The following is a 112,260-nucleotide window of genomic DNA, read 5'->3' as shown; positions in this document are numbered from 1 at the left end:
TCCCGGTCGGCCCGAAGTTCGGCAAACTCCACGAGGGCGAACCGGTCGAACTCGAAGACGGGCGGACGATCCACCCCGATCAGGTGGTCGGCGAACCCCGGCCGGGCCGGACGTTCGTCTACACCGGCGACACGCGACCGCTGTCGACGACCGCCGAGGTGGCTGCCGACGCCGACCTCCTCGTCCACGACTGCACCTTCGCCAGCGACGAGGCGTCGCGGGCGAAACAGACCGGCCACTCGACGGCCCGCGAGGCCGGGGAGGTGGCCGCGCGCGCCGACGCGAAACGACTGGCGCTGACGCACATCTCCTCGCGGTACGCCGGCGACGTCTCCCACCTCGAACGCGAGGCGCGCGACGCCTTCGACGGCGACTGTTTCGTCGCCAGCGACGGCCAGAAAGTCGACGTCCCGTACCCCGAATAGCGCCGCTCGTCGGACGCCTCGCCCGGCGTGGGGTATTTATTTCCGAGACGCCTACGCCCGGGCGTGAACCCCGGACGAGCGCGCTCGATTCGCTCGTGTTCGGCGTCGACATTCAGAGCGGCGACGTTCGCGGCGACGCGCCCTCCTACGCCGTCGTCGCCTTCGACGGCGAACAGTTCGACCGCGACGTGGTCTCCTTTCGGAAACTGCGCCGCCTGATCGAGCGCGAGACCCCGGCGATCGTCGCCACCGACAACGTCTACGAACTCGCGGCCGACAAGGACGCCCTCGTCGGGTTCCTCCGCTGGCTGCCCGACGAGACGAAACTCGTCCAAGTGACCGGCGCGGAGCGACCGGAGTCGCTCTCGCGGGTCGCCTCCAGACACGGCGTCCCCTACGGCAAAGAGCCGATGGAGGAGGCGGAGGCCGCCGCGCGCCTCGCCGCCGCCAACGTCGGCCACGAGGTGTCCGCCTTCGCCGACACGACGACGGTGAAGGTGTCCCGCGGCCGCTCGACCGGCAAGGGCGGGTGGAGTCAGGACCGCTACACCCGCCGCATCCACGGCAACGTCAAGAGCGTGGCCCGCGACGTGGCGTCGAAACTCGACGACGCCGGCCTCGACTACGACCGCGAGGTGACCGAGAAGTACGGCGGCTACGCCAACGCCACCTTCACGGTCGACGCGCCTCCCACCGACATCCCCGTCTCGCAACACCGCTCTGGCGACACCCGCATCGAGATCGAACGCGAACGCCGGGACGGCATCGAATTCGAACCGCTCGTGAAGCGCCGCGATCCGGTGTTCGTCGGCATCGATCCCGGGACGACCACCGCCGCGGCCGTCGTCGCCGTCGACGGCGAGGTGTTGGACGTCCACTCGACGCGCACCGCCGACACCGCCGGCGTCATCGAGTGGCTCGTCGACCGCGGCCGACCGATCGTCGTCGCCGCCGACGTGGAACCGATCCCCGAGACGGTCGAGAAGTTCCGCCGGAGTTTCGACGCCGCCGGCTGGACGCCCGCCTCGGACCTCCCGGTCGACGAGAAGCTCCACCGGACGCGCGACGCGGCCTACGACAACGACCACGAACGCGACGCGCTGGCGGCCGCCCTCTTGGCCTTCGACGCCCACGAGGATCAGCTCGACCGCATCTCGGAGAAGGTGCCGCCGACGTTCGACCGCGACGAAGTGATCGCCCGCGTCGTCGCCGGCGAGGAGTCCGTCGAGGCGGTCCTCCGCGACCTGGACACCGACGAGAGCGAGGAGGAGGAGTCGCCGGACCACGACCCGCGGGAACTCACGGACGAAGAAAAGCGCATTCGGGAGCTGGAGACGCGGGTCGAGCGCCTCGAGTCTCACGCCGCGGACCTCAAAGAGACCGTCCGCGAGAAAGACGAGCGCATCGAGGAGTACGAGGCGGAACTCTCCGAGGCCCGGCGCGAGGAACGCCGCGAGGCCCGGGAACGACGGGAGGTGTCGCGCCTCGAACGCGAGAACGGTCGGCTCGAACGCGAACGCGACGAGGCCCGCGAACGGGTCGACGAACTGGAGGCGAAACTCGAACGGCTGAAGGCGCTGTGGAAGCTCGATCACTCGAACTTCGCCGACGTCTCCGAGGGCGTGATCTCGTCCCGGTGAAAGTCGTCGAGCAGTTCACGACGGACGCCATCGAGCGCGCCGACGAGCAGTACGGTCTGGTCGAAGACGACGTGATCTACCTGCGCGACGCGAGCGGAGCGGGCCAAAGTACGGCCGAACTGCTGTCCGCGAAGGCACCGCGGGTCGTCCTCCGCGACGGCAACCTCTCCGACGTCGCCGACGAGGTGCTGTTCGACCGCGGGATTCCGGTCGCGCCGGCCGACGACGTGACGATGCAGGAGGTCGACGAACTCGCGGTGGCCAGAGAAAGCGACGTCGAGGCGGCCATCGAGGACTGGAAGCGGCGCGCGACGGAGCGCGAACGCGAGCGGAAGACGGAGATGGTCGACCAGATCATCAGCGAACACCGCGCTGACGGCCGCGGCGGGTAGGTTTTGCGCGCGCCGCACGCAGACCCCCTATGGCCGCGAGCGACGAGGAATCGGACGTCACGGAGATCCGACAGGAACTCGAAGCGATAGCCGACACGCCGGAGGAACGCGAACGCGTCCGGGAGGCCGTCGAGGAGTTGACACAGAGAGGCGTCTTCGGCCGCGTCATCGTCGGCTTCGACCGGGGCGACGTGGCGGAGGCGTTGCTCGGGAGCGTCGTCTTCGGCATTCCGATGCTCGTCGAAGGCGGCACGCAGGAAGTCGGCCTCTTCCTCGCCGACCACCTCCTCGCCATCGAGGCGACCCTCGCCGCCACCGTAGCGATGGTCGTCGGCATCCTCTACGTCTCGGACATTCAGGACGTTCGCATTCACGAGCCGTTTTTCGGCTTTCTCCCCCGGCGTCTGGTCGGCGTCCTCGGCATCTCGTTCGGGACGGCACTCGTCATGATGACGCTCTGGGGTCGCACCGACTGGAGTACGCCGTGGGTTGCGTTCGCACAGGTCACCGTCGCGTTCGTCCCCATGGCCATCGGAGCGTCGCTCTCGGACATCCTTTCCGGGACCTGAACGCCCATCCAGAAGTCATATCCCGAACCCCCTGTACCTCTCGTGTATGGACGCCTACGAGCGGATCACTCGCAACGCCTCCGAGGTGGTCACCGAGGAGGAGGTACGTACGCTGGCCGAACAGCCCGACGAGAAGCGGGCGTACGTCGGTTACGAACCGTCGGGTGTCCTCCACATCGGCCACATGCTCACGGCGACGAAACTCATCGACTTGCAGGAGGCGGGCCTCGACGTGACGGTGTTGCTCGCGGACGTCCACGCCTATCTCAACGACAAGGGGACGTTCGAGGAGATCCGGGAGACGGCCGAGCGGATGAAAGCCCAGTTCCTCGCGTACGGCCTGGACGAGGAACAGACGGAGTTCGTCCTCGGGTCGACGTTTCAGTTCGACCGCGAGTACGTCCTCGATCTGCACGCGCTGGAGCTGAACACGACGCTCTCGCGCGCCGAACGCGCCATGGCCGAGATCCAGAGCGGGGAGTCGGTGAAAGTCTCACAGGCGGTCTACCCGCTGATGCAGGCGCTGGACATCGTCTATCTCGGCGTCGATCTGGCCGTCGGCGGAATGGAACAGCGGAAGGTCCACATGCTCGCTCGCGACGTCCTGCCGGCCATCGACGAGGCCCCCCGACGTGCTTGCACACGCCGCTCATCGCCGACCTGGCGACGGGCGTGGGGAAGATGTCCTCCAGCGAGGGCGTCACCATCTCGATGGAGGACTCCCGCGCCGACATCGAGGAGAAGGTGAACGCGGCCTACTGCCCGCCGACGCGCGACCCCGAACCGGACGATCAGGGGCGGGAACGCGAGAACCCCGTCCTCCAGATTTTCGAGTACCACGTCTTCCCGCGGTTCGAGACGGTGGTCGTCGAGCGCCCCGAGGAATACGGCGGCGACCTCACCTACGACGGCTACGAGTCGCTGGCGGCGGACCTCGAATCGGGCGACCTACACCCGGCGGACGCGAAGGGGGCCCTCGCCTCCTACCTCGACGGCCTCGTCGCGCCCGGGCGCGAGAAACTGCGCGAATTCGAGGGCCGCTGACGGCGTCGCGCGTCGATTCCGGCGTACGCCGGCGGCTTTAAACATCGCGGCATCCAACTGGCACGTATGAGCGAAAACGAGCGTGACGGGCGCAAGGACCTCCGTATGCCCGACGAGGACGAGGTGTTCGCCATCGTCACCAATATGCTCGGAGCGAACCGCGTGAAAGTACGCTGTGCGGACGGCACGGAGCGGACGGCACGCATCCCGGGGCGGATGCAAAAGCGCATCTGGATTCGCGAGGACGACGTGGTGCTCGTCGAACCGTGGGACTGGCAGGACGAGAAGGCCGACATCACGTGGCGATACGAGAAGGCGGACGCCGACCAACTGCGACGGGAGGGCCACATCGAGTGACGGTGACGCTCGTGGCTCCGGCCGGTGACGCGCCATGACCGAGGAGTTTGAACTCGTCGAACCGGACGCCGTCGAGGGCGTCGGCGACGAGTGGGAGGAGATCGACGTCGCCGACACCGAGGCGGACCGCATCGCCCGCCGACGGGACCGCGAGTTCTCGGAGTTTCGCAAACGGCTGAAAGACGCCGACCAGTTCAAGGTCGAACAGGCCGTCTTCGACGACGCCACGTTCGCCGCCATCTACAAACTCGTCCAGGACGGCTACATCGATGCGTTCGGCGGCCCCATCTCCACCGGCAAGGAGGCCAACGTCTACGAGGCCCTCGGCGGCGAGGACGAAGACGTCGCGGTGAAGATCTACCGCATCAACGCCTCGAACTTCCGGCAGATGCGCGAGTATCTCGAAGGCGACCCGCGCTTCGAGGGAATCGGCTCCGACAAGAAACAGGTGGTCCTCGCGTGGACGAAAAAGGAGTTCGCCAACCTCCAGCGGGCCAAGAAGGCGGGCGTTCACGTCCCCGAACCCATCGCAGTCGAGCGAAACGTGCTGGTGATGGAACTCGTCGGACTGGTCGAGGACCGGGCGCGCCGCCTCGCCGAGGTTACCGTAGAGAACCCCGAAACGGCGTTCGAAGTCGTGCGCGAATACATGCGGCGTCTCTACTCTGCGGGCCTCGTCCACGGCGACCTCTCGGAGTACAACCTCATCGTCCACGAGGGCGAACTGTACGTCATCGACCTGGGGCAGGCGGTGACGGTCCACCACCCGAACGCCGACGAATTCCTGCGTCGCGACTGCCGAAACGTCGCGAAATTCTTCTCGCGGAAAGGACTGGATTTCTCGGCGGACGACCTCTACGACTTCGTGACCGGCGAGGACTGACAGAGCGAACGGCTAAGTGGGGCCGGACAGAGATTCCGGTATGCAGCGACGGGCGCTACTGGCGACGCTGGGGCTACTGGGGACGGGCGGTTGTCTCCGCCTCCAGCAGGCCGATGTATCGGGCACAGGGACACCGGGTGAGACGGGTGGGTCGGCACAGCCGTCGGGGAGCGACACGGCGTCGAACGCGGGAGATGCATCGGCCGGTACTTCGTCGGCTGGCACCGCGAGCGACGGCACGGGCACCGACGAACGCGGCGTGACGCTCACGGAGGCGTGGACGGCCGACGAGGGTGCCGAACACGTCTGGACGGACGCGTCGACGTTCTTCTTCAGTACCTACGCGGAGGCCGGGGCGGCCTCGGTCGCCGACGGTCTCCGGTGGGACGCCGACGCGACGTCGGGTGAGGTAGACGGGTCATCCGTCGAAACCTTCGCGCTCGACGACGAACGGGCGGTGTTCGGCTTCAGTCCGGACAGCAACGGCGACGCGGGGGCGTACTTCTGTGCGTTCGACCGGGCGTCCGGCGAGAGACTGTGGACGCTCGACGCGCCCGCCGACGGCGCTCACCACGCGGCGGAGGGAGCGGCGCTCGTCGACGGGACGGCCGTCGTCGCCGCCTCCGACTACGGGTCCCAGAGCGACCAGGATCCCCTCGTGTACGGCGTGGACGCGGCGACGGGCGAGGAGCTGTGGCGGACCGGGACGCCCGACGTCCCGGCCGGCTTCGTCTCGAACGTCGTCGCCCACGGCGGTGCGGTGTTCGTCGTCTTCGGCTCCCAGGGCGCTCGCGTTCTCGACCCGTCGACGGGGTCGGTGACGGCGACGTACGATTCGATGTGGACGGAGATGTGGACCGGCTACGCCCACGGCGGGACACTGTACGCCGCGTGGGACGGTGAGGCCCTCGCTTACAGCCTCGACGACGGGTCGGAGAAGTGGTCGGCGTCCAGCGGCGGCGGCAGGGGGCGAATCCCTCCCGCCGTCGACGACGGTCTGGTCGTCTTCGGGACGAAGACGTCGTTCGTCACGGCTTTCGACGCCGAATCGGGCGAGCAACGCTGGCAGAAGCGCACCGCCGACCCGGTGTACGGCGTCGCGCTCTCCGACGGCTACGCGTGGGCGATCGACGAGGGGGCGTTCTCACCGGCTTCGCACGCGACGACGGGACGAAAGTCCACGAGTCAACCCAGGGCGACGCCGACAGCGACGTCGCCGCGGCGGACGGCGTCCTCCTGGTCGGCGGAGAGACGGCGAACGCCTACCGCGTCGAAGATAGCTGAATCGGCCGACGAGGGGTTCCAGACGCCGAAGGAACGCTTAAACCGCTCCGGCAGGTAGCCAACGTATGCAGCACGTGAAGGTACCGCAGGACCGCATCGGCGTCCTCATCGGCGAGGGCGGCGAGACCATGCGAGAAATCGAACGGGAGGCCGAGGTCCGACTCGACATCGACTCCGAGAGCGGGAGCGTCGCCGTCGAGCAGGTGGGCGACCCCGTCACCGGCATCGTCGCCACCGACATCGTCCGCGCCATCGGCCGCGGGTTCACCCCCGACTCCGCGCTCTCGCTTCTCGACGACGAGATGCGGATGTTCGATCTCATCGACATCGAGGAGGTCGCCCGGAACAGGAACGATCTGCAACGACACAAGGGCCGGCTCATCGGCGAGAACGGCCGCACGCGCGAACTGATGGAGGAACTCACGGGCGCGGAGGTCGTCATCTACGGGACGACGCTCGGCATCATCGGCCAGCCCGAGGAGGTCCAGGCAGTCCGTCGCGCAGTCGAGATGCTTCTGGACGGCGCGCCCCACGGGGCCGTCTACTCCTTTCTCGAACGGAAACACAACGAACTCACGCAGGGGTTCGACGTCACTCCCTCGCGCTGAGTTCCGCCGGACCGCCCGTTCACCTTCCCCGTCCCGCGACTCGCCCGTTTCGACGGCGTAATCCCGCGACGCCGGGCCGGTGGGGGAACGCCCCGATCCGAAGCATTTTTATAGAATCACAATCAATCCGAGAGTGATTATGTCTCAGCGAATGCAGCAAGGACAGCCGATGATCATTCTCGGCGAGGACTCCCAGCGCACACAAGGGAAAGACGCACAATCGATGAACATCACGGCCGGAAAGGCCGTGGCTGAGGCCGTACGCACCACGCTCGGCCCGAAGGGAATGGACAAGATGCTGGTCGACTCCTCGGGCGGCGTGGTCGTCACGAACGACGGGGTCACCATCCTGAAGGAGATGGACATCGACCACCCCGCGGCCAACATGATCGTCGAGGTCTCGGAGACCCAGGAGGACGAAGTCGGCGACGGCACCACCTCCGCCGTCGTCGTCGCGGGCGAACTCCTCGATCAGGCCGAAGAACTTCTCGACTCGGACGTTCACGCGACCACCATCGCGCAGGGCTACCGCCAGGCCGCCGAAAAAGCGAAGGAAGTCCTGGAGGAGAACGCCATCGACGTCTCCGAGGACGACCGCGAGACGCTCGTGAAGATCGCCTCGACGGCGATGACCGGCAAGGGCGCGGAGAGCGCCAAAGAACAACTGGCCGACCTCGTCGTCGACGCCGTCCTGGCCGTGCGTGACGAGGACGGCATCGACACCGACAACGTCTCCGTCGAGAAAGTCGTCGGCGGTGCCATCGACAACTCCGAACTCGTCGAAGGCGTCATCGTCGACAAGGAGCGCGTCAGCGACGGCATGCCCTACGCCGTCGAGGACGCCGACATCGCGCTCGTCGACGGCGCGATGGAGGTCAAGGACACGGAGATCGACGCCGAGGTCAACGTCACCGATCCGGACCAGCTCCAGCAGTTCCTCGATCAGGAGGAGAAACAGCTGCAGGGGATGGTCGACCGGCTCGTCGACGTCGGCGCGGACGTCGTCTTCGTGGGCAAGGGCATCGACGACATGGCCCAGCACTACCTCGCCAAAGAGGCATCCTCGCCGTCCGTCGAGCGAAAGACAGCGACCTCGCACAGCTCGCCCGCGCGTCGGGTGGCCGCGTCGTCGGCAGCGTCGACGACATCACCGAGGACGACCTCGGCTTCGCCGGCTCCGTCGCCCAGAAGGACATCGGCGGCGACGAGCGCATCTTCGTCGAGGACGTCGAGCAGGCAAAATCCGTCACGCTCATCCTCCGCGGCGGCACGGAACACGTCGTCGACGAAGTCGAGCGGGCCGTCGAGGACTCGCTCGGCGTCGTCCGCACCACGCTGCAGGACGGGACGGTCCTGCCCGGCGGCGGTGCGCCCGAGACGGAACTCTCGCTCGCGCTGCGCGATTTCGCCGACTCCGTCGGCGGCCGCGAGCAGCTCGCCGTCGAAGCGTTCGCTGAGGCGCTCGACGTCATCCCGCGCACGCTCGCCGAGAACGCCGGTCTCGACCCCATCGACTCGCTGGTCGACCTGCGCTCGCGCCACGACGCCGGCGACTTCGGTGCCGGCCTCGACGCCTACACCGGCGACATCATCGACATGGAGGAGGAGGGCGTCGTCGAGCCCTCCGCGTGAAGACGCAGGCCATCGAGAGCGCCACGGAAGCGGCCGTCATGATCCTCCGCATCGACGACGTCATCGCTGCCGGCGACCTGAAAGGCGGCGGCACCGACGAGGACGAAGGCGAGGAGATGCCCGGCGGCCCCGGCGGCGGTATGGGCGGCGGCATGGGTGGCGGCATGGGCGGTATGGGCGGCGGCATGGGCGGCATGATGTAAACTCGGCCCCCGACGCCACCACACCCCCACCGTTCGACCCCTGCACCGCTCGCTAATCGTCGGCCCTACGCTCCGTTTTTCTTCGACTATCCGTGTAGCCGACGCTCCGGTACGCGAACGCGTAACGTAGCCGGAAAATGTGTCACTTTCCGACACTGATTAGCGTCCCGTCACCTATTGTCGGCTATGATCGACCAGTCCAACCTCGATTCGGCGACGCTGGCGGAACGACTCGCGCTCCTCGGCGTCGTTGCGGCGTCACGGGACGGGACGCCGGTGAATTCCGCGGACGTGAACGCCGTCTGTGACGGCTACCTCGACGCCGTCGACGGCGACGTCCTCGGCGACGTCTCCGAGGGCGAGGTCATTCGCGCGCTGAACCGACTGGAAGCGGACGGCTTTCTCACGCAGGAACGCGTCGACGGAGCGTCGGGCGTCGGCAAGGGTCGTCCCGCCTACGCGCTGGCCGGCGACGCCGACGAACTCCTCGACGCACTCGCCGAGGACGGCCGGGTTGCGGGCGTCGTCTCCCGCGTCCGGGGACTTCGAGAGTAACGAAATTCGCCGGGAGTGGCGGCGGAGGCGGTGCCGTGGCGGAGGCGGTGCCGTGGCGGTGGCGGAGTGCTGTTGCGGAAATCACTCCGGCGTTGTACCGCGAGCGACCGGAGGGAGCGAGCGGCTTTTGGTCCAGATTTTTTCGCCGAGCGGTGCGCTCGCGCACCCGAGGCGAAAAAGGTGGACGGGCACGATGGGATTCGAACTACGCCGTCGGCTCGCTTCGCTCGCCGCCGTCTACTTCGAATCCCGGTGCCGTTACTGCTCACTTCGTTCGCAGATAACGGGCACGATGGGAGTGAGCGAACGCTCCGCGTTCGCGAACTACATCGTGGCCGTGAGCGAGGAGCGCAGCGACGAGCGAACGGGCACGATGGGATTCGAACCCACGACCGTCGGATTAGAAGTCCGACGCTCTATCCGGACTGAGCTACGTGCCCCGACCGGATCCACGCCGGCAGGATTCAAAAACCGTGTGACTTCCCCTTCCCGTGGAATCGGTAGAGCGAGGTGACGTAGGGCAGGCGGTTGAACATCCAGAACGCTATCGGAAGGCCGACGACGGTCACCGCGAAGAAGGCGGCGACGGTGGCCCAGAGCCACCCCAGCCACCAGCCGACGAGGACGACGTAGACGGCGCGGACGAGCAGCGACCGCTGACCGCGGACCGTGTCGGGCGCGGTCAGCGACCGCGGCTCTTTCAGCGAGAGGACCGTCGGAACGTGGTTGACGAGTTTGACGCCGATAGGGAGGCCGACGATGGTGGCCATACACAGCCACGCGACGTGGACGACCAGCGACGTCGCCCACCAGCCGACGACGACGAACCAGAGTGCGCGGGCGAGCAGCGAGCGGGACACGGCCGAGCCACGCGCGGCGCGGTCAAAAGGGTGATGCGAACGGCAAGCCTAAGGCCGCTTCGGCGGTAAGGAGGAGTAATGAACGTAATCGGGACCGTCGGCCTGCCCGGAAGCGGGAAAGGCGAGGCCGCGGCCGTCGCACGGGAGGAGGGCGTCCCCGTCGTGACGATGGGCGACGTCATCCGCGAAGCGTGTCGAGAGCGGGGGCTCGATCCGTCGGAACACCACGGCGAGGTGGCGCGGGAACTCCGCGAGGAGGGGGTCCCGCCGCCGTGGCCGAGAAATCCCTCCCGCACATCGAGTCGGCGCTGTCGGACCACGACACCGTCCTCGTCGACGGCCTGCGCTCGCCCGCCGAGGTCGAGTGCTTCGAGGAGGCCTTCGGCGACGACTTCGTTCTCGTGAGCATCGACGCGCCGTTCGAGGTGCGAGCCGAGCGCCTCGCCGAGCGGGGGCGCGACGCCACCGACGCCGACGTGACCGCCCTCGAACGCCGCGAGGAGCGCGAACGCGAGTTCGGCATGGACGCGGTCATCGACCGCGCGGACGTCCACGTCGAGAACGCCGGGTCGCTGTCCGAGTTCCGGGAGCGCATCCGGTCGCTCCTCCACGACGACCTGACCGCACGGGAGGGAGAGCGATGATATACAGCGTCGACGTGCGCGTGGTCGCGCCCGTCGAGGACACGGAGGTGACGGCCCGCGTCGCCGACGCCGTCCGCAACCTCTTCCCGACCGCCGACCTCACGGAGGAACCCGGTCGGATCGTCGCGGAGACGCACTCGCTGGACGGGTTCTCCGAGCGCCTCCACGAGCAGGAGATCCTCGACACCGCCCGCCGGGAGTTCCGCCGCCGCGCCGACGACGACGGGTTCTCGTTCGCGCTGAAAAAGCAGGCCGCCTTCGAGGGCGTCGTCAACTTCTCCGTCGGCAACCCGGACGAACTCGGCGACATCGAAGTCCACGTCACCGTCCGCGACCCGGACGTGGAGACGCTCGTCGACTACGTCGCGCCCCCACCGAGGAGGGCAGACCCGTCGAACCCGACGAGCGGTGACCTCTCCACGTCCGGCGGTCGACCCCGGCCGCTAGTCGAACAGGTCGTCGTGACGGGCGGCGAGGTCGGTGTAGCCGCCGGAGTGGTACGCCTCGAATATCTCGTCGGGGTCGATCGTCGTCTCCGACAGCGGCGTGACCTCCGCGGGGACGCCCCTGGCGAACGATTCGTCCGGGACGTCGTAGCCGTCGGGGACGACGGTCCCCGAGGCGACGATGCACCGGGTGCCGACGGTCACGTCCGCGTTGAGCGTCGCGTTGAATCCGACGAGCGTCCCCTCGCCGACCCGCGCCTCGTTCAGGACGGCCCCGTGACCGACCATCACCCGGTCGCCGACGGACGCCGCGTGCAGGACGGCGTTGTCGCCGACGTGCGACTCCCTGCCGATCCGGACGGGCGCGACGTCTCCCCGGAGGACGACGCCCGGCCACACGCTCGCGTCCGGGCCCACGGTCACGTTCCCGACCAGCGTCGCGTCACGGCTGACGCAGGCCGCCTCGTGGACGTTCGGCGTTCGCCCCTCGAACTCGTACTCGCGGCTGTCGACCATAGGTCCCGTTCGGTGCGCGGCCCCGAATAGTTTGCTCCGATGACACGAACTCGGTCGCCCACGTCCGTAGGTCGCACCGATTTATCGCTCGCTCCCGACGATCCGGACGTGTTCGACAACGTCCTCTTTCCCACGGACGGGAGCCTCTGGGCCGAGGCGGCTACCGACTACGTCCTCGACGTCGCCGCGGCCCACGACGCCACGCTGTATGCCCTCTACGTCGTCGAACCGCGCGTTCCGCAGGCGTCGCTCCGGGAGGTCGTCGTCGCGCAACTGACCGAGGAGGGCCAGGCCGTCGTCGACGACGTCGCCGAGGCGGCCCGCGACCGCGGCGTCGACGTCGAGACGGACGTCGTCCTCGAACACGAGTCGGTGGCGACGACCGTCGTCGAGTACGCGCAACGGCGCGGTGTCGACCTCGTCGTCCTGCCGACACACGGCCGGCACGGACTCCCGGAGCGCGTCCTCGGGAGCGTGACCGAACGCGTCGTCAGAACCTCGGACGTGCCGGTGTTGACGGTCCGCGTCGACGTCGAGTAGTCCCCGCAGGACGTAGGTGGCCGATTTAGGCCGAGCGGGGTCGTCGGGTCGGATATGTACGACGACGTCGTCGTGCCGACCGACGGGAGCGCCGCCGCGACAGCGGTCGTCGAGGACGTCACTGCGTTCGCCCGCAGTCACGACGCCACGGTCCACGGTCTCTACGTCGTCGACACCCGGTTCGCCCCGGTCGAGGGGACGATTCGAGCGCTCGAATACGAGTTCGAGGATGCTCCCGACCCGACCGAGGAGCATCCGACGGCAGTCCTCGGACGCCGGCTGCGCGAGGCCGGCGTCGACTACGAGAGCGACTTCCGGGTGGGCGTCCCCAACGAGCGCATCCTGGGGTACGCCGACCACGTCGACGCCGACGTCATCGCGATGGGGACACACGCGCGCAGCGGCGTCTACCGGTTCCTCGCCGGCAGCACGACCGAACGCGTCCTCCGGAAGGCGGACGTGCCGGTGTTAACCGTCCCCGTCGAGCAGACGTAGCTCACTCCCGCGAGGACGTCGTCACGTTGCGGAGTTCGCCGCCACACTCCGGACACGTCACCAGTTCGTCCTCGACGTCGGCGCGATCCTCGACGGTGATCCGGTGACTGCACTCGAAACACTCGTACTCGAACGGGGGTTCGGGCTCGTACGGGTCCTCCGTCATCGGATCGTCGTATCCCGGCCGACGGGATGGATGTCACCCCTAATCGGCGGTGAGAGACGGGATTAGGCCCTCGATTTAGCCGCCGTCGGCCGGTACGCTCGGCGTATGACCAGCCGACTCGATCGGATCGAGCGCCGCCTGGGACGACTCGGCCGCCGTCTTGAACGGGGACACGACGAGTGCACTTACGACGGGGACGACACGACCGACTACCACCTCGGAGCCGCCGACGTCGTCGAAGCGCCCGACCGGTTTCTCGTCCACGTCGACCTGCCGGGGTTCGACGAGTCGGACGTCGACATCGAACTGACCGACCACACCCTCCGCGTCGTGGCGACCCGCGAGGGCGACGCCGAACCGGCCGGGACGTTCCTGCGACGTGAACGCCCCCGGTCGTCCGTCGAGCAGACGCTCTACCTCCCGAAAGACGTCGATCGGGAGGCGGCGACCGCGACGCTCGACGACGGCGTTCTCACGGTCGACCTGCCGAAAGCGGGCGACGGACGCACACGGCGCATCGAACTCAGCTGACCGATTAGGCGCGGGACCCAACAGCCGCTCTCACCGAGAGGTGGCCATGGCCGACACCGTTCTCGTCCCCGTCGACGGCTCCGATCCGAGCCTGCGCGCCTTCGAGTACGCCCTCGAACACCACGGCGAGGGCGACGTCGTCGTCTGCCACGCCATCGAACTGGCCGAACTCGCCCGGCAGGCGTCGGAGACGACGCTGCCGCCGGCGACGTGGCAGTCCGTCCTCGACACGGCGCGCGAACGCGCCGAGAACGTCTGCGAGGAAGCCCAGGCCGTCGCCGACGACTACGGCGTCGACGTCGAGGCGGAAACTGCCGTCGGCGACCCCGCCGACGTCGTCGTCGACGCCATCGACGACCACGACGCCGACCACGTCGTCATGGGGAGCCACGGTCGAACGGGCGTCTCGCGGGTCCTCCTCGGAAGCGTCGCCGAACGGGTGTTGCGGCGCTTGACGGTCCCGGTGACCGTCGTCCACGGGGACTGAGCGCGCCGCCGCGGTCGGCGTCGCCCTCGCCCGCTGAAGATAGTTAGGCCTGGGTTTATCCGTGCTCCCGAGCCGAGGGTGGCGTATGGACTGTCTGTGGGTTCTCGATGCGGGTTCGACGTGGGGGTCGGAACGGTACGGGGACCGGTACCCGAGACGCGATCCGTCGCCGGAATCGCGTGGCCGATGGCTCTCCCCGTGATCGGTGAGCCGATTCCGTCGTTTTTCGTCCTCCGGCCGGCCGTTCTCTCGTCGCTCCAGGTAGCCGGGTGTGTGACGACGATCGCCAGTCTCCTGGTCGTCTCGCTCGTCGGGCTGGACGACGTCACCTGCGAGCCGTTGTTCGAGTCGACGACCGACGCGGTGGCGCTTCTCGAATTCGGCCCCGAGGAGCCGATCATCCGCCGCGCGAACGAGCAGTTCGCGGCGACGTTCGGCGTCGACGACGGGGACCTCCGGAACGCGCGGGCCGCCGACGTCGTCGACCTCTCGGGCGTCGACGCCGAACGGCGGGAGCGACTGCTCGAACGGGCCCGCCGCGGCGAGTCGTTCGAGACGCGCGTCGTCCGCCCGACGCCCCGGGGCGAACGCGCGTTCGACGTCAGGGTCGTCCCGGCGACGGAACGGGAGGCGGCGTCCGTCTCCTTCGTCGTCCTGACGGACGTGACGGAACGGGCCGCGCGCCGGCGGGAACTCGAACGGCGCGAGGCGCGATACCGGTCGATAACCGAGGACGTCCTCGACGCCTCGGACGTCGGGCTGGTGATCGTCGACGCTGACGGCGACGTCGTCTGGATAAACGATCGGGCCGTCGGCCTCTTCGACGTCGACCGCGAGGACGCGCTCGGGACGGACGAACGGACCCTACTCGACGACGTCAGCCGGCAGTTCGCCCATCCCGAACGGTTCCAGGCGCGCGTTCGCGACGGCGACACCGAGCGGTTCCAGTGTCAACTCCGATCGGGATCGGACGACGACCCCCGGTGGCTGGAGCACTGGAGTCGGCCGATCGAGACGGGGCTGTACGAGGGCGGGCGGATCGACCACTACGCCGACGTCACGCCGCGACGCGAGCGACGACGGGAGCTCCAGCGCGAGCGCGACCGGTTCTCCGCGCTGTTCAACAACACGACGGACGCGGCGGTTCGCCTCGAAATACGGGACGGCGAACCGGTCGTACGCGAGGTCAACGACGTCTTCGCCAACGCGTTCGACTGCGATCCGTCGACCGCCGCGGACGCCTCGCTCTCGGCGCTCGACTCCCTCCCGACGGCGCTGTCCGAGACGCTGGCCACGCTCGCCTCGCCGCCGGACGCCCCGAGCGATCGCACGACGGTCGTCGAAGTCGGCGACGACGGCCGGCGATATCTCGTCCGGTTCGTCCCGACGCCGGGAACGACCGCCGACGACGTGTTCGCCGTCCTCACCGACGTCACGAAACGCGGCCAGCTCGCTGCAGCCCGGCGGGAGCGAACGCGGTTGACCGAACTGCTCACGACGACGACGCGCATGACGAACGCTACGGACACGGCCGAGGCGTACGACCTGCTCGTCGAATCCGTGCTCGACACTTACGACTACGACGCCATCTCGCTGTCCATCGACGGCGAACTCGTCAGGCAGCACGGCTGGACCGCCCCCGTCCGGCCCGCCCACCTCGAACAGGTGGCGGCGCGGGGCGTCCCCGAGGTGTCGCGCGACGTCGAGGGGGACGCCGACCGGACGTGGGATCGCGTCGTCACGGCCCCCATCGGCGACCTCGGGGTCGTCCAGGCCGCGAAACTGACGACGGAGTCGTTCGAGGAGCCGTCGGTGTCGACGGTCGAACTCGTGGCCGCCCACCTCGAGGAGACGCTCCAGAAACTCCGGAAGGAGAGCCGGCTCATGCAGGAACGCGAGAGCATGGAGTTTCTCCACCGGCTGCTCCGCCACCACCTGTTGAACGGCCTCAATCTGGTGCAGGCGAGGCTGGAACTCCTCGATCGCACCGACGACGACGAGGACCACTTCCAGACCATCGAACGCCGGGTCTCGGAGATGATCGACCGCGTCCAGACGATCCGCGCGCTCGGACAGGTCCTCGTCGGCGACGAGGACCGCGACCTGGACGCCGTCGACCTCGGACCGGTCGTCGCCGAGCAGGTGAGCGCGGCGCGCGACATCTACCAAATGGTGGACATCCGCGTCGACGGCACGATTCCGGACGTGGCCGTCCGCGGCGACCAGTTGCTCGACGAGGTCCTCGACAACCTGTTGACCAACGCCGTCCAGCACAACGACGCCGCCGATCCGGAAATCTGTCTCTCGGGGACGCGACGCGACGGCGTGGTCCGGCTTCGCATCGCCGACAACGGCCCCGGCATCGACGACGACCGGAAAGAACGCATCTTCGAGCGGGGCGTCACGTCGCTCGACGACGAGGACCACGGACTGGGGCTCTATCTCGTCCGCGAGGTCGTCGACGTCTACGGCGGCGACATCCGGGTCGAAGACAGCGATCTCGGCGGAGCCGCGTTCGTCCTCGAACTGCCGGTCGTCGACGCGGACTGATCCCCGGTATTTCTAAGTGGTCAGTCGACGTATCAGCGATCGACGGATCGCGAGCGGGTCGCCCGATGGCCCGTAGCTATTAGGTCCTGATTTAATAGGATCGGCTTCGGTACGAGTGAGCGATCGGGGGTCAGGACGTGGAGACTACTATGATAGAGGGACCTACTCGCACGACGTCGACCGGCACGGATCGGGAGGAATCGACCAATGAGTGACGGCGATCTATCCGACGGCGGAGACGGCGGCCTGCAGGCGAGCCGACGATCCTCGTCGTCGACGACGACAAGGATCTGGCGGACACGTACGCGCTGTGGCTGAACGAAAAGTACGACGTTCGGACGGCCTACAGCGGGATGCAGGCGCAGGATCAGCTCTCGGACGACCTCGACGTCGTCCTGCTCGACCGGCGGATGCCGGGGATCCCCGGCGACGAGGTGTTGTCGGAGATCCGGGACCGGGGTCTCGGCTGCCAGGTGGCGATGTTGACCGCCGTCGAGCCCGACTCGGACATCGTCGACCAGCCGTTCGACGAGTATCTCGTCAAGCCCGTCACGCGCGATCAGATACGCGACGCCGTCGAGGAGCTGCTCCTGCGATCGGAGTTCGACGAGGAAGCACAGGAGTACTTCGCCATCGAGGCGACAGAGGAAGCCCTGGAGACGCGAGACCCCAGCAATCTCCGGAATCCGGCGGTCGTCGAGGAGGTCAAAGAGCGCGCCGAGGCGGCGCGCGAGGACGAACGGATACAGCAACTGAAGGGGCGACTCACCCGCCTCCAGCGGATCAGCTCCGTGATCCGCGACATCGATCAGGAGCTGGTGATGGCGACGAGCCGCAAGGAGATCGAGGAGACGGTCTGTGAGCGACTGGTCGAGGCCGACCCCTACGAGGTGGCGTGGATCGGCAACTACACCGAGAGCTTCAATCAACTGGAGCCACGCACCGCCGCCGGCGTCGACGACGAACATTTCGACACGGAACGCATCGCCGCCGACGGCGGCCAGGGGGAGCGGCCCGGTCACGACGGCGGTGAACACGGGCGACCCACAGCTCGTCCCGTCGATCTCGGCGGGCGCGGACGCCGGACTGGAGACGCCGGTCGACGTGACCCAGCTCGACGCCGACGAATTCGCGGGCGCGGTCGTCCCGCTCCGGTACCGCGACACCGTCTACGGCGTCCTCAACGTCTACTCGTCGGACGAGGGGGTGTTCGACGAGCAGGAGCTCCCCGTCCTCGGCGAACTCGGGCGCACCATCGCGAACGCCATCAACTCGGTCAACAGCAAGAAGTTGATGATGGCGGACACGGTCGTCACCCTCGAGTTCAGCGTCCACGACGCCGACGACGTCTTCGTCACCCTCTCGAAGGAGACGGACTCGCGCATCGAACTGGAGGGGTTCGTCCCCGCCTCGAACGGCGACCTGACCTGCTACGTCAAGGTGACCGGTGCCTCCTCGGAGGGCTTTCTCGACGCCGCGACGCGCGCGCCGGCGATAGATACGGTCCGCGGCATCGACGACACCGGCGACGAGCAGCTCTACGAGTGCCGAGTCACCGACTCGTCGATCGTTCTGGCGCTGATCGAGGCGGGCGCGAACGTCGGGTCGATGACCGTCGACCAGGGGAACGGCGAGGTCAGCGCGCAGGTGGCACCGGAGACGGACGTCCGCACCGTCGTCGAGTCCGTCAGCGACCAGTTCCCCGAGAGCGACCTGACGGCCAAACGCGAGGAGGAGTGGTCGATCCAGTCGACCGACAGTTTCCGGAAATCCCTCGAGAACAAACTGACCGAGCGCCAGTACGCGGCGCTCGAAGCCACCTACTCCGCGGGTTATTTCGACTGGCCGCGCGGGTCGACGGCGAAACAGGTCGCCGAGTCGCTCGACCTCGCGCCGCCGACGCTCCACGAACACCTCCGTGGCGCACAGCGAAAACTCATCGAGAGCTTCTTCGAAGAAGTCGAGAAGTAATCGCGGGCCCCGCAGTCGCCCGACTCCGGTGTCGTCCATCCGTTCTCCGACGCCGACAGCGACTGCCGTCGCCGGACTGTCGCACAGCCGATGGGTCGTGACGTCCGCTCGACGATTCCGATTCGATCCTCGGGTGTCGAGAGGAGACGAGAGAGTGGTGCCGGTGAAAGAGAGGGGGTCGGGGAACCCCCGGGACGAAGCGACAGGATAGCGGTCGGGTTGTGGGGGCGGACGGTGGGTGACCGCGAGCGCTTCGTCGTGAGTGGGGACGTTGAAATGCTGGCCGACCGGCGAGGCCAGCGACTGAACAGAATCTATCCACCGTATAAAAGAGCCGGGCAACAGGCTTTGGGCGGCGATTAGGCCGCGAGCCGGAGCGAGAAACCCCTAACGCAAATTAGGCCGTCTCATCCGCTCACTCTAACTCTGTAGGGTGTCTGGTCATTGAGATATGTGGTCAACGACACTGTACCGGTCGGGGACAGCGACCGGCAACGAACAGCCATCGAACATGACCCCAACATCGACGTACTCCACGGGACGTCTCGACAGCCCCGGGATACCGGTCCCGTCTTCGGACGGTCGGGCACGACGAGGCGATCGGACACGCCACACGCGACGCGTGTGGTCGTCACTCCGGGCAGTATCGTGGGAGACGACACGACCGCGACGCGACGGAGACGCCGGGGGCGGGTCCGGCACTGCGAGCCGCCCGTCGCCCGTATCGCCGTCCGCCCAGCGTCGTACCGAATCGAAGTAACCTACCACTCCACACATGACAAACGACAACCGAACGGTCCTCGCGACCTTGCTATCGGCGGTTCTCGTAGTATCGGCCGTCGTCGGCGCAGTCGGCGCGTTCTCCGGCAGCGTCGCGGCGACAGAGAGCTCCACCATCTCGGCGAACCCACAGGAGGCGGGGGTGACGTCCACGCATACGGTCGAGATGCAGGTCGAGTCGAACGACGACTCTTCCTCGCTCAACGAAATCGAAGTCGACTACAGCGTCTCGAGTTCGCCCGCCGACGTGACTAACGTCGGCACGGGCGACGTCGTCGAAGCCTACATCGATCGGGGTAACACCGGGTCGAAAGACGTGAGCGTCCTCGACGACCTCAGTTCCGCCTCCGCCAGCAACAACGGCGAAACCATCGCGTTCAGCTTCGGCGGGAGCTACACGATCCAGCAAGAAGACCGGGTCGTCATCGTCTACGGTGACGTCCAGAACCCGGGCAGCTCCGGTCAGTACTCCGTCGACGTCGCCATCAACACTCAGAGCACGGACAACCCGTCGACGGCGACGCTCGACATCACCGCCGGCGCACCGAGCATCTCGGAGTTCCAGGCGACCGACGCGGGGAGCCTCGACGTGCAGGTGAGCTTCCACTCGGACGAGCAGCTCTCGAGCATCTCGGTCGACCTGAGCGGTGCTGAAAGCACCACGCTCACCGAGGCCGACTTCACGAACACCTCGTCCAACGGCGGCTACGAGTACACCGCCACGTACGCCGGTTCCACCGAGGGCACGTACACGGCGACGCTGAACACCGCGACCGACGCCGACGGCAACGACGGCGCGTCCGGGCAGTCTGACGACGTGTACGTCTCGAACGTCCAGCTATCGCTCGTCGACGGGAGCGCGTCTCCTCCGAGGTGTCCGCGGGCACGACGAGAAACAACCAGATCGTGACGGCCACCTTCGACGGGGTCAGCGCCGACGGTAACTCCGACACCGTCCGGATGCGGTTCCCCGACGAACTGGCGTCGTCACTCGCGGTCAACTCCGCGAGCCAGAACCGCAGCGGCGGGCTCGCGTCGAGTCCGAACATCGTCGACGGCGGCGACAACGACAACGTCGCAGACACCGTCGAGTTCCAGACTAACTCCGGGAGCGGCGGCGGGATCGTCTCCATGACGACGCAGGTCGACGTCAGCGTCTCCTACGGTTCGGCGGGCGACTACCCGGTGACGGCGACGATCGTCGACAGCGACCGCAGCACCGCCAGCGGCACCGCCGCGACTATCTCCGCCCAGGAATCCAGCGGTAGCGGCGGCGGCGGCACCGTTCCCATCGGCGGCCCCGCTGACATCGAGTCGTTCGACGTGCACGCCAACAGCGGTGACGTCCGCGTGTCGGTGACGTCGTCGGCGACGCTCGAGTCCCTCTCGGTCAACGTGACTGACGGCCCGACGCTCTCCCGTGACGACTTCACGGCCCAGAGCGCCGACAGCGGCACGGAGTACGTCGCCGACATCTCTGAGAACACGTGGGGCACCTACGAGGCGACGCTGCTGAGGCGACGACCAACGACGGCGAGAACATCTCCGAGGGCGAGATCGACTCGCTCACGCTCGAACAGCCCACCATCGAGGAGTTCCGCCTCGTCGAGGAGGGCGGTGACGTCCGCCTCGTCGTCGGGACGGAGTCGACGTACGAGCAGCTGACCGTCACGGTCAGCGGGGCGACGAGCGAAACCGTCTCGGCGTCCGACTTCACGCAGGATGCGTCGGGCGACACCGTCGTCTACAGCGCGGACGTCGCGTCCGCCTCCGAGGGCGAGTACCACGCGACCTTGAAGTCCATCAACGGCCTGTCCGCCGAGAGCGGTTCGCTGGCGGAAGACTCGCTCAGCGTGGCGGCCGAGGGATCGCAGTCGGATGGCCAGCAGAGCGACTCGTCGGACTCGTCGGACTCGTCGGATTCGTCGACGGACACGTCGACTGCGACGCCGACGCCGACCGCAACGCCGACTGCGACGCCGACGGCGACGCCGACGGCGACCCCGACGCCTACCTCGGGTGACGGCCCCGGCTTCGGCGCGCTCGTCGCGCTCGTCGCGCTCGTCGCGAGCGCGCTGCTCGCGGCCCGTCGGCGCGAGTAAGCCGCGCTGTCGCCGACGAACCACCGGCCTCGGCCGGTTCGACCGCCGCTTTTTTCGACCGTCGCCGACCGCGAGCGTCGACCAAGGAATTAGGGGCGACGGTGATGCGCCAGTCCGCCGTGTCGGCAAACGATGTACGACGAGATTTTGATACCGACTGACGGGAGCGAGGGGGCCGAACGCGGCGTCGAACACGGTCTCGACATCGCCGAGAAGTACGACGCCGACGTCCACACCCTCTACGTCGTCGACGAGACCACGTACGGCGAGACCCCGGCGCTCAGTTCCGAGGAGCTCTATCTCGAACAGATTCGGGAGTCGGGCCGGGACGTCGTCGACGACGTGGTCGACCGCGCCGAAGACCGCAGCCTCGACGCGACCGGCGTCGTCGAACGCGGCGATCCGTACGAGCGTATCACCGACTACGCCGACGACCGCGACGTCGACCTCATCGTCATGGGCGTCCACGGCACCGGCGCGCACGGGCAACCCCACATCGGCCCCGTGACCGACCGGGTGTTGCGGACGACTGACGTCCCGGTCTTCCCCGTGTGAGCGTGTACGACGTCGTCGTCCACCCGACCGACGGGAGCGTGCCAGCCGATCACGCCCTGGCCCGGGCCGTCGACGTGGCCGAGACGACCGACGCCGCACTGCACGTTCTCTACGTCGTCCCGACGCCGGGGCTCCCGCCGATGACGACGCCGGGGCGGGTCAGCGGGGACCTGGCGGACGTGGGTGAGGCCGTCGTCGAGGAGTCGGCGTCGCGGGCACGGACCGCCGGCCTCGACGACGTGACCACGGCCGTCGTGGAAGGGCGCATCCACGAGTCCATCCGGCGGTACGCCGCCGAGGTGGACGCGGACCTCGTCGTGGCGGGCACCCACGGCCGGGAGGGCGTCGAGCGCTACCTGCTCGGGAGCGTCGCCGAGCGCCTCCTCCGGACGAGCGACGTCCCCGTGATGGTCGTTCCGGCGGCCGCCGGCGACACCGTTTGGACCAACGACTAAGCGTGTGGCACGCTAACGCCCAGCAGTGACCGACCTCGACGAAGTCGCCCGAACGATCCTCGAACGGCGCTACCTCCGTCAGGACGAAACGGGAGCCGTCGTCGAGACGCCCGACGAGATGTTCCACCGCGTCGCGTCGAACCTCGCGGAGGCGGAAGCCGCCTTCGGCGGCGACCCCGAGGCGGCGGCGACGGCGTTCTACGACGCCATGTCGAATCTTCGCTTCCTGCCGAACTCGCCGACGCTGATGAACGCGGGGACCGACCTGCAGCAGCTCGCGGCGTGTTTCGTCCTCCCCTGGAGGACTCGCTCGAATCCATCTTCGGGACGCTGGAGACGACGGCGCTCGTCCACCAGAGCGGCGGCGGCACGGGATTTTCTTTCTCTCCGATCCGGCCCCGCGGCGACGTGGTGAAGAAGACGGGCGGCGTCGCCTCGGGCCCGGTCAGTTTCATGAAGGTCTTCGACGCCGCCACCGAACAGATCAAACAGGGGGACGCCGCCGCGGCGCGAACATGGCCGTCCTCGACGTCGATCACCCCGACGTGCTGGAGTTCGTCACCGCCAAGCGCGAGGAGGGCGTCTTGCGGAACTTCAACCTCTCGGTGGCGACGACCGAGGCGTTCTGGGACGCCTACGACGCGGGCGAGGCGTACGACCTCGTGAACCCTCGGACCGGGAACGTCGTCGAGACGATGGACCCCGACCGCGTCCTCGACCACGTCGCGGAGATGGCGTGGGCGACGGGCGATCCGGGCGTCCTCTTTCTCGACGCCATCCAGGCGGCGAACCCGACGCCCGGCGTCGGCGAGATCCGCGCGACCAACCCCTGTGGCGAGACGCCGCTGCTCCCCTACGAGGCCTGCGTTCTCGGCTCGGTCAACCTCGCGACGATGACCGACGGCGGCGAGGTGGACTGGGAGGCGTTGGGGGACACCGTCCGCCTCGGGATCCGGCTGCTCGACAACGCCATCGAGACGTCCGATTTCCCGGACGAGCGCATCGAGGCCCGGATGGCGGGGAACCGAAAGGTGGGGCTCGGCGTGATGGGCTTTCACGACATGCTCGTCGACCTCGGTATCGCCTACGACTCCGCGGACGCGGTCGAGTTCGCGGACGACCTGTTCGCGTTCGTCGCGAGCGAGGCCGAGGAGGCGTCGCGCGGCCTCGCCGACGAACGCGGGGCGTTCCCCAACGCCGACGAGTCGGGTTACGACGACCCGATCCGGAACGCGACGCGGACGGCCGTCGCTCCCACGGGGACGATCTCCATGATCGCCGGCTGTTCGTCCAGCGTCGAGCCCATCTACAGCGTCGCCTACGAGAAACACGTCATGGGCGGCCTCGAAATCGTCAACGACCGGTTCGTCGAACTGGCGCGCGAACGCGGCTTCTACTCCGAGGAGCTGATGGACGAGGTGCGAGAGCGCACCTCGATCCAGGACGTCGACGCCGTCCCGGACGACGTCAAGCGCCTGTTCCAGACGGCTCACGACGTCTCGCCGGCGCGACAGCTCGACCTGCAGGCGGCCGTCCAGGGCCACGTCGACAACGCCGTCAGCAAGACCATCAATCTCCCCGAAGACGCCGACGTCGACGACGTGCGCGACGTTCTCGTCCGGGCGCGCGATCTGGGCGTGAAAGGCGTCACCGTCTTCCGGAGCGGGTCGAAACCGGAACAGGTCCTCGGAGGCGACCCGCTGAAAGAGGAGTGTGCGAGCGAGTGCGACTACGTCACGCCCGAAAACGAGCCGTGATCGCCCCGTCGCTTTCGAGGCGGGGTTCGCTCACAACGTCGGTCCCATCGCCTCGACGAACGCGTCGGGATCGGGCGACGCGACGAGACACTCCACTTCGTCGAAGCCGGCCGCGCGGTGGCGATCGATGAGGTCCCACACCGCCTCGGCGTCGGTGGCGACGAGCCCCACTCGTCCCACTCGGATTCGGGGATGCCCCTGCCGCGGGCCTCGATGTCGCGCGGGTCCGAGACGGGCTCGTCGAAGCCGACGGCGAGCGACCCCGTCCACGGCCGGATCGCCGCTCGCGCGTCCCGCTCGTCGTCGGCGAAGGCGACGCTCGCCTGCTTGATGCGCCGCACGTCGGACGGATCGCGCCCCGCGTCCTCGGCACCCGCCTCCAGCGCCGGCACCAGCGTCTCCTCGTACGTGTCGACGTCGGCCAGCGTGAGAAAGCCGTCGGCGTAGCGGCCGGCGACGCGCGCCGTTCGGGGGCCCTGCCCGGCGACGTACAGCGGCGGGGGCGAGGACGGCTGCGTGTAGAGGCGCGCGTCGTCGAGGTCCCAGTAGTGGCCGTCGTAGTCGACGAAGCCGTCGGTCCAGAGGCGACGGCAGATCTCGCAGGCGTCGACGAGTCGCCTCCGTCGTTCCTCGTAGTCGGGCCACTCGTAGCCGAGCGGCTGCTCGTTGAGCGCTTCGCCGGTGGCGAGCGTACAGTGGACGCGACCCGGGTAGATGGATTCGAGCGTCGCGAACGTCTGTGCCACGAGACCGGGGTGATAGCGGGCGACGGGCGCGGTGACGCCCGTCCCGACGCGGACGTCGTCGGTGCGTTCGAGGGCGGCACCGAGCCACGGCCAGGCGGCCCCGCAGTGGGCGTCGGTGTGCCACCACGGATGGAAGTGGTCGCTCGTCCACACTGAATCGAAGCCCGCACGCTCCGCGTGGTCGACGAGTCGGAGGAGTCTGCCGGGATCGTACACCTCGTGCGGGGCGAACACACCCACCTGCATACGTCGACGGTGGGTCGAGTCCGCCTTGTACGGCCGTCCTAACCGGGCGACTCCGCGGCGACGACGCCGGTGAGGTGTTCCTGCTCGTCCACGAGATACTGGTGGATGTCGTCGAGGGCGACGAGGCCGACGAGGGTGCCCGCGCCGTCGACGACCGGCAGTCGCCGGACGGCCTCCTCGTGCATCGTCCGCGCTGCCTCGAAGACGCTGGCGTCGTCGCGGACGGTGGCGGGCGTGCCGGTCATCACCTCGCGGGCGTACGTCTCGGTCCCGTCCTGTCCGTCCGCGAGGACGCGCACCGTCAGGTCGCGGTCGGTGAGTACGCCCAGCGGATGTCGATTCTCCTCGACGACGACGCTCCCGACGCCCGCTTCGCGCATCGTCTCCGCGGCGTCTCGCGCCAACGTGTCCGGGCGCACCGTCACGACGTCGTCCCGAAAAACGGCCTCGAGCGTGTGAGCCATCGTGCGGGAGACCGGTCGTCGCGGCGATAAATTCGGGGCCAAACCCACCGTTAGGCTCGGCGTTCTTTGTCGCGTTCCCCCCAGTCACGCGTATGTCACCCGATCTCTCGCTGTCGAGTCCGGCCTTCGCGGACGGGGAGTTGCTCCCCGGAAGTGCGGCTTCGCCGCCGAGAACGTCAACCCGCCCTTGCACATCTCGGGCGTCCCCGACGAGGCGGAGTCGCTGGCGCTCACGATGCGGGATCCGGACGCGAAAGCCGCCACCGGAACGGTGTGGTCGCACTGGGTCGTCTGGAACGTCTCGCCCGACCGGGAGCGTATCCTCGAAGACTGGGACGCCGAGACGGCCGACGTCGGACGCAACGACTTCGACGAACGCGGATACGGCGGCCCCGACCCCCGGACGACGAACACACCTACCGGTTTCGCCTCTACGCCCTCGATACGGAACTCGACGTACTGGAGACGGCGACGGTCGAGGGGCTCCAGCGCGCGATGCAGGGACACGTCGTCGAGGAGGCCGTTCTGGAGGGGCGATACGCGCCGATACGCGACTAGTTCACGGCGGCCCGAGAAATGGTGGCAGTCGTGGCGGTCGCCGATCCGTGGCGGTCGTTACGCTGGAGCGACAACTACCACGGCGTCGCTTCGGCCCCGACGAACTCGAACAGCGGTTCGAACTCCTCGGGCAGCTGGTCGCGGACCTGTTCGATCTCTGTCCCCGGTTCGCTCTCCGCGACGAGTTCGACGATGGCCTGCGCGTAGTAGGCCGCGTCGGCCTCCTCGACGCCCGCGCGCTCCGCGACGCGCTCGACGAACTCGGGGTAGGAGAACCGCTGTTCCGACTCCGCCTCGCGCAGGAAGCGGCCGATCTCCTGCGGCAACGGCGACGCGAGGTCGTCGGCCTCGCCCTCGCCGAGTCGTTCGCCGAGCGTCGTCAGGACGACGCGCGTCGCGCGAACCGCCGCGCCTTGCGAATCCAGTTCGAGTCGATGCTGCACCTCGCCGATGAAGTCACTGTATTTCATGAGTCTCGGTCGACGCCGAGTTTCGTGACCCGACGCTCGTGTGGGATAGAGGGGGCCACGGCGGGGGTATAAGCACACCCAACACACTTCGGAGCCGATGGCCGCGCCGCGTTTCGCCGGTCGACGCGGCGGTTAGGTCGGTAACTTTCCACCGGAATCGCCCGACATGTGGTATGCTCAAACGCTTCCGGCTCGGGACCGTCTTCGACGTGCCGCTGGACGTCGACGTGACGCTGTTCGCCGTGATCCCGCTCGTGGCGTGGCTGATCGCGAGTCGCGTCGGTGAGATGGCGACGCTCCTCGGACGGACGGTCGGCGTCTCCGTCGCACCGGGCTTTGCCGCGGGAGCGTGGCCGTGGCTCCTCGGATTCGCGGCGGCCGTCGGTCTGTTCGCCAGCGTCGCCCTCCACGAACTCGGTCACGCCGTCGTCGCCCGCCGCTCGGGCTACGAAATCGACTCCATCACGCTGTGGGTGCTCGGCGGCGTCGCCAACTTCGCCTCGCGCCCCGACGGCTGGCGGGAGGAACTCCGGGTCGCACTCGCCGGCCCCGCCGTGAGCGTCGCCCTCGTCGCCGCCGGCTTTCTCGTGCTCCGCGTGACGCCGGGGTCGTTCGACAGGGTGGAGTTCCTCGTCGGCTACCTCACCCTGATGAACGCCGTCCTCGCGGGGTTCAACCTCCTCCCCGCGTTCCCGATGGACGGCGGCCGGGTGGTACGCGCCCTCCTCGCCCGGAACCGCCCGCTCCCGGAGGCGACCCGACAGGCCGCGCGCGCCGGCAAGGTGATGGCCTTCCTCCTCGCCCTGCTCGGCCTGCTCGCGTTCAACATCTTCCTCGTCGCCATCGCCCTGTTCGTCTACGTCGGCGCGTCCGCCGAGTCGACCCGGACGGCGATGCGGGCCGCGTTCGAGGACACCGCCGCTCGCGACCTGATGACGCCCGCGTCGGACCTCGACACCGTCTCACCCGACACCACCGTCGCCGCCCTCCTCGACCGGATGTATCGCGAGCGCCACACGGGCTATCCGGTCGTCGACGACGGCCGCCCCGTGGGCGTCGTGACGCTGGAGGACCTGGGCGACGTGCCGCCGTCGGCGCGAGCGGAGACGGCCGTCGCCGAGGTGATGAGCACTGACCTCGTCACGGTGTCTCCCGACGGCGACGCCGTCGACGCGTACCAGCGCATGGGCGAGGACCGCATCGGACGACTGCTCGTCGTCGACGACGCCGGCGAACTGGTCGGGTTGCTCTCGCGGTCCGACCTCGCGCGGGCGTTCGAGATTTCGCAGTCGTCGCCGCGGAATCTGCCGCGTGGGGCGGCGGGGTGAATACTGGCCGACGGTCGTTCGCCGTCGGCGTGAATACTGGCCGATGGTCGTCCGCCGTCGGCGTAAACGCTGACCGACGGCCGTTCGCCAGGTGAGTCACACGAACAGCCGCACGGAGAGATAGAGCACCACCACACCGAGGACGTCACAGGTGTTCGTCACCACGGGGATGACGACGTCGTCGGGGTCGAGTTCGAGGCGGTAGGCGGCGTAGGTGGCGACGACGGTGACGAGGACGGCGAGGACGGCGAGTTCGAGGCCGCTCGTCACGGACACCAGCAGGACCGTCGTGAGTTCGAGGCGGGTGGTGCCGGTGAGGGCGGTCAGCCCCCACGCGCCGGCCCCGATGATCGGGAACGTCGTCGCGGCGAGGAGGACGGTGGCGACGGCGTTGCCGGCGAGGCGGGCGTCGCGCGGGGAAAAGGAGAGCGTCCCGAGGTGGAAGGCAGTCGAGAGCCGCGCCGCGAGGACGCTGCCCAGATTGCCGGCGGTGCCGATGGTGACGGGGACCAGCACGAGGAGGGAGGGGTAGTACAGCAGGTCGTCCTCGAAGCTCCCGAGGACGAGGCCGCTGCCGACCTCGACGAGAGTCAACAGGAGGAGGACGGGGAGCATCGCCCGCGTGATGTCGCGGACGGTCCAGGCGGTGTGCACTCAGCCACCCCCAAGTCCGACGACGATGCGGACGGCGATCAACAGGAAGAGGACGCCGAAGACGTCGCCGGTGGTCGTCACCAGCGGACCGACCAGCGTGTCGGGGTCGTAGCCGCGGCGGTAGCCCGCGAAGACGACGCTGATGACGACGACGGTGAGGGCGACACCCGAGAGCAGGCCGGCGACGAAGGCGATGCCGAGCAGCGACGGGAGCGACGGCGACCCGCCGAGGAGCGTGAGCACGGCGAAGACGGCGGTGGCGGCAAAGAGGCTGGCGAGGAGGCCGTTGGCCAGCGACGCGGCGACGGCCGCCCGGAGGCGCTCGTCGGCGAGGCCGACGCTCGGCTCGACGAATCCCTGGTGGAGCGCCGTCGCGATGCGCGCGCCGAGCGATCCGTAGACGTTGCCGCGGGTGGCGAGCAGCGCGGGGACGAGAACGAGAAGCCCCTCGACGCCACCGAGTTCCGCGCGCATCCCCCGAGGACGACGCCGGCGAGGAGGCCGCCGACGAGGCTGGCCGAGAGCGCGGGCAACGCTTCCCGGTAGGCGTCGACGGCCTCCTCGCGGACGCTCATGCGTCCTACACCGCGTACGCCGGGCTTAAAAGCGACGTGCCCTCTCGGGCTACTCGCCGACCAAAAGCAGAATTACGAGCACGAGCGCGACGACGACGGCCGCCGCGAGCGTGCCGAAGGCGACGACGAAGTCGGCGATGTCCGAGAGGTAGCCGACGAGAGCGGGAGCCACTCCACCGGCGAGCAACATCGCCGTCCGGACGATTCCGAGCGTGCCGCCGGCGACGTCGTCGGGGATGCTGGCGACGAGGTGGGCGTCCCGTCCGGGTCGGGTGCCGTGCATTCCGACGCCGAGCGTGGCGACGAGGCCGGCCAGTACGGCCCACTCGGCCGCGACCAGCAACGCGCCGAGACTCGCCGCCGCCAGCGCGAGCGTGAGCGCGACGATCCGGAGGCGGCCGAAGCGGTCGGCCAGCTCGCCCGTCGCCATCTGCACGACGCTGACGGCGAAAAAGACGCTGTAGAGGAGCCCCGCCGCGCTCGTCGAGAGCCCCGCCTTGGCCGTCAGGTAGAGGGGGAGAAAGGCGGTGATGCCGTTCTGCGTGAAGGAGACGAGGACGGCGACGGCGACGAACGCGAGGAACTTCGGCTCGGCGAACGCGGCGGCGTAGGCCGTCGACTCCGGACTCTCCTCGGTATCTGTCTCGGCCTCCGTCCCTTCGATCTTCGAGGCGACGCGGGCGCGAAACGCCGCTGCGGTCGCGAGCGCGACGACGGCCGCCGCGAGGAAGACGTACTCCCAGTCGACGGCCGCCGAGAGGACGGCGACGACGACGGCCGGCGCGACGACGCCCCCGAGTTCGCCGACGGTGTCCATCGCCCCGAGCGCTCGACCGGGGTGCTCGGCGTAGACCGACGTGAGGAGCGTGATGGCGACTGTCTTGTGTGCACCCGTCCCGATGCCGACGAGGACGACGGCGGCCACGAGCCCCGGAAAGCCGGTCGAGACGAACAACAGGAGGGCGGCGACGGCGGCGACGACGGCACCGCCCGTGATGACGCGAACCGTCCCCACGCGGTCGGCCAGCGCTCCCGAGGGGAACTGCATCAGGCCGTAGCCGAGCATCAGCCCGGTAAAGAGGAGGCCGAGTTGGGTGTTCGAGACGCCGTAGTCGCCCCGGAACGTCTCGAACAGGGGCGGCAGCGCGTAGCGGAGGAACTTCGCCAGAAACCACAGCAGCGCGGTGAGCGCGAGAACGTCCAGCGCCCGGACCTGCGAGCGAACGTCCGCGAGACGGGGAGCGACCACGGCAGCCTCAGAACGGTCCCATGCCGCCGAGGCCGCCCCCGCCGCCACCGCCGCCACCGCCGCCCTGCTGCTGGAGTTTCTTCATCATCCGCTGCATGTCGCCGTCGCCCATGCCCTGGAACTGCTTGATGGTTCGCTCCATCATCTTGTGCTGTTCGAGCAGTTCGCGCACCGTCTCCTCGTCGGTCCCGCTCCCGCGGGCGATGCGCTCGACGCGGCTCTGGCCGACGACGCGCGGATTCTCCAGTTCCTCCTCGGTCATCGAGTCCATGATGACGTCGAAGTGGCGCATCCGGTCCTGGGTGACGTCCATCGCGTCGTCGGGCAGCTGGTCCATGAGACCGCCGCCCATCCCCGGAATCATGTCCATCACCTGATCGAGCGGCCCCATCTTGTTCATCGCCTCCATCTGCTTTTGCATGTCCTTGAGGGTGAACGACCCCTTCATGATGTCCTCGGGGTCCCAGTCGTCGTCTTCCTCCTGGGTCTCCTGCATCGCGCGCTCGACCCGTTCGGACAACTGCTTCAGGTCGCCCATCCCGAGCAGTCGGGAGATGAAGCCGTTTGGCTCGAACCGCTCGACGTCCTGGACCGTCTCGCCCGTCCCGAGGAACGCAATCGAGGAGTCCGTCTCGTTGACGGCGGTCAGCGCGCCGCCACCTTTCGCCGTCCCGTCGAGTTTGGTGATGACGACGCCGCCGATGCCGACCGCGTCGTCGAACTCGCTGGCCTGGTCTTTCGCGCCCTGACCGATGGCCGCGTCCAGCACCAGAAGCGAGAGTTCCGGATCGACGGCCGACTCGATCTCCTCGATCTCGTCGACGAGGTCGTCCTCCAGGGCGTGCCGCCCGGCCGTGTCGACGATGTGTACCTCGGCGTCCGAGGTGGCTTCGAGGCCGTCGCGGGCGATTTTCACCGGATCGTCCTCGTCCGGGTCGCCGTAGAACTCCACCTCGGCGCGTTCGCACATCTGCTTGGCCTGGTCGTACGCGCCTGGGCGGAAGGTGTCGGTCTGGATGACCGCCGGCCGGAGCCCCTTCTTCGAGAACCACCACGCCATCTTCGCGGCGGTGGTGGTCTTCCCCGACCCCTGCAGGCCGGCGAGCATGATCGTCTGCGGTTCGAGCGGAATCTCCGTGGAGTCGCCGACGAGGTCGACCAGCTCCTCGTAGACGATCTTGAGGACGTGATCGCGGGCGCTCGTTCCGCCCGGCGGTTCCTCCTCAAGCGCTCGCGTCTCGATGGCGTCCGAGAGGTCCATCACGAGGCTGACGTCCACGTCGGCCTGCAACAGGGAGCGTTGAATCTCCTTGACGACCTCCTGGACGTCTTCCTCGTCGATGCGGGACTTCCCCTGTAGCTTCGAGAGGGTGCCGCGCAGGGAACTCCCGAGGTTGTCCAGTACCATTACTCCCCCTACGCCGTCGAACCGGTAAAGGCTTTTTTCACTGTGGTCCGCTAACTCGTTTCAGTTCCCCCGGTTTCGCCGGCGAGGGCCGCTTCGCGCAAGCGCGCACAGCGCTCGGTCTCGACGGCGAGTTCCGGGACGGTGGTCGGGCGACCGTCGTCGTCGACGGCGACGAAGACGAAGCGGGAATCGGTCGTCTGCTCACGGTCGCCGGTTCGGGGGCCTCGTGGAACGCCTGCAACCGGATCCGGATGCTCGTTCGCCCCGTCGCGTACGCGTAGCCACTGACGACGCAGGTATCCCCCTGCGGGATCGGGCGCTTGAAATCGAGGTCGTCGACGTGGGCCGTCACGCACGTTTCGCCGGCGTGGCGCATCGCACACAGCGCCCCGATTTCGTCCATCCACCGCACGACGTTACCGCCGTGTGCCGCGCCGTAGTTGTTGGTGTCGTTGGGCTGGATTCGCTCCCTGTTTTCGAGATACGTCTCGCTGATGCTCGCCATGGTTCCCCGTCGATTCGGACGTACAAGATGCCTGCGGGCATCACTCTTCGGCGGCGGTCAGCCCGCCTCGACCCGTATCTCGGCGGCGGTCAGCCCGCCTCGACCTCTATTTCGTCCACGAAATGCGTCGCGTCGGCCTCCCAGACGACGCTCACGCCGACGGCGAGGGTGAGGCTCCGCGGAACCGTCTCGGGCGTCCACTCGAAGGCGTACTCCTCCCATCCCTCGGCGCGGTGGAGCGGTTCCCGCAAGCCACCGTACGGCGCGCCCTCGATGCCCGGCGAGTTGCTCCCCGGGTCGGGGAAGTCGCTCTCGCCCGCCGGCGGCGACGGCGCGAGTGCCAGCACGAGGTAGCGAAGCAGGTTGAAACTCTCCGACGGATTCCACGCCCGCGCGGTGACGCGAAAGCGGGAGACGTCGCCGGGGTTCGTCACGCGAACCGGCCCCTCATTCGATGCTCACCACGTCTATCTCGGCCCCGGTTCCGGCGTCGCGTTCGGCGGCGGCCGCGAACGCCTCGCGGACGCGTGTCTCGGTCGCGTCGAGCGGCTCCTCCTCCTCCCGTTCGAGCGACCCGAGCACGAACTGCGCCCCGCTTCCGAACGCGACGAGGGTGTCGTCGAACGTCGCGCCCGACCGGTCGACGCCGCGCACGTGCGCCCCGCTGTCGTCGCGGGCGGCCACGACGGCGTCGACGCCGACGTCGGCGGTTACGTCGCTCGTGAGGCGTGTGAGCGTCTCGATATCCACGCTGCCGCGCTCGGTTCGATACTCCCGGAGGGCGGCGTCGAGGCGTCGCTCGAAGGCGTCGACGTCGTCGCCGACGGCCGCCGCGGCCACGCCGTCGAATTCGAAGACGTGGCGTTTCGACTGACTACGAACCTGTCCACCGGAGACGAGCAGACGGTCACCCGCCAGCAGCGCGCCGTCCGGACAGTCGACGCCGACGATGGTACTCATGGCGATTCGTACGGCCGCCAGGCGGAAAGTCGTTGCCGGCGTCGACGAGGCGCGCCGACTGCGCGCCGACTACTCGCCGACGAGGTCCTCGACGAGCGCCTCGGGGTCGAACCGCTCGATGTCGCCGTAGCCTTGGCCGGTGCCGAGAAAGAGGATGGGCTTGCCGGTGACGTAGGCGATGGAGATGGCCGCCCCACCTTTCGGGTCCGCGTCGGCCTTCGTGAGAATGGCCCCGTCGATCTCGGCCGCTTCGTCGAACTTCCTGGCGCGTTCGACGGCGTCCTGGCCGGCGACGGCCTCGTCGACGAAGACGGTCATGTCGGGGTCGACGACCCGGTCGATCTTCTCCAGTTGCGCCATCAGGTCGTTCGAGGTGTGCAGGCGACCGGCGGTGTCGCCGAGGACGACGTCGACGTCGTGGGCCTCGGCGTATTCGACGGCGTCGTAGATGACCGCCGCCGGGTCACCGCCCTGTTCGTGGGAGATGAGCTTTCGATCCAGGTTCTCGGCGTGTTCGCGGATCTGCTCGTTCGCGCCCGCGCGGTAGGTGTCGCCGTTGGCCAACACCGACGAGTAGCCGCGTTCTTCGAGATACTCCGAGAGTTTGGCGATGGTGGTGGTCTTGCCGACGCCGTTGACGCCGGTGAAGATGAGGGTGACCGGCTTCTCGGCCTCGGCGATCCGCTCCTCGAAGTCGAACTGGCCGACGCTGATGACGTCGAGTAGCGCGTCGTGGAGGGCGTCTTCGACGAGTTCGCCGGTGCTGGCGATCTGCGAGCGCGTCTCGCCGACCAGCTTGGCCCGGACCGTATCGAGGATTTCCTCGGCGACGCCCATCTCGACGTCGCTCTCCAGAAGCGCCATCTCCAGCTCCCAGAGCGGATCTTCGAGGTCCTCCTCCTCGATGATGACCTTCCCGGTGGCGAACGCCTTCGCGCGCTCGACCGTGCCCGGTCGGTCCTCGTCGCTCTTCGACTCCGTCTCGGCCTCCGCTTCGGGCGTCGCTTCCGCGTCCGCCTCTGCGGCTTTCTCCTCTGCGGTGTCCTCGACGTCCTCTCGGAACGACCCGAGTTTGTCCTTCAGTCCGTCGAACATCTACTCTCTACTCGTCTTCGGATTCCTGCTGTTGCATCTGCTGCATCTGCTGTTGTTGCATCTGCTGTTGCATCTGCTGGGCCTGCTGTTCGAGCTGCTCGCTCTCGGATTCGAGTTCGGCGATCTCCTCCCGGAGGTCGCCGATGCGGTCGTCGATGGCGTCCTGTTTGCGTTCGAGGGCGTCGATAGCGTCGTCCTGTTCCTGTTCGGCGGCGTAGTCGCCGCCGAGGTCGACGATGACCTCGTCGATGTCCTGGACTTCGGCGCGGACGTACGCGCCGCCGCCGAGGGGGACCTGCACCGTCGCCCCCGTCTCGAGCGTCTCGATGGCCTCGATGGCCTCGTCGATCTCCGTCTTCTCGGTCTGGAGCCCCTCGATCTCGGCTTCGACCTCCTCGATTTCCTCCTCGATGGCCTGCAGTTCCTGGGAGAGCTGCTGGAGTTGCTGCTGACCGCCACCACCGCCCATCATGCGGCCGTCACCTCGGTGACCTCGACTTTCGTGCGCTTCAGGCCGTGCTCGCTCCCGATGCGGGCGAGCGTGTGCTCGCGGGCGACGTTCTCGTTCGGCGCGTCGATCTCTTTCGTGAACTCCTGTGCTCCGGTCCGGCTCCGAAAGCGACCGCTGACGATGAACTGACTCATACCAGAGGATACGGAGGGAGCGGGAAGTATCTTCCTACTCGGGCGTCGGCTACTCCTCGATGTAGCCGAGTGCGTCCTCGATGCGGCCGAGTTCGGGGCCCGTCGTGTCCTGCCCGACGACGTAGCCCGCGTCGTTGGCGACGAGGCCGGATCCGACGAGCGGCGCGCCGTAGTTGACGGTGCCGATGTCGGCGCGCACGTCGAGCAGATCTTCCAGCGTTTCGAGTTCCGGCTCCCGGGACTTCGGGTGACAGAGCACCCCGTCGTTCGTGGCGACGGCGGCGGTGCCGACGGTTCGCACGTCGCCGAGGTCGCCGCGCTCGACCGGGACGTCGAGTGCTTCCTTCACCGCCTGCACGGCCTCTCGCGAGAGATCCGGATGGAGGTACGCGCCGTAGTCGTTCGCGAGAACGACGTTGCCGGCGGCGTTGATGCGCCCGGGGAGTTCGACGACCGGGCGGTCGACGGCTTCTTCGATGGTCGTCTTCTCGCGTTCGGTCGCCCGGGCGGACACGAGGATGCCGTTCTCGTTTCCGGTCGCGAGCGCGCCGACGGTTCCCGAGCCACCGACCGTCGTCTCGACGGCGGTGGCGTCGAGTTCGGCCGCCATCTCCGCGATCAGGTCGTCCTCAGCGTCCGGCCGGACGAGCAGGCAGTCGTCGGTCGCTCGTGCGAACACGCCGACGTACGACGATCCGGCGAAGGAAGCGCGAAGCACCGTCAGTCAGCAGTCTCCGCCTCGACGACGGGCTCGCCGTCTTCGACGAAGCGGGCGGCCCGAACGCGGAGCTTCCGCGGGGATCGCTGTCGCTCCGCGCCCAGACTGCCTCGTTGATGCTCGGATCGAGCCGGATGGCGTCTTCTTCGACCTTGAAATGCTTCGCGAGGTGTTCGCGGACGAGCTGCATCGCTCGACCGGCGCGCTCGCCCGACGGAACGGCCTTCACGTCCCGGAGCGGGACGGTGACGACGCGCTCCTCGAATTCGTTGGCGCTCATTATTCGTCCGTGTCGCTTCGACGCCAGCTACGGCGCTGGGGGTTCTGCGTCACCTGCATGTCGGTCTTGAGCATGACCCACGCCGGGATGCGGCTGTTCTGGCGCTCCAGCTTGGCCAGCCGTTTCTTCTTGGCTTTCGTCTTTTTGCTCATAGTGCCCGTCTCTTCCCCTGCGCGGCATAAAATCTTGTTCCTTCGCTCCCGTGCGCCCCCAGCCGATTCGATATCGCGAAATAGGATTTATCGCCGGTCGGCGGCGTCGCGGATTCAGCGGCTGCTCGTTCCCGCGCCGAGGGTGTCGACGAAGTCACCGTCCAGCGACGGGCGGGCTACCCGCACTGTCCCGCGGGCCGACCGTGGACCGCATCCGACGGCCAATTCCGCCGTCCATCGCGTTTTCGGCCGTTCGATGACCGGGCGCTGTACGGTCGCTCTCGTGCGGTCGCGGTAGTGTTGAGATACGCCTGCGAGTAATATTACGGCATTACAGCACCCGAAAGGCCGTTTTCACGGCTCCCGAGCCTCGCTGTCGCCCGACACTCGAAGGCTTTCGGGTGGAGAGAGGCTTCGCTCTCTCGAACCGCGCGCTCTGCGGTCGCGTGCTCGCATTCAATCCACCGAGCGTGCCCCCGACCGCCGTCGGGCGGGGCTTTCGAGGTGTTCACAGCTGTTTTGCGTGGATTAATCCCCTAAACACTACCCGATCGCACCTGGATAAACCATGTGACGCGATACGAAATCGGTAGGAGCGACGGCTCAACCGAGGGGGAACGTCGCGACGGTGTCGTATTCGGGCCCCTCGTCGGTGAGCGTGCTCTCCTTGAGTCGGACTTCGTCCACCGTGAACGTCCCGAGGTCGGGGTCGGCGTCGCGGACGAGTCGCTGGACGAGGTCCTTGCCGCGGGCGTCGTTCATCCGTGCGAGGGTGACGTGCGGCGTGAACTCGTGGGACTCTTCCTCGAAACCGACGTCGGTCGTCGCGCGCTCGACGCCCTCGTGGAGAGCGGTCAGTTCAGCGTCGCCGGCCCGGAACCCCGTCCAGACGACGCTGATGTATTCGAGCGACGGGAAGACGCCGAAGCCGCCCACCGACGCCTCGAACGGGACGACGTCCGCGTCGGCGACGCCCGCCGCGACGGCGTCGCGGACCTCGGCGAGGCGTTCGTGGTCGGTGTCGCCGAGGAATTTGATCGTGACGTGTGCCTGTGCGGGGTCGGTGAACGAGAGGCCAGCGGCGTCGCGAAAGCGGTCCTGTGCGGTCTCGACGGCCGGAGTCATCGCCTCGGGGAGATCGACGCTGACGAACAGTCGCATAATCGACGTTCGACCCGCGGGCGGATTAAGTTGCTGTTCGGTAATAACTAATGGTAATATTCTACCGGCGTCGTCGCTCCAAGAACAGCGAGCGCCGGGACGGGAGAACGTTCGGCGTGGGTGTTTCCGAAGGGTTCACACCGCCGCCCCGATCTCGTCTTCGACGCTCACTTCGTTTCGCCGATGACTACCGAGTGGCGTCGAGTCCGGGTCGAACGAGGATGGTACCGCTTGCCCGACGACGGTCGAGCATCGCCGAGTCACCGGCGAGGGAGATCAGTCCTCGGTTTCGAACAGGTCGCGAAGCGCCGCCTTCAGGACCTCGTAACCGGTGGCTGCTTCGGCCAGGTCGACGTATTCGTCGAAGGTGTGGGCCTGTGCGAGGTCGCCAGGCCCCCAGGTGATCGCCTCGATATTCGCGTCGTTGACGAAGTTACGGACGTCCGTAGACGCCTGGATGCCCCACGGAGTGGTCGGAACGTCGGCCACCGACTGCGAGTGGGTGCGGAACACCTCCGCGAGGTGGCTATCGACGGGGATCGCGGCGGATTCGTAGGTCCGCGTGCGTTCCCAGCTCGTCTCGATACCGTGTTCCTCCTCGACGCTGGTGAGGATCTCGTCGATCTCGTCGTCGACGTCCTCGACCGATTCCGACGGGAGCATCCGTCGATCGATGGTGAGGACGGCGCGCTCGGGCACCACGTTCGCTTTCGTCCCTGCCTCGAACTCGGTAACGGTGGCGTACGCCTGCCCGACGAGTTCGTCTTCGCGCTGCCGGATCGTGGCGTCGTACTCGTGGAGTGCGTCCAGAACCGGTCGCGCGTCCGTGATCGCGTTCGTTCCCTGGTCGGGACGACTCGCGTGAGACGGGTCGCCGGAGACGGAGATCTCGTACCAGGCGAGTCCCTTCTCGCTCGTCGCCGTTCGCATGTTCGTGGGTTCGAGCACGACGCCGTACTCCCCGCCGTATCCCAATTCGAGGAGGGTCTTCGTCCCCGGTTCGCCCGTCTCTTCGCCCATCGCGGCGTGAAAGACCAGGCTCCCGTCGAGGTCGCCGTCCTCGAACGCGGCCGCGAAGTCGACGGTGGCGAGCATGCCGAGGGCGACCCCGGTCTTCATGTCCGCGCTGCCGCGGCCGTAGAGTTTCCCGTCGTCGATCTCGGCACCGTAGGGGTCGTGCGACCAGTTGTCGAGGTCCCCTGCGGGGACGACGTCGACGTGTCCGTTGAGGACGACGGCCGGATCGCCGTCGCCGACGCGGGCCGCGACCTGTGGCCGGTCGGGGTCGGGCCGTTCGACGAGGTCGGCGTCGACGCCGTGCTGGTCGAACCAGTCGACGATGTACTCCGCGACGTTCGCTTCTCTGCCGGGGGTTCTCCGTCTCGCGTGAGACGAGTTCTGATACGACGTTCGTCAGTCGTTCGTTCGTGTCTGTCATGCTCTAATCGTCACCCACCGAGATACAGTTCGCGCACTTCCTGATTGTCGAGCAGCGCGGCGCTCTCGTTCACGTATTCGACGCTCCCCATCTCGATGACGTATCCGCGGTCGGTGTTCGCGAGTGCCTTCGCAGCGTTCTGTTCGACCATCAGAATACTCACGCCCGCGCTCTGGACTTTGTTGATGAGTTCGAACACCTGATCGACGAGGTTCGGCGCGAGACCGAGCGACGGTTCGTCGAGAACCAACAGGTCCGGGTCGATCATCAACGCCCGAGCGATGGAGACCATCTGCTGTTCCCCGCCGCTCATCGTCTTCACCTTCTGGCCACGTCGCTCCTCGACTCGGGGGAAGAGGTCGTAAACGAACGACAGGTTCTCCTGTTTCGTCTCGTCGTCGAGCAGCCAGGCACCCATGTCGAGATGTTCCTTGACGCTCATCTCCGGGAACGTGGTGTGACCCTGTGGGACGAGACTCAGTCCCCGTTCGATGAGGTCCTCGGTCTGGAGGTCGGTCACGTCCTCGTCGTTGAGGCGGACGGTTCCGGACCAGCACGGAACGTAGCCCGTGAGAGCCTTCAGGACGGTCGATTTACCCGCCCCGTTCGGCCCGATGATGCAGACGGCTTCGCCGTCGTCGACGTGGAGGTCGACCGAGTGGACGACCTCGTTGTTCCCGTACCCGGTCGTGACGTCTTCCGCTTCCAGAATGCGTTTCGCGCTCATACGTCTTCACTCCCGAAGTAGGCCTCGATGACTCGTTCGTCTTCCTGCACTTCCTCGGGGGACCCGCGGGTGAGCAACCGCCCCGAATTCATCACGAGAATCTCTTCGCACTCCGACATGATGACGCCCATGTCGTGTTCCACGAAGACGAACGTCGTTCCCCGCTGTTGTGCCTCGTGAATGAGTTGGAGAATCTTGTTCTCCATCGTCGGGTTCACGCCGGCGAGCGGTTCGTCGAGGAGGATCATGTCCGGGTTCAGCATCATCACCTGCGTGATGCTCACGAGCTTCTGTTGCCCGTAGGAGAGGTCGTCCGCGAGGACGTCCGCCTTCTCGCCGAGGTCGATGAGGTCGATGAGTTCCTCGGCGCGTTCGCGCGGCTGGTCGGCGAGTTGGCTCGCGACCAACAGGTTCTCTCGGACGGTCATCTGCCCGAGAACGCGCGTCTTCTGGAACGTCCGCACGAGCCCTCGTTCGACGTTCGCCTCCAGGGAGTTGTCGGTGATGTCGTCGCCTTCGAAGAAGACACGCCCCGAGGTCGGGTCCTGGACGCCCGTAACGAGGTCGAACAGCGTCGACTTGCCCGCTCCGTTCGGGCCGATGAGGCCGATGATCGTCCCCCGTTCGATCGTGAACGAGACGTCGTCGACCGCCGTAAGCTCTCCGTACTGTTTCGTCAGTCCGTCGACTTCGAGGATCGTCTCGGAGCTCATAGCGACCTCCGGCGGGGGAGATAGCCTCTATCTTTCAGCCGTTCGATGAGCCCGCGCGGCATGAACATCACGACGAGCATGATGGCGATCCCGAAGAAGAACTGGTGGAGGGTCGGGAACGACGCCCACAGCGCCTCGGAGATGAAGATGAACGTGATCCCGCCGATGATCGGCCCGAGGACGCTCCCGGCGGTTCCGAACAGCACCATCACGATCGGGAGTTCCGTGTACCGGAGTCCGAACACCGTCGACGGGTCGACGTACGACAGATTGAACGCCAACAGTCCCCCACCGATACCGGCGATTCCTGCGTGAACGAGCATCATGGTGAGTTTCTCTCGCGTGGTCTTGACGCCGAGCGCCGACGCGAGGAGTTCGTCCTCACGGATCGCCAACAGTCGGAGTCCGCGGGGGACTTCGCCAGTCGATACGTGGCATACCCCACCCCGACGGCGAGTACGACGGCAAGGTAGTACTGCTCCGTGTACGAGAGGGCGGGGAAAAACGAGATCCCGGACCCGCCCCGGGTGATGGGGGTGAGATAGTCGCTCGACATCGCGAGCTGTCCCGCCGTCGCGAGCGACAGCATCGCGATCGCGAAGTACGCACCGTCGAGGCGCAGGATCGGGGCGCTGATGAGCGTCCCGATGATCGCGGTCGAGATCCCCGCGATCACCAACGCCGCGTACCACGGGATGCCGAAGTCGACGACGGAGATGACGGTGACGTACGCCCCGAGCCCAACGAACCCGGCGTAGCCGAAGTTGATGTAGCCGGTGAATCCGGAGAGGATGTTCCATCCGTATCCGAGCACGATGAAGAGGAAGACGATGAACAGGACCTGAACGTGGTAGTCGTTGAGAACCTGCGGGAGCGCGAGCAGGAGCGCCACGAGAGCAACCAGCCCGAGGAGACGGTGCACCACCGAGAAGGAATCCAGCCGGTTGTCGATACGCGCGCCGATACTCGGATCGCTTTTCGACTCACTGGATGATTCAGTTGCCATCGAAATCACTCTCCACTGTCGCTACGCCCGAACAGTCCCTGGGGGCGCACCAGGAGGACGAGGATGAGCACCACGAAGGCGATGATCGATGCCATCGTGGACGACGTGTACCACGTCCCGAACGTTTCGATGACGCCGAAGCCGACTCCGGCGACGACCGCTCCGACGAGACTGCCGAGGCCACCGAGGACGACGATGACGAAGGCCTTCAGCAGGTAATCGAGCCCCATCGCGGGGAAGATCGTGTAGAGGATCCCCGCGATGCCGCCGGCGATGCCGGCGAGAGCGGCCCCAGTCCGAACGTTACCATCCGCACGCGCTTCGTCCTGATACCACACGCACGGGCGATCTCGGGGTTCTGGGACGTCGCTCGAATCGCTTTCCCCAGCCGGTGTACTTGAGGAAGGCGAAAAACAGCAGCGTCGAAATCACCGCGATACCGAACGCGAACGGTCGGTTCAGCGAGAACGCGGTGAAGCCGACGTCTACGGACTCGGTGAGGAACGAGATCGACTGGTAGTCGACGTTGATCGCGTACTGGGCGAGCCCCCGGATGGCGAGCGCGAGCCCGAACGTGAATATCAACGTCGTCAGTTCGTTGTCCAGGTCGATGCGCTCGAGCAGCCCGCCCTGAATGGCAGCGCCCACGACGAACATGATCGGAACCGAGATGACGATGCTCAAAAGCGGGTTCAGATCGAATATCGACCATCCGAAGAACGTGATGTACGCCCCGATCATCAGGAATTCGCCGTGGGCCAGGTTGATCACGTTCTGCACGCCGAAGACGAGACTCAAGCCGAGCGCTATCAGTCCGTAGAACGCCCCCAGGAACACCCCGATAACGACTAATTCGGCGAGTATATCTAATATTGCCATGGTTAAAACGAAATCTGTCGATTAGTTCCAGCCGGGATGCGGGTAGACCGGATCTGCAGTCGCGTACTCGCTGGGCCAGACGGCCTCGCGGGTCAGCCCGTCACCGTCGGCTTCCTGCCACTGCCCGAGGCTCGGCGCGTGGCCGACCTGAACGCCGTTTTCGTCGACCTTGAATCTGCCGTTGCCCCACGGGACGCCCATCTCCAGGGAGTGGAGTTCGTCGGCGATCGCGTCCTGATCGAGTTCGCCGACGTTCCGAACCGCCTGCTCCATGATGAGCGTGCCGGCGTAGCCCCCGACAACGTGGTACTGAACGTCGTCGAGCGAGTCGTAGTCGTAGTAGTTCTGGATCCCTTCTTTGACCGCCTCGTTGTGCGGGACCTGGAACCAGGGTGCCCAGAAGAGGTCGCCGGAGATGGCGAGCCCGTCGCTCCCCACCGACTCGTAGAAGGCCGGCGACGCCGCTCCGACGGTCCACGAGAAGATGCCCGTGCTGAACTCCAGCGAGCGCGCGGCCTTCGTGAGCCCGATCGCGTCCGGCGTGTAGGCACCGCCGATCACGAGGTCCGGGTCGGCGGACTGGACCTTGTTCATCACCGACGTGTAGTCGTTGATGTCTTTCGGATAGGCCGACTGGTGGACGATCTCGAGGCCGTTGTCCTTGGCGTAGGGCACGTGACCCTCCGCGATGGACGTCGGGAACGCGGTGTCCTCGTACACGATGGCGATCGTCGACGCGCCGTTCTCGACGGCGATGTCGATAGCGCCCTTGAGATACGTCGACGAGGGGGCGATGCTCTGCACGACGTACTGGACGTCGCGCTCGGTGAGAACGCTGGTGTCCGACATCATCGACATGACACAGGCGGTCTGGCTCTGCTCGATGATGGGCAACACGGAGGTCGACACCGCGCTCGAATACGGGCCCATCAGCAGGTCGACGTCGTCCTGGTTGATGAGGCGCTTGTAGAGGTTCACCGCACGCGATGGGTCGGACTGGTCGTCGTAGACCGTCACCTCCACCTCTCGACCGAGGAGTCCGGGTTCGTCCCCTTCGGTCAGGATACCGCCGTGGTCGTTGATCATCTGCGCCCAGAGTTCGTACCCCTGTTTCGTCGCCTGGCCTTCGACGGAGTACTTGCCGGTGAGGGCGGCACTCGCCCCGATTTTGATCGGCTCCGAACTGCCGCCGCCGCTGGTCGTCGTGGTAGTTCCGCCGCCGGAGTCGCCGCCGGAGTCGCCACCACCGTCTCCGCCGCCGCCACCGCCGCCACCGCCGCCACCGCCGCCGCCGGAACAGCCTGCGATGAGGCTGATACCGGCAGCCCCCGCGGTACCGGCGAGGAAACGCCTCCGATCGATGCGCGATCGGCCGTTCTCTCCGTCGCGATTGGTATTCTCTGTCATAACGCTATGTGGCGATTATTCTTCTGAGATTTAAATCTTTCTTCTCGGTTAGGCCGCCTCTCCCCCCGTGAAACCGGGCCCTACTTTCGGTCGCCACGTTTCGATTCTGAAGGAGAACATTTTAATAATATTCTACAAATACGTGCCTGAGGATGACTAGCGATATCGGAAAGATAGTGACGGTAGATGGACGAATGTCCCCCGACGAACTCGGGGTTACGTCGACACACGAGCACCTGTTTATAGACGCGGTCGACGCGTGGTACGAGCCGCCGGAGGCGGCCTACGAGCGGGCGGTGGCATCGGAGCCGGTCTCGATGGACAATCTGTGGTACACCCGCCGGAATCCGATGCAGCACGAAGACAACCTCCGCCTGAACTCGATGGAGGAAGCGATCGACGAGGTCTCGCATTTCGCCCGGGCTGGCGGGGACACGATCGTCGACGTCACGCCGAACAATATCGGACGCGATCCAAAGCGCGTCAGAGCCGTCGCCCGTGAAACGGGGCTGAACTTCGTTCACGGGACTGCCTACTACACCCAGCCTGCACACCCCGACCGATTCGCGTCTCTGAGCCCGGCGGAACTCGAAGAGAAAGCGGAAGCCGAGTTCGTCAGCGACGTTCGCGACGGCATCGGTGAGACGGACGTCCGCGCCGGCATCGTCGGCGAAATCGGGCTGAGCAACCACATCCACCCCGACGAGGAAGCGATACTCCGTGCGGGCGCGAGAGCGGCGCGCCGAACCGGGGCGGCACTGACCATCCACCCCCGGGCGGACCAAAAAGAGCCAGAAGGATCGGACGATGCCGACGTCGCGGTGGGGGCTCGAGGTGCTCGACATCGTGGAAGCGGAAGGCCTCGCGCCCGAGCGGGTAATAATCGATCACATGGACCGGACGATATACGAGGACCTCGAGTACCAGAAGGAACTCGCCGAGCGGGGGCCACCCTCGAGTACGACGTCTGGGGGCTCGAGGCGTATCTCGACGACTTCGACGACGCGTATCCGTCCGACTCGTGGCGCGTCGACGCCGTCTGCGAGCTACTCGAGGCGGGACACGGCTCGAATCTGGTCTTCGGCCACGACGTGTACATCAAGATCCAGCGGCGGAAGTACGGTGGGTTCGGATACGGCCACATCCTCGAAAACGTGGTTCCGATGCTCAAATCGCGGGGCGTCGACGACGAAACGATCACCCAGATCCTCGTCGAGAATCCGAAGGAGATCCTCACTTTCGTCGAGCCCGAAGAGTAGGGATCCGAACCTCCAAGTATTCTCCGGGGTAAGACTTAGGTGATACGCATACGGCGGGGTGGTATGGCATCCCCATTCGATCCCGAGACCGTCCGCGCCGCAGCCGCTCGCCTCGGCGGCCCGACGCCGAACGACGAAGACGTCCGCGCCGCCCTCGAGGGCGACCTCACACTCCTCGCCGAACGGTACGAGGACTGCCTCACGGAGCCGAGCCGCCGGATCGACGTGACCCCGGCCGACGACGATTTCAACGCCTTCCGCAACCGCTTCGAACTCCGGGAGGAGAGCGGTCCGCTCGACCTGACGGTCGGGATCAAGGACAACCTCGGCGTCGACGGCGTCCCGATGGCGTGTGGCTCCCGGGCGCTCGAAGACGCGGTCTCGACTCGTGACGCAACCGCCGTCTCCCGGCTGCTCGCCGCCGGTGCCACGCTCGTCGGGAAGACGCACATGGACGAGCTCGCGTACGGGGCCACCAGCGAGACGAACGCCTTCGGCCCGGTCCGCAATCCGTTCGACACCTCCCGTATCGCGGGCGGGTCGTCGTCGGGGTCGGCCGCGGCCGTCGGCGCGGAGCTCTGTGACGTCGCACTCGGCTCCGACACCGGCGGCAGTGTCCGCCTGCCGGCGGGCTTTTGCGGCGTCGTCGGCTTCAAACCGACGTGGGACGCGATCTCCCGCGAGGGGATGATCGACATGGCGGCCTCCTTCGACCACGTCGGCGTCTTCGGACAGGACGTGTCGACGACGGCCCGGACGTTCGCCGCCGTCGCGGACGCGGGCGCGTCGGAGCTCTCCCCGGACACTGGACCCGAACCCGCGGACGCCGAGGAGCTGACGCTCGGCGTCGTCACCGAGGGATTCGGCGACCATGTGACAGACGGCGTCTCGGAGGCGGTGCGATCGACGATCGACGACCTCGAAGCCGCTGGCGTGGAGACGCGGGACGTGTCTATCCCGGGGTTCACCCAGGGTGCGGACATCTGGTTCGCCATCACGAACGTCGAAATGGCTTCGGTCGTCGCCCACAGCGGGCTCTCGCTCGGCCGCCGGGAGGAACACGACCCTGCGTGGCGGGCAGCACTCGCGGCGGCGCTCGAAGCGGGGGAGGGGTTCGGCGAGACGTTCCGGCGGAAGGTGGCCATCGGTGCGACGATCCTCTCGGAACACCCCGAGTGGTACGCCGCCGCGCAGAACGAGCGCGCCGCGCTCACTCGCGAGTTCGACGCGGCGCTCGCCGAGGTCGACGCGCTCTGTCTCCCCACGATGGCGGAGACCGCACCGCCGATCGGCCGCGGCGCGTACACGACGGAGGTGCCGGTCGCCGTCAACACGCGCCCGGCGAACCTCGCCGGGACGCCCGGGATTTCGCTTCCGGCCGGAACCCACGAGGGCCTGCCCGTCGGCTTCCAACTCATCGCGCCACGGGGCGAAGACGACGAACTGCTGTCCGTCGCCGCGACAGTGGCCGAACACTGCTGAGAAGGACGGCCGTCGCGACGACCCGCGCTGCCGGCGCGTCGATGCGGCCCGGTGACGGCGACTTCGGATCGGAGCCCGGATGCTTTTAGGCTTCGACCGCCCGATACGGGGTATGAACGCGGTAACGGGACCGCCGGACGGGATGGTCGACGTCCGGGGCGATCTGACGCCGATGCTGAGCCAGCACTTCGACCTCTGTCGCGACTACGAGGACTCGCTGGTCCTCTTTCAGAACGGCGACTTCTACCAGACCTACTGCGAGGCGGCCGAGGAGACGTCGCGGGTGTGCGAGGTGACGCTCACCCAGCGGGAGGACAGCACCGGGACCTACCCGATGGCGGGCATCCCCATCGACAACGCCGCCACTTACCTCGAACGCCTGCTCGACGCCGGCTATCGCGTCGCTCTCGCCGAACAGGTCGAGGACCCCGACGCCACCTCGGGGCTCGTCGACCGCGCCGTCACGCAGGTCATCACGCCGGGGACGGTCGTCGAGGACGAACTGCTCGACGCGGGTACCACGAACTACGTCGCCGCCGTCGCCGAGGGCGGCGAGACGACGGCGGTCGCCGTCGTGGACGTCTCCACCGGCGACTGCCGCGTGACCAGCAGCGACGCCGCCGCCCGTCTCCGGCAGGAACTCGACCGACTCGCGCCCTCGGAGGTGCTGCTCGGCCCGGCCGTCGGCGCGGACACCGCGCTGCCGTCCGACCCGATGGTGACCGACGTCGACCCGGAGACGTTCGACCGCGAGGCGGCCGTCGAGACGCTCTCGGCGTACGCTCCGCGCCCGACGGCCGTCGTCGCGAACGACGCCGAACTCCGGGCGTGTGGTGCCGTCCTCGCGTACGCCGAGTACACGCAGGGCGACGACGGGCCCCTCGAATACGTCTCCCGAATCACGCGCTACGATCCGCGGGAGTTCCTCGCGCTGGACGCGACGGCGCTCCGGAGCCTCGAACTGTTCGAGAACAGGGGCGCTGGCGCGGGGCGAACCCTGTTCGACGTCCTCGACGACACCGCCTGCGCGCTGGGCCGCCGCCGACTGGAGGCGTGGCTCCGCCGGCCCCTCCTCGACCGCGAGGCCATCGAGGCCCGTCACGACGCCGTCGAGGAGTTCACCGACCGCTCGTTGGCCCGCGACGAGGTCCGCGACCGCCTGCGCGAGGCCTACGACGTCGAGCGCCTGATCGGGCGCGTCTCTCGCGGACGAGCGAACGCCCGCGACCTCCGGTCGCTGAAGGCGACGCTCGACGTCATCCCCGAGATACGCGACGCCCTCGCTGACGTCGAGTCGGGCACGCTGACCGACCTCCGGGAGTCGCTCCCCGATCTCTCGGGGGTGCGCGACCTGATCGACCGGGCCATCCGGCCCGACCCGCCCGTCGAGGTGACGGACGGCGGCGTCGTCAGAAACGGGTTCGACGACGAACTCGACGACCTGCGCCGGACCGAACGCGAGGGGCGCGAGTGGGTGGCGGACCTCGAAGCCAGCGAGCGGGACCGGACCGGCATCGACTCGCTGGAGGTGGGATACAACCAGGTCCACGGCTACTACATCGAGGTGACGAACCCGAACCTCGATCGGGTGCCCGACGACTACACCCGTCGGCAGACGCTCAAAAACGCGGAGCGGTTCTACACGCCCGAACTCAAGCGCCGCGAGGACGAGATTCTCGGCGCGGCCGAACGCGCCGACTCGCTCGAATACGACATCTTCTGCGACGTCCGATCGCAGGTCGCCGACGAGGCCGACCGGATTCAGGCGGTGGCCGACACGCTGGCGACGCTCGACGCGCTGGCGACGCTCGCCGCCGTCGCCGTCGAGAACGACTACGTCCGCCCCGAGTTCGGAGGCGACGGCATCGACATCGAGGCGGGTCGCCACCCCGTCGTCGAGCAGGCCGCCGACTTCGTCCCGAACGACGCCGACCTGCCGCGCGGAAGCGTCGCCGTCGTCACCGGACCGAACATGTCGGGGAAGTCGACGTACATGCGACAGGTGGCCCTCGTCGTCGTCCTCGCCCAGATGGGGAGTTTCGTCCCCGCCGACCGGGCGCGACTTCCCGTCGTCGACCGGGTGTTCACCCGCGTCGGCGCGAGCGACGACATCGCGGGCGGGCAGTCGACGTTCATGCGCGAGATGGCCGAACTGACCGACATCCTCCACGGCGCGACGGACCGCTCGCTCGTCCTCTTAGACGAAGTCGGTCGGGGGACGAGTACCGCGGACGGCCTCGCCATCGCCCGCGCCACCTCCGAGTTCGTCCACGACGAGATCGGCGCGACGACGCTCTTTGCCACCCACTACCACGAACTGACGGGCCTCGCCGAGGAGCGAGAACGCGTCGTCAATCTCCACTTCGCCGCCGACTGCGACGGCGTCTCGGAGGCCGGCGCGAGCGGGGACGCGTCGGACGCGACGCCCCCGGCGACGTGACGTTCCTCCATCGGGTCGCGGAGGGGGCCGCCTCCTCCTCGTACGGCATCGAGGTGGCGCGGATGGCGGGCGTCCCCGACGACGTGGTCGACCGGGCCTACGACCTGGTCGACGAACGGGAGACGGAGGACGTCCAGGCGACGCTCGACGAGGCGGCACGGCGGACGAACGGCCACGCCGGAACCGAACGCTCCGGAACCGACTCGCCCGCCGTCGGCGAGGCGGGCGGCGGTGCGGACGCCGACGAGCGCCTCACCGGCATCGTTCGCGACCTGGAGGCCCTCGACGTCGCGACGACGACGCCCTTGGAAGCGCTGAACACCCTCGCCGACTTCAAACGCAGACTCGACGATGACGATTAGGCGACTCGACGCCGAGACGGTCGATCGCATCGCGGCCGGCGAGGTGGTGACGCGTCCGGCCCGCGTCGTCGCCGAACTGGTCGAGAACAGCCTCGACGCCGGCGCGGACGACGTCGCGATCGAGGTCGACGGCGACGGCACCGACCGGATCCGCGTCGTCGACGACGGGCGGGGAATGGACGCCGAGATGGCCGAACTCGCGGTCGAGCGCCACACGACGAGCAAACTCCCCGAGGGCGACCTGACTGGCGTCGAGACGCTCGGCTTCCGCGGCGAGGCCCTCGCCAGCGTCGCCGAGGTGGCGACGCTCGAAGTGACGACCAACGACGGCGGCCCCCGCGGCACGCGCGTCGTCGTCGAGGACGGCGAGACGGACGTCGCTCCGGCGGGGCGCGCCGAGGGGACCACCGTCGAGGTGCGCGACCTGTTTCACAACCGCCGCGCGCGCCGCGACTCGCTGGCCTCCCCGAAAGCCGAGTTCGCCCGAATCAGCGGCCTCGTCTCGCGGTACGCGCTGGTCCGCCCGAGCGTGCGCTTTCGCCTGCACCACGACGGCCGCGAGGTGTTCGCCACGCCGGGATCCGGCGACTACGCCGACGCCCTGCTGGGTGTCTACGACCGACAGGTGGCGTCTCGGAGCACCGAACTCGACGCGGAGACGGGCGTCGACGACCGATCGGTGGCGATCCGGGGCGCGCTCTGCTACCCGTCGATCACCCGATCGACTCGCGACCACGTCTACGTCGCCGTCAACGGCCGCCCCCTCACCGACGAACGCCTCCGGCGGGCCGTCGTCGCGGGCTACGGGTCGTTGCTCCCTCGGGACGCGCGCCCGTCGCCGTCGTGGACGTGTCGCTCCCGTCCGGCGCGGTGGATCCGAACGTCCACCCGGCGAAAGAGCGGGTCGCCGTCCGCGCGGCCGACGCCGTCGAGTCGGCGGTCGAACGCGCCGTCGCGGACGCCCTCTCGACGGCCGATTTACGGCGCTCCGCGGAGGTGTCGATGGATCTCGATTCGACGCTCTCGCCCCTCGAAACGGATTCGGTCTTCGACGACGCGACCGTGGTGGGCCAGTTCCGCGGCCTCTATCTCCTCTGTGCGGCCGACGACGGCCTCCTCGTCGTCGACCAGCACGCCGCCCACGAGCGCGTCAACTACGAGCGCCTGCGGGCGGCCGTCGACGAGGCGAGCGTCCCGTCGGCGACGCTCGACCCGCCGGAGACGGTGTCGCTCTCGCCGGCAGCGGCGGCGGCCGCCGAGGCCCACCGGGAGACGCTCCGACGGCTCGGCTTCGACGTCGCGGCGTTCGGCGGCAACACCTACCGCCTGCGGTCGGTGCCCGCACCGCTCGGCCGCGTCGCGGACGTGGACGCCTTCCGGGAGGCGCTGGCAGCCCTCCGGTCGGGCGAGGACCCCGACGGTCGCCGGGACGAACTTCTCGCCGACCTGGCCTGTCACCCGTCGCTGAAAGCCGGCGACGACCTGACGACCGACGAGGCGTCGGCGCTCCTCGACCGACTCGGGCAGTGCGACCAGCCGTTCGCCTGTCCACACGGTCGACCGACCGTCCTCGAAATCGAGGAGCAGGCGCTCGCCCGCGGGTTCGAACGCGAGGCGACGCGATTCGGGTAGCGTCCCGAGCGACGCGTCGGCACGGCCGACGGCCGGCGGCGTGCCGTCGAGTCCTTTCGGCGTCCGACCGGGACGCTAAAACTCCTTGCAGTCGGCGCAGACGAACCGCTCGCCGTCGTTCCACAGGTGCGCCGTCGACGCCCCGCAGGCCGGACAGGCCCCGTCGCGGACGAACCGCATCGTCGGCGTGGCGGGACTGGCGAGGCCGCCCGCACCGGCGGCCTCGCTATTGGAGTCACCGCCCGCACCGGCGGCCTCGCTATCGGCGTTCCCCGTCGCATCCGCGGTGGCGTCGACGGCCGGCGTCGCGTCGGTTGCGTCTCCGTCCGCGTCGCCGTCGCTCGCCGCCGACCGGAACTCGTCGAGCGAGCGGTCTCTCATCGTCGGATCGACGGCCGCCGGGGGTTTAGCCCTGACGCCGCGCGAGAATCAACACCCAAGTATCCCCTCGCCGAACGTCCGCTATGGCAACGCTCACCGCGGTCATCAGCAGACTCCTGTCGAGCATCGTGGACCTCGCCGTCATCTTCCTGACCGACGTGGCCCTGACCGATCCCATCAGTTTCGTCATCTGGGCCGTCGGCGCGGGGCTGACGACGATCGCGGTCGCCTACTTCTCGGCGCTCGTCCTCGGCGGCCTCGCCGCGGCGGCGGTCGACGCTATCTAGTCCGGTCGTACGCGTCGGCCGCGAGCGACACGGCTGAATCGAGGTCGGGTCCCAGCGGCGACCCGACGACGACGCTGTCCGCGTAGTCGAGCACCGCGGCCATCCGGTCGGCCACCGTCTCGACGGTGCCGGCCATGCAGAAGGCGTCTATCATCGCCGGCGTCACCAGGCCGAACGCCTCGGAGAAGTCGCCGGCGCTGATTCGCTCGCCGATTTCCGTCGCCCGCTCGGCGTCGACGCCGTGGCGGTCGAGGACCGGCGGTGCCGCCGCGCCGGCGATGAACGCCACCGGTGGCCGGGCGGCCTCCCGCGCCGCCGCCTCGTCGTCGGCGACGCTGACGCTGGCGTAGGCCGCGAGGTCGAACTCGCCGAGGCCGGACAGCCGGTCTTTTCGCCCTCCTCGACCCGGTCGCGCGCCCAGGCGAGGTCCGCGGGGTGGGAGCCGTTGAACAGCAGGCCGTCGGCGTGTTTGGCGGCCATCCGACACATGTGTGGTCCCTCGCCGCCGACGTAAACCGGTATTTCGCCCGGCACCGAGAAGTTCAGGCCGGCGTCGTCGGCCTCGAAGGTGCCGTCGTGGGTGACGCGCTCGCCCGCCCAGAGGCGTTTCGCGACTTTGAACGCCTCCAGCACCGACCGCAGGCCGCGCTCCTCGTCGAGGCCGAGATTGCGGAGCGTCGACCGGTCGCCGGGGCCGATGCCGAAGACGGCGCGGCCGTCGCTCATCTCGGCGACCGTCGCCGTCTCGGAGGCGAGCGTCACCGGGTGTCGCTCGTAGGGGTTGACGACGCCCGGGCCGAGTCGGACGTCGTCCGTCTCGGCGGCCAACCGCGCGAGGACGGCGAACGGGTCGCGGTTGTTGTAGTGGGAGGCGGTGAAGACGGCGTCGTAGCCCTCGCGTTCGGCGTCGACGCCGAGCGCGACGACTTCCTCGACGGGGTGTTCGGGCGTGAGTTCAATCCCGAGCATACGACCACCCCCGGAGCGCCCGCCGGACGAAGTCGCGCTCCACGTCGCGGAACTGCTCGTCGCTCCCCTCGTGGTCGCCGAAGTCGAAGCCGCGGACGACGACGACGGGCGTGCCGCCCGCGCCCTCGCCGGCGACGAGGTTCGCCGCCGCCGCGAGCTCGTCGACGACGCTCTCGACGGTCACCGAGAGTTCGCGGCCCTCGCGGTCGCACTCCCCTCGCCAGTCCCGACTCGCCGGCAGTCCGGCCCACCCGACGGCGACGCCGCGCTGGCCGTGGCGGAACGGTCGTCCGCAGGTGTCCGTGACGACGACCCGGTCGGCGTCGACCCCCGACCGGATGCGCTCGGCGCTCTCGCTCGGCCGCTCGGGCAGCAACAGGAGGTCCGCGTCGGGGACGTTCGAGCGGTCGATGCCGGCGTTGACCGTGACGTGACCGAACCGCGTCTCGGTCAGCAGGAAGGAGACTCGATCAGGACGTCCGTGCTCTCCTCGAGGACGGCCTGGGCGAAGCGCGGGTCTTTCTCCTCGCCCGTGGCGGCTTCGAGGTTCGCGGCGAGTTCGCGGGCGCGAGGCCCGGCCGGGAAGTCGTCCAGGTCGGCGAGGCGGCCTTCGGCCTTCGAGACGACGGTGCTTGCGACACAGACCACGTCGTCCGGGCGGAGGTCGATCCGGTCGCCGACGAGGGTGGGGAGCGAGTCCCCGGGCCGGATCTCCGGCAGGTCGGGGACGGCGACGAGTTCGAGGTCCATACTCGCCATCGGGGTGGCCGCGGTAAAAACGCCGCGTCAGTGGTGAATCGCGCCGCTACTCTGGGAGGTGGGCCGCTACTCTGGGAGGTGGATCGCTACTCTACGAGGTGGGCCGCTACGCACACAGCGGTCCGGCGTACTCACTCCCCGCGGTGGAGCGTCACGTCCACGTCGCCGTCGTCGACGGTGACGGTCATCATCGTCGTCTCCGAGGCGGGGTCGGCCCCCGTCGCGCTCCCGGGGTTGAGGATGCGCGTGCCGTCCGTGACCTCGTCCGTGTACTCGTGGGTGTGGCCGGCGACGCCGACGGCCCCGTCCCGGCCGTGTTCGTTCACGGCGGCGACGACGCGCGCCCCGTAGCCGACGCGGTCGCCCGTCCCGTGCGTGACGACGAACTGGACGCCCTCCGTCTCGTAGGTGGCCACGTTCGGCAGGTCCACGCCGCCGCGGTCGACGTTCCCCCTCACCGCGGTCAGGTCCCCGCCGCTCATCTCCTCGACTCGTTCGAGCATCTCGGCCGTCTCGAAGTCGCCGGTGTGGATGGTGTGGTCCGCCGCCTCGACTCGTTCCCGGACCCATGCGGGGAGGCCCTCCGCCCGCGTCGGGACGTGCGTGTCGCCGATGATCGCGAGTTCCGTCGCCATAGGGGTAGTAGAACGACCACCGCAAAAGCCGTTATCCCGGCGGCGAATTCTCGGCCATGGGAGCCGTCGTCACCTGTTTCCTCCGCGACCGAGGGGACGTGTTGCTCGTCCGCCGGAGCGACGGGGCCTACGCGGGCCTGTGGGACGGCGTCTCGGGTCGCGTCGAGGGCGACTCGGCCGACGCCGGAACCGACGCCCGGCGGGTGCTCCGCGAGGTGGCGGGTGTGACCGACGCGACGCTCGTTCGCGCGGGCGACCCGCTCGAACCGCGGGACGGACCCCGGGAGCGGACGGTCTATCCGTTCCTCTTCGACGCCGACGAGGTGCCACGCAGATCGGGTAGTCGAGCGGTCGACGCCCGCAAGATTCACGAGGCGACGCCGAACGCCGAACTCGCGGCCGTCGAGTTGGCCCCGCCGCCGGCGATCCGGGAGCGGTCGACGGTCCCCGGACTCTGGGAGACCTACCGGCGGGTCGCGCCCACCGTCGCGACGGTCCGTGACGACGAGACGCACGGATCGGCGTGGATTTCGCGCCGCGCCCTCGACGTCCTGCGCGACGCGGCGGCCGTCGCTGACGACTGGGACGACGTCGCGGCCGTCGCACGCGACCTGCGCGCGGCCCGACCGAGCATGGCCGCCGTCGAGAATCGGGTGAATCGAGTCCTCTCGACGGCCGACCGGACGCCCGACGCGGTACGTCGGGGAGCGGAGGCGGCCATCGAGGCGGCCTGCGACGCGGGCGACGAGGCGGCCGCGACCGCGGCGGAACGCCTCTCGGGCACCGTCGCGACGCTCTCGCGGTCCGGGACGGTGCTGTCGGCGCTCCGGTCCGCCCGGCCGGCCGTCGTCGTCGGCGAATCGCGCCCCGCCCGCGAGGGCGTCGACGCCGCGGAACGGTTCGCCGAGGCGGGCCTCGACGCGACGCTCACCACCGACGCGGCGCTCTCGGCCCTCGTCGGCGGAGTCGACTCCGTGTTGATCGGAGCCGACGCCGTCCTCGCCGACGGGAGCGTCGTCAACAAAGTGGGGACGCGGGCGCTCGCGCTTTCGGCCGCTCGCGCCGACGTACCGGTGTACGCCGTCGCCGCCGCGGCCAAAATCCGCCCGGACGACCGGATGCACGGTGAGTCGGGCGACCCGTCGGCCGTCTACGACGGCGACGCCGACGTGTCGGTGTCGAATCCCGTCTTCGACCGGACGCCCGCGGACCTGATTACCGGCGTCGTCACCGAACGCGGCGTCCTCGACGTCGACGACGTGGCCGCGGTCGCCGCCGAACACCGCCGTCACGCTGCGTGGGACGACGCCGAGTGACACCGGACTCCGTGCCAGCGATTGCCGATGCGATCCCTTCAGTCGGGGTGAGAGCCGTTCGATGTCGACGAACGACGTGCGTCCCGACGTCCGACGAATCGGTTGGAAAGTATTATTGATGGATGCTCTCTGCGTGTAGACGAACATGCACACCCCAGACGGATTCTTGCACCCGTGGATGGCGGGCGGGTTTCTCGTCCTCAGCTGCCTCGTGTTGGCGATCGCCTCGCGTCGGGCGCGCGAGTCGCTGACGGAACACCGCGTTCAACTGTTCGCCGTAGTGGCCGCCGCAGTATTCGCCGCACAGATGCTCAATTGGCCGATTCCCGGTGGCACGAGCGCACATTTCGTCGGCGGCGCGTTCGCTGCGATCGTCCTCGGGCCGCATCTCGGGGCACTCGCCGTCGCGCTCGTCGTCGCCGTGCAGGCGCTCGTCTTCGGTGACGGCGGTGCGCTGGCTCTCGGCGCGAACGTCTGGAATATGGCGATCGTCCAAGCGTACGTTGGCTACGGTGTCTACGCCGCGCTCGCGGACCGCGACGAACGCCTGGCCGCCGTCGTCGGCGGCTGGCTCGGCATCACCGCCGCGGCGGCGTCCGCCGGCCTCCAGCTCGCCGTCTCGCCCGGCTTCGGCGGCGAGTTCCTCGCGGTGGTCGCCGTCATGGCTGGCGGTCATTTCCTCCTCGGCGTCGGCGAGGGCGTGCTGACGCTCTTGGGCGTCTGGCTGCTCGATCGAACCGGTGTCGACGCCGAACAGCTACGGCCGTCGGGTGTCCGCGCGTGAGCGTTCGGTCGTTCGCACGCGTGCGGTGGCAGCGCCGCTCGCTCGCCGGACTGCTCGGGTTGGTCCTGCTCGCCCCGGTCTGTGCGTGGGCAGCGGCACAGACGGGGTACGCCGAACCGATGGACAACGCCGCGGAACTCGCTGGCGTCGCGTCCGAGGCGGTCCCGACGGGGCTCAGTCTCTTCTCGGGGTACGCACTCCCGGGACTCGGGCCACGCGTCGGCACGCTCGGGGGTGCGCTGTTCGGAACGGCGCTGACGCTCGTTCTCGCGCTCGCCGTCGGTCGCCTCTTGGCCTCGGGAGCGGCAGTTCGGTAACACCCTCCGAGCGCCGCTCGATTTAGACGTACGGCCCCGTCGACTGTGTGGGGTGCGGTCGGTGCGCCCGCACACTCGTCTTGCCGTCGGGACCCGGTTCCGCGCTTCGACCGAAGTGCGTGACTTTTTGAACTCGAACGACGTACTGGTGGCTGGTGGTAATGACGAGACGTTACCCCCGCCGAGCCCCGTGTGACGAAGCGGTTATCCCGAGCCACCACGCATCTCGCGCCCGGTAGCGACGCCTACGCGACGAACTTCAACAGGTCGTCGCGCTTCTGGTCGTGAAACTGCGTCCGGAGGGCGTCGGTCAACGCGTCGACGTTCCCCCGCTTGGCGCTGATGGGCGCGATGACGTCGCCCCACTGTTTCCACGGCGGATACATACCGAGTCGGTCCGCGATGTCGTCGAGGCGTTCGTCACGGTCGTCGACCTTGTCCATCTTGTTCACCGCGACGACGGTGGGGATTTCGAGTTCCCGCAGGAACGAGAACAGCTCGACGACGTGGGCGATCTCGTCGCCGCCGCTGTGTCGGTCGATGATGTCCACCGCGCTCTTCCCGTCGAGGACGAGCACGCCGACGAGGATGTCGTCGGCGTTCGCTTCGAGATAGCGCACGACGTCGGTCTTGATCTGCTCGCGTTTCTCCTCCGGGACCCCTGCCATGAATCCGAACCCGGGGAGGTCGGTGAACATGAATCCCTCGGAGGCCCAGCCGAAGTAGTTAGGCGATCGGGTGACGCCGGGCTTCCGGCCCGCCGTGACGGCGTGCCCGGTCAGCTCCCGCATCACCGTCGACTTGCCGACGTTCGACCGGCCGACGAGAACGACTTCGTCGCGGTCGGGGCGGTTCTCGAACATGGCCGTCGTAGGGGGCTGGCGCGTTTAAGCCCGGCGTCTCGGCGATAGGGGATAAGTAGTTCCCCAGCAGAGTTACGTGAGTCCGGACGTTAGAGAGAGTCGGAACTGTGTGGGGGTGGGCGCTCTCGGTCGCCACCGGCCCTGCCGCAAAACCGTACGTACCATGACTGACGCAGGCACATCGGACTCGAACGCACCGAATCCCGCGTTGCGGGTCGACGACGCGGCGGCACTCGCTGACCGCATCATCGAGAACGTCGAACGGGTCATCGTCGGCCACCACGACGCCATCGAACACATCCTCGTGACGCTTCTCGCGCGCGGCCACCTCCTCCTGGAGGACGTCCCGGGCGTCGGGAAGACGATGCTCGCGCGCGCCGTGGCGACGTCCGTCGACTGCTCGTTCAAGCGCGTCCAGTTCACGCCGGACCTCCTGCCTTCGGACGTCACCGGCGTGAGCGTCTTCAACCAGAAGACGCGCGACTTCGAGTTCCGCGAGGGCCCGGTGTTCGCCAACGTCGTCCTCGGCGACGAGATCAACCGCGCGCCGCCGAAGACCCAGGCCGCGCTGCTGGAGGCGATGGAGGAGCGACAGGTCACCGTCGACGGCGAGACGCGGACGCTTCCGGATCCGTTTTTCGTTATCGCCACGCAGAACGACGTCGAGTCCGGACGGACGTACGACCTGCCGATAGCCGAAATCGACCGCTTCACGAAGAAACTCGAGCTCGGCTACCCCGACGAGAGCCAGGAGACGGAACTGCTCGGCCGCGTCGCCGGCCGCCACCCGATCGAGGAACTCGAACCGGTGGCGAGCGTCGAAGACGTCCGCGACGCCCGCGAAACCGTCGCCAACGTCGGGGTGAGCGAGCCGGTCCGGGCGTACGTCTCGCGGCTGGCGACGTTCACGCGCGACCGCGCGCCCCTCGGTGTCAGCCCGCGCGGCGGCATCGCCCTCGTCCGGGCGGCGCAGGCGCGGGCGATCCTCGACGGCCGCGACTACGTCCTCCCGGACGACGTCCAGACCGAAGCGCGGACCGTCTGGAGCCACCGCATCCAGGCCGGAACCGACGACACCGGCGAGTCGGTGGTCGCGGCCGCGCTCGACGGCGTCCCCGTGGAGTAGGATGCGCCCTCGAACCCTCCTGACGCTCCGGCCGACGCTCCGGGGCGTCGTCGTCGCCGCCGTCGCCGCCGGTAGCCTGTGGATGGCGGCGGCGTTCGGCGCGCGCTCGTTGAACGCGATCGTCGTCCCCGCGGCCGTCGCGCTCCTCGGTGCGGGGGTCTCGCTGCTGACGCTCGATCGGCCGACGCTGACCCGGTCGTCGCCGCCGAGCGGCTTTCCCGGCGACGAGCGAACGGTCACGCTGGCGTTCGACACCGACGACCCGTTCGTCGGCGTCGTCGTCGACGACCTGCCCGACGGCGTCGACGGCGACGCTCGCGTCGAGACGCTCGTCGGCGACGCCCCCGTCAGCTACGAGGTGACCTACCGCACACGCGGCGTCCACGACGTCGGTCCAGTTCGGGTCCGCGCGCGAGACGTCCTCGGTCTCGCCGAGCGGACGTTCGCGTGGGACGACCGCTCGACTGCGCTGGTTTACCCGCGCGTCTACCCCTCTCGGGGGCCGCCGTCTCCCGCCTGGAGGCGGGCCTCGACGAGCGCCCCGACGTCGACCGCGACGAGTTCGACCACCTCCGCGAGTACGTCCACGGCGACTCGCTGCGCGACGTCCACTGGAAGACGAGCGCCAAGCGCGACGACCTGATCGTCCAGCCGTTCCGCGCGGACCGCGAGACGCCGACGGTCAGACTCGCCGCGAGCGCCGACCCCGGGCGGGCGGACGCGATGGCCGAGGCGACGGCGAGCGTCGGGGCCGCGTTCCTGGGCGACGGCGTCTCGGTCGTCGTCTCGACGCCCGGCGGTCGCGTCGAGGCGTCGCCGGGCGAGCGCGACCGCCTCCTCGAACATCTCGCGGGCGTCGAGAGCGGCCCCGCCTCGACGGACGGCGCGGACGTGACCGTCCACGCCGGCGACGACACCGAGATCGCCATCGCCGGCGAGCGCATCAGTTTCGACCGCCTCCGCGACGGTCGCGTGACTCCCCGGGAGGTGGCGACGGCGTGAGCGTATCCACCCCGCTCCGGGAGACCGCCGACTTCCGACTGGCGGCGTTGCTCTCCGTGGCCCTCCTGACGTTCTCGTACACGAGCGTCCTCTATCACGTCACGGACGTCGTCGGCGGCCGGACGCTCATGATCGTCCTGATCGTCGGCGCGCTCGCTTTCGCCGTCGCCGTCGGCCGCGTCCTGCGGGTTCGGACGGCCGTCTTTCTCACCGCCCTCCTGCTCGGTGGCGGACTGGTCACCTACTTCCTCTCGGTGCCCGCGAGTCAGCGCGCGCTCATCTCTCCCGGTCGCGTCGGCGAGGACACGCTGGCGCTGTTGACGGGGCTCTCGATCCTGCGTCTCGCGGAGGCGAACGTCTGGGCGCTCTCCGTGACGCCCGGCCCCGTCTTTCTGTCGTGGTACTTCGCCGTCCGCGACCGGTTCGGCTGGAGCGTCGTCGTCGGCGGCGTCGCTCTCGGTCTGGTCGTCCTGACGGGCGACGCCGGGACGGTGACGACGCTCGCCGGCGTCGTCGGTGCCGTCGGTGCGGTCGGGTTCGGGGCGTTCGACCGCTACGGCGGGAGCGCCGTCCAGTTCGACACGCTGGTTGTCCTGTTGGCCACGATGATCGTCGTCTCGGCGTCGCTGTCGCTGGTCCCGGGCGGTGCCGCCGACCCCGCGTTGCCTTCGCGGAGTTCGACGACGGTCGAGGCGAACCTGGTCGAGGCCGAGGACAGGATCGACGTCCTGGGGAGCATCCGCCTCTCGCCGGAAGTCAGATTCACCGTCCGAAGCGCGGAGGGCGAGTACTGGCAGACGGCGACGTTCAACCGCTACACCGGGTCCGGGTGGGTGCGCGCCGGCGAGACGACGGCCTACGAGGACAATCTGCGCTACCCGCCGGGGGCGTCGCGCTCGCTCGAACAGACCGTCACCGCGAAGACGACCCTCGGCGCGATGCCCGCGGCGTGGCGACCGGTCGACGTCGACGGCCCCGCGGCCGCCGAGACGCTCGTCACGCCACAGGGCGGGCTCAGGCCCCGGACGGCCGTCGAGACGAACGCCTCCTACACGGTGACGAGTCGGATCCCCGAGTACACCCCCGAACGGCTCCGCCGCGCGGGCACCGACTACCCCGACTACGTGGAGGCCCAGTATCTCCAGTTGCCCGAGAGCACGCCAGACCGCGTCCGACAGCTGACCGACGAGGTGACGGCCAACGAGAGCACGCCCTACGGGAAGGCGACGGCCATCGAGGCGTATCTCGAAGCGACCAAGGAGTACTCGCTGACGGTCGAACGCCCCAGCGGCGACATCGCCGACTCGTTCCTCTTCGAGATGGACGCCGGCTACTGCACCTACTACGCGACGACCATGGTGGCGATGCTCCGTTCCGAGGGGGTCCCGGCCCGGTTCATCACCGGCTACACGTCCGGCGAGCGCACCAGCGACGAGTGGGTCGTCCGCGGCCTCGACTCCCACGCGTGGGTGCAGGTCTACTTCCCCGACGTGGGGTGGGTCCGCTTCGATCCGACGCCCGCCGACTCCCGGGAGACGGCCGAGCGGACGCGGCTGGCCGAGGCCCGACAGAACGCCAACGCGGACGTCGACACGTCGGCGACCGAACCGGACGCGGGAACGGCGACGCCGACGCCGACGCCGATGCCGACGCCGTCGGATTCGGAGACGCAAAACGTCACCCCCTCGCAGTCGAACGTCGACGCCGTCGAAGAGCGGGTGGAGGCCAGCGCGACGCCCGTTTCGCCCGTCGACACCGGGAGCGGCGGACTCCCCGAGTTGCCGTCGCGGCGCGTCCTCGCGCTCTGGGGCGTCGCCCTCGTCGGCGTCAGCGCCGGGGCGCGGCGGACGGGACTGAGCCGCCGACTCCACCGCGCCGTCTGGCTCCGCTACCAGCCGCGGAGCGGGATCCCGACGCCGACGCCGTCCGGGCGTTCCGTCGCCTCGAACACCTCCTCGAACGGCAGTACCGGGCCCGGGAGGCGTCGGAGACGCCGCGGGCGTACGTCCGGTCGGTGGCTCGAACGGCGGATTCGGAGCGGATGCAGGCCGTCCTCGGGGCGTACGAACGCGCCCGCTACGGAAGCGGTCTCACGCGCGCCGACGCCGACGCGGCGGTGCGGACGGTGGACGAACTCGTGCGCGAGTCGACGTATCCGGGTCGCTTGCGCAGTTCGTGAGCGGATCGCCCGCGCGTGCGAACAATGGCACATCCCGACACTGTTTAATAGCATCGTCCTGTAGGTTTACCCTGTAATGTCGGAAGTCTGCTCGACGTGCGGGCTCCCTGAGGAACTCTGCGTCTGCGAGGACGTGGCCAAGGAGTCTCAGGAGATCAACATCCGCATCGACGAGCGCCGTTACGGAAAGGAGGTAACGATCATCGAGGGGTTCGATCCGAAGGACGTCGACATGGACAGCCTGTCGTCGGACCTGAAGTCGAAATTCGCCTGCGGTGGTACGGTCGAAGACGGCGCAATCGAACTCCAGGGGAATCACACCGGCCGCGTGGAGGATTTCCTCCGCGAGAAGGGTTTCAACGTCGCGTGACCGTTACCTGACTTTCGCCCGCCCGTCGAGTTTTCGTCCCGTTCGAGGTTTTCGAGCCGCTAGAACGGCGATTCAGCGGGCTCCTCGGACGACGATTCGACGTCGCCCTCCCACGCCGCCAGGCCCCCTTTCATGCTCTCGACGCGCGCGCCCGCGGTTCCCTCGTAGGATTTGATGAGTCGGGCGGCCTGCTGGCTCGCCTGTCCGTGCGGACAGACGGTGACGATGCGCTCCGCGCTCTCTAGCGATTCGACCCGGTCCGGGAGTTCGCCGAACGGGATGTTCTCGCTCCCCGGGATGTGCTCCCGGGCGAACGCGCCCGGCGACCGGATGTCGACGATCCGCGGCGGATCGTCGCTGTCGAGCAACTCCGCGACCTCTTCGGGGGTGATTTCGTCGTCCATATCCTCGGTAACGTCCCTCCGGTGGATAAGCGTCCGGGTCTACAGCAACCCGTCCTCCCGCGCCAGCAACACGCCTTCGAGGGTGGCGTCGTTCGCGGAGGGCGTCCGAGCCACCGACAGGGCCTCCTCGACGGGGACGGCCCGCGGCGTGAGAAACTCGTTCGAGTCGAGTTCGCGGCCGACGGGCGTGAGTCCCTCGGCGTAGACGACCGCCCGCCGGTGGCGGAGGACGCCGGTGGCGACCCAGAAATCGGCGAGCAGGGAGACGCCGTCCGGATCGAAGCCCGTCTCTTCGCGGAGTTCGCGGGCCCCGGCCGTCGTGAACGACTCTCCGGATTCGACGATGCCGGCCGGCAGTTCGAGGTGCGTCTCGCGGACGGTCGGCCGGTACTGTTCGACGAACAGCACCCGGCCGTCCGTGACGGCGACGGCGACGACGGCCGGCGGCAACTCGGCCCAGTAGTACTTCTTCGTCCGGCCGTCGGGGAGTTCCACCAGGTCGTATCCGCCGGTGTACCACCCGGTTTCGTACTCCGTCACCGACTCCCGGACGGTCCACGCGGCGGCCGTCTCGGACCCGTCGCCCGAACCGCGACCGGTCACGCGCGGATCACCCGGATTCGGTATCGCCGGCCCCCGTCCTCGACCAGGACGGTCCCGTTCGACCGCGCGGCCGGGTTCCGGATCGCGAGGGCGTCCCGTTCGTCGAACGGCGAGTGGGCGAACGCCTCCTTCAGGCCGAGCGGGCCGGTCCGGTAGGGCGTCGATCGGTCGTCGGCGAGGGCGTCCGTGAGATACGGGTAGCGCCGCTCGGAGAGGTCGGTCACGTTCACCGCCGGACCGGCGTCGTCCGTCGGCGTCGCCACGAGATAGTACGGGTCGCCCGACCCGAGGAAACTCGGCACTGCGCCGAGAGCGAGGAGCGCGACGCCGACGGCGAACAGCGCGAGGAGCGCACGGCGCGTGGTCGGTCGCATAGGCGGGGTACGGCCGTCCACGATAAACCCGTTTCGTCACAGGCGGTCGCGATACAGCCGACCGAACGCCTGCCGGCGGAGCGTGCCGACGGCGGCCTCGCGTTCGTTCTGGAACGTCGCGGCCGCCGCCTCTTCGGCGAAGGGGGCGGCGTGCCAGACGACGTGATCGACGGCGTCGCTACCGGCCACCGTCACCTCGTAGTCGTGGCTCTCGCGCCACGCCTCGAACTCGTCGTCGGTGCCGACGGACACTTCCAGCAACGAGGCGAACAGGGCGTCGCGCGCCGTCTCGACGACGTCTCCCGTCACGCGCGACTCGTACTCCTCGCGGTCGAACTCCATCGCTTTCGCCGTCTCCCGCACCACCGTCCGGGCGGCGGGGCCGATCCGTTCGTAGGCCGCCCTGGCTTCCCCGACGGTGTCGAAGGAGAACACGCCCTCCGTCTCCATGGTCGTTCTCGCTACGTCAGGGGCTTACGCCTTTTCATCGTCGTCGAGCATCCGGCGCGTCAGTTCGCGGGCCTCCTCTATCACCCGCCGAGTCTCCGGATCGGACGCGTCGCCGTCGACGCCGGCGTCCGAGACCGGCGGTTCGCGGCCGTGGTCGTGATTCGAGTCGTCGAACAGCGATCCGGAGCCGTGGTCGTGGCGGTCGACGGTGTCCTCGAACACCTCGTCGTACTCGGCGTCGTCGGCGAACTCCGTGACGGCCGGTGCGAGTTCGGCCGCTCCCCGCGAGGCCCACTCGGGGACGCGGTCGTCCAGCCACGCCTCGTGGTCGCCGCCGTGGAGCATGGCGGTGAAGGCGAGGTGGTTGGCGAGATGCTCGCCGTCCCGCTGGGGGTGTCACACACCGGACAGCTGTATCCCATGCCCGGGGATTCGGCGGCGGCGGACAAAAGCCTCACGTCAGCCGTTGCGGGCGACCTGCCACTCCGCGACGTCGAGGACCAACACGAGGGCGTCCTCGCCGTCGCCGTAGTACTGGGGAACGCGCCGCACCGGCTGGAAGCCGACATCGCGATAGAGGCTCCGCGCGGCGTCGTTCCCCTCCCGGACCTCGAGTTTCACGAGGTGAGCGCCGCCGACGGCGAGCGACGCGAGCGCCCTGTCGAGGAGGCGTCGGCCGACGCCGCGGCCGCGTTCGTCGCGCCGAACCGCGAGGTCCTTGACGTGACCGATGTCGCGGCCGTGGTTCGGCGTGACGTCGCTGACGGTGTAGCCGACCACCTCGCTGCCGTCCGTCGCCACTGAAACCCCGCTTCGCCGAGGAAGCGTTCGAACGCCGTGTACGACCACGGCTCGTCGAAGCACGCCCGTTCGACACGGACCACCGAGAGGAGGTCCTCGCGTTCGACCCGGCGGATAGTCGCGTCGTCCGTCCCGGTCACGCTCGCCGCTACGGCCGGCGCGAGCAAAAGCGCAGCGTTCCCGTTCGATGACCCATATCGTGGAATCCTACATCAAACCGAAGAGACAACGGATATATGATATACTATTTATCGTGGCAGGTATAAAACCAGAAACGGAAGTAATTTTATTTCTGGAAAATAAACATAGTTTATTCTCCTATATCTAATAAATATTTATATTCGGGAACTTATTTGATACATAGGGGTGTGATTTCGATACACCACGAATTTAGTAAATATCTATAAACAGAGTCTTATCTGAAAGCATCTGAAAACAATTAAATACTCACTACGCCCGCCATGCAGGCCGGTTCGGGGTACGCCGCGAACGTAACAGGATTACTGTTGTTATTAGATGCCGCCGGATCCGTTACAGTACACGCCGCCGTTCGCTCTCTGTCGGTTTGCCAGCGACGTCGATAACAGAATTAGCTTTGTTATCTCTCCGATCGCCGTTCGATACCGACTGGAACCAGATTGTTCCACATCGTGGAACATCTCACGAGTAAGCGATCTCCAGTTCGATCTCGTTGGCGACGCCTTTCAGGGTCCGCGGGAGCTGCTCGCGGTAGAGGTCGCCTTCGAGGCGATGGGTCGGTCCGGAGACGGTGATCGCGCCGATGGCGCGTCCGTCGGGGTGTAACACCGGCACACCCACCGAACGCAGTCCGTTGATGTACTCTTGGTCGTTGAACCCGTGCCCGCGTTCGCGGACGCGGTCCAGTTCGTCGAGAAACTCGTCCCGGTCGGTGATGGTGTGTTCGGTCTGCTTCGGGAACTCGTGGTCGTCGAGGAGGTCGCTGACCTCGTCGTCCGGCATGTGCGCGAGGATGACTTTCCCGGCCGACGTCGCGTTCACGGGCATCCGCCGTCCGAGCCGTGACCCTGCACCGACGCCCTGCGGCCCGGTCGCGCGGTGAATGTAGATGATATCGCCGTGTTCCTCGACGAGGAACTGCGTCCGTTCTTCCGTTCGTTCGGCTGCTTCGCTACCTTCGGTTCGACGAGTTTGTAGACGTCCTTGCGTATCCGCGTGTAGCCCCCGATGTCGAGGAACTTCAGTCCCAACTGGTACTCGTTGCCCTCCTTGACGACGCACCCACACTCCAGCAACGTCGCGAGATACCGGTGTGTCGTACTCCGTGGCAGGTCCAGCTCGTTCGCGAGGTCGGTGAGGCGCGCTCCGTCCATCTCCATTAGCATTTCCACGATACGAAACATCCTCTGTATCGATTTGACGCCGGATTCCGTGTCTTCGTGTGCCATAATCGTTGATACTGCTTCACAACGATTAGTAATCAATTTTCCGCATTGAGGAAATATCGATCCGAACATCGATACCGCCACAGACGACCCGTAATCACCTACTTGCGGCCGATAGCGGCCAGCTGTCCTTCTAATCGAATATCCCGCTTCGACCGTTACTGGACGGTAATCGTCCGCTCCGGTCCAATAGTACTGAACCCGTATCGCGGGTGATTTTTCTCGTTTTCCCGGGGCGCTTCGCCCTTCTCCGCGTATAGGCTGGGTAGAACAGGCGTTCTGCGGAGAACTCTCCCGTCCCGCATCGTTGGTTTTCCGTACTGTTTGGTGTCGCCTACTTTTCGAGGTCCTGCCAGCGCTTGACGATGCCCCGCTCGCACAGCGCTTCGATTTCCGCTGGGGAGAAGCCGATCTCCGCGAGAATCTCCTCCGTATGTTCCCCGAACCGAGGAGCGTCTTCGGTCACCGGCGCGTAGTCGTCGAAGCGCGCCGGATATTCGAGTTCGACGTGTTCACCGATACCGTCTTGGTGGCGTCTGTTGACGATGCCGCGGAACTGGACGGCGTCGTCCTCGAACGCCTCGTCTACCGTCTGCATGGGCGCTACCAGTACGTCGCGTGCGAGGAGTTCCTCTACCCACGCCTCCGTCGGCCGGTCGCTCAGCCGTTCTTCCACTGCCGCGTCGATCTCGTCTTTGTGGTGCTGCCGGGCGAGCGGGGTGTCGAACCGCTCCGAGTCACGCCACTCGTCGAAGCCGAGGACCTCGCAGAAGTCGTCCCAGTCCTTGTCGAGGACGTTCAGCGCGACTGCGCCGTCGGCCGTCTCGTAGACGCCCTGGGGAACCAGACTCGAACGGATCTCGGGCGGTGCGGTGCCTTCCGCCGAATACTGTGCCGCTTCGTGGTTGAGCAACGAGACCAGGCCGTCGAGCAACGACAGGTCGATGTGTTGGCCCCCTTCGCCGTTGTACCGCCCGACGAGCGCCGCGAGGACGGAAATCGTGGCGTACATACTGCCCGTGATGTCCGCCAGATAGACGCCCGTCAGCGCCGGCCCGCCGGCGTCGGCACTGTTCTGGTGGACGACGCCGCTCATCGCCTGAATCAGCGTGTCGATGCCGCCGCGGTCGTTGTACGGGCCCGTCTCCCCGTAGCCGGAGATCGAGCAGTAGATGACGTCTTCGTTGTACTCGCGGACGTCCTCGTAGCCGAGTCCGAACTCGGACATCTTGTTCGGCCGGAGATTCTCGAGGATGATGTCCGCGTCCGCGGCCAGCGACTCGAACACCTCCTTGCCCTCCTCGGATTTCAGGTCGAGTGCGAGGCTCCGCTTCCCCCGGTTGTACTGGGCGAAGCGGTGGGTCAGGTCGTCGGGGGTCCCGTCGTCGTATCGATGTTCGAGATATCGGTAGGGGTCGCCACGGGAGATGTGTTCGACCTTGACGACGTCCGCACCGAGTTCGGCCAGCATCCGCGAGGCGAACGGCCCCGCGAGAAACACGTCTACACAGATGACTTTTACACCGGACAGCATGGGAGTCCATGCCAATCGAACACGTATAGATGTTTTGTCTCTCTCGCGGAGCGGCGGACGGTACTGAGAGTCGTCGGGCGAAGCCGATCGTCGCGCTCCGCGATTCGACGGCACCGCTCGCCCGGGTCGTTCCGTGAGCGTCTCCGGAGCGGTTCGGGTTCCGCGTATCGCCCTATCGGCATATCCGCACAGAAATTGGCCATACGGGCCTGCAGAGCCGACCGTAACGCAGCGGCGTCCGAACAGCGTCGTGTGTGGTGACAAAACATATATGTTGGATGGCTGAGAACGGCCGGCGATGTCCAAACCGACACGTTCGCTCGACGTGGAGATAGTCGATTCAGACTTCCACACCACCGAAAGCGAGAGCGACCTCTATCCGTACCTCGAAGCACCGTTCGACGAGATGCTGCAAGTCGACGACAGCTACTTCGGCCAGTTCTACCCGTCGGCGGGGTACGTGACGCCGGTCGACACCGGCCGCGCCGAGATGGACAAGATCCGGTCCGCGGACGACGTGCGCGACGCGATGGAACTGCTCGGGACCGACGCGTCCGTCATCACGCCCGGCCTCAACCTCCGGTTGGGGATGGTCCACCACGACGACCTCGCGGCGGCGTTCGCGACTGCCTACAACGAGTGGGCTCTCGATACGATCCTCGACGACGTCGACGACGTGTACGGGACGGCCGTCGTCGCGCCGCAGAAACCCGAGAAAGCGGTCGCCGAGATCGAGCGCCGCGCCGACGAGACGTCCGTCGTCGGCGTCACCATCCCCAGCGGCGGGATGACGCCGCCGGCCGGCCACGAACGCTACTTCCCGATCTACGAGGCGGCCGAACGCGCCGGTCTGCCGGTCCTCCTGCACAACGCCGGGACGGGGCTGATGGCGAACTTCCCCACCAGTGGCAGTGGACGAACCGCTACATCGACGTGCACGTCCCGTACCACGCGGCCGAACACATGTTCCACCTCTCGACGCTCCTGACCAACGCGGTCCCCGTCCGCTATCCCGACCTCGAATTCGTGATCCAGGAGGCGGGCGTCGGGTGGATCCCGTATTTCCTCCACCGCTACGACAACGAGTATTCGGAGAAACGCGAGGACGCGTCGATGCTGGAGAAGACGCCCAGCGAGTACATCCGCGACCAGTTCTACTTCACGAGCCAACCGCTGGAGGGGACCGAGGACCCGAGCTACGTCTGTAACATGATCCGTATGTTCGGCGGAGCCGAGAGTCTGATGTTCTCCTCGGACTACCCCCACTTCGATTTCGACTTCACTGACCAGCTCTTGCAGATGCTCCGCCGCGAATTCTCCACTGCCGAGATCGAGAACATCTACGGAGCCACCGCGAAGGCGGTGTACGGCATCTGACCATGAGCGACGCAGCCGACGCCGACGACCTGCACTTCGTCGCTTCCGCCGACGACCTCCCGCCGGGCGATCGCCTCGTGGTCGACGTCGAGAACCGCGAAATCGCCCTCTTCAACCTCGATGGCGACTACTACGGGCTCTCGAACTACTGCGTCCATCAGGGTGGCCCCGCCTGCGAGGGTCGACTGGGCGGCCTCCTGGTCGAGACCGACGACGAACTCCGCTACGACCGACGCGGGGAGATCGTCTCCTGTCCGTGGCACGGGTGGGAGTTCGACGTGAAAACCGGGTCGCACGTCGCCCGCCCGGACCAGTACCGACTGCCGACTTACGAGGTACTCGAATCCGACGGCGACCTGTACGTCCGCTTCTGATCTCGGCCGCTTCACAAATTTTATTTACGCCGAATTTGACTTGCGGCGTGATGTTCGATAGTAGGCGACGAATGTCGAGTAGACGCAGCTGGCTGAAAACAGTGGGAGCTGTCGGTACCGTCGGCCTCGCCGGATGTGCCGGCGGCGGCGGTGGCGGCTCGTCGGGCGGCGATGGCGGCTCGTCGGGCGGCGGTGGCAGCACCGATGGCGGCGATTCGTCCGGTGGGTCGACGACGGGAAGCAGCGGCGAGTGGCCGGACCTCAGCGGGAAGGAGGTCCACTTCGTCACTGACGAAGCTTCCGACGCGTCCAAGCAGTTCTGGAACGGCGTCGCGAGCGACTTCGAGGAAGCGACGGGCGCGTCGACGAAAATGGAGTACGTCGGCATCGGCACCGGTGGTATGGAGCGAATCACGCAGTTGATTCAGGCCGGTGACCCGCCCGAGATCTTCACGATGAACGCCGCGAACGCTTCGACGTTCCGATCCGAGGGCGTCCTCGCACCGGTCGACGACGCGTTCGACCAGTTCACCGAAGTGACCGGGCAACCCGAAGAACAGGCGACCGTCAAAGTGAACGGCCACCAGTGGTACGTTCCGCTGTGGTTCAACACGGTGTGTTACTACTACCGGAGCGACCTCTCCGACATCGTCCCCGACACGTGGGAGAAAGCCCAGGCGTACGCCAAGGAGGTCGACGAGGCCGACAACGGCGTGCGCGGGACGTACGTGCCGGCCGGTCCCGGGGCACACGTCTGTTACCGCATCATGTCGTGGATGTACTCCAACGAAGGATCGTTCATGCAGTGGAACAACGACGACCAGATCGAGGTCGCCTACGACTCCGGCGAGAACCGCACGAAACTCGTCGAGACGCTGAACTACATCAAAGAGCGCCAGCAGTACTCGCCGGTCGCGTCCGACTCGAACTACACGACGTGGTCGAACTCCATCCCGAACGAGGTGGCTGGGTCGACCCCTATTCCGGCTTCCGACCCGTCGTGCAGTCGGTCACGAACGACCGGTCGTTCGCGAAGGACGTCAGCGTCGTGCCCGGGATGCCGAAGGCTCCGAGCGGAACGAACCGATCCGTCGCCGCGTCCGACGGGATGGGGACGTTCAAAGGGGCCGACCAGGAGGCGGCCCGCGCGTTCATCAACTTCACTCTGCAGGAGGAGTACCTGACGGACCTCTACATGATGCTGACGCCGGTCCACAACGTCCCGGCGTTCCCCGAGTTCCGTAGCAGCACGGCCTACCAGGACGCGCTGAAGGGCCTCGAAGGCTGGCCGACCGACGCCATCACGACCTACCAGGAGGACGTGAAGTTCAAGACGCGGCCGAACGACACGGACCCGCCGAACCCGTACGCCGGGGCGTCGTACGCGTCGCCGCCGCTCTGGAACATGCAGGTCGACCTGCTCGTCAAGGACAAGTCGCCCGAGGCGGTCATCGACGAATACGCGCCCAAGCACCAGGAGATCATCGACGAAGCGCAGAACTGATCCCGCAAACACCGGCCGCGTGACCGTCCGCCGTTTTATTTTTCCACACCGCCGTTTCCGCGTTCTCGCCCGACGTGTGTAGCCCGAGCGCTCTCGCCCGACGTGAGACCCTTCTGTGCGTTCGAACCCGGGACTTCTTACGAAATCTTTATTTATTGTGAATTTAACAGTGGGTATGATGTCCGATAGCAAGAACCATACGGCGAAACGACGAACGTGGTTGAAGACAGTTGGTGCTGCCGGGACCGTTGGCCTCGCCGGATGTAGTGGTGGGGGCGGTGGATCGTCCGGTGACGGCGGCGGGTCGTCCGGTGGCAACGGCGGCGGGTCGTCCGGCGGCGGGTCGTCCGGCGGCGGGTCGTCTGACGGGACGACGACGGGAAGCAGCGGCGAGTGGCCGGACCTCAGCGGGAAGGAGGTCCACTTCGTCACCGACGAAGCCTCCGACACCTCCAAGCAGTTCTGGAACGGCGTCGCGAGCGACTTCGAGGAAGCGACGGGCGCGTCGACGAAAATGGAGTACGTCGGCATCGGTACCGGCGGCATCGAGCGAATCACGCAGCTGATTCAGGCCGGTGACCCGCCCGAGATCTTCACGATGAACGCTTCGAACGCCTCGACGTTCCGGTCCGAGGGCGTCCTCGCGCCCGTCGACGAAGCGTTCGACCAGTTCACCGAGGTGACCGGTCAGCCCGAGGACCAGGCGACCGTCGAAGTGAACGGCAACCAGTGGTTCGTTCCGCTGTGGTTCAACACGGTCTGTTACTACTACCGGAGTGACCTCTCCGACATCGTCCCCGACACGTGGGAGAAGGCCCAGCAGTACGCCCAGGAGGTCGACGAGGCCGACAACGGCGTGCGCGGGACGTACGTGCCGGCCGGTCCCGGCGCACACGTCTGTTACCGCATCATGGCGTGGATGTACTCCAACGGCGGGTCGTTCATGCAGTGGAACAACGACCGGATCGAGGTCGCCTACGACTCCGGCGAGAACCGCACGAAACTCGTCGAGGCGCTGAACTACATCAAAGAGCGCCAGCAGTACTCCCCGAACGCGTCCGACTCGAACTACACGACGTGGACGAACGCCATCCCGAACGAGGTCGCCGGTTCCTCCGCGTACGTCGGATTCCGCCCCGTCGTGCAGTCGGTCGCGAACAACCGCTCGTTCACGGACAGCGTCGAGGTCGTGCCCGGGATGCCGAGCGCTCCGGGCGGAACGAACCGGTCCGTCGCCGCGTCCGACGGCATGGGGACGTTCAAAGGAGCCGATCAGGAGGCTGCGAGAGCGTTCATCAACTTCACCCTGCAGGAGGAGTACCTGACGCAGATCTACATGATGCTGACGCCGGTCCACAACGTCCCGGCGTTCCCCGAGTTCCGTAGCAGCTCCACCTACCAGGACGCGCTGAAGGGCCTCGAGGGCTACCCCATGGACGCCATCAAGTCCTACCAGGAGGACGTGAAGTTCAAGACGCGGCCGAACGACACGGACCCGCCGAACCCGTACGCCGGGGCGTCGTACAACTCCCCGCCGTTCTACAACATGCAGGTCGACCTGCTGGTCAAGGACCGATCGCCCGAGGCGGTCATCGACGAGTACGCGCCCCAGCACCAGGAGGTCATCGACGAAGCACAGGGCTGACACCGACGGTTCCGCCTCGGTTTTTTCTTCGACGTCGTCCACGACGACGCTTAGCTGTCCGCTCGTGACTGGCTCTACGGGCGTCGTATTCGCGGTCGTGAGAGAACGGAGTGGTGTGCGAGAGAACGGAGCGAATCCGGTCCGAGGTGCCTCTCAGGTCGGTTTCGTCGGCGTCGCCTGCGTCCGTGCACCGCGAGCGACGATGTCACCGGTGTTCGCATCGAAGACGTGGATGTGGTCCGTTTCGAAGCTAATCGCGGCTTCCTCCCCTCCGTCAGCTCGTTGTCCGCGGGGACGACGGCGCGGAGCTCGCCTTCCGGTCCCTCGACGGTCGCCTGCATTCGATCGCCGATCCGCTCGATGAGCGTTATCTCGCCGCTGAAGTAGCCCTCGCTGTCGGTCTGGTCGAGCGTGACGATCTCCGGGCGGAAGCCGACGGTGACCGTCGAGCCGGTGAGTTCGTCCTCGTAGTTCACGTCGATGTCGAGCCTGGTTCCGTAGACGTCGAGCGTGATCGAGGAGTCGTCGGAGTCGACGACGTCGCCCGTGACGAAGTTCATGCTCGGGTTGCCGATGAACTGCGCGACGAAGGTGTTGACGGGGCGGGTGTACAGTTCGTCCGGCGAGCCGACCTGTTCGAGGTTGCCGTCGTTCATCACGGCGATTCGGTCGCTCATCGTCATCGCCTCCTCCTGGTCGTGGGTGACGTACAGCGTCGGTTTCCCGACCCGCTTGTGGACGCGCTGGATCTCCTTGCGAATCTCGACTTTCAGTTTCGCGTCGAGGTCGCTCAGCGGTTCGTCCATCAGGAACGCCTGCGGGTCCTGCACGACGGTTCGTGCGAGGGCCGCGCGCTGTCGCTGTCCGCCGCTCAGTTCGGCGGGATGCTTGTCGAGCAGTTCGGGGATCTGCATGATCTCGGCCGCGTCGGACGCCTCCTGTGCGCGCTGCTCTTTGGGGACGCCCCTGACCTTAAGCGGGTACGCGATGTTCTCCCGGATGGTCATGTGGGGGTAGAGCGCGATGTTCTGGAACATCATCGACAGCCCCCGTTTGTTCGGCGGCACGTCCGTGACGTCCTCGTCGTTGATGAGCAACTTCCCGCTCGTCGGCGTCTCCAGGCCGGCGATGCAGCGCAACGTCGTCGTCTTGCCACAGCCCGACGGGCCGACCAGGGTGACGAACTCGTCCTCTTCGATTTCGAGGTCGATGCTGTTGACGGCCACTTCGATGCCTTCCGGTACGTCGAATTCTTTCCGCAATGATTTTGCTTGGATAGTCATGGTTCCGGAGTCTGGTGCGTGTTCCCTTTCAACACCCTCCCGATTCCTCTTAACGTTTACCCTTGGTGTCGCGGCCCATGACACCGTGGCTCGCGGTGCCTATTAACAACAACTATATACGTCGTCCGCGATGGCCGGTGCATGGAGATACAGTCAGTTGACTCGTTCGTAGTCGGGACCCCGGCCCCGTACAAGGGCGGGCGGAACTGGGTGTTCGTGAAAGTCGAGACGGACGACGGCACGGTCGGCTGGGGTGAGTGCAACTGGTCCGAGTACCGCATCGAGACGCTCCAGCAGGCGATCGACGAACTGAAAGACCGATTCGTCGTCGGCTTCGACCCGTTCGAAATCGAACGGCTGCGCGAACGCATCGACCGGAGTTCGCATTTCCTGCACGTCCCCGGCCCCGTGAACGCGCAGGTGGCGAGCGCCATCGAGATGGCCTGCTGGGACATCGTCGGCAAGGCAGTCGGCGAACCCGTCTACAAGCTGCTCGGCGGGAAGTGTCACGAGGAAGTCCGCTCGTACACGTACATGCATTACGAGTGGGAGCCGCCACAGCCCCCGGAGAAGGCCGCGAAAGCGGCCCGCCACTACGTCGACCAGGGATTCACCGGGCTGAAACTCGACCCGCTTCACCCGATCAACGGTCCCCGCTCGATCCCCCTCGAACAGCTCGAGTACGCCGAATCCATCGTCGCCGCGGTCCGCGAGGAGGTCGGCGACCAGTGTGACATTCTCGTCGGGACGCACGGCCAACTCCCGACGCAGGCGGCTATCCGACTCGCCCGCCGCATCGAACCGTACGACCCGCTCTGGTTGGAAGAGCCCGTCCCGCCGGAGAACGTCGGCGAGATGGCGAAGGTGGCCGACTCGACGACCATCCCCATTGCGACCGGCGAACGCGTCACGTCGATCCACCAGTTCTCCGAACTCCTCGAATCGGGGGCCGTCCAGATCGTCCAGCCGAACGTCGGACTGCTCGGCATCCTCGGTACGAAGAAAGTCGCCGCCATGGCGGAGGCACACTACGCCGAGGTCGCGCCGTGGCTCTACTGTGGCCCCGTCGCCGGTGCGGCCAACCTCCACGTCGACGCCTGCACGCCCAACTTCCTCGTTCAGGAGAGCATCGAACGCATGGACGGCTTCCACGCCGACGTCCTCGAAGAACCGCTCGATTGGGCCGACGGCTCGCTCGCGATCCCGTCCGGTCCCGGCCTCGGCGTGACGCCCGACGAATCGGTGCTCCGCTCTCGCCCCGAAAACGAACTCCCCGCCCCCGGTGACCGCCCCCACTACTCGTTCGAGCGCAACGAGGAGAAACTCGAAACCCCCGAGGCGATGGACTGACGGACGCCGGTTCAGAATTTCGCCGTCTTCGGGGCCGTCGCCCCCGGTACGCGGGATGGCCGTTCTTACGACGCCCGGTATTTTTATTTCGTCTCCCGCCAAATCCTGATACGAGTTACCGATGACTATACTCGCAGCAGTCGACAACGACGTAGAGACGAGTGCCGTCGTGGAGGTCGCCGTCGACCTCGCCGAGGCGTACGACGACGAACTCGTCGTCCTCCACGTCATGCCACAGAAGCGATTCGACTCGCTTCACGAGGCGGCACAGAGCCCGAAATCGAGTTCTCACTTCACCTCGTCGTCCGACAGCGGCCTCCCGTACGTCGAATCGGGACGGCTGAGCGGCGAGGGGTACTTCGTCGACGACGCGATGGCGGACGCGGCCAACGTCGCCGACAGCGTCGTCGCGGCGACGGTCGACGACCGGTCGAACATCTCGGTCGAGGGCCGCGTCGGCACGCCGACCGAGGAGATCGTCGACGCGGGCCAGCAACTGGACGCTCGCTACATCGTCGTGGGCGGTCGAAAACGATCGCCGACCGGAAAAGCGCTGTTCGGCAGCACGACCCAGTCGATTCTGCTGGAGGCGGACCGCCCCGTCGTCACCGTGATGAGCGAGTGAGGCTCACACCCGGTACGTTTCGATTTTGTCGGCGTCGAGTTCGATGCCGAGGCCCGGGCCGTCCGGAACCGGAATCATCCCGTCGTCGTCCGTCTCGATGGTGTCTTTCGCCAGCCGTCGCACCGGGTTCGGCGACCGGTCGAACTCGAACCACGGGTTGCCGGGGAGGGTGCTGACGAGGTTGAGGCTGGCGGCCAGCGTCACCGAGGTGCCCCAGACGTGGGGCACGACCGGGATGCCGTGCTGGGTTCCCTGCGTGACGATGCGCTGAATCGGCGTGAGGCCGCCGACGACGGCGGCGTCGGGTTGTGCGATGTCGACGGCACCGGCGTCGAACAGTCGGTCGAACTCGTGTGGGCCGTGGGACTCCCCGCCGGCGACGCGCAAATCGAGCGTCTCGCGGAGGGAGGCGTAGGCGTCGACGTGGTGTGGCGCGACGGGCTCCTCGAACCAGTAGACGTCGAGTTCTTCGAGCGCGTGGCCGACTTCGCGCGCCGTTCCGGGGTCGTACGCGCAGTTGGCGTCGACCATCAGCGTCGGTTCGTCACCGACGGCTTCGCGGATGCGGCGCACGAGTTCGATGTCTTCTTCGTATCCGTAGCCGACGGTTTCGAGGCCGATTTTACATTTGAGCGACCCGAGGGCCTCCGCGTTCCCCTTCGCCTCCTCGGTGATGCGGCGGTACTGTTCGTCGATGTCCGCACCGTATTTGAAGTAGTGCCCGGTCGCGTACGCCTGTATCCGGTCACGTTCCCGGCCACCGAGGAGCGTCGAGACGGGTTCGCCGAGCAGCTTTCCTTTCAGGTCCCAGAGCGCGATGTCGACGCCGCTTATCGCCGTCAGCGGCGCGTGTGCCTTGAACGCGTTTCGCCCCTTCCCGTACAGCCGGTCGTGGATTCGCTCGACGCGCATCGGGTCTTCGCCTTCGACCATCGGCGCGAGATACTCCTCGACTATCTCGCGGTTGCCCGCGATCGGTCCCCAACACTCACCCCACCCGACGGTGCCGTCGTCCGCCTCGACGCGCACGAGCACTGTCGAGCGCGTGTCGTGCCACCCGGTCGCGGAGCCGAAAGGTTCGTCGAGCGTCGTCCGTATCGATACTGCACTCACGTCGCTAACTGTTGTCATGGTTGCGGTCTCCGGGGCGGTAATTCAGTAGCCGCAACAAATAATTTGGGGTTACAACGAGACGACGAGGTTGCCGTCCTCGACGCGAACGGGGTACGACGGCAACGTAGAGTCCGTGTCGTGGAGGAATCCGTTCTCGCGGAGGTCGAACTCCCACCCGTGCCACGGACAGACGACGACTTCGCCCTCTTTCACCCACATCGTCTCGGTTTCGAGCGTCTCGCGGTCGAAACAGCGGTCGACCGTTCCGCTGGCACTCCCCTCACAGAGGGGCCCGCCCTGGTGTGGACACCAGTTCGGATACGCGACGTAGTCGTCACCGATGTTGTAGACGGCCACCTCGCGGCCCTTCAGTTCGACGATGAGGTGGTCGCCTTCGTCCAGTTGGTCCGCGGGGCCGAGGTTGTGTTCGCTCATCTCTCAGGGGAGTCCGAATACCTCGGTCGAGTTCCGGTGGAGGACCTTCTCCTTGTCGTCGTCCGAGAGATGCTGGAGGAACTTCGACAGCGTGTCCGGTGGTCGAAGTCGTAATGCGGGAAGTCGGTCGCGAACACGAGCGAATCCGCCCCGATCATGTCGATCACCTGCCGCATGTGGTCGGGGTCGTTGAACTCGTCCATCGGCTGCGTGCCGAAGTAGAACTGGTCTCTGAGGTACTCCTCGGGCGACTGTTCGAGCAGCGGCAGTTCGCTACGCCACTGGGCGTATTCGCGGTTCATGCGCGCCATCATCCCCGGAATCCACGCGCCGAGTCCGCCCTCGAGCATGACGAAATCGAGGTCGGGGAACTTCTCGGGGACGCCCTGGAAGACGAGGCTGGTGATGGCGTGTTGCGCCGACCAGATAGGCCCGAGGTTGTGCCACGCGGCGACGGTTTCGAGTTCCCGCAGGACCGGGGCCTTGCGGTGGATGCCGGTGATGTGATAGGCGGGCGTCATGTCGTTGTCCTCCATGGCCTGATACATCACGTCGTAACTCGGGTCGCCCATCGGCTCGTTGAACTCCTCGCAGAGGGCGAAGTACGCGCCGACGATCTGTTCCTCGTCGCCGAGGCGATCGATCTCTTCGGCGGCCGCCTCCGGGTCGCGGGCCGCGACGGTGGCCAGCCCGTAGATGTCGTCGTTTTCGTCGAGGAAGTGATCGAGCATGAAGTCGTTGATCGCTCGGGCTTCCGCGACGGCGCGTTCGGTCTTCAACACCTTGTCTATCGGCGAGAAGATGTTGATGATGGGGTTGTCCACGCCGAACCCCTGCATGAGCGTCTCGTCGAGTTCCTGTGGCGAGGCCACCTCCAGCAGGTTGAACTTCCGAGCGCCGCCAAGGGACTTCGGCCAACCGTGGCTGGGATAGGAGTCTGCCGTCGTGTCCGGGTCCACGTAGTTCCGGTACGGTTTGTCCATATACCGGGCGACTTCCCGGCGGATCTCCTCGTTGTATTTGATGTGAACGTCCGTATCCACGACGCGCGTGTCTTCCAGCGGCGGTACGGCGGTGGAGATGAATTTCTCCATTTCTGCTCGTGACATAGTTCGACTTACCATTCACAGAATGGTTCCAGTACTATTTAAATCGAATCATATTTTAAGTTATGTGTAAGGAATAATGCGGCTTATATTGCCGGGAAACGCACTGTTATGAGCGGAACGTCGGTTTCTCGGCGCGAGGTAACTATGTCAGCTGCACTTCCCGAGTTGCTGGACCGCGTCGCCGGCTACACCGCCGAGATGGACGTCGAGGGCGAGGACTGGCAGTCGGCCGTCGCCGCCCACGGACTTCTCGTGACCGGCCGCGAATCGGCGGCCGCCCGCCACATCCTCGAACGGGCCGTCGAGACGCAGACGGACGAGGGGCTGCTCGCGTACGGGTGGGGGGACTACCCGAAAGAGTGGGCCCGCTGGACCGACTACGACGTGGAGTCGTACAAGCCGACGGCGAACCCCGCGGCGATGGCGTACCCCGTCCTCGAACTGTACGACCGGACCGGCGAGGATCACCTGCTGGACGCGGTCCGCCGACAGTACGAGTTCTTCGAGACGGTCGAACGGACGGCCGACGGCGGTATCACGCGTCGCGCCGACAAGGTCGAGCTCTTCTCCGAGATCATCTACTTCCTCTCGCCGTTTTTCGTCCGGTACGGGCAGATCGTCGGCGACGACGAGGCCATCGCGGATGCCGTCAAACAGATCGAAGTCCACGCCAAGCACTTACAGGACCCACACACCGGCCTCTTTCGCCACATCTGGCAGGAGCAGCCCAACACCTACCCCGGCGGGTCGTTCTGGTCGCGTGGCAACGGCTGGGCGGCCGCCGGCCTCCTCGATACGCTGTTGCTCCTGCCCGACGACCACCCCGACCGGGACGTCGTCGCCGACAGCCTCTACGCCCTGCTGGACGCCGTCGCCGACCTGCAGGACGGTAGCGGCTTCTGGCATCAGCGACTCGACGACCCGATGTCGCCCTCGAGACCTCGGGGACGCTCATCTTCGCGTACACGATGCAGCGCGGCCTGAACGAGGGCCTCCTCGACGAACGGTACGCCGACAACGCCCGCCGCGCGATGGAAGCCTGCGAGGGCATCGTCGACGACGACGGCGCGGTCAAGCGCGTCTCGAAACCGCCCGCCAGTTCGTTCTCGCCGCTCGGCGTGACGCCGTACGGACAGGGTTGGTTCCTCCTCGCCGGCCAGCAGTTCGTCTAATCGACGGTAGCTTTTTGTCGCCGACGTGAGATTCCCGTTCGATGACGCCCGAGATAACGAGCATCGACTGCACCGCGTTCAGTTACCATATCGACGACGTCGGCACCGACGGCAACGGCTTCAACCTCGTCTACCAACCCGGCAACGAACACGAGCGGAAGATGTTCGCGCTCCGCATCAACACCGACGTCGGCGTCACCGGCGAGTACGTCGACATCGGCGGATTCGGCGAGAACGGCCCCGTCGAGGCACAGGTCCGCATGATGGCGGATTACCTCGTCGGGAAGAACCCCTCGCCCGCGAGCGCCACTGGAGCGAAATCCAGCGGGGCTTTCGCAAGTACGACCGGATGGGGCTCGGTCCCATCGACATCGCCCTCTGGGACTTCGCCGGGAAGTACCACGACGCGCCGATCCACGAACTACTGGGCACGTATCGGACGCGTCTGCCCACCTACGCCTCGACGTACATGGGCGACCAGAACGGCGGGCTGGACTCGCCGGCGGCGTACGCCGACTTCGCCGAGGAGTGTCTGGAGATGGGCTACCCCGCGTTCAAGGCACACGGCTGGGGCGGCGGTGACGACCAGCGAGACATCGACCGGGAGGTAGCGACGGTCCTCGAACTGGGGGAGCGAGTGGGCGACGAGATGGATCTGATGCTGGATCCGGCCTGCGAGTACGAGACGTTCGCCGACGCCCTCGAAGTCGGGAAGGCCTGCGACGAGGCGGACTTCTTCTGGTACGAGGACCCCTACCGCGACGGCGGCATCTCCCAACACGGCCACCGGACGCTCCGCGAGCGGGTCGACACGCCCCTCCTGCAGGGCGAACACCTCCGCGGCCTCCCCTCCAGACGGACATGATGGCCACCGAATCGACGGACCTCGTCCGCGCGGACCCCGAGTACGACGGCGGCATCACGGGCGCGATAAAGATCGCCCGCGTCGCCGAGGGGTTCGGCCTCGACGCCGAAGTCCACTCCGCGGGCCCGGCCCACCGCCACTGCGTCGCCGCCATCCGCAACACCAACTACTACGAGATGGCGGTCGTCCATCCCGACTGCAGGGGGTCGCGGAATCTCCCCGTCTACGCCGGCGACTACAACGACGACCTGGACGCCGTTGACTCGGACGGCACCGTCCCGGTTCCGGACGGCCCCGGTCTCGGCGTCGAGTACGACTGGCCGTTCATCGACCGCAACCGACTCGACTACTGGGAAGTCTCCTGAGCCGTTCCCATGTTCGATTACCTGTCGCTCGACGAGAAACTGGACGAGGAGGCCCGGATGGTCCGCGACACGGCCCGCGAGTTCGTCCGGGATCGGGTGGTCCCCGTCGTCGACGACTACTACCGCGAGGCCCGCTTCCCGGCCGACCTGTTCGAGGAGATGGCCGAACTGGGGTTTTTCGGTGCGTCGCTCGACGGCTACGGCCTCCCCGACCTGAGTGACACGGCCTACGGCGTGTTGATGCGCGAACTCGGTGCGGGCGACAGCGGTATCCGCTCCATCGTCGCCGTCCAGAGCGCCCTCGTCATGTGGCCGATCCACGCCTACGGGAGCGAGGCACAGAAGGAACGCTGGCTCCCTCCCCTCGCCGACGGCGACGTACTCGGCTGTTTCGCCCTCACCGAACCCGAACACGGGTCGGACGCCGGCAGCCTCGAAACGTCGGCGGCAGTCGAGGGCGACGGCTACCGCATCTCCGGCCGCAAGACGTGGATTTCGAGCTCGCCCGTCGCCGACGTGGCCCTCGTCTGGGCGAAAGACCGCTCCCGGGACGGCGACCCGATCCGTGGCTTTCTGGTCGAAACCGACCGGGCGGGAGTCGACGTGACGAAACTCGACGGCAAACTCTCGATGCGGGTGTCGGTGACGGGCGAGGTGGGACTGAACGACGTCTACGTGCCCGAGGAGAACGTCCTCCCCGGCGTCGAGGGGTTGAAAGGGCCGCTCTCGTGTAACACCGAAGCCCGATACGGTCTCGCGTGGGGTCCGTCGGCGTCGCCCGCGACTGTTTCGAGACGGCGCGCGACTACGCGACCGACCGCGAGCAGTTCGGCAAGCCCATCGCCGGCTTCCAACTCCAGCAGGAGAAACTCGCGGAGATGGCCACCCAGATCACGACCGCCCACCTCCTCGCACACCGGCTGGCCGACCTCAAAGAGCGGGGCGACCTGCGTCACCAGCAGGTGTCGATGGCAAAGCGGAACAACGTGCGGATGGCCCGCGATCAGGCGCGAGTGGCCCGCGAGATGCTCGGCGGCAACGGCATCACGACGGATTACTCGCCGATGCGCCACATGTCCAACATGGAGACGGTCTACACCTACGAGGGCACCCATGACATCCACTCGCTCATCCTCGGCGAGGATCTGACGGGCGAGAGCGCGTTCGTCTAGTCGTCGACGAACGCCCGCACCGTCGATTCGAATTCGTCGGCGTCCATCTCGTAGACGGTGTAGCCGGCCATCGCCCGGTGGCGGCCGACGGGCCCCACCGTCTCGCCGTCGACGAGGAGGCTCCAGTCGTCCTGAAACTCGACGTTGTAGCCGACGAAGGAGATGCTCACTCCGAGTTCGTCCTCCAGTCGTTCGACCACCTCGTGTTTCATCGTCCCGTCGGCGAACCGCGGCGGGCGGTACGGGCGCAGGCCGTGTTCCTCGAATTCCTCGACGGCCTCGCGCCACCACTCCGGCAGGTCGGACACGTCCACGTCCTCGTACGGGTCCGATCGCGTCTCGCCGGGGGCGCGGTGTCTGAGCGCTTCCACGTCGCGTTCCGTGTCGTCCATGGACGATCAATAGGCCGCCCGCGTAAAGAGTGTGTGGCGTCAGGCGACCCAGTTTTTCATCTCGCGACCCGCGGCCAGTCTGTCGACGTTCTCGCGGAGGATGTCGCCGACGAGCCGGAAGTAATCGCGCGTGTGAGCGGCGGTGTGGGGCGTGACGACGACGTTCTCCATGTCCCACAGCGGGGAGTCGTCGGGGAGCGGTTCCTCTTCGAAGACGTCCAGTCCCGCGCCCGCGATCGCTCCGGATTCGAGCGCGGAGACCAGCGCCGACTGGTCGACGACCGGACCGCGCGAGACGTTGATGAGGTAGGCGTCGTCGTCCATCCGTTCGAGTTCCGACGCGCCGACGAGGCCGCGCGTGCCGTCGGTGAGGGGGACGGCGAGGGCGACGAAGTCGGCGTCGCCGATGGCCTCGTGGAGTTCGTCGGCGGGGTAGACTTTCCGCACGCCGTCGACGGGTTCGACGGTGCGCTTGACGCCGACGACGTCCATCCCGAGGGCGTCGGCGCGGGTCGCGATGCCCTGTCCGAGCGTTCCCAACCCCACGACACAGAGGCGGTTGTCGGCGACGGTGAACGGTTCGTGCCAGTCCGGTCGGTCCCACTCGTGGTCGCGCTGGCTCCAGCGATACCGGTGGAGCAGGCGGGCGAACATCAGCATGTAGCACGCGGCCGTTTCGCCGACGCTCTCGTCGTGGATGCCGGTGCTGTTGGTGAAGGCGATGTCGTCGGCCGCCATCGCCTCGGTGTCGAAGCGGTCGTAGCCGGCCTGGATCGTGTGGATCCACTCGATGTCGGTGCCGAGGAAGTCGTCGGTGTACTCGAAGGTGACGAGGGCGTCACAGTCGGCGGCGTCCGCGGTGGAGACGACCGCGACCTCGGGGACGGCGTCGGCGAGGTAGTCTCGGAGGTTCTCCGGGGGAAGACGCGCCCGACCGATTCGTGTACGCCGAAGCGTTCGATCGTTCCGGTCATGCTATGCCTCGTCGAACAGCGTCTCGCCGTCTACCATGTTCTCCTCGACGACGTCGAGGTTCAGCGTGAGGCCGAGTCCCGGCGACTCGTGGACGGGCACGTGGCCGTCGTCGAGGGCGGACTCCTCGACCAGGTCGTGCCACTCGGGGACGTCGTAGGAGTGGAATTCGAGGGCGACGAAACTCGGGACGGCGGCTGCGACGTGGGCGCTCGCCATCGTCCCCACCGGCGAACTGAGGTTGTGCATCGCCATCGGCGTGTAGTAGGTGTCGGCCATGTCGGCTATCTTTCGCGTCTCGCGCATCCCGCCGACTTTCGGCACGTCGATGTGGAGGATGTCGGCCGCCCCCGACGTAATCAGGTCGGCCACGCCGTGTCGCCGGGCGAGGTTCTCGCCGGTGGCGATGGGCGTCGACGTGGCCTCGGTGACGTCCTTCTGGACGCCGACGTTCTCGGGCGGAATCGGGTCTTCCAGCCACCACACGTCGTAGGGTTCGATCGCGCGAGCGACGCGCTTGGCGCTCTCGGCGGTGAACCCCAGTGGCAGTCGAAGGCCGCCTCGGCGTCGGGAGAGACGCGTTCGGTCACCGCCTCGACGATGGCGCGGCGGTGTTCGACGTCGGCGCTGGAGAGGCGGCGGTTTGCGTGGTCTTTCTCGACGCCGCTGTGCAGGTCGAGGTTGAATTTGATGCCGTCGAAGCCGTATTCGGAAATCGTCCGCTCGGCCTCGTCGGCGAACTGCTCGGGCTCCCACCCGCGTTCGTGTTCGCAGTCACAGTAGGCCCGCACTTCGTCGCGGTACTTCCCGCCGAGCAACTGGTAGGCGGGCACCTCCAGTACCTTCCCCGCGATGTCGTGCAGCGCGATCTCGATGCCGGAGATGGCCGAGACGATGGTGCCGCCGATGGAGCCTTCGAGGGTCATCCGTTCTACCATCTGCTCGTAGAGCCGGTCGATGTCGAGGGGTTCTCGCCGACCAGCAGGGGTTTGATGCGTTCGACGTTGCCGGGGACGCCGCCGGCGGGGAACGACTCGCCGGTCCCGACGATGCCCGCGTCCGTGTAGACGCGGACGAACGTCCACAGGAAACTCCCGTACTCGCCGGTGTCGCCGACCACCGTCGTCTGGACGTCGGTTATCTCCAGATCCCGAATCCCGGGCTCGCGGTCGACTTCGAGTCCCAGTCGCTCTGCCGAGAGGGTGCGCTTGATTCCCATGGGCCGGAAACACCCTGCGCTGTCGCTTAAACGTTCGGGTGAGAGAGAACCCCGGTGGGGACGGCTACAGCCGCACCGCGTGCGAGAGCGTACCGACGCCCTCGATCTCGACTTCGACCCGGTCGCCGTCCTCGAGGGGACCGCGCCCCGACGTCGTCCCCGTCAACACCACGTCGCCGGGTTCGAGCGTCGCGTACTGGGTCACCTCCGCGAGTATCTCGGGCACCGAGAAAACGAGGTTCGACAGCGACGAGGACTGCCTGACCTCGCCGTTCACGCGGGTGGTGATGGCGGCGTCGTCGGGAACGTCCTCGGGGGCGACCACCGCGGGACCGAGGGGGCACGCTCCGTCGAACGCCTTCCGTCTGAAGGTGTCGTCGCCGGCGTCGTTCGTCAGATCGTCGGCCGCCGTGTACCCCGCGACGACGTCCATCGCCGCCTCGGGGGTGAGGTTCCGACACCGTTCGCCCACGACGACGGCCAACTCCCCTCGAAGAGGATGTCGTCGGTCGGCAGAGTGACCCGACTCCCCGGGCCGGCGACGGCGCTTGGGGGTTTCGAAAACAGCATCGGGCGCGCGGGCGGGTCGTCCGGATCGTCCAGCATCTCGACGTAGGTGCCGGCGGCACCGACGACTTTGGTCGGTTCTGCCGGCGGCAGGAGGCGAACGGACGCCTGGTCGAACGTCCCTTCGGAGGCGACGACGCGCCCGTCGCGGAGTTCGCCCGTCGCGACGCGCCCCGAAGGCGCGAGAAATCGGACGTGTCCGGCCATGTTATTTCCCCCAGTTGGCGCTGGTGACGGCACCCTCGGCGGCCGATCCGAACATCGACCCGTATTTGGCGATGACGCGGGACTCCTTCTCGGGTTCCGGGGCTCCCAGTCGTCGAGGCGGGCCTGCAGTTCGTCGTCGTCGACGTCGACGTGGAGGCGGCGTTCGGGGATGTCGATCTCGATGGCGTCGCCGTCGCGCACCGCGGCGAGCGGGCCGCCGACGTACGACTCGGGCGCGATGTGGCCGATCATCGGCCCCCGGGTCGCCCCCGAGAACCGGCCGTCGGTACAGAGGGCGGCGTCGTCGTCCAGGTCCTGTCCGACGAGGGCGGCGGTCACGTCGAGCATGCCGGGCATTCCGGGGCCGCCCTGTGGCCCCTCGTTTCTGACGACGAGGACGCTCCCGGGGTCGACGCCGCCGTTCTGGATGGTCTCGTAGGCCGTTCCCTCGTCGTCGAAGACGCGGGCGGTGCCGGAAAAGCGGAACTCCTTGTCGCCGGTCACCTTGATGACCGCGCCGTCCGGCGCGAGGTTGCCCTTCAGGATGACGATGGCTCCCGACTCGTAGAGGGGGTCGTCGACGGGGCGGACCACGTCCGGATCGGGTTCGGGGAGGTCGAGCGCGTCGAGGTTTTCGGCCAACGTCCGCCCGGTGCAGGTCATGACGTCGCCGTCGAGGAGGCCGGCGTCGAGGAGACGTTTCATGACGACGGGCACGCCGCCGTCGCGGTGCAGGTCGGCCATCACGTACGTCCCGCCGGGGCGGAGGTTACAGATCTGTGGCGTCTCGCGCATGATGCGGTCGAAGTCGTCGATAGAGAGGTCGACGTCCACCTCGTCGGCGAGGGCGAGGAGGTGGAGGACGGCGTTGGTCGATCCGCCGATGGCCGCACAGAGGGCGACGGCGTTCTCGAAGGTCGCCCGCGTGAGGATCTCGCTCGGGCGGACGTCGGCTTCGAGCGCCTGCATCACGACTTCGCCGGCCTCGAAGGCGGCGTCGATCCGGTCGTCGGACTCTGCGGGCGGCGTCGCCGCACCGGGCGGGCTCATGCCCAGCCCTTCGGCCAGCGACGCCATCGTGTTCGCCGTGTACATCCCGGCGCACGATCCTTTCCCGGGGCAGGCGTCGTGTTCGAGGGCTTCGAGTTCCGCCTCGTCGATTTCGCCCTTGCGGTACTTGCCGAGCATCTCGAAGACGTCCTGGACGGTGACTTCCTCTCCGGCGTGGTGGCCCGGGAGCATCGTCCCGCCGTAGAGGAAGACGGAGGGGACGTCGAGTCGGGCCGCGCCCATCAACATCCCGGGCAGATTCTTGTCGCACCCGCCCATTACGACGAGGGCGTCGAGACACTCCGAGAGCGCGACCAGTTCCACCGAGTCGGCGATGAGCTCCCGCGAGATGAGCGACGTCCGCATCCCCTCGTGACCCGTGGCGATGACGTCGCTGATGGTGACGGTGCCGAACTCCAGCGGGAGACCGCCACCGGCGTCGACGCCGGCTTTCGACTCGTCGGCGAGTTCGTCGAGGTGGACGTTGCACGGCGTCACGTCGGACGCCGGGTTGGCGATGCCGACCAGCGGTTTCGACAGGTCCTCGTCGGTGTGCCCCATCGCCCGAAAGAGGGCGCGATGCGGGGCCCGGTCCGGACCGTCCAGTACTTCCTTGCTTCGCAGGCTGTCGGCCATGCCTTCTCCGTACGAGTGCCGAATAATAAAGACTGTCACGAACGCCTCTCCCCGCCGGACGAGAGCGCTCCGTGCCACCACGACACACCCTATTCGTAAGGAATATATGTGCCGGACGTGAGGCAGGTGGTGTGCTAAACGATGGCAATAGAAAATCCACTGTCGACTAGCGTCACGGACTCACGATTCCGTGAGATCCAGACGACGTTGTACGAGGTGTTGTCCAGAAAGTGGGTGTTGGCCGCGATAACAATACTCCCGGCGCTCGGGTTGTTCGCGTTCGTCAACCTCATCCCCATTCTCTGGGCAGTGTCGGCATCGTTCTTCGAGATATCGGCGTTCTCGCCCGAATGGATCTGGAACGGCACCCAGAACTACGTCCAGCTGTTCGGTTCGAGCGCGTTCTGGGCGTCGCTCGGCCGATCGCTCGTCTTCGCCGGCGGATCCGTCGCCGTCCAGCTCACGTTCGGTATCGTCGTCGCGTTGCTGGTCAATCGGGAGTTCAAATACGCGACGCTCATTCGCGCGCTGGCGATGCTCCCGTACCTCATCCCGACCGCCGTCCTCGGCTTCATCGCTCTCTGGATGGGTAACAGCCAGTTCGGTATCATCAACCAGATCCTCGTCCAACTCGGGTTCATCACGGACCCCATCGCGTGGTTCGGGAATCCCGACCTGGCGATGATCGCCGTCATCCTCACGAGCAGCTGGAAGTTCTCCATCTTCGTGACCATCATGGTGCTCGCGCGACTCCAGAGCATCCCGGAGGGACTGTACGAGGCAGCCACCGTCGCCGGTGCGACGCCCTTCCAGAAGTTCCGGGACATCACGCTCCCGAACATCAAGGGCGTCATCTTCATCGTCCTCCTCCTGCGCGGCGTGTGGATGTTCAACAAGTTCGACATCATCTACGTGCTGACGCAGGGCGGTCCCGCGGGCGCGACGACGACGAGCGCCATCTACGCGTACAACGTCGCCTTCGTCAACACGTCGCTCGGGCAGGCGGCCGCCGTCTCCACCGTGCTGTTCATCATGCTGGCGGGTGCGGCAGCCGTCTACTTCTACGTCTTCGAACCCTCCCAGGAGGTGCGTGTCGAATGAGAGAGATTCGTCTCGACGGCGACAACGTTCCGCTGTGGAATCAGCTCAGCTACCCCCAGCGGGGAAGCTCTCGAACTGGCTCATCGGGCTTTGTGCCGGTGCAGGGCTCTTGCTCATCATCTTCCCGCTGTACTGGATGGCCGTGACGGCGTTCACGCCGTCCCAGCAGATCTTCCAGACGCCGGCACCGTACTACCCCACCGCCTTCACGCTGGACAACTTCGCGCAAATCTTCAACGACACTCAGTTCCCGACGTGGTACATGAACAGTATCCTCGTCTCGGTGGGTGTGGTGTCGCTGACGACCATCACGGCGACGCTCGGCGGATACGGGCTGACCCGCATCGACTTCCCCAAAAGCGGACGTTCGCCCGGACCATCCTCTTCGGGTACATGTTCCCGGCCATCCTGCTCGCCATCCCGATGTTCATCTTCTGGCGGCAGCTCGGCTGGATTAACAGCTTCATCGGCCTCATCTTCGCCGACACCGCAGTGTCGCTGCCGTTCTCGCTGTGGCTGATGTGGAAGTTCTTCCAGACCGTCCCCTACTCGCTGGAGGAGTCGGCGTACATGAACGGCGCGACGCGCTTCCGCGCGTTCTACGAGATCGCCCTGCCGATGGCGAAGCCCGGTATGGTCGCCGTCGCAGTGTTCTCCTACGCCATCGCGTGGAACGAGTTCACCATCCCGTCCGTGCTGATGGTGAGCAGCGACAAGTGGGTGCTGACCATCGGGCTCTACAGCTTCACCGTCCAGAACTCCATCCTCTGGGGACAGCTGATGGCCGCGAGCGCGATGACCATCATCCCGTCGTTCCTGTTCGTGTTCTTCCTCCAGAAATACCTGCTTCGCGGGTTCCGGGCCGGCGGCATCGGGTAATCGACCCGTCGCCGTTCCCGCATCGTTCGACGACCGCCCGTTCTTTTGCCGTTGTCCCGTCGACGTTCAGCTACCACTGCAGTCACCGACTCACCCGGCGGCCCGGCCGACCGACCGTGCCCGCGCCCGTCCGTGGGCCTCCGCCGGTTCGCGTTCGCATCGAGCGTCTCCGCCGGCAGATTAGCTGTCCGCTTCGCCTCTCGGGCGTCGTACGGGACGCTCTCGGTCGGCGCACGCTTCGTGCTCGCCGTCGACGGGTCGGCGTCCGCCGCGCCGCCGAGAACTGGCGGCACCTTCCGGCGTCGGTGACTCTCCCGGCGTCTCCCCGGAGGCCTCGCGCCGAGTCTCGACGCTCAGAGGCCGACGCCGAACGCCCGGTTCGCGAGGAGCGCGACGCCCGCGACGCCGAGCATTCCGAGGATGAGGCCGTAGGCCGCCGTCCACCCGTGCGTGCCGGCGAGGGTGCCCGTGACGACGCTCCCCGTCGAACTGACCAGGAGGAACGTCGTCCGGACGAGGCCAAAGCCCGCGCCGCGTTCGGAGGCGTCGAAACGGTCCATAAAGCGGGAGTTGATGACGCCGGTCCAACTCGTCCCGACGCCGAGGGCGAGGGTGCCGACGGCGACGACGGGCAGGGTCGCGGGCTGTGAGAGGAAGATGCCGTAGCCGAGACAGGCGGCGAAAAACGCCGTCGCGAGGAGGGCGTCGCGGCCGAAGGCGTCGGAGAGCTTTCCCAAGGCCGGGAGGCCGGGCGCGGAGAGGCCGAAGATGAGGCCGAAAATCAGGCTCGCCCGCCCGGCCGAGAAGCCGGCGTGTTCGATGAGAAACGTGGGGAAAAAGGAGGCGAACGACTGCCACGCGAAGAAGCCGACGCTGGCGAGGACGGTGGTGAAGGCGACGCCGGGGCGGCCGAGCAACGAGACGAGTTCGCGCAGGTCGAACCGGTCACGCATCGAGAGCGAGGGGTTCTCGGGCGGCGTCGGCTCGACACGCCACGCGACGAGGACGAAGACGGTGAGCGAGGAGACGGCACCGAGGCCGAGCGCGTAGCGCCAGCCGAGTTGCGAGGCGACGTACGTCGCAGCGACGGGCGCGAGCAGCCCGGCCGTCGGCGCACCGACGCTGTGAAAGCCGAGCGCGAGGCCCGTGTCCTCGAACAGCCCCGTCAGATACGACGCCGCGGCGCTGAAATAGAGGCCGGCCCCCATCCCGAGAAAGAGCGCGAAGACGGCGAACGCCGGAAACGACGGCGACATCGCGAGCAGGAGGCTCCCGATGCCCGTGAGGCCGAGCGCGAGGAGGATGACGCGCCGTTCGCCGTACTGTTCACCGAGGACGCCGCTCGGAAACTGACAGAGGGCGTACATCGCCCACATTCCGGTGAGAGCGAGGCCGATGACGCCTTTCGACACCTCGAACGCGCCGCCGACGGCCGGAATGACGGGGCTGATGACCAACCTCGCGACCATCGTCCCGAAGAAAGCGCCCGCAGTGAGAACGAGAACCGTCCGTTTGTATCGACTGCTCATGAACTGCAGGCAGTTCACGGACGACGTCCATGTGTTTATCGGTCACGGCTCCCTCGGTAGCCGGTCACAACCATTAAGAGCATCTTGCTCGACAGGAGTGGTAATGCACGTCTGCGTACTAGGCGCTGGAACGATGGGTCACGGAATCGCACAGGTCTCCGCGATGGGCGGCCACGACGTCGTCCTCCGGGACATCGAGGCGGATCTCGTCGAGGACGGTATCGAATCGATACGCGCGAACCTCCAGAAGGGGGTCGACATCGGCAAAGTGTCCGAGGCGGAGATGGCGGCGACGCTCGACCGGATCGAGGGCGAGACGGCGATCGAAACGGCCGTCTCGGGATCGGACCTCGTCGTCGAGGCCATCCCCGAGGACATCGAACTGAAACGCGAGACGTTCGAGACGGTCGAGAGCCACGTCGCCCGCGACACGGTGTTGGCGACGAACACGTCGTCGCTCTCGGTGACGGAGATCGCCGACGCCGTCGAGGAGCCGGGGCGGGTACTCGGTCTGCATTTCTTCAACCCCCGCACATCATGGAACTCGTCGAAGTCGTCGTCGCCGAACAGACCACCGACGAGACCCGGGAGTTCGGCGAGGCGTTCGTCGAGGGGATCGACCGGACGGCGGTGACGGTGACGGACTTCCCCGGGTTCGCCTCCTCGCGGTTGGGAATCACGCTCGGCGTCGAAGCCATCCGGATGGTCCAGCAGGGCGTCGCGAGCGTCGAGGACATCGACGCCGCGATGGAGCTGGGCTACAACCACCCGATGGGCCCGCTCGAACTCGGCGACGTCGTCGGCCTCGACGTCCGCCTGGACGTTCTCGAATATCTGCGCGAGGAACTCGGCGAGCGGTTCCGCCCGCCGCAACTGCTCAAACAGAAGGTACGCGCCGGGAAACTCGGGCGCAAAACGGGGAGGGCTTCTACGTCTGGGAGGACGGCGAGAAAGTCGGCGTCAGCGGGGGTGACGCGCGATGACCGACGAGGGCGTCGAGGCGGTGGCGGCGGAGTGCGAGACGATCGACGCCAGCGTCGGCGACAGAGTCCCCCACGTCGCGACGATCGTCTTCGACCGGCCGGAGGCGCGAAACGCGATGAACGGACAGGTCCGCCGCGAGTTCAAGCGCGTCTTCGCGCGCGCCGAGGAGGACGACGAGGTTCGCGTCGTCGTCCTCACGGGCTCGGACGAGACGAGTTCCTTCGTCGCCGGTGCGGACGTGACGGAACTTCGCGAACGCGACCCGCTCGAACAGCGCGAGGCGGGCAAGCGCCCGCGCATCTACGAGGTAGTGGCCGGCTCCGACAAACCGATCATCGCCCGGCTCAACGGCCACACCCTCGGTGGCGGATGTGAACTCGCGCAGGCCTGCGACGTGCGCATCGCCCGCGAGGGGGCCAAACTCGGCCAACCCGAGACCAACCTCGGCATCATCCCCGGCGGCGGCGGCACGCAGCGACTCCCGCGGCTCGTCGGCGAGGGCCACGCCATGCGCCTCGTCCTGACGGGCGAACTGATCGACGCTACGGAGGCGGCCGACATCGGCCTCGTCGAGGAGGTCTGCGACGAGGAGACGTTCGACGACCGGGTGTACGAACTCGCGGGGGCGATGGCCGAAAAGAGCCCCGTCGCGCTCGAGTTCGCCAAACAGGCGGTGCAGGCGGCCTCGCGGATGGATCTGGACGACGGCATCGAGTACGAGGCGGAACTGTTCTCGCTGCTGTTCGCCAGCCACGACAAAAACGAGGGCATCGACGCCTTCCTCGAGGACCGGGACCCCGAGTGGGAGGGACGATGAGCGACGACGTCTACATCGTCGGCGCGTACGAACACCCGACGCGGGAAGCGCCCGACAAATCCACGATGCAGCTCCATGCGGAGGTGTCCAAGGGCGCGCTCGCGGACGCCGGCCTCTCGAAGGACGACGTCGACGGCTACCTCACCGCCGGGATGCCCGAGTACGAACACGGATTCGCCCCGCTCATCATGGCCGATTACATGGGGCTCGACCTCTCCTACGCGGATTCGACGGATTACGGCGGGTCGTCGTACGTGAGCCACGTCGGCCACGCGACCAGCGCGATCCGCGACGGCAAATGTGACGTGGCGCTGGTGACGCTCGCGGGGCGGCCCCGTTCGCGGAGCCAGTCGACGGGGACGGGCGTGCGGAAACTCCGCACCTTCCAGGACAGTTTCGAGCGGATCTACGGCGCGACGAACGTGCCGACGTACGCGATGGCCGCCCGCCGCCACATGCACGAGTTCGGGACGACCAGCGAGCAGCTCGCGGAGATTCGGGTCGCCGCCTCCCATCACGCCCAGTACAACGAACACGCCCTCTACCGCGACCCGGTCACCGTCGAGGACGTGGTGAACTCGCGGATGATAGCGGACCCGCTCCACCTGCTCGACTGTTGTGTCATCACCGACGGCGGCGGGGCCTTCGTCGCCGTCTCCGAGGACGTCTACGAGGAGTTGGACCGCGACGGCGTGCGCGTGATGGGTCACGGCGAAACCCCGTCACACCACGACGCCGGCCGCATCGATCTGACGCGGACGGGCGCGGAGCAGTCGGGACAGCGAGCCTTCGCCGAGGCGGGCGTCACCCCCGACGACGTGGACTACGCCTCCATCTACGACTCCTTTACCATCACCGTCCTCGAAGCCATCGAGGACCTCGGCTTCTGCGAGAAGGGCGAGGGCGGGGAGTTCGTCGAGGGCGGGACGCTCAGAGCGCCCGACGGTGCCCTCCCGTTCAACACGGACGGCGGCGGCCTCAGTTCGAACCATCCGTCGAACCGTGGCGGCATGACGAAAGTCCTGGAAGCGGTGCGCCAGCTCCGCGGCGAAGCGAACCCCGAAGTCCAGGTCGACGCCGACGTCGCCCTCGTCCACGGGACTGGCGGCGACATCGGGACGCGCCACGGCGCGGCCACGACGGTTCTCGGGAGGGTCGACCGATGACCGACACGTGGGAACCCCGGCCGGTGCCGGAGGTGAACCCCGAGACCGAGGCGTTCTGGCGGGCCGCGAGCGACGGTGAGTTCCTGCTCTCTGCGTGCGACGACTGCGGACTCGTCTTTCACTACCCCCGGTCGCTCTGCCCCGACTGCTTCAGCGAGGACGTGGACTGGCAGCAAGCGGCGGGAACCGGCACCATCTACTCCTACTCCGTCTCCGAGAGCGTCAGCGGGTGGCCGGAAGACGGACTCCCGCTCGTCATCGCGTACGTCGAACTCGACGAGGGGCCGCGAGTGATGACGAACGTCCAGGACGTCGACCCGGACGACGTCGAGGTCGGGCTGGCCGTCGAAGCCCGGTTCGTTCCGACCGAGGAGGAGAACGTCGCGGTGCCCGTCTTCGTCCCCGCGGAGTGAGGCGATCTGACAAACCCAGGCTTATTATCGTCGCTCGTGAGTGACGTGGTATGGCTCCTGCCATCACGAGTATCACCTGTACGGAGTTCAGCTACCCGCTCGAGGACGTCGCGTCCCACGGCCGCGGCGGCGGCGCTGCCTACACGCCCGGTGAGAGCATCGACCGGCGCGTCTTCGCCATCCAGATAGACACCGACGTCGGCGTCGCCGGCGAGTACATCGCCTCACACTCGCCGCCGGACCACGCCCTCGCACAGATTCGGATGATGGCCGACTATCTGGTGGGTCAGAATCCGCTGGAGCGCGAGCGCCACTGGAGCGAACTCCAGCGCGCGCTCCGCAAGTACGATCGGATGGGACTCGGGCCCGTCGACATCGCCCTCTGGGACTTCGCCGGGAAGTATTACGACGCGCCGATCCACGAACTGCTGGGCACGTACCGAACGCGCCTCCCGGCCTACGCCTCGACGTACATGGGCGACCAGAACGGCGGGCTGGACTCGCCGGCGGCGTACGCCGACTTCGCCGAGGAGTGTCTGGAGATGGGCTACCCCGCGTTCAAGGTCCACGGCTGGGGCGGCACCGACGAACGCCGCGACATCGACCGGGAGGTAGCGACGGTCCTCGAACTGGGGGAGCGAGTGGGCGACGAGATGGACCTGATGCTGGATCCGGCCTGCGAGTACGAGACGTTCGCCGACGCCCTCGAAGTCGGGAAGGCCTGCGACGAGGCAGACTTCCTCTGGTACGAGGACCCCTACCGAGAGGGTGGACTCTCCCAACACGGCCACCGGACGCTCCGCGAGCGGATCGACACGCCCCTCCTGCAGGGCGAACACCTCCGCGGTCTCCCTCCAGACGGATTTCGTCGCCAGCGAATCGACGGACTTCGTCCGCGCGGACCCCGAGTACGACGGCGGTATCACCGGCGCGATGAAGATCGCTCGCGTCGCCGAGGGGTTCGGCCTCGATGTGGAGTATCACGCGACATGTCCCGCGCGGCGACACTGCATGGCGGCGACGCGCAACACCAACTACTACGAAGTCGCGCTGGTCCACCCGAACTGCCCGGCGACGCGCCACGTTCCGGCCTACGACGGTGGCTACTCGGAGCGACTCGACTGCATCGATTCGGACGGCACCGTCCCCGTTCCGGACGACCCCGGACTCGGCGTCGACATCGACTGGTCGTACGTCGCGGACAACGCCATCGAGAAAACGGTGTACGAGTGATCGACCGGGAGACGCCCGCTCAGGTGTAATCGGGCTCTCGCCCCTCGCTGATGGCGTCGATGCTCTCGCGGAAGTCGGGGTGATCGAAACACTGGTAGTCGAGCAGGTAGCGGAACTCGTTGCTCTCGTCGAGCGATTTGCCCTCGCTGGCTTTGAACGCCCGCTTGGTCTGTTCGAGCGCGTGGGGGCTTTTCTCGGCGATCGGGTCGACGATCTCTTCCGTGGCGGCGTCGAGTTCCGCCCGGTCGACGAGGCGGTTGTAGACGTCGGCTTCGAAGGCCTTGGACGCGGCGAGGTCGTTCCCGGTGAAACAGAGTTCGCGCACGAGCGCGTCGCTGAGGTTCTTCGAGAGGCGTTCGAACGGCGGGACGAGAGCGACGTTGATCTCGCCCAGCGTGAGCGAGGCGTCGTGGCAGGCCACCCGGATGTCGGAGGCGAGGGCGATCTCGGCCCCGAGTCCGACGGCCGCGCCGTTTAGCTTCGCCACCACCGGCACCTCGCAGGTCTCGATGGCCCGTTTCACCTCGTCGGTGGTGCGGATGTACTCCAGTTCGGCGGCCGGGTCGTCGGCGCGCGCGCCGAACTCCTCGAAGTCCGCGCCGGCACAGAAGGTGTCCCCGCTGCCGGTGAGGACGACGACGCGGACGGCGTCGCGGGCGGCCGTCTCGCGGACAACGTCGCGCACCTCCTCGACCATCGCCATCGACATCGCGTTTTTCACCTCGGGCCGGTCGAACGTGATCGTCGCTCGGTGCGCGTCGGGTCGAACGTCTACTGCTACCGTCATTCGCCCCTCGGTTTACGACGGGGGACCATAAACTCTAGTCCCAGACGACGAACGCGACGACGAGGGTCACCGCGAGGCCGACGAACGTGATGCCGGCCGTTCCGAGGAAGGCCAGTTGCAACGACAGTCGGTCGGCGACGACGCCGAGGACGACGGGGCTGACGGCCCCGCCCAGCGCCGTCGACGTGTTCGTGACCGCAAAGAGGGTCCCGCTCTCCTCGGCGGACGTCGCTTCGGCGGTCAGGGCGTTGACGGCGGGATAGAGCGAGTACATAGAGATGCCGAGGACGGCGAAGACGACGGGGAGCAGGAGGCGGTCGATGGGGACGTAGACGAGCGCGCCGACGAGGAGCGTCGCGACGAGAAAGCAGGCGGCGGTGAACATCGTGCGGTCGACCTCGTCGACGACGTAGCCCGCGAGCATCGACGTCGCGCCGGCGGCGACCATCATCACCGAGAGCATGGTGTTGCCGAAGACGGAACTCGTCCCGAGGACGTCGATGACGAAGACGGGCGTGAACGTCTGAATCGCCCGGAGTTCGGCACCGGCGACGAAAAACAGAACGGCGAGGACGAGGACGGTCCGGGAGCGGAAATACCGGAGGGAGCTGGCGGCCGTCTCTCGCAGTTCGAGCTCCGCCTCGCGCAGGTCCGCGGGGAGGGCGGCGAGCGATCGTCCGCCGACGGTGATACGGGGAGAGAGGCGCGGGTAGGCGACGTGGAGGAGGACGGCGTAGCCGAAGCCGACGGCGGCGGAAGTAAGCAGCGCGGTCCGCCAGTCGGCGGCGACGGCGACGGTCGTGAGGAGGATGGGGGCGCTGACCGACCCGAGGTTGCCGAGCATGCTGTGGATGCCCATACTCCGACCGTACGTCGTGTCGGACTCCACGTCGCTGATGAGCGCCATCCCGGTCGGGTGGTAGGTGCTCCCGCCGAGGCCGGCGATGGCCATCCCGAGGACCATCAGCGGATAGTCGGTGGCGACGGCGGTGAGGGCGATTCCGAGCGAGAGGACGACCATCCCGCCGGAGAGGAGATACCGCGGGTCGTAGCGGTCTTTCAGTTTGCCGACGGGCAACTGGACGATCGAGTACATCGCGAAGTAGACGAACACGAGGAGGCTCGCGTCGGCGTAGGCGATAGAGAGGTCGGAGACGACGAACGGCAACAGCGGCGGGATGACGATGCTGAAAAACTCGTTCATCCCGTGGGTGAACCCGATCAACGAGATGAACCGCGGGTTGTCGATGCGGACGAGCGATCGAACCGAATTCGCGAGGCGCGTACTCACAGGTATCACTACGATAGATGACGACTCCGTCACTTAAGCGTGAACACTGCGGCAACGACGCTCCCGTCGCCGAAACGTTGATTGCGTCTCCCGGTGGGTGTCCGGTCATGCCACGGGACCCACGCGTGCTCGTTCTCCACGAGCTACCGGCGGAGACGACCGAAGGAATCGACGACCTGACCGACGCGATTCGGCGCGAACTTCCGGACGTCCGGCTCGACGTCGCCGAGGATTACGCCGACGGCGTCCGGCGCGTCACGGACGCCGACGTCGTCGTCTCACACACGCCGACGGGGGAGCTGCTGGACGAAGCCGACGGCCTCCGGTGGATACAGGGTCTCAGTGCCGGCGTCGACCACTACGACGTCGACCGGATGCGCGAGATGGGGATCGCGGTGACGACGGCGTCGGGGGCGAACGCCAACGCCGTCGCCGAGACGACGATGGGGTACGTGCTGACGTTCGAACGGGAGCTCCACCACAGTATCCGACAGGCGCGGGAAGCCGAGTGGCGACTCCGGATCGGGGGCGAACTCCGGGACAAGACCGTCGGCTTGCTCGGCGTCGGCGCGATCGGGAGTCGCGTCGCCGAACTCGCCGACGCGTTCGACATGACCGTCCTCGGGATGAAGCGGAACCTCGACGACGCGCCCGCCGCCGTCGACGACCTGTTCGCGCCGGACGAACTCCACGCCCTCCTCGGTCGGTCGGATTACGTCGTCGTCGCGTGTCCGCTCACCGAGGAGACGCGCAATCTCCTCACTATCAAGGAGTTCACGTCGATGAAACGCGACGCCGTCCTCGTCAACGTCGCGCGCGGCGAGATCGTGAACCAGCGCCACCTCGAAGCGGCCGTCCAGCGGGGGTTCATCGGCGGTGCGGCCCTCGACGTCTTCGAGACGGAGCCGTTACCCTCCGACTCGCCGCTGTGGACGCACTCGGACGTCGTCGTCACGCCCCACTCCGCGGGCGCGAGTTCGAACTATCTCGCCGGCTGTGCCGAGGTGTTCGCCGAGAACTACCGCCTGTTCGTCGAGGGGCGGGCCGACGAGATGCGCAATCGCGTCGTTTAGCGCTCGTGTGAGCGCCGGTTCAGGAGCGACTCGGTTTCGAGGACTTCCTCGACCGGAAACGCCCGTTCGAGCGCCTCCTTCGTGAGTTCGACGCCGTCGGGCGACGTGTTCGCGACGATGTCGGTCGCGGCGGCGCGGACCGTCTCGTCCAGTTCGTCGGGGTCGCAGGCGGCGGCGACGAGGCCGACGTCTTCGGCTTCCGTCGCCGAGAGGTCGCGCCGGGTGAAGAGGAGTTCCCGCGCCCGGCCGTCGCCGACGACGAGCGGGAGGAGGCGGGTCGACGCGTTGGTCGGCGTGACGCCGAGTTCCGTCTCCGGGAGGCGGAAGGTCGTCCCGTGGGCGGCGTACCGCAGGTCGAACGAGAGCGCGAGTTCGAAGCCGCCGCCGACGACGTAGCCGTGAAGTTTGCCGATGACGACGCCGGAGAACGCGCGAACCGCGCGGGTCGCGTCCTGGAAGTTGTCGATGCGTTCGACGCCGCTGTCCTCGTCTACGTCGGCACCCGAGCTGAACGACTCGCCCGCGCCCTCGACGACGAGGACCCGACAGTCGCCGTCGGCGTCGCGGACGGCGTCGGCGAAGTCGGCGAGGAGGTCGGTGGTCAGTGCGTTGTGGCGGTCCGGTCGATTCAGGACGAGTCGGCGGACACCGTCGTCTCCGTGGCGGGTTTCGAGGTGTGCCATGGCCGAGACAGGCAGCCGTCCGGTATATACCCTGGGGCATAGTTTCAAGTCCGTCCCTTCCGAGGTAAGGACGATGACGACGAGCAAGCGCTACTACCAGGACTTCGCCGTCGGCGACGCCGCGGAGTCGTCCGTCGCCCGAACGGTGAGCGAATCCGACGTGTACTCGATGGCCGGCCTGACGGGGAGTTACAACCCCCTGCACACGGACAAGGAGTACATGAAAGAGACCGAATTCGAACGCCCCATCGTCCAGAACACGCTTCTCATCACTCTGATGGAGGGGTTGAGCAAGCGCATTCCGGAGTGGGACCCGGACATCGTCGCCGCCTACGGCCGCGAAGGCTACCGGTTCGTCAACCCGGTCTTCGTCGACGACACCGTCCACCTGGAGGCCGAGGTCGTCGACAAGCGCGAGAAGGAAGGCGGTCGGGGGATCGTCTCGTTCAAACACGACCTCTACAACCAGGACGACTCGCTCGTCGCGACCGGCGAGTATCTCCTGCTCCTCGAAGCGACGCCGGAGTGAGCGGGCAGAGAAACGCACGGACGCCCCGCCGCGAACGCCCCGCTCGTCCGGCGTTCGCGCCGACGAAATCAACTAAATTTTACTTCTTCGATACGATCTGGAATCCCGCGGAAATACGCCAGTATTCGCCGTATATGGATCTATTCTATATTATCGAATTTCATTTTACTATATTTCTACTATAATCATGCCGAGAATAATTTATTTGCTAAACTAGAATTTCGGAGTTAATACGCGACAGCGACTGTGTCTGGTCGCGAGCGGTCGAAGAAAAATTCGGTATCGTGTGCGGTTCAGTCGTCCGCGGGCGCGGCACCGCTGCCGGACTGGTGGCGCTGTTTCGTGAGCGTCAGTTTGCCGCCGGCGGCGAGGATCTCGCGTTCGCGCTCGGAGGCCTCGAGTTCGGCGGTCGCCTCCCAGTCGTCGTTGACGCGGACGGTGAACTCCTCTTTCCCGTTCGCGACGGCCTCGGCGATGTCGTCGACGACTTCGATGTCGTCGCCCTGCTCGATCTTCTCGTAGGTGTCCTCGTCGATGGTGAGCGGGAGGATGCCGAAGTTGAACAGGTTCGCCTTGTGGATGCGGGCGAAGCTCCGTGCGAGGACGCTCTCGATGCCGAGATACATCGGACACATCGCGGCGTGTTCGCGCGAGGAGCCCTGCCCGTAGTTCTCGCCGGCGACGAGGAGGCCGCCGTCGGCCTCGCGGGCGCGGTCCGCGAACGTCTCGTCGACGCGCGAGAGGGTGAAATCGGAGAGGCGCTCGATGTTCGAGCGGAACTTGAGGATGTCCGACGTGGCCGGGATGATGTGGTCCGTCGTAATGTTGTCCTCCATCTTGAGGAGCGCCTCACCCGCGATGTCGGATCCGAGCGGGTCCTTCAGCGGCACGTCGCCGATGTTCGGGCCCTTGATGAGTTCGTCGTCGATTGCCTCCTCGGGTTCGATGATGTCGGCTTTCCCCGCGTCGTACTTGTCGGGGAGTTCGACGCCGGGGGCTTCGAGGTCGTCGAGTTCGTCCGCGAGGTCGCGCGGATCGACGATCTCGCCGGCGATCGCCGCGGCCGCGGCGACTTCCGGCGAGCAGAGGTAGACGTTGTCGTCCTCGATGCCGGAGCGACCCTCGAAGTTGCGGTTGAACGTTCGGACCGAGACGGAGTTGGAGGCGGGTACGTGGCCGATGCCGATACACGGGCCACAGGTCGCCTCGCTCACGTTGACGCCGGCGGCCATCATCTCGGCCGTCCAGCCCCCGCGAGCGAGGAGTTCGCTGGCCTGCTTGGAGCCGGGGGCGACGATCATGTCGGTCGATTTGGCCACTTCGCGGCCCTCGACCATCTTCGCCGCCGGGAGGATGTCCTCGTAGCCGCCGTTCGTACAGGAGCCGACGATGACCTGTTCGACGTCGGTGCCGGCCACTTCGCGGACGGGTACGACGTTGTCGGGCATCGACGGCTGCGCGATGAGCGGTTCGAGGTCCGAGAGGTCGACGACGATCTCGTCGGCGTACTCGGCGTCCTCGTCGGGGGCGAGTTCGACGTACTTGTCCCCTCGGCCCTGCCGTTCGAGGTAGTCTTTGGTCTGCTCGTCCGTCGGGAAGATGCTGGAGGTAGCGCCGAGTTCGGTCCCCATGTTCGTGATGGTGGTCCGTTCGGGGACCGTGAGCGACTCGACGCCCGGCCCGGTGTATTCGAACACCTTGCCGACGCCGCCTTTCACGGAGAGCCGGCGAAGCAACTCGAGGATGACGTCCTTCGCGGAGGCCCAGTCGGGGAGTTCGCCTTCGAGGCGGACGTTGACGACTTCCGGCATCTCGACGAAGTACGCCCCGCCGCCCATGGCGACGGCGACGTCGAGGCCGCCCGCGCCGATGGCGAGTTCGCCGAGGCCGCCGGGCGTCGGCGTGTGCGAGTCCGACCCGAGCATCGTCTTGCCGGGAGCCGCGAAGTTCTCCTTGTGGACGTTGTGACAGATACCGTTGCCGGGGCGGGAGAAGTACGCGCCGTAGGTCCCGGCCGCAGAGCGGAGGAAGCGGTGGTCGTCGGTGTTCTTGAAGTCGAACTGGTAGGTCTGGTGGTCGCAGTACTGCGCGGCGAGGTCGGTCTGGACTTCGTCCATCTCCAGCGCTTCGAACTGGAGCCAGACCATCGTCCCCGTCGTGTCCTGTGTCAGCACCTGATCGATCTCGATGCCGATCTCCTCTCCGGGTTCGAGTTCGCCCTCGACGAGATGGTCGTCGAGAATTTTTTCGGTAAGCGTCTGTCCCATAACGTCCGTTCGTCGGGCTTGCTCGGATATAAATCCCGTGTGTTTCCCCTTCGATAAACCATGATAAACGGGCGCTATCCTGCAATTCTTGCGCGTTCGCGGGTGTGACGTCGGATCGGAACGGCCGCCCTGTGGCCCGGTCGCGTCGCTCCCTGTCGGCAACGTTTTGACGACGCGTTCGACTGGTCGAATATGTTCCGCGCCGGCACGTTCGTCGCCGACCACGTCCGTCCGCTGACCGCCGACCAGGTCCAGCCCAACGGCGTCGATTTACGCCTCGACGCCGTCTTCGAACAGGTCGAGCCGGGCCGCATCGACCGGGAGGAAAGACCGTCGGCGACCGCCGCGAAGTGGACGCCGACGACGGCGTCTACCGCCTCGACGCCGGCGGCTACGTCGCCCGCTACGCCGAGACGGTCCACATTCCCGAGGGCCACGTCGGCTTCGTCTACCCGCGGTCGTCGCTCATGCGCAACTCCGGTATGCTCAACACTGCCGTCTGGGACGCCGGCTACGAGGGACGGGGCGAGGGACTGATGCAGGTCCACCACCCGATCAGGATACAGGCGGGCGCGCGCATCGCGCAACTGGTCCTCGCGAAGGCCGACCACGACGACACGTACGACGGGGACTACCAGGCCGAGAACGTCTAGACGTGTCGCTTCTGTTCCGCTTCCCGGAGTTCGACGCGCCGGATCTTGCCGCTGGAGGTTTTGGGTAGCTCCGGGATGAACTCGATCCGGCGGGGGTATTTGTAGGGGGCCGTCTCGGCTTTCATGTACTCCTGGAGCTCCGCCGCGAGGTCGTCGCTCCCCTCGTAGCCGTCGGCGAGGACGACGTACGCCTTGACGACGTTCCCGCGTTCCTCGTGCGGACTCGCGACGGCGGCCGCCTCGGCGACGGCGGCGTGGCCGACGAGGGCGTCTTCCACCTCGAAGGGGCCGATGCGGTAGCCCGCCGAGATGATGATGTCGTCGGCACGGCCCTCGAAGAAGAAGTAGCCGTCCTCGTCCACCGATGCGAGGTCGCCGGTGCGGTAGTAGTCGCCGCCGAACGTGCGCGCGTCGTACTCGGGCTTTTCGTAGTAGCCGTCGAAGATGCCCGGACAGTCGACGGGGACGGCGATCTCCCCGATTTCGCCCGGCGCGGCCTCCGTCTCCTCGTCGGTGTCGATGACGGTCGTCCCCATCCCGGGGGCGGGTTTGCCCATACTCCCCGGCTTCACGTCGATGCCGGGGTAGTTGGTGACGAGGGCGACGGTCTCGGTCTGGCCGTAGCCGTCTCGCGGCGTCACGCCGAACGCCGCCTCGAACGCCTCGATGGGTTCGCGATTGAGCGGTTCGCCCGCCGACACCGCTTCGGTGAGCGACAGGTCGTACGATTCGAGGTCGATCTGCGTGAACATCCGGTACTGCGTCGGAACCGCACAGAGCCGGGTCACGCCCTCTTCTGCCATCAAATCGAGAAACGTCTCGGGGTCGAACTCCCCGTCGTAGACGAACTGCGGCGCGCCCGTGGTGAGGCCGACGCCGACCGGGCTCCAGAACCACTTGGCCCACCCCGTTCCCGTCGTCGCCCACATGAGTTCGCCCGAGAAATCCGTCTCCCGCGTGTACCCCCACCAGTACGGCCCGTTGACGCGTTCGAAACAGCGCATCCACCGGTGGCGGTGGAGGACGGGTTTCGGCTGGCCGGTGGTGCCGCTGGTGTAGTTGATGGACATCGGGTCCGACGCGCCGAGTTCGGGGCCGTCGTGGCGCTCGCTCCGCCCGGCGAGCAGGTCGGCGTACGACTCCCACCCTCCTTTCCGCCGTCGAGGACGATCCGCGTCGCGAGGGGCGTGTCGTCGATGACGGGGTCGACCATCTCCGTCAGCGAGTCGTGACAGACGACGGCCGTCGCCTCGCAGTCCGTCGCGCGGAACTCGACGTCGCTGGCCGTGAGCATCGGCGAACACGGGACGACCACCGCTCCCCGTTTCAGGACGCCCAACTGGACGGCGAAGGCGTCGGGGTGGCGGGGGAACAGATGCATCACGCGGTCACCGCTCCCGACGCCTACCTCGGCGAGAGCGTTGGCGAAGCGGTTCATGTTCGCCCGCAGGTCCGCGTACGTCCGCTCGACGCGGGCGCCGTCCTCGTCGCGGAAGCGAACGGCGAGGCGGTCCCCGAAGGCGTCGGCGTGCGATTCTATCGTCGACGGGAGCGTGTAGTCGTCCGGGACGTCCCACTCGAACTCCGTCCGTGCTTCCTCGTAGGCGGTAGCCATACCCGAAAGTGTACAACTGACTGAAACATATATGTTGTGCTAACGCGTGTCATGGGGTTTGTACGCCCGGCGTTCGCTACAGGCGGAGTCGAGAGAGGCCGGCCGTGCCTGCGGCACGGTGACGGCTACAGATCGGATTCGCCGGACCGAGACGTCGTCACGAACACGCGGCGTTCCTCGAAGAGGAACTCGTCGAGCAGCGCGGTCACGAAGACGAGCGCTTGCAGGCCGAAGTACAGCCAGAGCGTGAACGGGGCGAGATACTCGAGGGGTGGTGGTCCAGGCCGGCCATCGCGTCGCGGAGGAAGATCAGATACGCGACGAAGACGGGGGCGACCGGAAGCAGCAGCCACAGGACCCAGTCGTTCGTCAGGTACGTCAGGGTGGGCACCCCGCGGACGAGGTACCAGCCTGGAAGCGGGAGGAGGAAAACGAGCAGTGCGGGGACGATCGCGTACGCGAACGTGAACGTGGCATCGATCTTCGACCGCGGCGACACCGTCGACGCGGTCGGCAACGACGTGAGGTAGCATTTCGCCACTTGCATCCACCCTCGCGCCCACCGCTTGCGTTGGCTCCACCACGATCGGAGGGTCGGTGGGTTCTCCTCGTAGGAGATGATTCCCGGATCGACGCGGAGTCGCTTCCCGGCGGCGTGAATCCTCGTCGACATGTCGATGTCCTCGACCAACATCTCCTCGTCGAACAGGCCGACTTCCTCGAACACGTCGGCCCGGAAGAACACCTGACCGCCGCCGAAGACCGTGAACCCACCGAGCCGTTCCCGACCGTAGAGGTCGGCCATTTCGGCGATGTGCCGTTCGACGGTCGCGTGGAGGCTCACGAGCGACTCGGCGGGGTTCTTGCCGTAACACCGGCCCTGAACACACCACGTCTCCTCGTCGTGGAGAAACCACGACACGGCCCGTCGGATCGCGTCGGGCTTGAGTCGGTGATCGGCGTCGATCTGGCCGACGATGTCGCCCGTCGTGAACTGGAGGGCGTAGTTGACGGCCCGCGCTTTCGCGCCTTCGGGATCGTCGTGTTCGATGGCCCTCACGTGTGCGTACTCCGCCGCCGCTGCTTCGGCGATGTCGGCCGTCTCGTCGGTCGATTCGGCTTCGTAACAGATGATGAGATCGAGTTTGTCCGTCGGATAGTCACCCCGATTGACCGCGTCGATCGTGTCGGCGAGGACCGGCCCCTCGTTGTACGCGGGGACGACGATCGAGACGGTCGGGAGCGTGACGTCGGCGGGGAGCGAGGGGACGGTCGGCCACGAAAGCGACAGGATCGACCCGAGCACCGCTCGGCCGATGAGCAGGTAGAGCGAAACGAGCACGAACGTGTGGACCACGTCCGAATACCCACCGAACAAGAAATCGGGAAGCAGCCACGCACCGACGAGGAGGCCCGTACTCACCAGATAGATGGCGGTTTTGCTGCGGGATCGATCGATCTCTTCCAGCGGCCGGGAATTCATGGGGGAAGTCGACTCTGGTAATGAGTTAAAAGTATGGGAGGCGGACGCGACGGCCGATTCGCCGATGCGAACGCGGAGCCGCCACAGCACCGGGTCGCTTCGACGGGGTTATTTGCCGCGTCGCCCCCGCGTGGTACACATGACGGGACGCGTTGGGTCGAGTTCTCGGGCGGCAGGTGTCGTCCCGGAGGGTCGTCGCCGGCGTCCGGAGGGTCGTCGCCGACGTCCGGAGGGTCGCTACCGATGAGGTTCGTCCTCGCGATCGGCAGTACCGCCACTGCGCGCATCGACGGTATCAGCGCGGCAGGCGCGACCCCCGACCTGATGGTCCACACGCCCAGCGCGGACGCGGAGATCCTCACGTACGGACGGCCGACCCACGCGCCGGTCGCGCCCGTGAGCCCCTCCGGCTGTCCGACCCCGGCGGTCGTGACCCGTGCAGCGCGCGAACTGCTCGGATTCGACGTCGCCGTCGTCGACGCGGGGACGGCGAGCACGACGACCGCACCGACGGTCGGGCTCCCCGGAGAGGCGGGTGCCGACGTTCGCGCTGCCGCGGCCGTCCCGGCGGCAGCGGCGAAATTCGACGCCGCCCGGGCGTACGGGTCGTCACTCCCCGACAGTGAACTCGTCCTTGCGGAGACGATTCCCGGCGGGACGACGACGGCGATGGGGGTCCTGACGGCGCTCGGCGAACGCGCTCGGGTGTCCTCGTCGTTCTCGGACAACCCGACGCGCCTCAAGCGGGCCGTCGTGTCCGAAGCACTCGACGCGAGCGACCTCTCGCCCGGCGGTGCCGCCGGTGACCCGCTCGGGGCCGTGCGTGACGTGGGTGACCCCGTACTCGCCGCGCTCGCGGGGCTGACGGTGGGGGCGCTGGAGACCGGCACGGACGTCACGCTCGGCGGCGGGACGCAGATGAGTGCCGTGGCGGCACTCGTCCGTCACTTCGGGCTCACCGAGACGGTGACCCAGGCGACGACTTCGTTCGTCGCGGCCGACGACACCGCGGCCGTTCGCGCCCTCGCGGACGCGCTCGACGTCGACCTGCTCGTGACGGATCCCGAGTTCGCCGGATCCGACCACCCCGCGATGGACGCCTACGTCCGTGGCGAAGCCAAGGAGGGCGTCGGTATGGGCGGCGCTCTCGCCCTGACGGCGGGGACACTCACCGACACGCCGACCCCGCCCATGCGCGCCCTGCGTAACCGAGTCGTCACCGTGTACGACCGCCTGCTCTCGACCGCACCGGACGACCATCCAGCGACGGACGCCGTCGGAAGCGCCTCGGAGTGACGACCGGGCGGCCGGACGTCGTGCAGTGTGGACGCTATTCGTCGGCGACGCCGACCGCCCGAACCGGAGCGCCGTCGCCGCCGAGTGCGAGCGGGTAGGCACGCAACTCGAATCGCTCGGGGACGCGCTCCAGGCCGGTGAGGTTCTCGAAGACGAGGCAGTCGTTGCCGAGCAGCTCGTGGTGTGCCTCGAAACCCGTCGGTTCGTCGCTCCCGCTCCGCGGCGACGGCGTCGGATCGGGATTCAGCGTGTCCACGCCGACGTCGTATCCGCGTTCCGCACACCGACGGGCGGTTTCGGGCGCGACGTACGGATGATCGAGATACCGATCGGTCCCCCAGTGGTCGTCCCAGCCGGTGTGGAAGGCGACGCATTCGACGTCGGTTTCGGGGACGCGCTCCGGCGGAATCGCGTCGCGCGCGCCGAGGTCGCGACAGTCCACTCGGACCGTCTCCAGCACGAATCGGTCGATCGGGAACGCGTCGAGGCCGTCCCCGTCCGGTTCCGTGTGGGTGGGCGCGTCGACGTGCGTGCCGGTGTGGCTCCCACACTCGATCGACGTCACCCGGTAGCCGTCCGCCTCGAACACGGCCGTCGGCGAGAGTCGTACCTCGGGATCGTCCGGAAACGTCTGCATCCCGTCGGCGAGTCGCTGCGAGAGATCGTACACGCGGAGTCGGTCTCTCGGCCGACGTAAAACGGTACTTCTCCCGGCGGCACGGCTATCCACGGCGTGACCGGTGACACGCAACTCCCCCGCGAACGTCGCTTCGAGCGCTCTTCCCTGCTGCCTGTGGACCGGACCGGGCCGCGTCCCTGAAGTGGCCGACGTCCGTACGCGACCGGCGAACGCAGCACGGACCCGAAGAGGACGTACGTGACCGGTATTTGATCGTTCGAACGGGGATACTCTCATCCCAATATTATCACGAACCAGATGACCTGATGACATATTTTCATTGGCTTAAAACCGCGGAGAAGTATCTATGCCGCGTCTCTGCCAGGATTCTCGCTACCGAAGCACTAGAAACCTTAACATACGTTTATACCGGGCTGCCAGTGATATACCGGAGAATGTTGTCGGCGAAGATATGTATATCAACGTGTGTTAGAGTATTGTTGTCGCATGCCATGGGATGAAAATTGGCGGCGTGCGGATCGAATGGACGCATCGGAACTAGAGTACGAACTTTTCCGAAATAAACAAGCTTGGAAAATCTGTTTCTACTTCTCGATCCTTCCGATAATCCATTTCGTTCTCCTTCACACGGTCGGGAAAGAGCCAGTCTTGATCGCTGGCTGGCCGCTCCTGCTCTGGGAAATAGTCGCTGTCGCCCTGGCCTACGTCGTCGGCCTGTATATCCTCATCAGGCTCCCTGAGAAACGGAAATTCGACGAAACCGATCAGGAGGTGTCGGAATGACGTCGCCCACGGTCCTGCAGTTGCTTCCGACGGACATCGCGAATATCATCCAGGCGAACTACACGACCATTACGGCCGTCCTCGTCCTCTATATCTGTCTCTTCTTGGTTCTGACGTATCTCGCAAACCGGGATCGCAAGGGAAGTCTGGTCGATTACTCGGTCGCGTCCCGGACCGTCGGCGTGTTAGTGACGACGCTCACGCTGTTCGCGACGATCAATAGCGGCGTTGGATTGGCCGGGTTCCCGGGAACGATCTACACTGTCGGGGCTCCGTTCACGGTAATGGCCATAACGGGCTTCGCGATCGGATCGGGTCTCATCTGGTATTTCGGCCGTCGAATCTGGATCCTCGGCCGGGAATACAACTACGTCACACCCGGGGATTTGCTCGGGGAGTACTACCAGAGTGACACGGTTCGGGTCTACACGGTCGTCGTTAGTTTGCTCTTCAACATCACCTACTCGGTGGCACAGTTGACTGCCGGGGGCATTCTAATACACGTCCTTTCCGGCGGCGTCGTCGCCGTGGATACGGGAGTGATCATCGTCGCAGCGGTGATCGTGCTCCACGTCATCACTACCGGATACCGGGGTATCGCGTGGCTCGACACCCTCAATGGAGCCATCATGCTGATCGTACTGAGCGCGTTCTTGGTCGGCATTTACCTCCATGGCGGCGGGTTCTCCGACGTCATTACCGCCATCGGTGATGACACGAACGCGTTCATTACAGTACCCGGCTCCGTCGGTGCGTTCCCGGTCTTCAACATCTACGGTACCGGTATCGGGTTCTTAACGTCCCTCGCCGTCATGACGCCGGCCGCGTGGCTTCGATTCTACGGCTCCGACGAACGGGATAGCTTCGTCGGCCTCGGAATGGGGATCTTGCTCGCGTTCGCCTTCGTGAACATCATCATCTTCTGGATCGGTGCCTACGGGAGAGTGGTCTTCCCGAACCTCGAAAATCCGGACTTCGTCTCCTCGCTGTTGGCGTTCGAGATTCTCCCGATCTATCTCGCGGCGCTGTTCCTGATCGCGCTGCTCGCTGCAATAATCTCGACTACGGACTCGTATATACACGCTCTCTCGGTCACCGTCGGGCGCGACTTCGTTCGAGCACTTATCAAAGAGGACCTGTCCGACCGAGAGGAGTTGATTACCGACTACCTCATCGTCCTTCTGGCCGGGGTGGTCGCTGTAATCATCGCCTTGAATTACCGAGGGCTAATCGTCCCGATCGCCGTGTTCGGCTCGGGGATCGCGATCCACTTAATGCCCATAACGTTCGGTGCGGTAGCCTGGCCACGGGCCTCACCCGAAGCCGCTATCGTCGCCCCGGCGGTCGGTTTGGCTTTCACGTTCGTTTGGGAGTTAGGAGTGGTGAACAATCCGCTGTCGCCGAGCGGAATCCGGGGTCTCTTCCTCGCACTGCTCCTGAACATGGCCGTGTTCGTCGCGGTGAGCTACGCCACGCAACCCGCGTCGAAGGACAAGATCGAGAAGTTCCACGGACTTCTCGACAGGGAGCTCTAATCGGCCCGTCTCTGCCGGGGATAGTTCCTCTGGATTTGCCATTTCTTTCGTTCGCGAGGATACAGGTCTATCAAGGGGTATGTTGCTGACAACATAACATCTAAGACGGGGCGGGTGTCTATGTCGCCCATGGAAGAGATTACCACGGATAACGCGCCGTCGTTCGAAGCAGCACCGCTGTCGCAAGCGACGAAAGTCGGCAATACGATCTATGTTTCGGGTCAATTGGGAATCGACCCCCAGTCCGAGGAGTTAGTGAGTAGCGACGTACAGGAACAGACGAAACAGACGATCGAGAACATTGCTGCCGTTCTGGAGGCGGCAGGTGCCTCTCTCGATGACATCGTCAACACGACAGTATTCCTATCAGACCTGAAGCATTACGACGACGTAAACGAAGTGTACAGTGAGTCGCTGAGCGAGCCCTACCCGTCGCGGAGCGCTATCGAGGTCGGCGATCTCGTGTTGGACGGGGACGTCGAGATCGAGGTAATCGCTCACAAAGACGACTGAGGGCTCACCGAATGCCAACTCTCCATCCGGAAGCCGAGGACTTACTCGAGGAGCTGGGGGACCTGAACATCCCACCGGCACACGCACAGTCACCCTCCGGTGCACGAGAAGCTTCCAATCAGCTATTCATCGATTACCGGAGCGACGTTCCGAAAGCGGACGTGGGAAAGACACACGACATAACCATCGAAGGCTCGGAGGCCGAGATACCCGCTCGGGTGTACGAGCCGGACGGGGACGGTCCACATCCGATACTGATTCACTATCACGGGGGCGGCTGGGTACGCGGGACTATCGACACGTACGACGAATTCTGTCGTTTCCTCACACGGGAAGTGGGCTGTCTCACGATCGCTCCGGATTACCGTCGGGCACCCGAACATCCCTTCCCGGCGGCGGTCGTAGACTCCTATGACACGCTAACGTGGGCGAACGATTACGCTGACGAATTCGATGGTGATCCCTCCCGCATCGCGGTCGCGGGTGACAGCGCCGGCGGGAACTTGTCCGCCGTCATCTCGCTGATGGCTCGGGATGAGGGAGGACCGTCGATCGCCCGGCAGGTTCTGCTCTTCCCCGCTACAAATCACGCCTTCGATACCCCGTCCTACGAAGAACACGCGGACGACCCGGTTCTTCCGAAAGAATCTATGGAATGGTACTGGGACCACTATCTCGAACGGGAACTCGACGGACGGCACCCCTACGCGTCACCGCTTCAGGCGAGGGAGTTAGGCGACCTCCCACCGGCCACCGTCGTAACGGTCGGATTCGACCCACTACGGGACGAAGGAGAGGCGTACGCTAATCGACTCAGTGAGGCGGACGTCCCAGTGAATTACGTCCATTACGAAGACATGTTCCATCTAACCCACCTCTTTCCGGAGCTACAACGAGGGCAAGAAATGCGCGATCAGATCGCTGCGGAACTCGAAGAGTCGCTCCACTGACCCACCGCGTCAGGTGGGAGTGTTTACGCCGATCGTCGCAGACGGTCTGTACGCAGCTGCTCGAACGCGACTGATCGAGAAGACACGCGCGACCCTCTTCCGAGCCCCGCCGTTTCACACCGGAATCGGGTCTCGTGGCTGATATGTGCCGCGTTCAGCTACGAACTGACCGGTGGACGTAGCGTTTCGAGATTCGCATCAGGTACGACAGGCGCGTCGGGGGAGGATCTGCGTCGGACGAATTGAGCCAGGGAGCGGGAAGCGACGCCTCGGTCGCTGCCGAAGCGCGGCGAGTGAATTTTCCCGGCAGCCGCCTCGAACCGGCGGGATAACCACAATTATACCCCTCGTTTACAACTGGTCGATACGATGGTCTCCGGTGGCCTCCTCCCGAATACGCCGCCCGTCAACGTCCTCGTCGTAATCGTCGCGACCGGCTTTATCTGGCTCGGCAGTAGCTGGCTCGAACAGGCAGCCGAACACCTCTCGGCGTACTACGGCCTCCCCGCCGTCGTTCAGGGGTCGATCGTCGTCGCCGTCGGATCCAGCTTCCCCGAACTCGCCAGCGCCGTCTTCACCGCGCTCGACGGCACGTTCGACATGGGCGTCGGCGCGATCGTCGGCTCCGCCATCTTCAACATCCTCGTCATCCCCGCGTTCTCCGGCATCGCATCCGACGGTCACCTCGAGACGAACCGCACTATCGTCTACAAAGAGGCCCAGTTCTACATGATCGCCGTCTCCGCGATGGTCGTCACGTTCGCGCTCGCCGTCATCTACGTCCCCGTCCCCGGCGGCCCCGATCTCGTCGGCCGGCTCACCCGCCCGCTGGTCTCGATCCCGCTGTTGCTGTACGGCCTGTACGTCTTCATCCAGTGGCAGGACGTCAGCGACCACGACGCCCCCGACGCTCCCGACAACATTTCCGTCGGGCGCGAGTGGCTGCGACTCGCTGCCGGCCTCGCCGTTATTCTGATCGCCGTCGAGCAGCTCGTCGGCGGCGTCGAGTCGATCGGCCACACGT

The 112,260-nt window shown here is 66.9% G+C and carries 101 protein-coding genes, 1 tRNA gene and 28 pseudogenes (2 of these 130 only partly in view); 69 read left to right on the top strand and 61 right to left on the bottom strand.

Annotation, left to right across the window (positions count from 1 at the left end; all coding sequences use genetic code 11):
* The 10 genes and pseudogenes from rnz to ACFQJD_RS15645 form a co-directional block, all read left to right on the top strand.
* A pseudogene (gene rnz / locus ACFQJD_RS15690) lies at positions 1-425 on the top strand (ribonuclease Z) (it extends 498 nt beyond the left edge of the window).
* A gap of 38 nt (positions 426-463) precedes the next feature.
* Positions 464-2,457 (top strand): annotated as a pseudogene (locus ACFQJD_RS15685) (DUF460 domain-containing protein).
* A gap of 29 nt (positions 2,458-2,486) precedes the next feature.
* Positions 2,487-3,026, top strand: a complete 540-nt coding sequence (locus ACFQJD_RS15680) for a DUF2391 domain-containing protein (protein ID WP_379799505.1) — start codon at positions 2,487-2,489, stop codon at positions 3,024-3,026.
* A gap of 46 nt (positions 3,027-3,072) precedes the next feature.
* Positions 3,073-4,070, top strand: a pseudogene (locus ACFQJD_RS15675) (tyrosine--tRNA ligase).
* A gap of 66 nt (positions 4,071-4,136) precedes the next feature.
* Complete coding sequence (gene eif1A / locus ACFQJD_RS15670; RefSeq protein WP_379799503.1) at positions 4,137-4,427, top strand: translation initiation factor eIF-1A; 291 nt, start codon at positions 4,137-4,139, stop codon at positions 4,425-4,427.
* 34 nt (positions 4,428-4,461) lie between these two features.
* Complete coding sequence (rio1, locus tag ACFQJD_RS15665; protein WP_379799501.1) at positions 4,462-5,310, top strand: serine/threonine-protein kinase Rio1; 849 nt, start codon at positions 4,462-4,464, stop codon at positions 5,308-5,310.
* Between the two features lie 40 nt (positions 5,311-5,350).
* Entirely contained in the window at positions 5,351-6,652 is a 1,302-nt protein-coding gene (locus ACFQJD_RS15660) for a PQQ-binding-like beta-propeller repeat protein (RefSeq protein WP_379799499.1), read from the top strand.
* A 7-nt stretch (positions 6,653-6,659) separates the two neighbouring features.
* Positions 6,660-7,202, top strand: coding sequence for a KH domain-containing protein (locus ACFQJD_RS15655; protein ID WP_379799495.1), 543 nt, complete (start codon positions 6,660-6,662; stop codon positions 7,200-7,202).
* Positions 7,203-7,371: 169 nt separating this feature from the next.
* Positions 7,372-9,037 (top strand): annotated as a pseudogene (thsA, locus tag ACFQJD_RS15650) (thermosome subunit alpha).
* 186 nt (positions 9,038-9,223) lie between these two features.
* A complete protein-coding gene (locus ACFQJD_RS15645) occupies positions 9,224-9,592 on the top strand; it encodes a hypothetical protein (RefSeq protein WP_379799493.1) in 369 nt (122 codons plus the stop codon).
* A 365-nt stretch (positions 9,593-9,957) separates the two neighbouring features.
* On the opposite strand, the gene ACFQJD_RS15640 is transcribed toward ACFQJD_RS15645, so the two are convergent.
* Positions 9,958-10,032 (bottom strand) — tRNA-Arg (locus ACFQJD_RS15640).
* Between the two features lie 24 nt (positions 10,033-10,056).
* A complete protein-coding gene (locus ACFQJD_RS15635) occupies positions 10,057-10,452 on the bottom strand; it encodes a YccF domain-containing protein (protein WP_379799490.1) in 396 nt (131 codons plus the stop codon).
* A gap of 78 nt (positions 10,453-10,530) precedes the next feature.
* On the opposite strand from ACFQJD_RS15635, the pseudogene ACFQJD_RS15630 reads away from it, so the two are divergent.
* Positions 10,531-11,096 (top strand): annotated as a pseudogene (locus ACFQJD_RS15630) (AAA family ATPase).
* A pseudogene (locus ACFQJD_RS15625) lies at positions 11,093-11,508 on the top strand (RNA-binding domain-containing protein). Before ACFQJD_RS15630 ends, ACFQJD_RS15625 begins: the two co-directional pseudogenes overlap by 4 nt.
* Before the next feature lie 31 nt (positions 11,509-11,539).
* Here ACFQJD_RS15625 and ACFQJD_RS15620 read toward each other — a convergent pair.
* On the bottom strand, positions 11,540-12,058 hold the full coding sequence (locus ACFQJD_RS15620) for a gamma carbonic anhydrase family protein (RefSeq protein WP_379799488.1): 519 nt from the start codon (positions 12,056-12,058) through the stop codon (positions 11,540-11,542).
* A gap of 108 nt (positions 12,059-12,166) precedes the next feature.
* Between ACFQJD_RS15620 and ACFQJD_RS15615 the strand changes: the two genes are divergently transcribed.
* Together ACFQJD_RS15615 and ACFQJD_RS15610 are read left to right on the top strand one after the other, a co-directional pair.
* Positions 12,167-12,598 carry a universal stress protein gene (locus ACFQJD_RS15615; protein WP_379799485.1) on the top strand — a complete coding sequence of 144 codons (432 nt, stop codon included), beginning with the start codon at positions 12,167-12,169 and terminating at the stop codon, positions 12,596-12,598.
* A 54-nt stretch (positions 12,599-12,652) separates the two neighbouring features.
* A complete protein-coding gene (locus ACFQJD_RS15610; RefSeq protein WP_379799483.1) occupies positions 12,653-13,093 on the top strand; it encodes a universal stress protein in 441 nt (146 codons plus the stop codon).
* Position 13,094: 1 nt separating this feature from the next.
* Here the strand turns inward: ACFQJD_RS15610 and ACFQJD_RS15605 are convergent, their stop codons facing one another.
* The gene (locus ACFQJD_RS15605; protein ID WP_379799481.1) at positions 13,095-13,259 is read right to left on the bottom strand and encodes a rubrerythrin-like domain-containing protein; all 165 of its coding nucleotides are present in this window, start codon (positions 13,257-13,259) and stop codon (positions 13,095-13,097) included.
* Positions 13,260-13,364: 105 nt separating this feature from the next.
* Between ACFQJD_RS15605 and ACFQJD_RS15600 the strand changes: the two genes are divergently transcribed.
* The 12 genes and pseudogenes from ACFQJD_RS15600 (at position 13,365) to ACFQJD_RS15545 (ending at position 24,447) form a co-directional block, all read left to right on the top strand.
* The gene (locus tag ACFQJD_RS15600; protein WP_379799479.1) at positions 13,365-13,790 is read left to right on the top strand and encodes an Hsp20/alpha crystallin family protein; all 426 of its coding nucleotides are present in this window, start codon (positions 13,365-13,367) and stop codon (positions 13,788-13,790) included.
* Positions 13,791-13,836: 46 nt separating this feature from the next.
* Positions 13,837-14,277, top strand: coding sequence for a universal stress protein (locus ACFQJD_RS15595; protein WP_379799477.1), 441 nt, complete (start codon positions 13,837-13,839; stop codon positions 14,275-14,277).
* Between the two features lie 186 nt (positions 14,278-14,463).
* Complete coding sequence (locus ACFQJD_RS15590; RefSeq protein WP_379799475.1) at positions 14,464-16,827, top strand: ATP-binding protein; 2,364 nt, start codon at positions 14,464-14,466, stop codon at positions 16,825-16,827.
* Positions 16,828-17,051: 224 nt separating this feature from the next.
* A pseudogene (locus ACFQJD_RS15585) lies at positions 17,052-17,504 on the top strand (response regulator transcription factor); the annotation flags it as partial.
* 352 nt (positions 17,505-17,856) lie between these two features.
* On the top strand, positions 17,857-18,798 hold the full coding sequence (locus tag ACFQJD_RS15580; RefSeq protein ID WP_379799473.1) for a bacterio-opsin activator domain-containing protein: 942 nt from the start codon (positions 17,857-17,859) through the stop codon (positions 18,796-18,798).
* Positions 18,799-19,573: 775 nt separating this feature from the next.
* Positions 19,574-20,488, top strand: a complete 915-nt coding sequence (locus tag ACFQJD_RS15575; protein WP_379799471.1) for a hypothetical protein — start codon at positions 19,574-19,576, stop codon at positions 20,486-20,488.
* Complete coding sequence (locus ACFQJD_RS15570) at positions 20,452-21,243, top strand: hypothetical protein (RefSeq protein WP_379799469.1); 792 nt, start codon at positions 20,452-20,454, stop codon at positions 21,241-21,243. The genes ACFQJD_RS15575 and ACFQJD_RS15570 overlap by 37 nt, the downstream gene beginning before the upstream one ends.
* 188 nt (positions 21,244-21,431) lie before the next feature.
* The gene (locus ACFQJD_RS15565; RefSeq protein WP_379800560.1) at positions 21,432-21,680 is read left to right on the top strand and encodes a PGF-CTERM sorting domain-containing protein; all 249 of its coding nucleotides are present in this window, start codon (positions 21,432-21,434) and stop codon (positions 21,678-21,680) included.
* A 132-nt stretch (positions 21,681-21,812) separates the two neighbouring features.
* Entirely contained in the window at positions 21,813-22,235 is a 423-nt protein-coding gene (locus tag ACFQJD_RS15560) for a universal stress protein (RefSeq protein ID WP_379799467.1), read from the top strand.
* Complete coding sequence (locus ACFQJD_RS15555) at positions 22,232-22,690, top strand: universal stress protein (protein ID WP_379799465.1); 459 nt, start codon at positions 22,232-22,234, stop codon at positions 22,688-22,690. Before ACFQJD_RS15560 ends, ACFQJD_RS15555 begins: the two co-directional genes overlap by 4 nt.
* Before the next feature lie 25 nt (positions 22,691-22,715).
* Positions 22,716-23,105 (top strand): ribonucleotide reductase N-terminal alpha domain-containing protein, encoded by a 390-nt coding sequence (locus tag ACFQJD_RS15550; protein ID WP_379799463.1) that lies wholly within the window; start codon positions 22,716-22,718, stop codon positions 23,103-23,105.
* Positions 22,988-24,447, top strand: a pseudogene (locus ACFQJD_RS15545) (adenosylcobalamin-dependent ribonucleoside-diphosphate reductase). Before ACFQJD_RS15550 ends, ACFQJD_RS15545 begins: the two are co-directional and overlap by 118 nt.
* Here ACFQJD_RS15545 and ACFQJD_RS15540 read toward each other — a convergent pair.
* Positions 24,420-25,427 (bottom strand): LLM class flavin-dependent oxidoreductase, encoded by a 1,008-nt coding sequence (locus ACFQJD_RS15540; protein ID WP_379799461.1) that lies wholly within the window; start codon positions 25,425-25,427, stop codon positions 24,420-24,422. The pseudogene ACFQJD_RS15545 and the gene ACFQJD_RS15540 overlap by 28 nt on opposite strands.
* Positions 25,428-25,477: 50 nt before the next feature.
* The gene (locus ACFQJD_RS15535; RefSeq protein ID WP_379799459.1) at positions 25,478-25,903 is read right to left on the bottom strand and encodes a CBS domain-containing protein; all 426 of its coding nucleotides are present in this window, start codon (positions 25,901-25,903) and stop codon (positions 25,478-25,480) included.
* A 92-nt stretch (positions 25,904-25,995) separates the two neighbouring features.
* Here ACFQJD_RS15535 and ACFQJD_RS15530 point away from each other — a divergent pair.
* Positions 25,996-26,461 (top strand): annotated as a pseudogene (locus ACFQJD_RS15530) (YbhB/YbcL family Raf kinase inhibitor-like protein).
* Positions 26,462-26,535: 74 nt separating this feature from the next.
* Here ACFQJD_RS15530 and ACFQJD_RS15525 read toward each other — a convergent pair.
* Positions 26,536-26,931: a DUF2267 domain-containing protein gene (locus tag ACFQJD_RS15525; protein ID WP_379799457.1), complete on the bottom strand. Its 396-nt coding sequence runs from the start codon at positions 26,929-26,931 to the stop codon at positions 26,536-26,538.
* A gap of 173 nt (positions 26,932-27,104) precedes the next feature.
* On the opposite strand from ACFQJD_RS15525, the gene ACFQJD_RS15520 reads away from it, so the two are divergent.
* The gene (locus ACFQJD_RS15520; protein WP_379799455.1) at positions 27,105-28,259 is read left to right on the top strand and encodes a CBS domain-containing protein; all 1,155 of its coding nucleotides are present in this window, start codon (positions 27,105-27,107) and stop codon (positions 28,257-28,259) included.
* A 96-nt stretch (positions 28,260-28,355) separates the two neighbouring features.
* Here the strand turns inward: ACFQJD_RS15520 and ACFQJD_RS15515 are convergent, their stop codons facing one another.
* From ACFQJD_RS15515 to ACFQJD_RS15410, 22 genes and pseudogenes are all read right to left on the bottom strand, one after another.
* Positions 28,356-28,913, bottom strand: coding sequence for a magnesium transporter (locus ACFQJD_RS15515; RefSeq protein ID WP_379799453.1), 558 nt, complete (start codon positions 28,911-28,913; stop codon positions 28,356-28,358).
* Positions 28,914-29,488, bottom strand: a pseudogene (locus tag ACFQJD_RS15510) (magnesium transporter). It abuts the gene before it with no gap.
* A 49-nt stretch (positions 29,489-29,537) separates the two neighbouring features.
* On the bottom strand, positions 29,538-30,737 hold the full coding sequence (locus ACFQJD_RS15505; RefSeq protein ID WP_379799451.1) for an MFS transporter: 1,200 nt from the start codon (positions 30,735-30,737) through the stop codon (positions 29,538-29,540).
* 7 nt (positions 30,738-30,744) lie between these two features.
* A complete protein-coding gene (locus ACFQJD_RS15500; protein WP_379799449.1) occupies positions 30,745-32,145 on the bottom strand; it encodes a signal recognition particle protein Srp54 in 1,401 nt (466 codons plus the stop codon).
* Between the two features lie 50 nt (positions 32,146-32,195).
* A pseudogene (locus ACFQJD_RS15495) lies at positions 32,196-32,650 on the bottom strand (acyl-CoA thioesterase).
* A gap of 89 nt (positions 32,651-32,739) precedes the next feature.
* Positions 32,740-33,084 (bottom strand): hypothetical protein, encoded by a 345-nt coding sequence (locus ACFQJD_RS15490; protein ID WP_379799447.1) that lies wholly within the window; start codon positions 33,082-33,084, stop codon positions 32,740-32,742.
* Positions 33,085-33,097: 13 nt separating this feature from the next.
* Positions 33,098-33,610, bottom strand: a complete 513-nt coding sequence (locus ACFQJD_RS15485; RefSeq protein ID WP_379799445.1) for a 20S proteasome subunit A/B — start codon at positions 33,608-33,610, stop codon at positions 33,098-33,100.
* 69 nt (positions 33,611-33,679) lie between these two features.
* The gene (gene ftsY / locus ACFQJD_RS15480) at positions 33,680-34,705 is read right to left on the bottom strand and encodes a signal recognition particle-docking protein FtsY (RefSeq protein ID WP_379799443.1); all 1,026 of its coding nucleotides are present in this window, start codon (positions 34,703-34,705) and stop codon (positions 33,680-33,682) included.
* A 7-nt stretch (positions 34,706-34,712) separates the two neighbouring features.
* Positions 34,713-35,177 (bottom strand): prefoldin subunit alpha, encoded by a 465-nt coding sequence (pfdA, locus tag ACFQJD_RS15475; RefSeq protein WP_379799441.1) that lies wholly within the window; start codon positions 35,175-35,177, stop codon positions 34,713-34,715.
* The gene (gene rpl18a, locus ACFQJD_RS15470; protein WP_379799439.1) at positions 35,174-35,350 is read right to left on the bottom strand and encodes a 50S ribosomal protein L18Ae; all 177 of its coding nucleotides are present in this window, start codon (positions 35,348-35,350) and stop codon (positions 35,174-35,176) included. Before rpl18a ends, pfdA begins: the two co-directional genes overlap by 4 nt.
* Before the next feature lie 49 nt (positions 35,351-35,399).
* Positions 35,400-36,068 (bottom strand): translation initiation factor IF-6, encoded by a 669-nt coding sequence (locus ACFQJD_RS15465; protein ID WP_379799437.1) that lies wholly within the window; start codon positions 36,066-36,068, stop codon positions 35,400-35,402.
* A 2-nt stretch (positions 36,069-36,070) separates the two neighbouring features.
* Positions 36,071-36,348: pseudogene (locus tag ACFQJD_RS15460) on the bottom strand (50S ribosomal protein L31e).
* A complete protein-coding gene (locus ACFQJD_RS15455; RefSeq protein ID WP_379799435.1) occupies positions 36,348-36,500 on the bottom strand; it encodes a 50S ribosomal protein L39e in 153 nt (50 codons plus the stop codon). The pseudogene ACFQJD_RS15460 and the gene ACFQJD_RS15455 overlap by 1 nt, the downstream one beginning before the upstream one ends.
* Positions 36,501-37,103: 603 nt before the next feature.
* Complete coding sequence (gene thpR, locus ACFQJD_RS15450; RefSeq protein ID WP_379799433.1) at positions 37,104-37,661, bottom strand: RNA 2',3'-cyclic phosphodiesterase; 558 nt, start codon at positions 37,659-37,661, stop codon at positions 37,104-37,106.
* Positions 37,662-37,937: 276 nt separating this feature from the next.
* A pseudogene (locus ACFQJD_RS15445) lies at positions 37,938-39,099 on the bottom strand (M20 family metallopeptidase).
* Between the two features lie 10 nt (positions 39,100-39,109).
* Positions 39,110-39,826 (bottom strand): ABC transporter ATP-binding protein, encoded by a 717-nt coding sequence (locus ACFQJD_RS15440; protein ID WP_379799431.1) that lies wholly within the window; start codon positions 39,824-39,826, stop codon positions 39,110-39,112.
* Positions 39,823-40,539, bottom strand: a complete 717-nt coding sequence (locus tag ACFQJD_RS15435) for an ABC transporter ATP-binding protein (protein WP_379799429.1) — start codon at positions 40,537-40,539, stop codon at positions 39,823-39,825. Before ACFQJD_RS15435 ends, ACFQJD_RS15440 begins: the two co-directional genes overlap by 4 nt.
* The gene (locus ACFQJD_RS15430; RefSeq protein WP_379799427.1) at positions 40,536-40,934 is read right to left on the bottom strand and encodes an ABC transporter permease subunit; all 399 of its coding nucleotides are present in this window, start codon (positions 40,932-40,934) and stop codon (positions 40,536-40,538) included. Before ACFQJD_RS15430 ends, ACFQJD_RS15435 begins: the two co-directional genes overlap by 4 nt.
* Positions 40,862-41,461, bottom strand: coding sequence for a branched-chain amino acid ABC transporter permease (locus ACFQJD_RS15425; protein ID WP_379799425.1), 600 nt, complete (start codon positions 41,459-41,461; stop codon positions 40,862-40,864). Before ACFQJD_RS15425 ends, ACFQJD_RS15430 begins: the two co-directional genes overlap by 73 nt.
* A gap of 89 nt (positions 41,462-41,550) precedes the next feature.
* Positions 41,551-41,883, bottom strand: coding sequence for an ABC transporter permease subunit (locus ACFQJD_RS15420; RefSeq protein ID WP_379799423.1), 333 nt, complete (start codon positions 41,881-41,883; stop codon positions 41,551-41,553).
* Positions 41,849-42,424: a branched-chain amino acid ABC transporter permease gene (locus ACFQJD_RS15415; RefSeq protein WP_379799420.1), complete on the bottom strand. Its 576-nt coding sequence runs from the start codon at positions 42,422-42,424 to the stop codon at positions 41,849-41,851. Before ACFQJD_RS15415 ends, ACFQJD_RS15420 begins: the two co-directional genes overlap by 35 nt.
* Before the next feature lie 21 nt (positions 42,425-42,445).
* Positions 42,446-43,831, bottom strand: a complete 1,386-nt coding sequence (locus ACFQJD_RS15410; protein ID WP_379799417.1) for an amino acid ABC transporter substrate-binding protein — start codon at positions 43,829-43,831, stop codon at positions 42,446-42,448.
* Positions 43,832-43,983: 152 nt separating this feature from the next.
* Here ACFQJD_RS15410 and ACFQJD_RS15405 point away from each other — a divergent pair, with 152 nt between their 5' ends.
* From ACFQJD_RS15405 to mutL, 4 genes and pseudogenes are all read left to right on the top strand, one after another.
* Entirely contained in the window at positions 43,984-45,090 is a 1,107-nt protein-coding gene (locus tag ACFQJD_RS15405) for a hypothetical protein (protein WP_379799414.1), read from the top strand.
* Positions 45,091-45,153: 63 nt separating this feature from the next.
* Complete coding sequence (locus tag ACFQJD_RS15400) at positions 45,154-46,572, top strand: amidase (RefSeq protein ID WP_379799411.1); 1,419 nt, start codon at positions 45,154-45,156, stop codon at positions 46,570-46,572.
* A gap of 112 nt (positions 46,573-46,684) precedes the next feature.
* Positions 46,685-49,374 (top strand): annotated as a pseudogene (gene mutS / locus ACFQJD_RS15395) (DNA mismatch repair protein MutS).
* Positions 49,364-51,006, top strand: a pseudogene (mutL, locus tag ACFQJD_RS15390) (DNA mismatch repair endonuclease MutL). The pseudogenes mutS and mutL overlap by 11 nt, the downstream one beginning before the upstream one ends.
* A gap of 75 nt (positions 51,007-51,081) precedes the next feature.
* On the opposite strand, the gene ACFQJD_RS15385 reads toward mutL, so the two are convergent.
* Positions 51,082-51,387, bottom strand: coding sequence for a DUF7573 domain-containing protein (locus tag ACFQJD_RS15385; protein ID WP_379799409.1), 306 nt, complete (start codon positions 51,385-51,387; stop codon positions 51,082-51,084).
* A gap of 83 nt (positions 51,388-51,470) precedes the next feature.
* On the opposite strand from ACFQJD_RS15385, the gene ACFQJD_RS15380 reads away from it, so the two are divergent.
* Positions 51,471-51,674 carry a hypothetical protein gene (locus tag ACFQJD_RS15380; RefSeq protein WP_379799407.1) on the top strand — a complete coding sequence of 68 codons (204 nt, stop codon included), beginning with the start codon at positions 51,471-51,473 and terminating at the stop codon, positions 51,672-51,674.
* Here ACFQJD_RS15380 and ACFQJD_RS15375 read toward each other — a convergent pair.
* The 3 genes and pseudogenes from ACFQJD_RS15375 to ACFQJD_RS15365 form a co-directional block, all read right to left on the bottom strand.
* Positions 51,667-52,643: pseudogene (locus ACFQJD_RS15375) on the bottom strand (5,10-methylenetetrahydromethanopterin reductase). The gene ACFQJD_RS15380 and the pseudogene ACFQJD_RS15375 overlap by 8 nt on opposite strands.
* A pseudogene (locus ACFQJD_RS15370) lies at positions 52,630-53,393 on the bottom strand (coenzyme F420-0:L-glutamate ligase). Before ACFQJD_RS15370 ends, ACFQJD_RS15375 begins: the two co-directional pseudogenes overlap by 14 nt.
* 140 nt (positions 53,394-53,533) lie before the next feature.
* Positions 53,534-54,037, bottom strand: a complete 504-nt coding sequence (locus ACFQJD_RS15365) for a metallophosphoesterase family protein (RefSeq protein ID WP_379799405.1) — start codon at positions 54,035-54,037, stop codon at positions 53,534-53,536.
* A gap of 56 nt (positions 54,038-54,093) precedes the next feature.
* Here ACFQJD_RS15365 and ACFQJD_RS15360 point away from each other — a divergent pair, with 56 nt between their 5' ends.
* From ACFQJD_RS15360 to ACFQJD_RS15350, 3 genes are all read left to right on the top strand, one after another.
* Positions 54,094-55,353: an NUDIX domain-containing protein gene (locus ACFQJD_RS15360; RefSeq protein ID WP_379799402.1), complete on the top strand. Its 1,260-nt coding sequence runs from the start codon at positions 54,094-54,096 to the stop codon at positions 55,351-55,353.
* Positions 55,354-55,498: 145 nt separating this feature from the next.
* Positions 55,499-56,137, top strand: coding sequence for an energy-coupling factor ABC transporter permease (locus tag ACFQJD_RS15355; protein WP_379799400.1), 639 nt, complete (start codon positions 55,499-55,501; stop codon positions 56,135-56,137).
* The gene (locus ACFQJD_RS15350; RefSeq protein WP_379799398.1) at positions 56,134-56,454 is read left to right on the top strand and encodes a metal transporter; all 321 of its coding nucleotides are present in this window, start codon (positions 56,134-56,136) and stop codon (positions 56,452-56,454) included. Before ACFQJD_RS15355 ends, ACFQJD_RS15350 begins: the two co-directional genes overlap by 4 nt.
* A 245-nt stretch (positions 56,455-56,699) precedes the next feature.
* On the opposite strand, the gene engB is transcribed toward ACFQJD_RS15350, so the two are convergent.
* Positions 56,700-57,317 (bottom strand): GTP-binding protein EngB, encoded by a 618-nt coding sequence (gene engB, locus ACFQJD_RS15345; RefSeq protein WP_379799396.1) that lies wholly within the window; start codon positions 57,315-57,317, stop codon positions 56,700-56,702.
* Positions 57,318-57,480: 163 nt separating this feature from the next.
* Between engB and ACFQJD_RS15340 the strand changes: the two genes are divergently transcribed.
* From ACFQJD_RS15340 to yciH, 5 genes are read left to right on the top strand one after another with little or no spacing between them, the layout of a single operon-like run.
* Positions 57,481-58,443: an AAA family ATPase gene (locus tag ACFQJD_RS15340; protein WP_379799394.1), complete on the top strand. Its 963-nt coding sequence runs from the start codon at positions 57,481-57,483 to the stop codon at positions 58,441-58,443.
* Between the two features lies 1 nt (position 58,444).
* Positions 58,445-59,086, top strand: a complete 642-nt coding sequence (locus tag ACFQJD_RS15335) for a hypothetical protein (protein WP_379800609.1) — start codon at positions 58,445-58,447, stop codon at positions 59,084-59,086.
* Positions 59,041-59,445 (top strand): DUF58 domain-containing protein, encoded by a 405-nt coding sequence (locus ACFQJD_RS15330; RefSeq protein ID WP_379800558.1) that lies wholly within the window; start codon positions 59,041-59,043, stop codon positions 59,443-59,445. The genes ACFQJD_RS15335 and ACFQJD_RS15330 overlap by 46 nt, the downstream gene beginning before the upstream one ends.
* Positions 59,442-61,688 carry a transglutaminase domain-containing protein gene (locus ACFQJD_RS15325; RefSeq protein WP_379799392.1) on the top strand — a complete coding sequence of 749 codons (2,247 nt, stop codon included), beginning with the start codon at positions 59,442-59,444 and terminating at the stop codon, positions 61,686-61,688. The genes ACFQJD_RS15330 and ACFQJD_RS15325 overlap by 4 nt, the downstream gene beginning before the upstream one ends.
* Positions 61,689-61,700: 12 nt before the next feature.
* A complete protein-coding gene (yciH, locus tag ACFQJD_RS15320; RefSeq protein ID WP_379799390.1) occupies positions 61,701-61,994 on the top strand; it encodes a stress response translation initiation inhibitor YciH in 294 nt (97 codons plus the stop codon).
* 59 nt (positions 61,995-62,053) lie between these two features.
* On the opposite strand, the gene ACFQJD_RS15315 is transcribed toward yciH, so the two are convergent.
* From ACFQJD_RS15315 to ACFQJD_RS15275, 9 genes and pseudogenes are all read right to left on the bottom strand, one after another.
* A complete protein-coding gene (locus ACFQJD_RS15315; protein WP_379799388.1) occupies positions 62,054-62,398 on the bottom strand; it encodes a rhodanese-like domain-containing protein in 345 nt (114 codons plus the stop codon).
* A gap of 39 nt (positions 62,399-62,437) precedes the next feature.
* The gene (locus tag ACFQJD_RS15310) at positions 62,438-63,001 is read right to left on the bottom strand and encodes an NUDIX hydrolase (protein ID WP_379799386.1); all 564 of its coding nucleotides are present in this window, start codon (positions 62,999-63,001) and stop codon (positions 62,438-62,440) included.
* Positions 62,998-63,375: a hypothetical protein gene (locus ACFQJD_RS15305; protein WP_379799384.1), complete on the bottom strand. Its 378-nt coding sequence runs from the start codon at positions 63,373-63,375 to the stop codon at positions 62,998-63,000. Before ACFQJD_RS15305 ends, ACFQJD_RS15310 begins: the two co-directional genes overlap by 4 nt.
* Before the next feature lie 36 nt (positions 63,376-63,411).
* Positions 63,412-63,825: a DUF5809 family protein gene (locus tag ACFQJD_RS15300; RefSeq protein WP_379799382.1), complete on the bottom strand. Its 414-nt coding sequence runs from the start codon at positions 63,823-63,825 to the stop codon at positions 63,412-63,414.
* Between the two features lie 24 nt (positions 63,826-63,849).
* Positions 63,850-64,247: pseudogene (locus ACFQJD_RS15295) on the bottom strand (DUF5810 domain-containing protein).
* 37 nt (positions 64,248-64,284) lie between these two features.
* Positions 64,285-64,766 (bottom strand): annotated as a pseudogene (gene rimI / locus ACFQJD_RS15290) (ribosomal protein S18-alanine N-acetyltransferase).
* Positions 64,767-65,286: 520 nt separating this feature from the next.
* Positions 65,287-65,652, bottom strand: coding sequence for an IclR family transcriptional regulator (locus tag ACFQJD_RS15285; protein WP_379799380.1), 366 nt, complete (start codon positions 65,650-65,652; stop codon positions 65,287-65,289).
* Positions 65,643-65,978 (bottom strand): helix-turn-helix domain-containing protein, encoded by a 336-nt coding sequence (locus ACFQJD_RS15280; protein ID WP_379799378.1) that lies wholly within the window; start codon positions 65,976-65,978, stop codon positions 65,643-65,645. Before ACFQJD_RS15280 ends, ACFQJD_RS15285 begins: the two co-directional genes overlap by 10 nt.
* Before the next feature lie 406 nt (positions 65,979-66,384).
* The gene (locus ACFQJD_RS15275) at positions 66,385-67,584 is read right to left on the bottom strand and encodes a CaiB/BaiF CoA transferase family protein (protein ID WP_379799376.1); all 1,200 of its coding nucleotides are present in this window, start codon (positions 67,582-67,584) and stop codon (positions 66,385-66,387) included.
* Between the two features lie 298 nt (positions 67,585-67,882).
* On the opposite strand from ACFQJD_RS15275, the gene ACFQJD_RS15270 reads away from it, so the two are divergent.
* The 6 genes from ACFQJD_RS15270 (at position 67,883) to ACFQJD_RS15245 (ending at position 72,484) form a co-directional block, all read left to right on the top strand.
* Positions 67,883-68,572: an amidohydrolase family protein gene (locus tag ACFQJD_RS15270; RefSeq protein WP_379799374.1), complete on the top strand. Its 690-nt coding sequence runs from the start codon at positions 67,883-67,885 to the stop codon at positions 68,570-68,572.
* On the top strand, positions 68,548-68,961 hold the full coding sequence (locus ACFQJD_RS15265; RefSeq protein WP_379799372.1) for an amidohydrolase family protein: 414 nt from the start codon (positions 68,548-68,550) through the stop codon (positions 68,959-68,961). The genes ACFQJD_RS15270 and ACFQJD_RS15265 overlap by 25 nt, the downstream gene beginning before the upstream one ends.
* A 2-nt stretch (positions 68,962-68,963) precedes the next feature.
* Positions 68,964-69,335, top strand: coding sequence for a Rieske (2Fe-2S) protein (locus ACFQJD_RS15260; RefSeq protein ID WP_379799370.1), 372 nt, complete (start codon positions 68,964-68,966; stop codon positions 69,333-69,335).
* A 101-nt stretch (positions 69,336-69,436) separates the two neighbouring features.
* Positions 69,437-70,519 (top strand): extracellular solute-binding protein, encoded by a 1,083-nt coding sequence (locus tag ACFQJD_RS15255; RefSeq protein ID WP_379799368.1) that lies wholly within the window; start codon positions 69,437-69,439, stop codon positions 70,517-70,519.
* A complete protein-coding gene (locus ACFQJD_RS15250) occupies positions 70,444-70,839 on the top strand; it encodes a hypothetical protein (RefSeq protein WP_379799366.1) in 396 nt (131 codons plus the stop codon). The genes ACFQJD_RS15255 and ACFQJD_RS15250 overlap by 76 nt, the downstream gene beginning before the upstream one ends.
* Before the next feature lie 175 nt (positions 70,840-71,014).
* On the top strand, positions 71,015-72,484 hold the full coding sequence (locus tag ACFQJD_RS15245; RefSeq protein WP_379799364.1) for an extracellular solute-binding protein: 1,470 nt from the start codon (positions 71,015-71,017) through the stop codon (positions 72,482-72,484).
* Between the two features lie 74 nt (positions 72,485-72,558).
* Here ACFQJD_RS15245 and ACFQJD_RS15240 read toward each other — a convergent pair whose 3' ends face one another.
* Positions 72,559-73,767 (bottom strand): ABC transporter ATP-binding protein, encoded by a 1,209-nt coding sequence (locus tag ACFQJD_RS15240; RefSeq protein WP_379799362.1) that lies wholly within the window; start codon positions 73,765-73,767, stop codon positions 72,559-72,561.
* 141 nt (positions 73,768-73,908) lie between these two features.
* Here ACFQJD_RS15240 and ACFQJD_RS15235 point away from each other — a divergent pair, with 141 nt between their 5' ends.
* Together ACFQJD_RS15235 and ACFQJD_RS15230 are read left to right on the top strand one after the other, a co-directional pair.
* Positions 73,909-75,117 (top strand): mandelate racemase/muconate lactonizing enzyme family protein, encoded by a 1,209-nt coding sequence (locus tag ACFQJD_RS15235; protein ID WP_379799360.1) that lies wholly within the window; start codon positions 73,909-73,911, stop codon positions 75,115-75,117.
* 121 nt (positions 75,118-75,238) lie between these two features.
* Entirely contained in the window at positions 75,239-75,742 is a 504-nt protein-coding gene (locus ACFQJD_RS15230) for a universal stress protein (protein WP_379799358.1), read from the top strand.
* 3 nt (positions 75,743-75,745) lie between these two features.
* Here the strand turns inward: ACFQJD_RS15230 and ACFQJD_RS15225 are convergent, their stop codons facing one another.
* The 3 genes from ACFQJD_RS15225 to ACFQJD_RS15215 are packed head-to-tail and all read right to left on the bottom strand — an operon-like array spanning position 75,746 to position 78,399.
* Positions 75,746-76,873 (bottom strand): mandelate racemase/muconate lactonizing enzyme family protein, encoded by a 1,128-nt coding sequence (locus tag ACFQJD_RS15225; RefSeq protein WP_379799356.1) that lies wholly within the window; start codon positions 76,871-76,873, stop codon positions 75,746-75,748.
* A gap of 51 nt (positions 76,874-76,924) precedes the next feature.
* Positions 76,925-77,290, bottom strand: a complete 366-nt coding sequence (locus ACFQJD_RS15220; RefSeq protein WP_379799354.1) for a Rieske (2Fe-2S) protein — start codon at positions 77,288-77,290, stop codon at positions 76,925-76,927.
* A complete protein-coding gene (locus ACFQJD_RS15215; RefSeq protein ID WP_379799352.1) occupies positions 77,287-78,399 on the bottom strand; it encodes an amidohydrolase family protein in 1,113 nt (370 codons plus the stop codon). The genes ACFQJD_RS15220 and ACFQJD_RS15215 overlap by 4 nt, the downstream gene beginning before the upstream one ends.
* Positions 78,400-78,507: 108 nt before the next feature.
* On the opposite strand from ACFQJD_RS15215, the pseudogene ACFQJD_RS15210 reads away from it, so the two are divergent.
* From ACFQJD_RS15210 to ACFQJD_RS15200, 3 pseudogenes are all read left to right on the top strand, one after another.
* Positions 78,508-79,571 (top strand): annotated as a pseudogene (locus tag ACFQJD_RS15210) (glycoside hydrolase family 88 protein).
* A 41-nt stretch (positions 79,572-79,612) separates the two neighbouring features.
* Positions 79,613-80,801 (top strand): annotated as a pseudogene (locus ACFQJD_RS15205) (enolase C-terminal domain-like protein).
* 9 nt (positions 80,802-80,810) lie between these two features.
* Positions 80,811-81,973: pseudogene (locus ACFQJD_RS15200) on the top strand (acyl-CoA dehydrogenase family protein).
* Here ACFQJD_RS15200 and ACFQJD_RS15195 read toward each other — a convergent pair.
* The 6 genes and pseudogenes from ACFQJD_RS15195 to ilvD form a co-directional block, all read right to left on the bottom strand.
* Positions 81,970-82,365, bottom strand: a complete 396-nt coding sequence (locus ACFQJD_RS15195) for a hypothetical protein (RefSeq protein ID WP_379799350.1) — start codon at positions 82,363-82,365, stop codon at positions 81,970-81,972. The pseudogene ACFQJD_RS15200 and the gene ACFQJD_RS15195 sit on opposite strands and share 4 nt — an antisense overlap.
* Before the next feature lie 39 nt (positions 82,366-82,404).
* On the bottom strand, positions 82,405-83,304 hold the full coding sequence (gene ddh, locus ACFQJD_RS15190; RefSeq protein WP_379800556.1) for a D-2-hydroxyacid dehydrogenase: 900 nt from the start codon (positions 83,302-83,304) through the stop codon (positions 82,405-82,407).
* A gap of 36 nt (positions 83,305-83,340) precedes the next feature.
* Positions 83,341-84,556: pseudogene (locus tag ACFQJD_RS15185) on the bottom strand (mandelate racemase/muconate lactonizing enzyme family protein).
* Between the two features lie 64 nt (positions 84,557-84,620).
* Positions 84,621-84,989, bottom strand: coding sequence for a fumarylacetoacetate hydrolase family protein (locus ACFQJD_RS15180; RefSeq protein ID WP_379800554.1), 369 nt, complete (start codon positions 84,987-84,989; stop codon positions 84,621-84,623).
* Complete coding sequence (locus ACFQJD_RS15175; protein WP_379799348.1) at positions 84,950-85,330, bottom strand: hypothetical protein; 381 nt, start codon at positions 85,328-85,330, stop codon at positions 84,950-84,952. Before ACFQJD_RS15175 ends, ACFQJD_RS15180 begins: the two co-directional genes overlap by 40 nt.
* 1 nt (position 85,331) lies before the next feature.
* A pseudogene (ilvD, locus tag ACFQJD_RS15170) lies at positions 85,332-87,016 on the bottom strand (dihydroxy-acid dehydratase).
* Between the two features lie 234 nt (positions 87,017-87,250).
* Here ilvD and ACFQJD_RS15165 point away from each other — a divergent pair.
* The 3 genes from ACFQJD_RS15165 (at position 87,251) to ACFQJD_RS15155 (ending at position 89,305) form a co-directional block, all read left to right on the top strand.
* Positions 87,251-88,117 (top strand): carbohydrate ABC transporter permease, encoded by an 867-nt coding sequence (locus ACFQJD_RS15165; protein ID WP_379800552.1) that lies wholly within the window; start codon positions 87,251-87,253, stop codon positions 88,115-88,117.
* A gap of 255 nt (positions 88,118-88,372) precedes the next feature.
* On the top strand, positions 88,373-88,996 hold the full coding sequence (locus tag ACFQJD_RS15160; RefSeq protein ID WP_379799346.1) for a carbohydrate ABC transporter permease: 624 nt from the start codon (positions 88,373-88,375) through the stop codon (positions 88,994-88,996).
* Positions 88,997-89,128: 132 nt separating this feature from the next.
* Entirely contained in the window at positions 89,129-89,305 is a 177-nt protein-coding gene (locus ACFQJD_RS15155) for a hypothetical protein (RefSeq protein WP_379799344.1), read from the top strand.
* Between the two features lie 44 nt (positions 89,306-89,349).
* On the opposite strand, the gene ACFQJD_RS15150 is transcribed toward ACFQJD_RS15155, so the two are convergent.
* On the bottom strand, positions 89,350-90,525 hold the full coding sequence (locus ACFQJD_RS15150; protein WP_379799342.1) for an MFS transporter: 1,176 nt from the start codon (positions 90,523-90,525) through the stop codon (positions 89,350-89,352).
* A 103-nt stretch (positions 90,526-90,628) separates the two neighbouring features.
* On the opposite strand from ACFQJD_RS15150, the pseudogene ACFQJD_RS15145 reads away from it, so the two are divergent.
* The 5 genes and pseudogenes from ACFQJD_RS15145 to ACFQJD_RS15125 all read left to right on the top strand — a co-directional run bounded on the left by ACFQJD_RS15145 (position 90,629) and on the right by ACFQJD_RS15125 (position 95,138).
* Positions 90,629-91,508, top strand: a pseudogene (locus ACFQJD_RS15145) (3-hydroxyacyl-CoA dehydrogenase family protein).
* On the top strand, positions 91,505-92,326 hold the full coding sequence (locus ACFQJD_RS15140) for an enoyl-CoA hydratase/isomerase family protein (RefSeq protein WP_379799340.1): 822 nt from the start codon (positions 91,505-91,507) through the stop codon (positions 92,324-92,326). Before ACFQJD_RS15145 ends, ACFQJD_RS15140 begins: the two are co-directional and overlap by 4 nt.
* A complete protein-coding gene (locus tag ACFQJD_RS15135; protein ID WP_379799337.1) occupies positions 92,323-93,492 on the top strand; it encodes a thiolase domain-containing protein in 1,170 nt (389 codons plus the stop codon). The genes ACFQJD_RS15140 and ACFQJD_RS15135 overlap by 4 nt, the downstream gene beginning before the upstream one ends.
* Complete coding sequence (locus ACFQJD_RS15130; protein ID WP_379799334.1) at positions 93,489-93,905, top strand: Zn-ribbon domain-containing OB-fold protein; 417 nt, start codon at positions 93,489-93,491, stop codon at positions 93,903-93,905. The genes ACFQJD_RS15135 and ACFQJD_RS15130 overlap by 4 nt, the downstream gene beginning before the upstream one ends.
* Before the next feature lie 50 nt (positions 93,906-93,955).
* Positions 93,956-95,138: pseudogene (locus ACFQJD_RS15125) on the top strand (enolase C-terminal domain-like protein).
* Positions 95,139-95,157: 19 nt separating this feature from the next.
* Here ACFQJD_RS15125 and ACFQJD_RS15120 read toward each other — a convergent pair.
* Together ACFQJD_RS15120 and ACFQJD_RS15115 are read right to left on the bottom strand one after the other, a co-directional pair.
* Complete coding sequence (locus ACFQJD_RS15120) at positions 95,158-95,925, bottom strand: enoyl-CoA hydratase/isomerase family protein (protein ID WP_379799332.1); 768 nt, start codon at positions 95,923-95,925, stop codon at positions 95,158-95,160.
* A 34-nt stretch (positions 95,926-95,959) separates the two neighbouring features.
* Positions 95,960-97,216, bottom strand: a complete 1,257-nt coding sequence (locus ACFQJD_RS15115; protein WP_379799330.1) for an MFS transporter — start codon at positions 97,214-97,216, stop codon at positions 95,960-95,962.
* 107 nt (positions 97,217-97,323) lie between these two features.
* On the opposite strand from ACFQJD_RS15115, the gene ACFQJD_RS15110 reads away from it, so the two are divergent.
* On the top strand, positions 97,324-98,289 hold the full coding sequence (locus ACFQJD_RS15110) for a D-2-hydroxyacid dehydrogenase (protein WP_379799328.1): 966 nt from the start codon (positions 97,324-97,326) through the stop codon (positions 98,287-98,289).
* Here the strand turns inward: ACFQJD_RS15110 and ACFQJD_RS15105 are convergent.
* Entirely contained in the window at positions 98,286-98,972 is a 687-nt protein-coding gene (locus ACFQJD_RS15105; RefSeq protein ID WP_379799326.1) for an enoyl-CoA hydratase/isomerase family protein, read from the bottom strand. The two genes, ACFQJD_RS15110 and ACFQJD_RS15105, sit on opposite strands and share 4 nt — an antisense overlap.
* 73 nt (positions 98,973-99,045) lie before the next feature.
* Between ACFQJD_RS15105 and ACFQJD_RS15100 the strand changes: the two genes are divergently transcribed.
* The gene (locus ACFQJD_RS15100) at positions 99,046-99,501 is read left to right on the top strand and encodes a MaoC/PaaZ C-terminal domain-containing protein (protein ID WP_379799324.1); all 456 of its coding nucleotides are present in this window, start codon (positions 99,046-99,048) and stop codon (positions 99,499-99,501) included.
* A gap of 293 nt (positions 99,502-99,794) precedes the next feature.
* Here ACFQJD_RS15100 and ACFQJD_RS15095 read toward each other — a convergent pair whose 3' ends face one another.
* Positions 99,795-101,768 (bottom strand): aconitate hydratase, encoded by a 1,974-nt coding sequence (locus tag ACFQJD_RS15095; protein ID WP_379799322.1) that lies wholly within the window; start codon positions 101,766-101,768, stop codon positions 99,795-99,797.
* A gap of 192 nt (positions 101,769-101,960) precedes the next feature.
* Between ACFQJD_RS15095 and ACFQJD_RS15090 the strand changes: the two are divergent.
* A pseudogene (locus ACFQJD_RS15090) lies at positions 101,961-102,421 on the top strand (deoxyuridine 5'-triphosphate nucleotidohydrolase).
* Here ACFQJD_RS15090 and ACFQJD_RS15085 read toward each other — a convergent pair.
* Together ACFQJD_RS15085 and ACFQJD_RS15080 are read right to left on the bottom strand one after the other, a co-directional pair.
* Positions 102,418-104,036, bottom strand: a pseudogene (locus ACFQJD_RS15085) (acyl-CoA synthetase). The pseudogenes ACFQJD_RS15090 and ACFQJD_RS15085 overlap by 4 nt on opposite strands.
* A 205-nt stretch (positions 104,037-104,241) precedes the next feature.
* Positions 104,242-105,519, bottom strand: coding sequence for a glycosyltransferase (locus ACFQJD_RS15080; protein ID WP_379799319.1), 1,278 nt, complete (start codon positions 105,517-105,519; stop codon positions 104,242-104,244).
* 243 nt (positions 105,520-105,762) lie between these two features.
* Here ACFQJD_RS15080 and ACFQJD_RS15075 point away from each other — a divergent pair, with 243 nt between their 5' ends.
* Positions 105,763-106,815, top strand: a complete 1,053-nt coding sequence (locus ACFQJD_RS15075) for a nicotinate-nucleotide--dimethylbenzimidazole phosphoribosyltransferase (RefSeq protein WP_379799317.1) — start codon at positions 105,763-105,765, stop codon at positions 106,813-106,815.
* Between the two features lie 34 nt (positions 106,816-106,849).
* On the opposite strand, the gene ACFQJD_RS15070 is transcribed toward ACFQJD_RS15075, so the two are convergent.
* Entirely contained in the window at positions 106,850-107,485 is a 636-nt protein-coding gene (locus tag ACFQJD_RS15070) for a cyclase family protein (RefSeq protein WP_379799315.1), read from the bottom strand.
* Between the two features lie 492 nt (positions 107,486-107,977).
* Here ACFQJD_RS15070 and ACFQJD_RS15065 point away from each other — a divergent pair, with 492 nt between their 5' ends.
* From ACFQJD_RS15065 to ACFQJD_RS15045, 5 genes are all read left to right on the top strand, one after another.
* A complete protein-coding gene (locus ACFQJD_RS15065) occupies positions 107,978-108,238 on the top strand; it encodes a hypothetical protein (protein ID WP_379799313.1) in 261 nt (86 codons plus the stop codon).
* A complete protein-coding gene (locus ACFQJD_RS15060) occupies positions 108,235-109,773 on the top strand; it encodes a sodium:solute symporter family protein (RefSeq protein WP_379799310.1) in 1,539 nt (512 codons plus the stop codon). Before ACFQJD_RS15065 ends, ACFQJD_RS15060 begins: the two co-directional genes overlap by 4 nt.
* 129 nt (positions 109,774-109,902) lie before the next feature.
* The gene (locus ACFQJD_RS15055) at positions 109,903-110,286 is read left to right on the top strand and encodes a Rid family detoxifying hydrolase (RefSeq protein WP_379799307.1); all 384 of its coding nucleotides are present in this window, start codon (positions 109,903-109,905) and stop codon (positions 110,284-110,286) included.
* 11 nt (positions 110,287-110,297) lie between these two features.
* Positions 110,298-111,236, top strand: coding sequence for an alpha/beta hydrolase (locus ACFQJD_RS15050; RefSeq protein WP_379799305.1), 939 nt, complete (start codon positions 110,298-110,300; stop codon positions 111,234-111,236).
* A gap of 369 nt (positions 111,237-111,605) precedes the next feature.
* On the top strand, positions 111,606-112,260 hold the 5' portion of the coding sequence (locus tag ACFQJD_RS15045; protein ID WP_379799303.1) for a sodium:calcium antiporter. It continues 383 nt past the right edge of the window; 655 of the gene's 1,038 nt are visible here — the first part of the coding sequence; it begins with the start codon at positions 111,606-111,608; its stop codon lies off the right edge, out of view.

This window comes from Haloplanus sp. GCM10025708 (assembly GCF_042663985.1).
Lineage (GTDB): Archaea > Halobacteriota > Halobacteria > Halobacteriales > Haloferacaceae > Salinirarus > Salinirarus marinus.
Note: the sequence above shows the minus strand (reverse complement) of the source record. Positions and strands in the feature narration are given on the sequence as shown.

Coding starts and splice junctions, on each gene's coding strand:
- pfdA (WP_379799441.1), bottom strand. CDS start 35,177: ATGATGGGCGGTGGTGGCGGTCAGCAGCAACTCCAGCAGCTCTCCCAG.
- rpl18a (WP_379799439.1), bottom strand. CDS start 35,350: ATGAGTCAGTTCATCGTCAGCGGTCGCTTTCGGAGCCGGACCGGAGCA.
- ACFQJD_RS15140 (WP_379799340.1), top strand. CDS start 91,505: ATGACCGACGAGGGCGTCGAGGCGGTGGCGGCGGAGTGCGAGACGATC.
- ACFQJD_RS15175 (WP_379799348.1), bottom strand. CDS start 85,330: ATGGCCGGACACGTCCGATTTCTCGCGCCTTCGGGGCGCGTCGCGACG.
- ACFQJD_RS15385 (WP_379799409.1), bottom strand. CDS start 51,387: ATGAGAGACCGCTCGCTCGACGAGTTCCGGTCGGCGGCGAGCGACGGC.
- ACFQJD_RS15365 (WP_379799405.1), bottom strand. CDS start 54,037: ATGGCGACGGAACTCGCGATCATCGGCGACACGCACGTCCCGACGCGG.
- ACFQJD_RS15660 (WP_379799499.1), top strand. CDS start 5,351: ATGCAGCGACGGGCGCTACTGGCGACGCTGGGGCTACTGGGGACGGGC.
- ACFQJD_RS15335 (WP_379800609.1), top strand. CDS start 58,445: ATGCGCCCTCGAACCCTCCTGACGCTCCGGCCGACGCTCCGGGGCGTC.
- yciH (WP_379799390.1), top strand. CDS start 61,701: ATGTCGGAAGTCTGCTCGACGTGCGGGCTCCCTGAGGAACTCTGCGTC.
- thpR (WP_379799433.1), bottom strand. CDS start 37,661: ATGCGACTGTTCGTCAGCGTCGATCTCCCCGAGGCGATGACTCCGGCC.
- rio1 (WP_379799501.1), top strand. CDS start 4,462: ATGACCGAGGAGTTTGAACTCGTCGAACCGGACGCCGTCGAGGGCGTC.
- ACFQJD_RS15535 (WP_379799459.1), bottom strand. CDS start 25,903: ATGGCTCACACGCTCGAGGCCGTTTTTCGGGACGACGTCGTGACGGTG.
- engB (WP_379799396.1), bottom strand. CDS start 57,317: ATGTTCGAGAACCGCCCCGACCGCGACGAAGTCGTTCTCGTCGGCCGG.
- ACFQJD_RS15180 (WP_379800554.1), bottom strand. CDS start 84,989: ATGGACGTCGTCGCGGGGTACACGGCGGCCGACGATCTGACGAACGAC.
- ACFQJD_RS15610 (WP_379799483.1), top strand. CDS start 12,653: ATGTACGACGACGTCGTCGTGCCGACCGACGGGAGCGCCGCCGCGACA.
- ACFQJD_RS15105 (WP_379799326.1), bottom strand. CDS start 98,972: ATGGCACACCTCGAAACCCGCCACGGAGACGACGGTGTCCGCCGACTC.
- ACFQJD_RS15075 (WP_379799317.1), top strand. CDS start 105,763: ATGAGGTTCGTCCTCGCGATCGGCAGTACCGCCACTGCGCGCATCGAC.
- ACFQJD_RS15575 (WP_379799471.1), top strand. CDS start 19,574: ATGACAAACGACAACCGAACGGTCCTCGCGACCTTGCTATCGGCGGTT.
- ACFQJD_RS15315 (WP_379799388.1), bottom strand. CDS start 62,398: ATGGACGACGAAATCACCCCCGAAGAGGTCGCGGAGTTGCTCGACAGC.
- ACFQJD_RS15095 (WP_379799322.1), bottom strand. CDS start 101,768: ATGGGACAGACGCTTACCGAAAAAATTCTCGACGACCATCTCGTCGAG.
- ACFQJD_RS15080 (WP_379799319.1), bottom strand. CDS start 105,519: ATGAATTCCCGGCCGCTGGAAGAGATCGATCGATCCCGCAGCAAAACC.
- ACFQJD_RS15215 (WP_379799352.1), bottom strand. CDS start 78,399: ATGTCACGAGCAGAAATGGAGAAATTCATCTCCACCGCCGTACCGCCG.
- ACFQJD_RS15500 (WP_379799449.1), bottom strand. CDS start 32,145: ATGGTACTGGACAACCTCGGGAGTTCCCTGCGCGGCACCCTCTCGAAG.
- ACFQJD_RS15590 (WP_379799475.1), top strand. CDS start 14,464: ATGGCTCTCCCCGTGATCGGTGAGCCGATTCCGTCGTTTTTCGTCCTC.
- ACFQJD_RS15110 (WP_379799328.1), top strand. CDS start 97,324: ATGCCACGGGACCCACGCGTGCTCGTTCTCCACGAGCTACCGGCGGAG.
- ACFQJD_RS15415 (WP_379799420.1), bottom strand. CDS start 42,424: ATGGCAATATTAGATATACTCGCCGAATTAGTCGTTATCGGGGTGTTC.
- ACFQJD_RS15195 (WP_379799350.1), bottom strand. CDS start 82,365: ATGGACGACACGGAACGCGACGTGGAAGCGCTCAGACACCGCGCCCCC.
- ACFQJD_RS15305 (WP_379799384.1), bottom strand. CDS start 63,375: ATGCGACCGACCACGCGCCGTGCGCTCCTCGCGCTGTTCGCCGTCGGC.
- ACFQJD_RS15655 (WP_379799495.1), top strand. CDS start 6,660: ATGCAGCACGTGAAGGTACCGCAGGACCGCATCGGCGTCCTCATCGGC.
- ACFQJD_RS15150 (WP_379799342.1), bottom strand. CDS start 90,525: ATGAGCAGTCGATACAAACGGACGGTTCTCGTTCTCACTGCGGGCGCT.
- ACFQJD_RS15440 (WP_379799431.1), bottom strand. CDS start 39,826: ATGAGCGCGAAACGCATTCTGGAAGCGGAAGACGTCACGACCGGGTAC.
- ACFQJD_RS15100 (WP_379799324.1), top strand. CDS start 99,046: ATGACGACGAGCAAGCGCTACTACCAGGACTTCGCCGTCGGCGACGCC.
- ACFQJD_RS15400 (WP_379799411.1), top strand. CDS start 45,154: ATGGCATCCCCATTCGATCCCGAGACCGTCCGCGCCGCAGCCGCTCGC.
- ACFQJD_RS15135 (WP_379799337.1), top strand. CDS start 92,323: ATGAGCGACGACGTCTACATCGTCGGCGCGTACGAACACCCGACGCGG.
- ACFQJD_RS15620 (WP_379799488.1), bottom strand. CDS start 12,058: ATGGTCGACAGCCGCGAGTACGAGTTCGAGGGGCGAACGCCGAACGTC.
- ACFQJD_RS15410 (WP_379799417.1), bottom strand. CDS start 43,831: ATGACAGAGAATACCAATCGCGACGGAGAGAACGGCCGATCGCGCATC.
- ACFQJD_RS15645 (WP_379799493.1), top strand. CDS start 9,224: ATGATCGACCAGTCCAACCTCGATTCGGCGACGCTGGCGGAACGACTC.
- ACFQJD_RS15250 (WP_379799366.1), top strand. CDS start 70,444: ATGGGGACGTTCAAAGGGGCCGACCAGGAGGCGGCCCGCGCGTTCATC.
- ACFQJD_RS15355 (WP_379799400.1), top strand. CDS start 55,499: ATGCACACCCCAGACGGATTCTTGCACCCGTGGATGGCGGGCGGGTTT.
- ACFQJD_RS15280 (WP_379799378.1), bottom strand. CDS start 65,978: ATGGACGGAGCGCGCCTCACCGACCTCGCGAACGAGCTGGACCTGCCA.
- ACFQJD_RS15340 (WP_379799394.1), top strand. CDS start 57,481: ATGACTGACGCAGGCACATCGGACTCGAACGCACCGAATCCCGCGTTG.
- ACFQJD_RS15300 (WP_379799382.1), bottom strand. CDS start 63,825: ATGGAGACGGAGGGCGTGTTCTCCTTCGACACCGTCGGGGAAGCCAGG.
- ACFQJD_RS15595 (WP_379799477.1), top strand. CDS start 13,837: ATGGCCGACACCGTTCTCGTCCCCGTCGACGGCTCCGATCCGAGCCTG.
- ACFQJD_RS15240 (WP_379799362.1), bottom strand. CDS start 73,767: ATGACTATCCAAGCAAAATCATTGCGGAAAGAATTCGACGTACCGGAA.
- ACFQJD_RS15520 (WP_379799455.1), top strand. CDS start 27,105: ATGCTCAAACGCTTCCGGCTCGGGACCGTCTTCGACGTGCCGCTGGAC.
- ACFQJD_RS15360 (WP_379799402.1), top strand. CDS start 54,094: ATGGGAGCCGTCGTCACCTGTTTCCTCCGCGACCGAGGGGACGTGTTG.
- ACFQJD_RS15065 (WP_379799313.1), top strand. CDS start 107,978: ATGGACGCATCGGAACTAGAGTACGAACTTTTCCGAAATAAACAAGCT.
- ACFQJD_RS15270 (WP_379799374.1), top strand. CDS start 67,883: ATGTCCAAACCGACACGTTCGCTCGACGTGGAGATAGTCGATTCAGAC.
- ACFQJD_RS15120 (WP_379799332.1), bottom strand. CDS start 95,925: ATGACGGTAGCAGTAGACGTTCGACCCGACGCGCACCGAGCGACGATC.
- ACFQJD_RS15525 (WP_379799457.1), bottom strand. CDS start 26,931: ATGAAATACAGTGACTTCATCGGCGAGGTGCAGCATCGACTCGAACTG.
- ACFQJD_RS15050 (WP_379799305.1), top strand. CDS start 110,298: ATGCCAACTCTCCATCCGGAAGCCGAGGACTTACTCGAGGAGCTGGGG.
- ACFQJD_RS15235 (WP_379799360.1), top strand. CDS start 73,909: ATGGAGATACAGTCAGTTGACTCGTTCGTAGTCGGGACCCCGGCCCCG.
- eif1A (WP_379799503.1), top strand. CDS start 4,137: ATGAGCGAAAACGAGCGTGACGGGCGCAAGGACCTCCGTATGCCCGAC.
- ACFQJD_RS15060 (WP_379799310.1), top strand. CDS start 108,235: ATGACGTCGCCCACGGTCCTGCAGTTGCTTCCGACGGACATCGCGAAT.
- ACFQJD_RS15225 (WP_379799356.1), bottom strand. CDS start 76,873: ATGACAACAGTTAGCGACGTGAGTGCAGTATCGATACGGACGACGCTC.
- ACFQJD_RS15485 (WP_379799445.1), bottom strand. CDS start 33,610: ATGAGTACCATCGTCGGCGTCGACTGTCCGGACGGCGCGCTGCTGGCG.
- ACFQJD_RS15605 (WP_379799481.1), bottom strand. CDS start 13,259: ATGACGGAGGACCCGTACGAGCCCGAACCCCCGTTCGAGTACGAGTGT.
- ACFQJD_RS15265 (WP_379799372.1), top strand. CDS start 68,548: ATGTTCCACCTCTCGACGCTCCTGACCAACGCGGTCCCCGTCCGCTAT.
- ACFQJD_RS15285 (WP_379799380.1), bottom strand. CDS start 65,652: ATGCCCGTGAACGCGACGTCGGCCGGGAAAGTCATCCTCGCGCACATG.
- ACFQJD_RS15405 (WP_379799414.1), top strand. CDS start 43,984: ATGACTAGCGATATCGGAAAGATAGTGACGGTAGATGGACGAATGTCC.
- ACFQJD_RS15130 (WP_379799334.1), top strand. CDS start 93,489: ATGACCGACACGTGGGAACCCCGGCCGGTGCCGGAGGTGAACCCCGAG.
- ACFQJD_RS15455 (WP_379799435.1), bottom strand. CDS start 36,500: ATGAGCAAAAAGACGAAAGCCAAGAAGAAACGGCTGGCCAAGCTGGAG.
- ACFQJD_RS15275 (WP_379799376.1), bottom strand. CDS start 67,584: ATGCTGTCCGGTGTAAAAGTCATCTGTGTAGACGTGTTTCTCGCGGGG.
- ACFQJD_RS15600 (WP_379799479.1), top strand. CDS start 13,365: ATGACCAGCCGACTCGATCGGATCGAGCGCCGCCTGGGACGACTCGGC.
- ACFQJD_RS15220 (WP_379799354.1), bottom strand. CDS start 77,290: ATGAGCGAACACAACCTCGGCCCCGCGGACCAACTGGACGAAGGCGAC.
- ftsY (WP_379799443.1), bottom strand. CDS start 34,705: ATGTTCGACGGACTGAAGGACAAACTCGGGTCGTTCCGAGAGGACGTC.
- ACFQJD_RS15380 (WP_379799407.1), top strand. CDS start 51,471: ATGGCAACGCTCACCGCGGTCATCAGCAGACTCCTGTCGAGCATCGTG.
- ACFQJD_RS15680 (WP_379799505.1), top strand. CDS start 2,487: ATGGCCGCGAGCGACGAGGAATCGGACGTCACGGAGATCCGACAGGAA.
- ACFQJD_RS15245 (WP_379799364.1), top strand. CDS start 71,015: ATGATGTCCGATAGCAAGAACCATACGGCGAAACGACGAACGTGGTTG.
- ACFQJD_RS15055 (WP_379799307.1), top strand. CDS start 109,903: ATGGAAGAGATTACCACGGATAACGCGCCGTCGTTCGAAGCAGCACCG.
- ACFQJD_RS15435 (WP_379799429.1), bottom strand. CDS start 40,539: ATGAGCTCCGAGACGATCCTCGAAGTCGACGGACTGACGAAACAGTAC.
- ACFQJD_RS15260 (WP_379799370.1), top strand. CDS start 68,964: ATGAGCGACGCAGCCGACGCCGACGACCTGCACTTCGTCGCTTCCGCC.
- ACFQJD_RS15230 (WP_379799358.1), top strand. CDS start 75,239: ATGACTATACTCGCAGCAGTCGACAACGACGTAGAGACGAGTGCCGTC.
- ACFQJD_RS15560 (WP_379799467.1), top strand. CDS start 21,813: ATGTACGACGAGATTTTGATACCGACTGACGGGAGCGAGGGGGCCGAA.